This window comes from uncultured Alistipes sp. (assembly GCF_949296715.1).
In the GTDB taxonomy this organism is placed as follows: Bacteria; Bacteroidota; Bacteroidia; order Bacteroidales; family Rikenellaceae; genus Alistipes.
On sequence record NZ_CASFQD010000057.1, the window covers coordinates 1 to 113,814 of the forward strand.

At 64.1% G+C, this 113,814-nt stretch carries 97 protein-coding genes, 1 tRNA gene and 1 pseudogene (1 of these 99 only partly in view); 39 read left to right on the forward strand and 60 right to left on the reverse strand.

Annotation, left to right across the window (positions count from 1 at the left end):
* The first annotated feature begins 306 nt into the window (after positions 1-306).
* From dnaB to Q1Y33_RS08680, 10 genes are all read left to right on the forward strand, one after another.
* On the forward strand, positions 307-1,869 hold the full coding sequence (gene dnaB / locus Q1Y33_RS08635; RefSeq protein WP_300799334.1) for a replicative DNA helicase: 1,563 nt from the start codon (positions 307-309) through the stop codon (positions 1,867-1,869).
* Positions 1,870-1,881: 12 nt separating this feature from the next.
* On the forward strand, positions 1,882-3,423 hold the full coding sequence (locus tag Q1Y33_RS08640; RefSeq protein WP_300799335.1) for a YifB family Mg chelatase-like AAA ATPase: 1,542 nt from the start codon (positions 1,882-1,884) through the stop codon (positions 3,421-3,423).
* 22 nt (positions 3,424-3,445) lie between these two features.
* Complete coding sequence (locus Q1Y33_RS08645) at positions 3,446-6,064, forward strand: TIR domain-containing protein (RefSeq protein WP_300799336.1); 2,619 nt, start codon at positions 3,446-3,448, stop codon at positions 6,062-6,064.
* A 10-nt stretch (positions 6,065-6,074) separates the two neighbouring features.
* Positions 6,075-7,199: an undecaprenyldiphospho-muramoylpentapeptide beta-N-acetylglucosaminyltransferase gene (murG, locus tag Q1Y33_RS08650; RefSeq protein ID WP_300799337.1), complete on the forward strand. Its 1,125-nt coding sequence runs from the start codon at positions 6,075-6,077 to the stop codon at positions 7,197-7,199.
* Between the two features lie 55 nt (positions 7,200-7,254).
* Positions 7,255-8,637 carry a UDP-N-acetylmuramate--L-alanine ligase gene (murC, locus tag Q1Y33_RS08655; RefSeq protein ID WP_300799338.1) on the forward strand — a complete coding sequence of 461 codons (1,383 nt, stop codon included), beginning with the start codon at positions 7,255-7,257 and terminating at the stop codon, positions 8,635-8,637.
* A gap of 25 nt (positions 8,638-8,662) precedes the next feature.
* Positions 8,663-9,766 carry a hypothetical protein gene (locus Q1Y33_RS08660; protein WP_300799339.1) on the forward strand — a complete coding sequence of 368 codons (1,104 nt, stop codon included), beginning with the start codon at positions 8,663-8,665 and terminating at the stop codon, positions 9,764-9,766.
* 9 nt (positions 9,767-9,775) lie between these two features.
* Positions 9,776-11,305, forward strand: a complete 1,530-nt coding sequence (ftsA, locus tag Q1Y33_RS08665; RefSeq protein WP_300799340.1) for a cell division protein FtsA — start codon at positions 9,776-9,778, stop codon at positions 11,303-11,305.
* 132 nt (positions 11,306-11,437) lie between these two features.
* Positions 11,438-12,760 (forward strand): cell division protein FtsZ, encoded by a 1,323-nt coding sequence (ftsZ, locus tag Q1Y33_RS08670; protein ID WP_300799341.1) that lies wholly within the window; start codon positions 11,438-11,440, stop codon positions 12,758-12,760.
* A gap of 16 nt (positions 12,761-12,776) precedes the next feature.
* Complete coding sequence (gene gldE, locus Q1Y33_RS08675; RefSeq protein ID WP_300799342.1) at positions 12,777-14,054, forward strand: gliding motility-associated protein GldE; 1,278 nt, start codon at positions 12,777-12,779, stop codon at positions 14,052-14,054.
* Complete coding sequence (locus Q1Y33_RS08680; protein WP_300799343.1) at positions 14,051-14,632, forward strand: 4'-phosphopantetheinyl transferase superfamily protein; 582 nt, start codon at positions 14,051-14,053, stop codon at positions 14,630-14,632. The genes gldE and Q1Y33_RS08680 overlap by 4 nt, the downstream gene beginning before the upstream one ends.
* 85 nt (positions 14,633-14,717) lie before the next feature.
* On the opposite strand, the gene Q1Y33_RS08685 is transcribed toward Q1Y33_RS08680, so the two are convergent.
* From Q1Y33_RS08685 to Q1Y33_RS08735, 11 genes are all read right to left on the reverse strand, one after another.
* Positions 14,718-16,196: a BamA/TamA family outer membrane protein gene (locus Q1Y33_RS08685; protein ID WP_300799344.1), complete on the reverse strand. Its 1,479-nt coding sequence runs from the start codon at positions 16,194-16,196 to the stop codon at positions 14,718-14,720.
* A 240-nt stretch (positions 16,197-16,436) separates the two neighbouring features.
* Positions 16,437-17,642 (reverse strand): C1 family peptidase, encoded by a 1,206-nt coding sequence (locus Q1Y33_RS08690; RefSeq protein WP_300799345.1) that lies wholly within the window; start codon positions 17,640-17,642, stop codon positions 16,437-16,439.
* A 21-nt stretch (positions 17,643-17,663) separates the two neighbouring features.
* Entirely contained in the window at positions 17,664-19,961 is a 2,298-nt protein-coding gene (gene topA, locus Q1Y33_RS08695) for a type I DNA topoisomerase (protein ID WP_300799346.1), read from the reverse strand.
* 78 nt (positions 19,962-20,039) lie between these two features.
* Positions 20,040-21,761, reverse strand: coding sequence for a DUF4270 family protein (locus Q1Y33_RS08700; RefSeq protein ID WP_300799347.1), 1,722 nt, complete (start codon positions 21,759-21,761; stop codon positions 20,040-20,042).
* On the reverse strand, positions 21,745-22,551 hold the full coding sequence (locus tag Q1Y33_RS08705) for a glycogen/starch synthase (protein ID WP_300799348.1): 807 nt from the start codon (positions 22,549-22,551) through the stop codon (positions 21,745-21,747). Before Q1Y33_RS08705 ends, Q1Y33_RS08700 begins: the two co-directional genes overlap by 17 nt.
* A 40-nt stretch (positions 22,552-22,591) precedes the next feature.
* Positions 22,592-23,641, reverse strand: coding sequence for a tRNA preQ1(34) S-adenosylmethionine ribosyltransferase-isomerase QueA (queA, locus tag Q1Y33_RS08710; protein ID WP_300799349.1), 1,050 nt, complete (start codon positions 23,639-23,641; stop codon positions 22,592-22,594).
* Positions 23,638-24,420, reverse strand: coding sequence for a tRNA pseudouridine(55) synthase TruB (gene truB / locus Q1Y33_RS08715; protein ID WP_300799350.1), 783 nt, complete (start codon positions 24,418-24,420; stop codon positions 23,638-23,640). The genes queA and truB overlap by 4 nt, the downstream gene beginning before the upstream one ends.
* 10 nt (positions 24,421-24,430) lie before the next feature.
* Positions 24,431-25,222, reverse strand: a complete 792-nt coding sequence (locus Q1Y33_RS08720; protein WP_300799351.1) for an undecaprenyl-diphosphate phosphatase — start codon at positions 25,220-25,222, stop codon at positions 24,431-24,433.
* Positions 25,223-25,243: 21 nt separating this feature from the next.
* Entirely contained in the window at positions 25,244-25,507 is a 264-nt protein-coding gene (locus Q1Y33_RS08725; protein WP_300799352.1) for a DUF3098 domain-containing protein, read from the reverse strand.
* Between the two features lie 4 nt (positions 25,508-25,511).
* On the reverse strand, positions 25,512-26,393 hold the full coding sequence (locus Q1Y33_RS08730) for a permease-like cell division protein FtsX (protein WP_300799353.1): 882 nt from the start codon (positions 26,391-26,393) through the stop codon (positions 25,512-25,514).
* A gap of 111 nt (positions 26,394-26,504) precedes the next feature.
* On the reverse strand, positions 26,505-29,024 hold the full coding sequence (locus Q1Y33_RS08735; RefSeq protein WP_300799354.1) for a YfhO family protein: 2,520 nt from the start codon (positions 29,022-29,024) through the stop codon (positions 26,505-26,507).
* Positions 29,025-29,111: 87 nt separating this feature from the next.
* Here Q1Y33_RS08735 and Q1Y33_RS08740 point away from each other — a divergent pair, with 87 nt between their 5' ends.
* On the forward strand, positions 29,112-30,101 hold the full coding sequence (locus Q1Y33_RS08740) for a polyprenyl synthetase family protein (protein WP_300799355.1): 990 nt from the start codon (positions 29,112-29,114) through the stop codon (positions 30,099-30,101).
* A gap of 45 nt (positions 30,102-30,146) precedes the next feature.
* Positions 30,147-31,448 (forward strand): MFS transporter, encoded by a 1,302-nt coding sequence (locus tag Q1Y33_RS08745; protein WP_300799356.1) that lies wholly within the window; start codon positions 30,147-30,149, stop codon positions 31,446-31,448.
* 206 nt (positions 31,449-31,654) lie between these two features.
* Here the strand turns inward: Q1Y33_RS08745 and Q1Y33_RS08750 are convergent, their stop codons facing one another.
* On the reverse strand, positions 31,655-33,124 hold the full coding sequence (locus tag Q1Y33_RS08750) for a hypothetical protein (protein ID WP_300799357.1): 1,470 nt from the start codon (positions 33,122-33,124) through the stop codon (positions 31,655-31,657).
* A 72-nt stretch (positions 33,125-33,196) separates the two neighbouring features.
* A complete protein-coding gene (gene rplS, locus Q1Y33_RS08755) occupies positions 33,197-33,577 on the reverse strand; it encodes a 50S ribosomal protein L19 (protein ID WP_300799358.1) in 381 nt (126 codons plus the stop codon).
* A gap of 344 nt (positions 33,578-33,921) precedes the next feature.
* Between rplS and surE the strand changes: the two genes are divergently transcribed.
* The 3 genes from surE (at position 33,922) to Q1Y33_RS08770 (ending at position 36,383) form a co-directional block, all read left to right on the forward strand.
* Positions 33,922-34,704 carry a 5'/3'-nucleotidase SurE gene (gene surE, locus Q1Y33_RS08760; protein WP_300799359.1) on the forward strand — a complete coding sequence of 261 codons (783 nt, stop codon included), beginning with the start codon at positions 33,922-33,924 and terminating at the stop codon, positions 34,702-34,704.
* Between the two features lie 75 nt (positions 34,705-34,779).
* Positions 34,780-35,748 carry an ATP-binding protein gene (locus Q1Y33_RS08765; protein WP_300799360.1) on the forward strand — a complete coding sequence of 323 codons (969 nt, stop codon included), beginning with the start codon at positions 34,780-34,782 and terminating at the stop codon, positions 35,746-35,748.
* Positions 35,745-36,383 carry a response regulator transcription factor gene (locus Q1Y33_RS08770; protein WP_300799361.1) on the forward strand — a complete coding sequence of 213 codons (639 nt, stop codon included), beginning with the start codon at positions 35,745-35,747 and terminating at the stop codon, positions 36,381-36,383. Before Q1Y33_RS08765 ends, Q1Y33_RS08770 begins: the two co-directional genes overlap by 4 nt.
* 39 nt (positions 36,384-36,422) lie before the next feature.
* Here Q1Y33_RS08770 and cls read toward each other — a convergent pair whose 3' ends face one another.
* Positions 36,423-37,844, reverse strand: a complete 1,422-nt coding sequence (gene cls, locus Q1Y33_RS08775; protein ID WP_300799362.1) for a cardiolipin synthase — start codon at positions 37,842-37,844, stop codon at positions 36,423-36,425.
* A gap of 70 nt (positions 37,845-37,914) precedes the next feature.
* A complete protein-coding gene (locus Q1Y33_RS08780) occupies positions 37,915-38,922 on the reverse strand; it encodes a DUF4837 family protein (RefSeq protein ID WP_300799363.1) in 1,008 nt (335 codons plus the stop codon).
* Between the two features lie 140 nt (positions 38,923-39,062).
* Here Q1Y33_RS08780 and Q1Y33_RS08785 point away from each other — a divergent pair, with 140 nt between their 5' ends.
* On the forward strand, positions 39,063-39,635 hold the full coding sequence (locus Q1Y33_RS08785) for a polysaccharide deacetylase family protein (RefSeq protein ID WP_300799364.1): 573 nt from the start codon (positions 39,063-39,065) through the stop codon (positions 39,633-39,635).
* A 108-nt stretch (positions 39,636-39,743) separates the two neighbouring features.
* Here the strand turns inward: Q1Y33_RS08785 and Q1Y33_RS08790 are convergent, their stop codons facing one another.
* Positions 39,744-40,811: a hypothetical protein gene (locus Q1Y33_RS08790; RefSeq protein ID WP_300799365.1), complete on the reverse strand. Its 1,068-nt coding sequence runs from the start codon at positions 40,809-40,811 to the stop codon at positions 39,744-39,746.
* Between the two features lie 265 nt (positions 40,812-41,076).
* Here Q1Y33_RS08790 and efp point away from each other — a divergent pair, with 265 nt between their 5' ends.
* Positions 41,077-41,643, forward strand: a complete 567-nt coding sequence (efp, locus tag Q1Y33_RS08795; RefSeq protein WP_300799366.1) for an elongation factor P — start codon at positions 41,077-41,079, stop codon at positions 41,641-41,643.
* 122 nt (positions 41,644-41,765) lie between these two features.
* Here the strand turns inward: efp and ribB are convergent, their stop codons facing one another.
* The gene (gene ribB, locus Q1Y33_RS08800) at positions 41,766-42,410 is read right to left on the reverse strand and encodes a 3,4-dihydroxy-2-butanone-4-phosphate synthase (protein WP_300799367.1); all 645 of its coding nucleotides are present in this window, start codon (positions 42,408-42,410) and stop codon (positions 41,766-41,768) included.
* A gap of 90 nt (positions 42,411-42,500) precedes the next feature.
* Between ribB and Q1Y33_RS08805 the strand changes: the two genes are divergently transcribed.
* Positions 42,501-43,025: an AraC family ligand binding domain-containing protein gene (locus tag Q1Y33_RS08805; protein ID WP_300799368.1), complete on the forward strand. Its 525-nt coding sequence runs from the start codon at positions 42,501-42,503 to the stop codon at positions 43,023-43,025.
* A gap of 112 nt (positions 43,026-43,137) precedes the next feature.
* Here Q1Y33_RS08805 and Q1Y33_RS08810 read toward each other — a convergent pair whose 3' ends face one another.
* A complete protein-coding gene (locus Q1Y33_RS08810; protein WP_300799369.1) occupies positions 43,138-45,336 on the reverse strand; it encodes a RelA/SpoT family protein in 2,199 nt (732 codons plus the stop codon).
* 82 nt (positions 45,337-45,418) lie between these two features.
* On the opposite strand from Q1Y33_RS08810, the gene Q1Y33_RS08815 reads away from it, so the two are divergent.
* Both Q1Y33_RS08815 and Q1Y33_RS08820 read left to right on the forward strand, forming a co-directional pair.
* The gene (locus tag Q1Y33_RS08815; RefSeq protein ID WP_300799370.1) at positions 45,419-46,075 is read left to right on the forward strand and encodes a hemolysin III family protein; all 657 of its coding nucleotides are present in this window, start codon (positions 45,419-45,421) and stop codon (positions 46,073-46,075) included.
* A gap of 228 nt (positions 46,076-46,303) precedes the next feature.
* A complete protein-coding gene (locus Q1Y33_RS08820) occupies positions 46,304-46,855 on the forward strand; it encodes a class I SAM-dependent methyltransferase (RefSeq protein ID WP_363322809.1) in 552 nt (183 codons plus the stop codon).
* A gap of 49 nt (positions 46,856-46,904) precedes the next feature.
* Here the strand turns inward: Q1Y33_RS08820 and Q1Y33_RS08825 are convergent, their stop codons facing one another.
* The 7 genes from Q1Y33_RS08825 to Q1Y33_RS08855 all read right to left on the reverse strand — a co-directional run bounded on the left by Q1Y33_RS08825 (position 46,905) and on the right by Q1Y33_RS08855 (position 53,270).
* On the reverse strand, positions 46,905-47,678 hold the full coding sequence (locus Q1Y33_RS08825) for a class I SAM-dependent methyltransferase (protein ID WP_300799372.1): 774 nt from the start codon (positions 47,676-47,678) through the stop codon (positions 46,905-46,907).
* Entirely contained in the window at positions 47,675-47,869 is a 195-nt protein-coding gene (xseB, locus tag Q1Y33_RS08830; RefSeq protein ID WP_296112177.1) for an exodeoxyribonuclease VII small subunit, read from the reverse strand. Before xseB ends, Q1Y33_RS08825 begins: the two co-directional genes overlap by 4 nt.
* Positions 47,851-49,110 (reverse strand): exodeoxyribonuclease VII large subunit, encoded by a 1,260-nt coding sequence (xseA, locus tag Q1Y33_RS08835; protein ID WP_300799373.1) that lies wholly within the window; start codon positions 49,108-49,110, stop codon positions 47,851-47,853. The genes xseB and xseA overlap by 19 nt, the downstream gene beginning before the upstream one ends.
* Positions 49,111-49,113: 3 nt before the next feature.
* A complete protein-coding gene (menA, locus tag Q1Y33_RS08840) occupies positions 49,114-50,025 on the reverse strand; it encodes a 1,4-dihydroxy-2-naphthoate octaprenyltransferase (RefSeq protein ID WP_300799374.1) in 912 nt (303 codons plus the stop codon).
* A 39-nt stretch (positions 50,026-50,064) separates the two neighbouring features.
* A complete protein-coding gene (locus tag Q1Y33_RS08845) occupies positions 50,065-50,604 on the reverse strand; it encodes a TonB-dependent receptor (RefSeq protein ID WP_300799375.1) in 540 nt (179 codons plus the stop codon).
* 191 nt (positions 50,605-50,795) lie between these two features.
* Positions 50,796-51,881, reverse strand: coding sequence for a peptide chain release factor 1 (prfA, locus tag Q1Y33_RS08850; RefSeq protein WP_300799376.1), 1,086 nt, complete (start codon positions 51,879-51,881; stop codon positions 50,796-50,798).
* Between the two features lie 312 nt (positions 51,882-52,193).
* Positions 52,194-53,270 carry a choloylglycine hydrolase family protein gene (locus Q1Y33_RS08855; RefSeq protein ID WP_300799377.1) on the reverse strand — a complete coding sequence of 359 codons (1,077 nt, stop codon included), beginning with the start codon at positions 53,268-53,270 and terminating at the stop codon, positions 52,194-52,196.
* A 144-nt stretch (positions 53,271-53,414) separates the two neighbouring features.
* Here Q1Y33_RS08855 and Q1Y33_RS08860 point away from each other — a divergent pair, with 144 nt between their 5' ends.
* The gene (locus tag Q1Y33_RS08860) at positions 53,415-54,812 is read left to right on the forward strand and encodes an alanine/glycine:cation symporter family protein (protein ID WP_300799378.1); all 1,398 of its coding nucleotides are present in this window, start codon (positions 53,415-53,417) and stop codon (positions 54,810-54,812) included.
* Between the two features lie 39 nt (positions 54,813-54,851).
* On the opposite strand, the pseudogene Q1Y33_RS08865 reads toward Q1Y33_RS08860, so the two are convergent.
* Positions 54,852-55,031: pseudogene (locus Q1Y33_RS08865) on the reverse strand (prolipoprotein diacylglyceryl transferase family protein); the annotation flags it as partial.
* A 125-nt stretch (positions 55,032-55,156) separates the two neighbouring features.
* Here Q1Y33_RS08865 and Q1Y33_RS08870 point away from each other — a divergent pair.
* Positions 55,157-55,549 (forward strand): DUF2721 domain-containing protein, encoded by a 393-nt coding sequence (locus Q1Y33_RS08870; RefSeq protein ID WP_300799379.1) that lies wholly within the window; start codon positions 55,157-55,159, stop codon positions 55,547-55,549.
* Between the two features lie 163 nt (positions 55,550-55,712).
* Here the strand turns inward: Q1Y33_RS08870 and Q1Y33_RS08875 are convergent, their stop codons facing one another.
* From Q1Y33_RS08875 to Q1Y33_RS08900, 6 genes are all read right to left on the reverse strand, one after another.
* On the reverse strand, positions 55,713-57,947 hold the full coding sequence (locus Q1Y33_RS08875) for an inorganic phosphate transporter (protein WP_300799380.1): 2,235 nt from the start codon (positions 57,945-57,947) through the stop codon (positions 55,713-55,715).
* Between the two features lie 45 nt (positions 57,948-57,992).
* Positions 57,993-59,471 (reverse strand): HAMP domain-containing sensor histidine kinase, encoded by a 1,479-nt coding sequence (locus tag Q1Y33_RS08880; RefSeq protein WP_300799381.1) that lies wholly within the window; start codon positions 59,469-59,471, stop codon positions 57,993-57,995.
* Complete coding sequence (locus tag Q1Y33_RS08885) at positions 59,449-60,129, reverse strand: response regulator transcription factor (protein ID WP_300799382.1); 681 nt, start codon at positions 60,127-60,129, stop codon at positions 59,449-59,451. Before Q1Y33_RS08885 ends, Q1Y33_RS08880 begins: the two co-directional genes overlap by 23 nt.
* Positions 60,130-60,377: 248 nt before the next feature.
* The gene (locus Q1Y33_RS08890; protein WP_300799383.1) at positions 60,378-61,469 is read right to left on the reverse strand and encodes a bifunctional 3-deoxy-7-phosphoheptulonate synthase/chorismate mutase type II; all 1,092 of its coding nucleotides are present in this window, start codon (positions 61,467-61,469) and stop codon (positions 60,378-60,380) included.
* 47 nt (positions 61,470-61,516) lie between these two features.
* On the reverse strand, positions 61,517-62,362 hold the full coding sequence (locus Q1Y33_RS08895; RefSeq protein WP_300799384.1) for a prephenate dehydratase domain-containing protein: 846 nt from the start codon (positions 62,360-62,362) through the stop codon (positions 61,517-61,519).
* A 614-nt stretch (positions 62,363-62,976) separates the two neighbouring features.
* Positions 62,977-63,048 (reverse strand) — tRNA-Thr (locus tag Q1Y33_RS08900).
* Between the two features lie 113 nt (positions 63,049-63,161).
* On the opposite strand from Q1Y33_RS08900, the gene Q1Y33_RS08905 reads away from it, so the two are divergent.
* The 3 genes from Q1Y33_RS08905 (at position 63,162) to Q1Y33_RS08915 (ending at position 65,534) form a co-directional block, all read left to right on the forward strand.
* Complete coding sequence (locus tag Q1Y33_RS08905; RefSeq protein WP_300799385.1) at positions 63,162-64,109, forward strand: NAD-dependent epimerase/dehydratase family protein; 948 nt, start codon at positions 63,162-63,164, stop codon at positions 64,107-64,109.
* Positions 64,110-64,118: 9 nt separating this feature from the next.
* The gene (locus Q1Y33_RS08910) at positions 64,119-64,478 is read left to right on the forward strand and encodes a cupin domain-containing protein (protein ID WP_300799386.1); all 360 of its coding nucleotides are present in this window, start codon (positions 64,119-64,121) and stop codon (positions 64,476-64,478) included.
* 93 nt (positions 64,479-64,571) lie between these two features.
* A complete protein-coding gene (locus tag Q1Y33_RS08915; protein ID WP_300799387.1) occupies positions 64,572-65,534 on the forward strand; it encodes an alpha/beta hydrolase in 963 nt (320 codons plus the stop codon).
* A gap of 174 nt (positions 65,535-65,708) precedes the next feature.
* On the opposite strand, the gene Q1Y33_RS08920 is transcribed toward Q1Y33_RS08915, so the two are convergent.
* Complete coding sequence (locus tag Q1Y33_RS08920) at positions 65,709-66,710, reverse strand: class II fructose-bisphosphate aldolase (RefSeq protein WP_300799388.1); 1,002 nt, start codon at positions 66,708-66,710, stop codon at positions 65,709-65,711.
* Between the two features lie 188 nt (positions 66,711-66,898).
* Here Q1Y33_RS08920 and Q1Y33_RS08925 point away from each other — a divergent pair, with 188 nt between their 5' ends.
* From Q1Y33_RS08925 to Q1Y33_RS08945, 5 genes are all read left to right on the forward strand, one after another.
* On the forward strand, positions 66,899-68,512 hold the full coding sequence (locus Q1Y33_RS08925) for a fumarate hydratase (RefSeq protein ID WP_300799389.1): 1,614 nt from the start codon (positions 66,899-66,901) through the stop codon (positions 68,510-68,512).
* A gap of 48 nt (positions 68,513-68,560) precedes the next feature.
* A complete protein-coding gene (locus Q1Y33_RS08930; RefSeq protein ID WP_300799390.1) occupies positions 68,561-70,450 on the forward strand; it encodes a BatD family protein in 1,890 nt (629 codons plus the stop codon).
* 4 nt (positions 70,451-70,454) lie between these two features.
* On the forward strand, positions 70,455-71,282 hold the full coding sequence (locus tag Q1Y33_RS08935) for a tetratricopeptide repeat protein (RefSeq protein WP_300799392.1): 828 nt from the start codon (positions 70,455-70,457) through the stop codon (positions 71,280-71,282).
* Between the two features lie 75 nt (positions 71,283-71,357).
* The gene (recR, locus tag Q1Y33_RS08940; protein WP_300799394.1) at positions 71,358-71,954 is read left to right on the forward strand and encodes a recombination mediator RecR; all 597 of its coding nucleotides are present in this window, start codon (positions 71,358-71,360) and stop codon (positions 71,952-71,954) included.
* 35 nt (positions 71,955-71,989) lie between these two features.
* Positions 71,990-72,988 (forward strand): malate dehydrogenase, encoded by a 999-nt coding sequence (locus Q1Y33_RS08945; RefSeq protein WP_300799395.1) that lies wholly within the window; start codon positions 71,990-71,992, stop codon positions 72,986-72,988.
* Positions 72,989-73,289: 301 nt separating this feature from the next.
* On the opposite strand, the gene Q1Y33_RS08950 is transcribed toward Q1Y33_RS08945, so the two are convergent.
* Positions 73,290-74,831, reverse strand: a complete 1,542-nt coding sequence (locus Q1Y33_RS08950) for an energy transducer TonB (RefSeq protein ID WP_300799397.1) — start codon at positions 74,829-74,831, stop codon at positions 73,290-73,292.
* A complete protein-coding gene (locus Q1Y33_RS08955) occupies positions 74,828-75,400 on the reverse strand; it encodes a sigma-70 family RNA polymerase sigma factor (RefSeq protein WP_300799399.1) in 573 nt (190 codons plus the stop codon). The genes Q1Y33_RS08950 and Q1Y33_RS08955 overlap by 4 nt, the downstream gene beginning before the upstream one ends.
* Before the next feature lie 130 nt (positions 75,401-75,530).
* On the opposite strand from Q1Y33_RS08955, the gene Q1Y33_RS08960 reads away from it, so the two are divergent.
* Positions 75,531-76,277 carry a hypothetical protein gene (locus Q1Y33_RS08960; RefSeq protein WP_300799401.1) on the forward strand — a complete coding sequence of 249 codons (747 nt, stop codon included), beginning with the start codon at positions 75,531-75,533 and terminating at the stop codon, positions 76,275-76,277.
* Between the two features lie 63 nt (positions 76,278-76,340).
* On the opposite strand, the gene Q1Y33_RS08965 is transcribed toward Q1Y33_RS08960, so the two are convergent.
* Complete coding sequence (locus Q1Y33_RS08965) at positions 76,341-76,784, reverse strand: META domain-containing protein (RefSeq protein WP_300799403.1); 444 nt, start codon at positions 76,782-76,784, stop codon at positions 76,341-76,343.
* A 119-nt stretch (positions 76,785-76,903) separates the two neighbouring features.
* On the opposite strand from Q1Y33_RS08965, the gene Q1Y33_RS08970 reads away from it, so the two are divergent.
* From Q1Y33_RS08970 to Q1Y33_RS08980, 3 genes are all read left to right on the forward strand, one after another.
* Entirely contained in the window at positions 76,904-77,278 is a 375-nt protein-coding gene (locus tag Q1Y33_RS08970) for a RidA family protein (RefSeq protein ID WP_295907256.1), read from the forward strand.
* Between the two features lie 176 nt (positions 77,279-77,454).
* Entirely contained in the window at positions 77,455-80,007 is a 2,553-nt protein-coding gene (locus tag Q1Y33_RS08975; protein WP_300799405.1) for an adenosylcobalamin-dependent ribonucleoside-diphosphate reductase, read from the forward strand.
* Between the two features lie 168 nt (positions 80,008-80,175).
* On the forward strand, positions 80,176-81,378 hold the full coding sequence (locus Q1Y33_RS08980; protein ID WP_300799407.1) for an OmpA family protein: 1,203 nt from the start codon (positions 80,176-80,178) through the stop codon (positions 81,376-81,378).
* Positions 81,379-81,661: 283 nt separating this feature from the next.
* Here the strand turns inward: Q1Y33_RS08980 and Q1Y33_RS08985 are convergent, their stop codons facing one another.
* On the reverse strand, positions 81,662-81,934 hold the full coding sequence (locus tag Q1Y33_RS08985; protein ID WP_363322811.1) for a DUF721 domain-containing protein: 273 nt from the start codon (positions 81,932-81,934) through the stop codon (positions 81,662-81,664).
* A gap of 14 nt (positions 81,935-81,948) precedes the next feature.
* Positions 81,949-83,271 carry a DNA replication and repair protein RecF gene (recF, locus tag Q1Y33_RS08990; RefSeq protein ID WP_300799411.1) on the reverse strand — a complete coding sequence of 441 codons (1,323 nt, stop codon included), beginning with the start codon at positions 83,269-83,271 and terminating at the stop codon, positions 81,949-81,951.
* A gap of 105 nt (positions 83,272-83,376) precedes the next feature.
* On the opposite strand from recF, the gene Q1Y33_RS08995 reads away from it, so the two are divergent.
* Complete coding sequence (locus Q1Y33_RS08995; protein ID WP_300799412.1) at positions 83,377-84,063, forward strand: tetratricopeptide repeat protein; 687 nt, start codon at positions 83,377-83,379, stop codon at positions 84,061-84,063.
* Between the two features lie 19 nt (positions 84,064-84,082).
* Positions 84,083-84,613, forward strand: a complete 531-nt coding sequence (gene ribH, locus Q1Y33_RS09000; RefSeq protein WP_295907246.1) for a 6,7-dimethyl-8-ribityllumazine synthase — start codon at positions 84,083-84,085, stop codon at positions 84,611-84,613.
* A gap of 312 nt (positions 84,614-84,925) precedes the next feature.
* Here ribH and Q1Y33_RS09005 read toward each other — a convergent pair whose 3' ends face one another.
* The 6 genes from Q1Y33_RS09005 to Q1Y33_RS09030 form a co-directional block, all read right to left on the reverse strand.
* Positions 84,926-86,278 (reverse strand): sodium-dependent transporter, encoded by a 1,353-nt coding sequence (locus Q1Y33_RS09005; protein WP_300799414.1) that lies wholly within the window; start codon positions 86,276-86,278, stop codon positions 84,926-84,928.
* Between the two features lie 60 nt (positions 86,279-86,338).
* The gene (gene folB / locus Q1Y33_RS09010) at positions 86,339-86,692 is read right to left on the reverse strand and encodes a dihydroneopterin aldolase (protein WP_300799415.1); all 354 of its coding nucleotides are present in this window, start codon (positions 86,690-86,692) and stop codon (positions 86,339-86,341) included.
* Position 86,693: 1 nt separating this feature from the next.
* Positions 86,694-88,001 carry a tyrosine--tRNA ligase gene (tyrS, locus tag Q1Y33_RS09015; RefSeq protein ID WP_300799417.1) on the reverse strand — a complete coding sequence of 436 codons (1,308 nt, stop codon included), beginning with the start codon at positions 87,999-88,001 and terminating at the stop codon, positions 86,694-86,696.
* Positions 88,002-88,031: 30 nt separating this feature from the next.
* The gene (gene dnaX / locus Q1Y33_RS09020; RefSeq protein WP_300799419.1) at positions 88,032-90,077 is read right to left on the reverse strand and encodes a DNA polymerase III subunit gamma/tau; all 2,046 of its coding nucleotides are present in this window, start codon (positions 90,075-90,077) and stop codon (positions 88,032-88,034) included.
* Positions 90,074-91,093, reverse strand: coding sequence for an ATP-grasp fold amidoligase family protein (locus tag Q1Y33_RS09025; RefSeq protein WP_300799421.1), 1,020 nt, complete (start codon positions 91,091-91,093; stop codon positions 90,074-90,076). The genes dnaX and Q1Y33_RS09025 overlap by 4 nt, the downstream gene beginning before the upstream one ends.
* A 284-nt stretch (positions 91,094-91,377) precedes the next feature.
* Positions 91,378-92,361 (reverse strand): ATP-grasp fold amidoligase family protein, encoded by a 984-nt coding sequence (locus tag Q1Y33_RS09030; protein WP_300799423.1) that lies wholly within the window; start codon positions 92,359-92,361, stop codon positions 91,378-91,380.
* A gap of 370 nt (positions 92,362-92,731) precedes the next feature.
* Between Q1Y33_RS09030 and uraH the strand changes: the two genes are divergently transcribed.
* Both uraH and clpB read left to right on the forward strand, forming a co-directional pair.
* Positions 92,732-93,157, forward strand: coding sequence for a hydroxyisourate hydrolase (gene uraH / locus Q1Y33_RS09035; protein WP_300799424.1), 426 nt, complete (start codon positions 92,732-92,734; stop codon positions 93,155-93,157).
* 267 nt (positions 93,158-93,424) lie between these two features.
* Positions 93,425-96,025, forward strand: coding sequence for an ATP-dependent chaperone ClpB (gene clpB, locus Q1Y33_RS09040; RefSeq protein ID WP_300799426.1), 2,601 nt, complete (start codon positions 93,425-93,427; stop codon positions 96,023-96,025).
* Between the two features lie 318 nt (positions 96,026-96,343).
* On the opposite strand, the gene Q1Y33_RS09045 is transcribed toward clpB, so the two are convergent.
* The gene (locus Q1Y33_RS09045; RefSeq protein WP_300799428.1) at positions 96,344-97,273 is read right to left on the reverse strand and encodes a glycosyltransferase family A protein; all 930 of its coding nucleotides are present in this window, start codon (positions 97,271-97,273) and stop codon (positions 96,344-96,346) included.
* A gap of 71 nt (positions 97,274-97,344) precedes the next feature.
* On the opposite strand from Q1Y33_RS09045, the gene Q1Y33_RS09050 reads away from it, so the two are divergent.
* Positions 97,345-98,241: a hypothetical protein gene (locus Q1Y33_RS09050; protein ID WP_300799430.1), complete on the forward strand. Its 897-nt coding sequence runs from the start codon at positions 97,345-97,347 to the stop codon at positions 98,239-98,241.
* Positions 98,242-98,406: 165 nt separating this feature from the next.
* Here the strand turns inward: Q1Y33_RS09050 and Q1Y33_RS09055 are convergent, their stop codons facing one another.
* The 15 genes from Q1Y33_RS09055 to gcvP form a co-directional block, all read right to left on the reverse strand.
* The gene (locus tag Q1Y33_RS09055) at positions 98,407-99,060 is read right to left on the reverse strand and encodes an NTP transferase domain-containing protein (protein WP_300799486.1); all 654 of its coding nucleotides are present in this window, start codon (positions 99,058-99,060) and stop codon (positions 98,407-98,409) included.
* A 2-nt stretch (positions 99,061-99,062) separates the two neighbouring features.
* The gene (locus Q1Y33_RS09060) at positions 99,063-100,037 is read right to left on the reverse strand and encodes an acyltransferase (RefSeq protein ID WP_300799431.1); all 975 of its coding nucleotides are present in this window, start codon (positions 100,035-100,037) and stop codon (positions 99,063-99,065) included.
* A gap of 305 nt (positions 100,038-100,342) precedes the next feature.
* The gene (gene infC / locus Q1Y33_RS09065; RefSeq protein ID WP_300799488.1) at positions 100,343-100,840 is read right to left on the reverse strand and encodes a translation initiation factor IF-3; all 498 of its coding nucleotides are present in this window, start codon (positions 100,838-100,840) and stop codon (positions 100,343-100,345) included.
* Positions 100,841-101,062: 222 nt separating this feature from the next.
* Positions 101,063-103,024, reverse strand: coding sequence for a threonine--tRNA ligase (gene thrS, locus Q1Y33_RS09070; RefSeq protein ID WP_300799432.1), 1,962 nt, complete (start codon positions 103,022-103,024; stop codon positions 101,063-101,065).
* Between the two features lie 114 nt (positions 103,025-103,138).
* Entirely contained in the window at positions 103,139-104,233 is a 1,095-nt protein-coding gene (pdxA, locus tag Q1Y33_RS09075) for a 4-hydroxythreonine-4-phosphate dehydrogenase PdxA (RefSeq protein WP_300799434.1), read from the reverse strand.
* A gap of 221 nt (positions 104,234-104,454) precedes the next feature.
* Positions 104,455-105,225 (reverse strand): RNA methyltransferase, encoded by a 771-nt coding sequence (locus Q1Y33_RS09080; protein ID WP_300799436.1) that lies wholly within the window; start codon positions 105,223-105,225, stop codon positions 104,455-104,457.
* A complete protein-coding gene (locus tag Q1Y33_RS09085; protein WP_300799438.1) occupies positions 105,222-106,145 on the reverse strand; it encodes a ribonuclease Z in 924 nt (307 codons plus the stop codon). Before Q1Y33_RS09085 ends, Q1Y33_RS09080 begins: the two co-directional genes overlap by 4 nt.
* A 3-nt stretch (positions 106,146-106,148) precedes the next feature.
* Complete coding sequence (locus tag Q1Y33_RS09090) at positions 106,149-106,556, reverse strand: DUF1471 domain-containing protein (RefSeq protein WP_300799440.1); 408 nt, start codon at positions 106,554-106,556, stop codon at positions 106,149-106,151.
* A gap of 23 nt (positions 106,557-106,579) precedes the next feature.
* Complete coding sequence (gene trxB, locus Q1Y33_RS09095; protein ID WP_300799442.1) at positions 106,580-107,506, reverse strand: thioredoxin-disulfide reductase; 927 nt, start codon at positions 107,504-107,506, stop codon at positions 106,580-106,582.
* A gap of 28 nt (positions 107,507-107,534) precedes the next feature.
* The gene (locus Q1Y33_RS09100; protein WP_300799444.1) at positions 107,535-108,515 is read right to left on the reverse strand and encodes a WG repeat-containing protein; all 981 of its coding nucleotides are present in this window, start codon (positions 108,513-108,515) and stop codon (positions 107,535-107,537) included.
* A 2-nt stretch (positions 108,516-108,517) separates the two neighbouring features.
* Positions 108,518-109,375: a VWA domain-containing protein gene (locus Q1Y33_RS09105; RefSeq protein ID WP_300799446.1), complete on the reverse strand. Its 858-nt coding sequence runs from the start codon at positions 109,373-109,375 to the stop codon at positions 108,518-108,520.
* Positions 109,376-109,383: 8 nt separating this feature from the next.
* Positions 109,384-111,117, reverse strand: coding sequence for a DUF4954 family protein (locus Q1Y33_RS09110; protein ID WP_300799447.1), 1,734 nt, complete (start codon positions 111,115-111,117; stop codon positions 109,384-109,386).
* A 52-nt stretch (positions 111,118-111,169) separates the two neighbouring features.
* A complete protein-coding gene (locus tag Q1Y33_RS09115; RefSeq protein WP_300799449.1) occupies positions 111,170-112,360 on the reverse strand; it encodes a WG repeat-containing protein in 1,191 nt (396 codons plus the stop codon).
* 96 nt (positions 112,361-112,456) lie between these two features.
* Positions 112,457-113,029 carry a peptidylprolyl isomerase gene (locus Q1Y33_RS09120; RefSeq protein WP_300799450.1) on the reverse strand — a complete coding sequence of 191 codons (573 nt, stop codon included), beginning with the start codon at positions 113,027-113,029 and terminating at the stop codon, positions 112,457-112,459.
* A 147-nt stretch (positions 113,030-113,176) separates the two neighbouring features.
* Positions 113,177-113,814: the 3' end of an aminomethyl-transferring glycine dehydrogenase gene (gcvP, locus tag Q1Y33_RS09125; protein WP_300799452.1), read on the reverse strand. It continues 2,188 nt past the right edge of the window; 638 of the gene's 2,826 nt are visible here — the last part of the coding sequence; its start codon lies off the right edge, out of view; its stop codon occupies positions 113,177-113,179.

Consider the following 113,814-nt stretch of genomic DNA (forward strand, 5'->3'; position numbering starts at 1 on the left):
CTGCGCGCCGCGCCCGGCTGCCGGGTCAGCATCGCCGCGCTGGCCGTCCCGCGCCGCGAAATGGGCGTCATGGAGTGATGCGGCGCGGCGCGGTGTCGGATGGCGGTCCGGGGTCCGGATGCGGCACGGACGTCATGGCGTGATGCCGGCCGCGGGTGCGCCTCCCGCAGCGCCTGCCGGGGTGGTGGATGCCTCCGACAGGCGGGCCGGAGGCATGATTGATTTTTTCATCCGTTAATTTTCGAATTTCGTTTTTAATTCGTCCGATTTATCCGTACTTTTGAGGTCCGAAAGAGATCGAACGAAATGGCGAAAGAGTATACCCCCTCCTCCCGCAACCGGGAGGCATTCGAGGCGATGACCGAGACGGCCGGCAACGTGCCGCCGCAGGCCGTCGAACTGGAAGAGGCCGTGCTGGGCGCGCTGATGCTCGAGAAGGACAGCATCATTGCCGTGCAGGAGTACGTCACGCCCGAGGCATTCTATACCGAGGAGCACCGGCTCATCTACAAGGCGATCGAGGAGCTGTCGATGGAGCTCAAGCCCATCGACCTCTATACCGTGACCGAACGGCTCAAGGCCAAGAAGGAGCTCAAGAAGGTCGGCGGCGCGTCGTACCTGGCGCAGCTGACGCAGAAGGTCGGCTCGGCGGCCAACGTCGAGTTCCACGCCAAAATCATCGCCCAGAAGTACGTGCAGCGCGAGCTGATCCGCTCGGCCACGGAGATTCAGCGCCGCTCCTACGACGAGTCGACCGACGTGACGGAGCTCATCGGCTTTGCCGAGGGCGAAATCTTCAAGGTCGCCGAGGGATATGTCAAGCGCTCGGTGCAGTCCTCCAAGGAGATTCTCTCGCGGGCGCTCATGCAGATCGAGGAGGCCTCGAAGAACGCCAACACCTACAACGGCGTGCCGTCGGGCTTCACGGCCATCGACCGCGTGACGCTGGGCTGGCAGCTCTCGGACCTCATCATCGTCGCCGCGCGCCCCTCGATGGGCAAGACGGCCTTCGTCCTCTCGATGGCCCGCAACATGGCGGTGAACTACGAGCAGGGCGTGGCCTTCTTCTCGCTCGAAATGTCGGCCGTGCAGCTGATGATGCGTCTGATCATCGCCGAGACGGGCCTCTCGGGCAACGACGTTAAGTCGGGGCGCCTGACCCCCGAGCAGTGGCGCCACCTCGAGGCGGCGACCAAGCCCCTGGCCTCGGCGCCGCTCTTCATCGACGACACGCCGGCGCTCTCGGTCTTCGAGTTCCGCTCGAAGGCGCGCCGCCTGAAGATACACAACGACATCAAGATCATCATCATCGACTACCTGCAGCTGATGACCGGCAACCAGGACTCGAAGGGCAACCGCGAGCAGGAGGTGGCCTTCATCTCGCGCACGCTCAAGGCCATCGCCAAGGAGTTGAACGTCCCGGTCATCGCGCTGTCGCAGTTGAGCCGTGCCACGGAGATGCGCGGCGGCTCGAAGCGCCCGCAGCTCTCGGACCTGCGCGAGTCGGGCGCCATCGAGCAGGATGCCGACATCGTGGCCTTCATCCATCGTCCCGAGTACTACGGCCTGACGACCACCGAGGACGGCATGCCGACGGCCGGCATGGCCGAGATCATCCTGGCCAAGCACCGCAACGGCGCCGTGTGCGACATCCCGCTGCGCTTCATCAAGGAGCAGGCGCGCTTCACGGACATGGACGATGCGATGCTCTCGCCCTCGCAGGCCGCCGACGCCCAGCAGGCCTACGACGACTACGCCAGCGGCTCGAATGCTGCGCCTGCGCCGCAGGGCGGCGGACTGGGCTCCGCCATGGGCGGCGAATTCGATATCCGGAGTTCGGCCTCGCTCGACGAGGAGCCTCCCTTCTGATTCCGTGCAGCGATGTTCGTCAGGGCTTATGCGGGTGCGGTGGTCGGAATCGACGCCGTGACGGTGACCGTCGAGGTCAACATCACGGGCGGCGGGCTGGGTCTCTACCTGGTCGGCCTGCCCGACAATGCCGTCAAGGAGAGCGAGCAGCGCATCCGCGCCGCCTTCGAGAACTCGGGTGAGCGGATGTCGGGCCGCAAGGTGGTCGTGAGCCTCGCCCCCGCCGACCTGCGCAAGGAGGGCTCGGGCTTCGACCTGCCCATCGCCGTGGGGATTCTCGCCGCGATGGAGCGCATCGACGCCGGGGCGCTCGACGGTACGGTGTTCGCCGGAGAGCTGTCGCTCGACGGCTCGCTCAAGCCCGTGCGGGGCGTGCTGCCGCTGGCGATTCTGGCCCGCCGGGCGGGCTTCCGGCGGCTGGTCGTACCGGCGGAGAACGCCGCCGAGGCGGCCGTGGTCGGGGAGGTTGAGGTCTACGGGGCCGCAAGCCTCGCGCAGGTGCGCGACCTGCTCAACGGCACCGAACCGCTGGCCCCCTTCGCATCCGGGGAGGCGGCCGCCGACGAAGCCGCCGTGGCGCCCTATGCCGAGGACTTCGCCGACGTGCGCGGACAGGCCCAGGCCAAGCGGGCGCTGGAGATCGCCGCGGCGGGCGGCCACAACGTGATCCTGATCGGGGCGCCGGGCTCGGGCAAGACGATGCTCGCGCGGCGCATGCCGACTATCCTGCCGCCGCTGGGGCGCGACGAGGCGCTCGAGACGACGAAGATCTACTCCGTGGCGGGCAAGGCCGGGGTGTCGGGACGCCTCATGACGCAGCGTCCCTTCCGGGCGCCGCACCATACGGCGTCGCAGGTGGCGCTGATCGGCGGCGGGCAGTCGCCCATGCCGGGCGAGGTGTCGCTGGCCCACAACGGCGTGCTGTTCCTCGACGAGCTGCCCGAATTCGGCCGCAGCGTGCTGGAGGTGCTGCGCCAGCCGCTGGAGGAGAAGCGCATCGTCGTGTCGCGGGCGCGCTACAGCGTCGAGTACCCCGCGAACTTCACCCTCGTGGCGGCGATGAACCCCTGCCCGTGCGGCTACTACAACCACCCGACGCGCGAGTGTACCTGCTCGCCGGGGGCCGTGCACCGCTACATGGGGCGCATCTCGGGGCCGCTCATGGACCGCATCGACCTGCATGTCGAGGTGACGCCCGTGACGCCCGTCGAGCTGTCGCGTGCGGAGCCGGGCGAGCCGAGCGCCGCGATCCGCGAGCGGGTCGTGCGGGCGCGCGAGGTGCAGCAGCGGCGCTTCCGCGGCGTGGAGGGCGTGCATACCAACGCCATGATGAATGCGGCGATGCTGCGCGAGTATTGCCGTCCGGATGCGGCCGGCGCGGCGCTGTTGGAGCGGGCCATGGAGCGGCTGTCGCTCTCGGCCCGGGCCTACGACCGCATCCTGAAGGTTGCGCGCACGATCGCCGACCTGGCGGGCCGCGAGCGGATCACGGCGCAGGAGATCGCCGAGGCGGTGGGCTACCGCTCGCTCGACCGCGGCAACTGGGGCGAGTAAAAGAATAATTAAGATACCGACCATGAACAACGGAAAGTACAAATATTACGCTTTCATCAGCTACAAGCGCGAAGACGAGGAGTGGGCGGCCTGGCTCCAGCACGAATTCGAGCATTATCGTCTGCCCTCGACCTTGAACGGCTGGTCGGACCTTCCGACCGAATTTGGGCCGGTATTCCGGGATGTCGATGAATTGAGCGCAGGAAACCTGCCAGCCCAGATACACGAGGCGCTTGAAGCGTCCGCGCACCTCATTGTCGTCTGTTCCCCGCAGTCGGCGCAATCCGAATGGGTAAACAAGGAGGTCTCCGATTTTCTTGAAATCGGCAGGCAAAAGGGAATAGATAACACCGACAACCTGTTTCCGTTCATCATCGAGGGCATGCCCCACGCCGCCCGCGCTGAGGAGGAGTGCTTTCCCGCGATCCTGCGCGATCTGCCGACAAGCAAGGAGCGCATCGGCGGCAACGTGAACGAAACCGGACGCGACAAGGCCTTCATCAAGACCCTGGCCGGCATGTTGCGGGTAAGGTTCGATGAGCTCTGGCAGCGCTACGAAAAGGAAAAGATCGAGGAGGAGCGCCGCAAGCGGGAAGAGCGGGACAGGCTGTATCTGGTGCAGAGCCGTTTTCTGGCCGAGAAGGCGATGGACCTTGTCGATCAGGGCGACTCCTATCTTGCCCGGCTTCTGGCGTTGCAGGCCCTTCCGGAAAGGCTGGACGACCCGGCAGGCCGTCCCTACTGCCCGGAAGCGGAAGCAGCCTTGCGGGCTGCCGACGAAAAGCGTTCCACGATTATAAGAGGACATACCGACTGCGTTTACCGTGCCGTATTCAGCCCGGACGGGAAACGGTTTGCCACCGCATCGAAAGACAATACTGTCCGTGTCTGGGATACCGAGTCCGGTGCGGAAATCCGCAGATTCACAGGTAAGGACGCGATAGACTTCGTGACATTCAGTCCCGACGGAAAGCGGATACTGTTCTCTTCCGAACGCAGGTGGCGCTATTGGGATATCGAGACATGGACGGAAGTCAAACTTGAGTACTTGTATGATGGACGAGAAATAGACCACCCTCTTGGACGCATTGCGGCATTTAGTCCAAGTGGAAAATTCTTTGCCTATATAAGTTGGGGTTCCCATCTTGGTTTTTGGAATTTTGAAACAAATAAAATTAGTTCCATAGGGGAAAGAGAGAGGAATATACACATAAACTCTCTTGCCTTTAGTCCTGACGGAAAACGGATTGTTTTTGCAACCAACGATAAAACGATCTATGTCTGGGATGTCGAGACAAAAAAGGATATTCTCAGACTGGAGGGGCATACGGATGGTGTAAATTCCGCTGAATTCAGTCCCGACGGGAAACGGATTGTTTCGGCATCGCACGATGACACTGTGCGTATCTGGGATGCCGAAACAGGCATGGAGTTGCTCTGTCTTGAGGGACTTGACTGGCGGCCTGTATATTCCGCAGCATTCAGCCCGAAGGGAAAACGGATTGTTTCAGCGTCTAGTGACGGAACCGTGCGCATTTGGAATGCAGAATCCGGCAAGGAGATTCGCAAACTTGAAGGACATATCGATCGGGTACATTCCGTTGCATATAGTCCAGATGGAAGCAGGATCATATCTGCTTCCGAGGATAGGACCGTGCGTATTTGGACTATCCGCTCTGATCCTAAAATCAGGCTCCGAAGGTTAAAGGGGCATTCTTCCGAGGTCGATTTTGCAATATTCAGTCCCGATGGGAAACGGATCGTTTCGGCGTCCTATGATAAAACCGTGCGCATTTGGAACGTTGAAACCGGCAAGGAGATATACAAACTTGAAGGACATACCAATAGGGTGCACTCCGTAGCGTTCAGCCCCGATGGGAAATGGATTGCTTCAGCGTCCTTCGATGATTCCGTACGCATTTGGAATACTCTGTCTGGAAAGGAGATTCGCAAACTTGATGTTGGTGATATTGCACATTCTGTTGCTTTTAGTCCTGACGGAAGAAAGATCGCTTCTGCACTCGGTGATGGTAATATTGTGCAGATATGGGATATCGAATCGGGTGAAAAAAATCGCAGTTTTGAGGGTCAGCTCTATCGTATGTATTTTGCCGTATTCAGTCCTGACGGGAAACTGATTGGTCTTGCATTCGATGGCAGTACGATATCTTTGTGCGATATCGAAACAAGTGAGGTGATCCGCACATTTAAAGGACATACCGATAGGGTACTATCCATAGCGTTCAGCCCCGACGGGAAACAGATTGTGTCGGCATCCGAAGACAAAACCGTGCGCATCTGGAATGTGGAAACAGGCGAAGAGATTCATCGGTTTGAAGGACATCAACACGAGGTAATGTCCGCAATGTTCAGCCCTGATGGGAAACTGATTGTTTCGGTTGATGGTTATTATACCGTGTATATTTTTGATGTTGAATCTGGCACGATATTTCAAAAGTCAGAATTATCTGATAAAACCGTGTCATTCAGCCCCGATGGGAGACACCTCGTATCCGGCAATAGCGAGGATGTCATTATTTGGGAGTTTGAACCCTTGCAGGAGCTGATGGACAGAATCCGTGAACGATTCAAGAATCGACCGCTGACACCGGCCGAAAAGAAAAAATACTATCTTGACTGACAATAATGATATGAAAAAAATCATTCTTTCGGGCGGCGGTACGGGCGGTCATATCTACCCGGCCGTGGCGGTCGCCGAGGCGCTGAAACGGCGCCTGGGTGACGAGGTCGAAATACTCTTCGTCGGCGCCGAGGGCAAGATGGAGATGGAGAAGGTCCCGGCACTGGGCTACCGCATCGTCGGGCTCCCGATTGCGGGGCTGCAGCGGCGGCTGGAGTGGCGCAACCTGCTCGTTCCCTTCAAGGTGCTGCGCTCCGTCCGGCTGGCGCGCCGCACGATCCGCGACTTCGGGGCCGACGTTGTCGTCGGCTTCGGCGGCTATGCCAGCGCTCCGGTGCTGTGGGCCGCACAGCGCATGGGCGTGCCGACGCTCATCCAGGAGCAGAACTCCTATGCGGGCGTGACGAACAAGATTCTGGCCCGCCGCGCCGCGCGCATCTGTACGGCCTACGAGGGGATGGAGCGCTTCTTCCCCGCGGAGAAGATTGTCCTGACGGGCAACCCCCTGCGCGGCGGCTTCTCGAAGGAGGGCGTCGACCGCCGCGAGGCGCTCGCCCGCTTCGGCCTGACGGAGGAGCTGCCCGTGGTGCTGGTCGTCGGCGGGTCGCTCGGCACACGTTCGCTCAACGAGATGATGAAGGCGTGGATCCTCTCGACCGGTGGTAAGGCCCCGGTGCAGGTGATCTGGCAGACGGGCAAGTATTACGAGCGCGAGATGCAGGCCTTCCTGGCCGCACATCCCGCGCCGCACGTCTGGCAGGGGGCCTTCATCGACCGCATGGACTGCGCCTACGCGGCGGCCGACCTGGTCGTCTCGCGCAGCGGCGCCGGCACGGTCTCGGAGCTGTGTCTGGTTGCCAAGCCCGTGCTGTTCGTCCCCTCGCCCAACGTGGCCGAGGACCATCAGACGAAGAACGCCCGGGCGCTGGAGGCGAAGGGCGCCGCCGTGGTGGTTGCGGATGCCGAGTGCCGCACGACGGCGATGCGGCGGGCCGAGGAGCTGCTCGCCGACCCCGCGACGCTGCGCCGTATGAGCGACAACATCGAGCAGCTGGCCAAACCCCGGGCTGCGGAGGAGATTGTCGACGAGGTGCTCCGCGTGCTGGAGCAGACGAAGAAAACAAAGAAAAAATAACCGACCCCGCCCGGGCGGCGCACGCGTTGCGGCCGGGCGGCAAAGAGTTGACGAGATGGAATACGCAAATATCTATTTTCTGGGCATCGGCGGCATCGGGATGAGCGCCCTGGCCCGCTATTTCCTGCACGAGGGGCGCCGCGTGGCGGGTTATGACCGCACCCCCTCGGCCCTGACCGAGGCCCTCGAGGCCGAAGGGGCCGCCATCCACTATGAGGAGGACGTGCGGCTGATACCCGAGGCCTTCCTCGACCCCGCGACGACGATGGTGGTCTATACGCCGGCCGTTCCGCACGACCACGCCGAGTACCGCTACTTCCTCGAACACGGCTTCCGCGTCGAGAAGCGGTCGCAGATGCTCGGACACCTCTCCGCCGGGAAGTACGTGATGGCCGTGGCGGGCACGCACGGCAAGACGACGACCTCGACGCTCGTGGCGTGGCTCAACCGGGCACTCACGGGCGGCGGCTCGGCCTTCCTGGGGGGTGTGTCGAAGAACTTTGACAGCAACCTTGTGCTGGGCGACGGGGCACGCCTTGCGGTCGAGGCCGACGAGTTCGACCGCTCGTTCCTGCGCCTCTACCCCGACGTGGCGGTGGTGACCTCGGCCGACGCCGACCACCTGGACATCTACGGCACGCACGAGGCCGTGAAGGAGGCCTTTTCGCAGTTCATCGGGCAGATCCGCCCGGGCGGCAGCCTCATCATCAAGCAGGGGCTCGACCTCCGCATCGACAACCCCGGTATTACGGTCTGGCGCTATGCCCTCGACACGCCGTGCGACTTCTATGCCGCCCGCGTGCGGCTGCTCGAGGGCGGGCACTACCGCTACGACATCGTGACGCCCGACGGCGTCATCGCCGACTGCACGCTCGGCGTCCCGGGATGGGTCAATATCGAGAACTCCGTGGCGGCCGTGGCTTCGGTCTGGTGCGCGGCGCGGCACGAGGGCGCGGCCCTCGATGCGGAGCGTCTGCGCGAGGGGCTGGCGTCATTTTCGGGCGTGAAGCGCCGCTTCGAGTTCTACGTCAACACGCCGAAGCAGGTCTACATGGACGATTACGCGCACCATCCGCGCGAACTGGCGGCGACGCTGCTCTCCCTGCGCCGCATGTTCCCCGGGCGGCGGATCACGGCGCTCTTCCAGCCGCACCTCTACACCCGCACGCGCGACCTGTGCGACGGCTTCGCCGAGGCGCTGTCGCACGCCGACGAGGTGGTGCTGCTGCCGATTTATCCGGCGCGCGAGGAGCCGATCGAGGGGGTGACGTCGGAGATCATCGCCGAGCGGGTGACGGTCCCCTGCCGCATCGTGCCGCGCGAGGCGCTGGCCGACACCGTGGCCGCAATGCCGACGGATGTGGTGGTGAGCTTCGGCGCGGGCAATATCGACGCCTGCTGCGGGACGATTGCCGAAAAACTGAAGCAAAAAGCCTGATGCCCAACCGACAACTCCGGACGTTTTGAACAGGATACTCCGATACGCGCTCTTTGCGCTGCTGTGGATCGCGGTGGCCGTCTACGTGCTCTATGCGGGCGCGGAGGCCCGGCGCATGCGTGCCGCAAGGAGCGTCACGCGGCTCGAGATCGAGATCGCCGACAGCTCCTCGCAGGGACAGCTGGTCACCTCGCGGCAGGTGCGCGGCTGGATCGCCCGCAGCGGCATCAAGACCGTCGGGGCTCCCGTCGACGGGGTCGACCTGACGGGTATCGAGCAGCTGATCGCTCGCAACGGCTTCGTGGCGAGGGTCGCGGCCTACGTCTCCTACGGCGGCGTGCTGCACGTCACGATCCGGCAGCGCAAACCGCTGCTGCGCCTGCTCGTCGACGGCTACAACGGCTACGTGACCGACGAGGACTACGTCTTCGACGCGCCGCGCGCCTCGTCGCTCTACGTCCCGGTGGTGACGGGCTCCTACCGCCCGCCCTTCCCCGCCTCCTATGTGGGAGACGTGCGCGACCACATCGACGCGGAGCAGCGCAAGATAGACGACCGCATCGCCGAGCTGGAGCGGGAGAAATACCCCTTCTTCAGGCGGGAGATGAAGAACGACCGCAACATCGCCGACCTGCGCCGCATGCGCATCAAGCAGCGGTGGTGGCGGCTGGAGACCGACTCGATGTTCCAGCTGCGCGTGGACAAACTCAAGGCCCACAAGGAGCAGTTGCGCCGCGGATACCGCTACGAGGCGCGTCTCATTGAGGAGGGGATCGACCGGATTTCGCAGCGGCAGGAGGCCGAGCGCCGGGCACAAAAAAAATTGGAGAAAAGCTACGAAGATTTCATGAAACTCCTTACCTTTGTGGAGTACGTCGAGAACGATGACTTCTGGAGGTCGGAGGTGGTCCAGATTACCGCCCGCACGGCCCCCAGTGGCGCATTGGAGGTGGACCTTACACCCCGCAGCGGCCGGCATCTCATCCGCTTCGGACGCCTCGAACGCGTCGATGAGAAGTTCGACAAGCTGTTGCGCTTCTACCGCAACGGCCTTTCGGTCCTCGGGTGGGATACCTACGCGGTGATCGACGTCCGATACGGCGATCAGGTAGTTTGCAGGAAAAAATAGGATAATACAGTGGAAAGAAGGAATTATATCGTTGCCGTCGATCTGGGTACCTCTTCGGTCGTGGTGGCTGTCGGCGGGAAGAGCGCCGAGGGGCCCGTCGAGGTGCTGTCGCTGGTTTCGAAACCCGTCGAGGGGGTTCATGCCGGGCGGATCGAGAACATCGAACTCGTCAGCCGGGCGATCCGCGAGGCCGTTGCGGAGACTGAGCAGGCGCTCAACATCCGCATCACGGAGGCCTATGCGGGCATCTCGGGCGAGTTCGTGCGCTGCGCCCGCCACACGGACCATGTCTTTGTCTACGATCCCCAGAACGGGGTGAACCAGAAGGATGTCGAGGCGCTGTTCGACCGCATGCGGAACGTGCAGGCCCCCGACGACGAGACAATCATGGAGCGCGTGCCCCAGAACTACATGGTCGACGACAGCCAGGAGGTGCAGAATCCCGTGGGGTCGTTCGGCCGCAAGCTCTCCTCGACGTTCAATTTCATCCTCTGCCTCAATACGCCGAAGCAGCGGCTCGACATGGCGCTCAAGCGGCTGGGCATCCGGATGCTCGGACTGATTCCCGATACGCTGGCGACCCCCGAGTCGGTGCTCGTGCCCGATGAGAAGGAGGAGGGCGTGGCCGTCGTGGGGCTCGGTGCCGGTGTGACCGACGTGACGGTCTATTACCGCAACGTGGTGCGCTACGTGGCGTCGATTCCGATGGGCGCTTCGGCCATCAACCGCGACATCCGCACGATGAGTGTGCCCGAGAAGCATGTGGAGAGCCTCAAGCAGAAATACGGCTCGGCGGTCGCCGAACTGGCCCCCGAAGACAAGCTCATCCGCGTCAACGGCCGCACGGCCCGCGAGGCGAAGGACATTCTGCTGCGCAACCTGGCGACGGTCATCGAGGCCCGCGCCACGGACATCGTCGAGTTCGTGCAGCAGGAGATCAAGGATTCGGGCTATGCCGACAAGCTCGCCTACGGCATCGTGCTGACGGGCGGCGGCGCCAAGCTGAAGGATGTGGACGAGCTGTTCCGCCGCCTGACGGGCATGGACGTGCGCATCGCCGTGCCCGAGTCGGGCATTACCGAGGAGTCGCGGGAGAAGTGCGCCGATCCGGCGTGGGCGACGGCCGTGGGCCTGCTGCTCAAGGGTGCGGAGTCGGGCTCCTGCGCCGTGATGGAGCGGGCCGGAGGTGCTCCGGAGCGACCCTTCGCCGAGCCGCAGCACCGTCCGCAGGGATATGCGGCGCCGACCCCTTCCATGCCGAACTTCAACCATGTGCCGCCCGTGCAGCCCGCACAGCCGGCACGGCCCGTGCAGCCGACCCAACGTGTGCAGCCCGTGCAACCCGTGCAGCCCCCCGTTCAGCCGGCGCAGCCCGTGCAGCCCGTTGCTGCGGAGCCGTCGGCCGGGGAGGAGCCCCGGGAGCGTGAGACGCCTGAACCGCCGAAGCGCAAGCGGGGGCTTGCGAGCATGATTCAGTCGACGATCGACCGCATCAACAAGGGTTTCATGGCCGCGGAGAGCGACAACGAGGAGATCTGACCCGTTCCGAGTCCGGGGCCGCGGGTCCTGCGCATGGACAGAGCGGACAGAACGGACAGAGGGGACAGAGCGGACAAAGGAGTGTGCGGCGGTGCCGCACGAGTGTAGAAGCAAAAAAAGAGAAAGAGAGATATGGCAGACGAACTGATGTCTGAAATCAAGGCCCGTCCCGCGGACGGTTCGATCATCACGGTGGTCGGTGTCGGCGGGGCCGGCGGCAATGCCGTGAACCACATGTGGAACCTCGGAATCCGGGGCGTGAAGTTCATGGTGTGCAATACCGACCAGCAGGCGCTCGACAAGAGCCCCGTGGAGCTGAAGATACGCCTCGGCAGCGAAGGCCTCGGTGCCGGAAACGACCCCGAGAACGGACGCCGTGCGGCCGTCGAGACGCTGCCCGAAATCCGGCAGCAGCTCGAACTGGCCGGTACGCGCATGGTCTTCATCACGGCCGGCATGGGCGGCGGCACCGGTACGGGTGCGTCGCCCGTCATTGCCAAGCTCGCCAAGGAGATGGGACTGCTGACCGTGGCCATCGTCACCTCGCCGCTGGCCGTCGAGGGCAAGATCCGCTACGAGCAGGCCAAGCGCGGCATCGAGGAGCTGCGGCAGAACGTCGACTCGCTGTTGATCATCAACAACGAGAACATCCTCGAGATTTACGGGCGCCTTTCGCTCAAGCAGGCCTTCGGCAAGGCCGACGACATCCTGGCCTCGGCGGCGAAGGGCATCGCCGAGATCATCACCGTCGAGAGCGACCTGGTGAACGTCGACTTTGCCGATGTCTCGAAGGTCATGCGCGACAGCGGCCGCGCCCACATGGCCGTCGCCACGGCCGAGGGCGAGAACCGTGCCGAGGCGGCCGCCGAAGCGTCGCTGCGCTCGCCGCTGCTGGACCACAACCTCATTACGGGTGCCAAGAACATCCTGCTCAACATCTCGGTGTCGAATGCCGAGGAGCTCATGTACGAGGAGGTCGTGCGCATCCTGGCCTACATCCAGTCGCACGCCAGCGTGCAGGACGAGAACGGCACGATCCACAATGCCAACATCATCTGGGGTACGAGCGAGAAACCGCAGCTGGGCAACTCGATCGAGCTGGTGGTCGTCGCCACGGGCTTCGAGCAGGACGATGCCGTCGACTTCATCCAGACGCCGATAACGCCGATCCGTCCGCAGGAGCCGGTGCGCGAGACGTCCGTGACGCCGGTGCTGGAGCCCATCAAGCCGTCGGCGCAGCCCCGGCCGACGCCGCGTCCGCTCGAGCAGGTGGTGCTCGGAGCCAAGTCGACGCGTTACAGCGACATCGAGGTGCGCCTGGCCAAACCGGCCTACCAGACCCGCAATTCGAAATTCATCGTGCAGATGCCCGGCGGCCGCAAGGAGGTGCTGCGCGACGAATCGGCCGAGCCGCAGGCTCCGAAGGAGGAGAAGGGCGGGTCGCTGTTCGATTAACTAAACGACGTCGGGTTTGGAGACACTTCCCTGGATTACGTTCAACGGCTTCACGCCCCATGTCATCGTCCTGTGTGCGGTGACGGTGGCGCTGTTATGCGTTTCGGCGCTCGTGTCGGGTGCCGAAACCTCTTTTTTCTCTCTCTCGCACAACGACGTGCGGCGCTTCCAGAAACGCAGCACCGCATCGGCCGACGCCGTGCTGCGCCTGCTGGCCAACGTCGACCTGCTGCTGGCCACGATCCTCGTGGTCAACAACCTGGTGAACATCTGCATCACGATCCTCTCCGCCACGATCATCGACGCGCTGTTCACCTTCCGGCACTTCGAGTTCCTCTTCAAGACCGTGCTGGTGTCGTTCCTGCTGCTGCTCTTCGGCGAGGTGCTGCCCAAGGTGCTGGCGCAGACCGTGCCCGTGCGATTCGCCGCACTCGTCGCCCGGCCGCTGCTGGTGCTGCGCTGGATTTTCTATCCGCTCTCCTACATCCTGGTCCGCACGAGCAGCCGCATCAGCGAGAAGGCCTCGCACCGGAGCGAAATCTCGCTCGACGAGCTGGCCGACGCCGTCGACATGACGCAGAGCACGACGCCCGAGGAGCACGTGATGCTCTCGGGAATCGTCAACTTCGTGAATACCGAGGTGCAGGAGATCATGAAGCCCCGCGTGGACATGACGGCGCTCGACATCACGGCCGACTACGAGACGGTCAAGCGCACGATCATCGAGTCGGGCTTTTCGCGCATTCCGGTCTATGAGGAGGATGTGGACAACATCCGCGGCACGCTCTACGTCAAGGACCTGCTGCCCTACATCAACCACGGCAGCGACTTCGGCTGGCAGCAGCTCGTCCGCAAGCCCTACTTCGTGCCCGAGCACAAGAAGATCAACGACCTGCTGGAGGATTTCCAGTCGAACAAGGTCCACATGGCCGTCGTGGTCGACGAGTACGGCTCGACGCTCGGCCTGGTCTCGCTCGAGGACATCATCGAGGAGATCGTGGGCGAGATTTCGGACGAGAGCGACAACGAGGAGAGCTTCTACGTGCGGCTCGACGCCCGGAGCTACCTCTTCGACGGCAAGACCCACATCGGCGACTTCGAGCGGGTGCTGTCGCTCGACGAGGAGACCTTCTCCGACGTCAAGGGCGAGGCCGAGACGCTGGCGGGGCTGATGCTCGAGCTCAAGCGCGACTTCCCGCGCAAGGGCGACACCTTCACGTCGCACGACATCCGTTTCACGGTGCAGGAGATGGAGGCGCACCGCATCGACAAAATCCGCGTGGACCTCTTATGACCGACGGAAGCCTGCCTGCGGGGCTCTTCATCGAGACGCCGTGGCCCGAGTGCGAGGCAGCCGCGTGGGCGACGCCCGACGAGCGGGCGGCGGCCGCGGCTTTCGGTTCGGAGCGCCGGCGCCGCGAATACCTGACGTGGCGGGCCATCGTGCGGCGCGAACTGGGGCGCGACGTGCGCATCACCTACGATGCCGTCGGGGCCCCGGTGCTCGTGGGGCGCGGGGAGCATCTCTCCGTATCGCATTGCGACGGCCGTGTCGCCGTCTGCATCTCCGCCCGCCGCTGCGCCGTGGACATCGAACCCGTGACGCGCAGTTTCGGACGCGTCCGTTCCCGTTACATGACTTCTGAAGAGCAGGCGCTTGCGGACGATCCGCTGCTCCCCGCCGCCGTGTGGTGTGCGAAGGAGACCCTCTACAAATATGCCGGGCGCCGGGAGCTGGACCTGCTGCGCGACCTCCGCATCACGGAGGCGGACCTTGCGGCCGGGCGTCTTGCGGGCTGCATCGCCGGCGGCGAACCGGTTGCCATGACGCTGCTCTGCCGCGAGGGGTACCTCGCGACCTTCATCCTGTAGATTCGTTCGGAAATTCCGCCCGTGATGATGTCTCCCCGCCGTGTGCCGTGTGCCGCGGCTTTTTTCGTACCGGCCGGTCCGGGAGTCAGAAGGCCTCCGAGGCCGTGAAGAGGAAGGCCGAGGAGCGCTTGCGGTCCCACGGCAGGTTGCGGTTGCCGAAGACGCCCCAGCCGTAGTCGAGGCGGATGTTCATCCCCTTCTTGAACTCGAAGCGGTAGCCGCAGCCGAAGTTGCTCAACGTGCGGTCCCAGCTGAACGGCTCCGTGCCCCAGACCTGCCCGGCACCGACCCATCCCTCGATGCCGTGGCGGCGGTAGATTCGCTGCCGCAGCTCCAGCTGCGTCTCGGCCAGCCGTTTGTCGCGGTAGCGCCCCTCGTAGTAGCCGCGCATGCGGGTGTCGCCGCCCAGTTTGGCGAACATGTGCCACGAGGGGTTGCCGATCGTGGCGTCGACGTGGAAATCGTAGGCCAGTACGGCCCCCTTCCACAACTTCCGGTAGCAGTCGAACGTGACGGTCACGCGGCCGAAGTCGCGCCCCGTATTGCCCAGCACGCGGGGATACCACAGCGCCTCGGTCTTCAGGAAGAGCCCTTTCGAGGCGTTGTAGGTCACGTCGCGTGAGTCGTACTGCACGAAAATTCCCGCGCCGGTGTTCAGCGGGTCGGGATTTTCACCCGTCGCGGCGATGTAGTTCGAGAAGGGGTCCTGTTTGGCCGGATCATAGCGCCCCTCCTGCCAGAGCCTGTAAAGTTCGCCCGTGCGTCCGTCGGGAACCGCACCGCCGGCCGCAGCGTCGGCCGCGATCTGTTCCAGCCGTTCGGCCATCCCCGACGGGGCGTATTTCGTGCCCGAGTAGTTGAGCGTCGCGCAGACGCCCGCGTAGAAGCGGTGTGCCAGGGCCGTGCAGTAGGAGATGTCGAGGATCAGGTCCGTGGTCGTCAGCTGCTGGCTGTACCCTTCGTCCCCGGCCGTATGGCCCACGCCGTAGAATTCACCGGGAAAGTAGACGATCGAACCCGTGTAGCGGAGTATCTGCCGGTCGTGGCGGAAATAGTTGTCGCCCGAGAAGTAGAGCGTGGCGTATTTGCGGGTCGTGAGGTTGCCGTAGACCGAGACGTTCGAGGGCGAGGTGACCGAATCCGTGCGGTCGGGGCGGTAGAAGCCCGCGAGCATGAAGCCGATGCCGAAGCCGTAGTCGGAGGAGTAGTTCGGGCCGGGGACGATGCTCCAGTCGATCTTCTTGCGGAAGGAGAGGTCCTCGTTCGACTGGCTGTAGTAGTCGATGATGCGGCGGATGAAGCTGCGCCGCCGTGCCGCCGTGTCGGCGGAGAGGCCTGCGGTGCCGTCTGTCCGGACTGCGGTGCAGGGATGCTCCGTGCATGCGGCGGAGAGCTTCTCCGGCGGGTCGGAAAGGGTGTCGGGAAGGAGTGCGGCGCCCGGCGCGGCCGTGCCGGCGGGTGACTCCGGAATGCTCTTCTGCGGCGTGTGGGCGGCATGCGCCGTTGCGGTGTGAAGCGTCAGCAACAGACCGGGAATGGAAAGAAGTATGCGTGCTCTTTTCATGGGCGGGAGTGGCTGAAAGGGGCAAAGATAAGAGAATTTTGCCAACGGGCAAAAAATGCCGTTCCCGACGGAGCGCTTTGCCCGCTCTCCCCTCTTTGCCCGCTCTCCCCTCTTTGCCCGCTCTCCCCTCTTTGCCCCTCCCCTTGTCCCTGCACCCGTCCATGTGGCGGCGCGTGCGGAAGACAACGGCGCCCCCGCAAAGTCGCGGAGGCGCCGCCGATTCTCCGGCGGGGGAGCCGGTTATTTCAGCCCCAGCTTTTTGGCGATCTCCTTGGGCAGCGCCTGCTTGTTGACCATGATCGAGGTGGTCTTGTAGGCGACGAACGGACGCGAGAAGTACCAGAATCCGTCGTAGGGCGGCAGGACGTTCCACGAGTTCTGCACCTTGTAGTAGCGGTTGCCGGCCTGGTCCGTGGCCGTGCCCATGATGAGCATGCCGTGGTCGTCGGTCGTCTCGTAGTTGTCGAACGCCGTCTGGCGCATCTCCTGCGTGATGGTGCGCTCCTTGCCCGGCTTGTCGAACTTGTAGAGCGCCGCCTCCTTCTCGCGGTCGGTGAGCTTGCCCCAGCGCTCGGCCTCCGTGCCGCTCATGCTCTCGGTGTCGGCCTCCGGCACGATGCCGATGGCCTTCGTGCGGCTGAAGCCCTTTTCGCTTACGTCCGTACCCCACGATACGGTGTAGCCCTGCTCGAGGGCGTGGTCGATAATCTGCATCATCTCGTCGAGCGGTACGTTGTAGACCGTGCCCCACATCCAGTTGTCGGGCACCTCGATGATGAACTGCGAGTAGAAGGGGTGATGCGTGAACGACGAGATGTCGATGTAGTTGTCCAGGTCGATGGGCAGCTGCGCCGCGAACGTCTCGGGCGTGTACTCCTTGCCTTCGTAGGTGAAGGTCTCGGGCAGCGGGCCGAAATATTCGTCCAGAATGGCGTCGAAGCCGCGCTTCCAGGCCGTCGAGAGGGCCTTGCGGGACTTGTCGCCCGTCTGGATCACCGCGTCGAGGTAGGCCTTCAGCACGACCGAAAGCTCATGGAAGTCGGGCTTCTCGGTGCCGTAGTTCAGGCCCGGGTAGACCTCGAACGGCACGATGCCGTGGGCCTTGATCCCCTCGGTCACGTCGTGCGAGGCGCCGCCTTCGGCGAAGTTGATCGTCCCGTGCATGCGGACATACTTCTCGGCCTTGTCCATGAACGAGTGGCGCACGATCCACATCTCCGAGAGGTGCATGGCGGGACCTCCGGCACGCAGAATCTCGCTCTCGAGGAACGAGAGCGTCGAGAAGCACCAGCACGTGCCGCTGCGGCTCTGGTCCTTGACCGGCGTCGTGGGGATGATCTTCGTGTCGGTGAAACGGTAGCCTTCCGCGGACGTCGTGTCGGCGGTCTGCGCCCCTGCCGTAAGAGCGATGCAGAGGGCGAAAAGCGAAAGCATCAGGTTTTTCATCTTATGGGTGGTTTTAAGTGGTTATTTTTTCGAGGAGGAGACGATTTTCAGGCAGTCGTCGAGTGTCAGCGTCTCGGGCTTGGCCCCCTTCGGCAGACGGTAGTTCTTGCCCTTGTAGGCGATGTAGGCGCCGTAACGGCCGTTCTTGACCAGCATGTCGGGGTCCTCAGGGAAGCTGCGCAGCGGCGTGTTGACCGCGGCGGCAGCCGCCTGGTGCGCCCGCACGATCTCCACGGCGCGGTCGTAGGTGAGCGTGTAGGGGTCGTCGCCCTTTGCGAGCGAGGCGAACGACTTGCCGTAGCGCACGTAGGCGCCGTATTTGCCGATGCCGACCGTCAGCGTCTCGCCGTCGAGTTCGCCGAGCGTGCGGGGCAGCGCGAAGAGCTCGAGCGCCTCGTCGAGCGTAATCGACTCGATGAGCTGCCCCTTCTTGAGCGAGGCGAAGCGGCTCTTCTCACCCTCGGCACCCTCGATCTCGACCATCGGGCCGTAGCGGCCGATGCGCGCCTTGACCGCGTGTCCCGTCTTGGGGTCGGTGCCCAGGATGCGAACCTGGCTCTTCTTGTCGGTCTGCTTCTCGATGGCCGAGTCGACCATCTTGTGGAACGGCCCGTAGAAGGAGGCGATCATCTCCTTCCACGTGATGTCTCCCTCGGCGATGCGGTCGAACTCCTTTTCGACGCGCGCCGTGAAGTTGTAGTCGACGATCGGCCCGAACTGCGCCTCGAGGTAGTCGTTCACCACCATGCCGATGTCCGTCGGCGAGAGGCGGTTCTTCTCCTTGCCGAAGTTCTCCGTGAGGTTCTTCGCCGTGATGCGGCCGTCGGCGAGCGTCAACTGCACGTAGCCGCGCTTCTGTCCGTCGCGGTTCTGCTTGACGACGTAGCCGCGGTTGATGATCGTGGTGATCGTCGGGGCGTAGGTCGACGGGCGGCCGATGCCCAGCTCCTCGAGCCGCTTGACGAGCGACGCCTCGTTGTAGCGTGCCGGGGCCGAGGTGAAGCGCTCCGTGGCGGTGATCTGCGTCGAGACGACGCGGTCACCTTCCGCGAGCTTCGGCAGCAGTCCTTCGCCGCTCTCCGCAGCCTGGTCGTCGTCCGTCGACTCGGAGTAGAGACGCAGGAATCCGTCGAAGCGGATTACCTCGCCCTGTGCGACGAACTGGCTCGGCGTGTTGTCCATGCCGATGACGACCGTCGTGCGGTCGAGCTCCGCGCAGACCATCTGCGAGGCGACCGTGCGCTTCCAAATCAGTTCGTAGAGCCTCTTCTCGGCGGCCGTGCCCTCGATCTCCTGCCGGTCGATGTACGACGGGCGGATGGCTTCGTGGGCCTCCTGCGCCCCCTTGGTCTTGGTCTTGTAGTTGAACCAGCGCGAATACTTTTCGCCGTAGAGCTTCGTGATTTCCTCCTTGCACTGCGCGAGGGCCTGCTGCGAGAGGTTCACCGAGTCGGTACGCATGTAGGTGATCAGACCCTGTTCGTAGAGGTGCTGTGCCACGGACATCGTCTGCGAGACCGACATGCCTAACTTGCGGCCCGCCTCCTGCTGGAGCGTCGAGGTGGTGAACGGCGGCGCCGGGTAGCGCTGTGCGGGCTTCTCCTCGGCCTTCACGACCGTGAAGGTGGCGCCGATGCAGCTTTGCAGGAAGGCTTCGGCTTCGTCGCGCGTCTCGAAACGCGACGAAAGCTCGGCCTTGAAGAGGGTCTTTTCGGGGTCGTCGGCGGCGTGGAACTGTGCCACGACACGGAAGTAGGGCGTGGAGCGGAAGGCGATGATCTCGCGCTCGCGCTCGACAATCAGCCGCACGGCCACCGACTGTACGCGGCCCGCCGAGAGCGACGGCCGCACCTTCTTCCAGAGTACGGGCGAGAGCTCGAAGCCCACCAGCCGGTCCAGGATGCGGCGCGCCTGCTGGGCGTTCACGAGGTCCATGTTGACCGTGCGCGGCTTTTCAATCGCCTCGAGGATCGCCCGCTTGGTGATTTCGTGGAAGACGATGCGCTTGGTCTGGTCGACGGGGAGACCCAACACTTCGGTCAGGTGCCAGGCGATGGCTTCTCCTTCGCGGTCTTCATCGGAGGCGAGCCAGACGGTCTTCTCCTTTGCCAGGCGCGCCAGTTCGTCGACCACCTTCTTCTTGTCGGCCGGCACTTCGTAGACGGGGCGGAACCCCTCGGCGATGTCGATGCCGAGGTCCTTTTTCGAAAGGTCGCGGATATGTCCGAAACTCGACTTGACGATGTAGTCCTTGCCGAGGAATTTCTCGATGGTTTTCGCTTTTGCCGGAGACTCGACGATAACTAAATTTTCCTGCATTGCGTGGTATGTGGCTTTTCTGAAATGCGAAAACCTAAGTCGTTACACTTAGGTTCGCGGTTCGGTTTCTGTGACTGTTTACTTGATCATCGTATAGGTGATGTCGAACTTGATCGGCGCATGGTTGCGCACCGTCGATCCTTCGGCTTCGGCCTGCCCCTGGAAGACGCCGAACGAAGGCGTGTAGAGGCTGTATGCCTCGGGCCCGATATATACGGTGCGGTTCTTCACCTTCTCCAGATCGACGGCCCGGTTCTCCTTGGCGGCCGCCTTCTTCTCGTCCGTGTAGCTGTTCCACAGCTGCTGGACGTAGCCCGTGATGTCCATGATGTAGCATCCGCGGCTGCGGTTGATGTACCCTCCGTAGGAGAGTTCCGTGCCGTAGTTCGTCTCGTAGAGGTAGTTGTAGTCGCTGACGGCCGTCAGGGTCTTGTAGTCCGTATAGAGTCCCAGCCGGCTCGGGGCCGCGGTCATCTCCTCGATCAGCCGCACGATGTCGAGCGGCTGCCCGTCGTCGGTCGACCCCTTGTCGACGTTCTCCCATTTGTAGTCGCTGTCGGTGAAGTAGATGTACATGCGCACCTGGTTGAAGGCGAGCGTCTCGAACTGCTTGCCGCTTTCGGCGTATTCCTGTGCGAGAATCGCATCCAGGTCGTCGAAGAACTCCTGCGTGAAGGTCATCTCCGTCACGACGCCGGCCATGCCCTCGACATAGACCATCGGCGTCTCGGGGCGCTCCTCGTTCGTCTCCTCGGCATACTCCGGTACGATGTGTATCTCGCCGGCCGTCGCCGGATTGTATTGCGTGTAGTCGTGGTCCAGCACGTTGACCGAGACGCTGCCGTATTCGACCCCCTCCACATAGAAGTTGTAGGTCATGCCGACGGTATCCTTGATGATCGTCGGGTCGCTCTCCAGGCGGTTGCGGGCGTAGATCGTCAGGCCCGACTCCTCGAGCTTCGTGGCGTAGATCGTCCCCTTGCCGTGCTCGGTCAGCGGGGCGTCGGGGTCGGGGCAGATGTAGAGCCCCTTGAAGGCCTTGACCCAGTATTCGAGGCTGTCGTAGCTGTAGATCGAATATTCATCCTTGTGCTCGCCCTCCTGCAGCATCAGGCGGTTGACGAACGAGCGTCCCTCGGCCGTGGGCTTGAGCGTGACGCTCGTCACCGCAGGCCCGTTGTTGTTGCCCAGCGTGAAGGTGAAGAGCTTTTTCGAGGGGTCGTAGACCCGGTCCGCGGCGTTGTGCGTGCCGTTGGGGTCCAGCGGATTGAAATTCGCGTAGAAGACCGTGTCGCGCTTGCTCTTGCCCTCGCCGAGCGGCTTGTCGGTCAGGTAGGCGTTGCTCACGATCTCGTAGACGGCGAAGGTCTGCTCGGTGAGCGTGTCGGTCCCGTAGCTCGAGAACGAGAGGTTGAGCTGTGCCGAGTCGAAGATCGGCTTGTAGCCGAAATACCCTTCGCCGACCTTGTAGTAGTAGTTGGCGAACTGGGTGAGGAATCCCGCCGTGCGCAGTCCGAGCGTGTCGTTGAGCTGGGAGCCGAGGTAGCCGTAGGAGATGTTCGACGTGACGATCGAGTCGGTCCTGTACAGGCGCGTCTCGACGTATTTCCGGGGATTGAGCTTGTCGAACTCCAACTTTACGTGCCCGGCCTTCATCTGCTGGTTCTCCGGTACGATGTTCGAACCCAGCGTATCGTCGACCGTGGTGCAGGAGCCGCAGGCGGCGGCGGCGAGCACGGCAAGGGCGGCGGGCACGAAGGTGCGGAGCGTGCGGCGGAAGAAGTTATTGTAACGCTTCATAGAATCGGTTGTAATTGTCGAAAAAGTCCTCCGCTTCGGGCGACTGGTACTCGAGCATCGGCTTCCCGCTCTCGCGGGCGATGCGCAGCACCTCTTCGTCGACATCTTTCGATGCGGCGACGATGCCGTCGGCATACTGCATAACGAAGCGGCAGAGGTTTTCGTATGAAGGCCGTGCGAGAATGTCGAGATTTTTCTCGTCGACACCCTCTCCGGCGATCTTTGCGGCGATTCCGGGGTCCAGCTCGCCGGCGAATCCGTCGGCGTAGAGCGAGACGACGATCTTCACGTCGCGGAAGATCGGGTCGTCGACGAAGACCTGCTTTAGGTAGACCGGGATCACCGACGTGAACCATCCGTGGCAGTGGACGACCGTGGGGGTCCAGCGCAGCTTCTTGACCGTCTCGAGCACGCCGCGGGCAAAGAAGATGGCCCGTTCGTCGTTGTCGGCGAACCAGCCGCCCTCGGCGTCGTTGAGCACGGCCTTGCGCGAGAAGTAGTCGTCGTTGTCGATGAAGTAGATCTGTACGCGGGCTGCGGGGATCGACGCGACCTTGATGATGAGCTGGTGGTCGTTGTCGTCGATGATGAGGTTCATGCCCGACAGGCGGATGACCTCATGCAACTGGTGCCGCCGTTCGTTGATGCAGCCGTAGCGGGGCATGAACGTGCGGATTTCGTTTCCGCGCTCCTGCATCGCCTGCGTCAAAGCACGGCAAAGCTTGGAACACTCCGTATCGGGAAGGTAGGGAGCGATTTCCTGACATACGTACAGAATCTTGCTTGCCATGGTCCGATTGTTTTATTGGGGCAAAGGTACGAAAAAAATCTTAAAGAATCAGCATCGCGTCGCCGTAAGTGCCGAAGCGGTACCCTTCCTGGCGGGCGACCCGGTATGCCTCCATGACCTGTTCGTATCCGCCGAAGGCGGCGACCATCATCAGCTGCGTGGAGTAGGGCAGGTGGAAGTTGGTGACCATGGCGTCGGCCACGGTGAAGTCGTAGGGCGCGAAGATGAACTTGTTGGTCCACCCCTCCATGGGCTTGATCATGCCGTTGGTCGAGACGGCCGTTTCGATCGTGCGCATGACCGTCGTGCCGATGGCCACGACCTTGTGTCCGTTGCGCTTGGCGGAGTTCACGGCCTCGGCGGCCTCCTCCGTGACGAAGAACTGCTCGGAGTCCATCTTGTGCTTCGAGAGGTCCTCGACGTCGACCGTGCGGAAGTTGCCCAGCCCGACGTGCAGCGTGATGAACGCCGAATCGATGCCCTTGATCTCCATGCGCTTGAGCAGGTGCTTCGAGAAGTGCATGCCGGCCGTCGGGGCGGCCACGGCGCCCTCGTGGCGGGCGAAGATCGTCTGGTAGCGTTCGGCATCCTCGGGTTCGACCTTTTCGCGCACCCACTTCGGCAGGGGCGTCTCGCCGAGGCTGAAGAGCGTCTGCTTGAACTCCTCGTAGGAGCCGTCGAAGAGGAAGCGCAGCGTGCGGCCGCGCGAGGTGGTGTTGTCGATCACCTCGGCCACGAGCAGGTCGTCGTCGCCGAAGTAGAGCTTGTTGCCGATGCGGATCTTGCGGGCCGGGTCGACCAGCACGTCCCACAGCCGCAGGTCGCGGTTCAGTTCGCGCAGCAGGAAGATTTCGATCTCCGCACCGGTCTTCTCCTTGTTGCCGTAGAGGCGTGCCGGAAAGACCTTCGTGTCGTTGAACAGGAAGAGGTCCTTTTCGTCGAAATATTCGATGATGTCCTTGAAGATGCGGTGTTCGATGGTCCCCTTGGCGCGGTTGACGACCATCAGCCGCGCGTCGTCGCGGTTTTCCGTCGGGTACTTGGCCAGCATTTCCGGCGCGAACTCATACCCGTATTGCGATAGTTTCATACGTCAGTGCTCTTTTTTTCGTTCGAGAGATGAGACAGATTATTTTCTATACGCAAATTATCCCGTTTTGTTTCAAGTTGCTGCAACTTTTCGAGAAAATCATCCAGCGCCCAGGCATTCCCGACCGTGAATCCGCCGCTGCGGGTCCGCCGCAGCGAGGTGAGGTGGGCGCCGCTGCGGAGGCTTTCGCCGATCTCGCGGGCCAGCGAACGGATGTAGGTCCCCTTGCTGCAGCGCACGCGGATGCGGATGCGCGGCAGGTCGCATTCGAGCAGCTCCATCTCGTAGACCGTGATGAGCGCCTGCCGCACGGGCACCTCCTCGCCGGCGCGCGCCAGGTCGTAGGCGCGCGTGCCTTCGATCTTCTTGGCCGAGTAGACGGGCGGCGTCTGCAACCGCTCGCCCGTGAGCGACGCGAGGGCCTCCAGGACGGCTTCGCGCGTGATGTGTTCCCAGGGGTAGGTCCGGTCGACGGGGTGCTCCAGGTCGTAGCTCGGGGTCGTGGCCCCCAGCAGCACGTCGGCCACGTACTCCTTCTCCTCGGCCTGCAGTGCGTCGACGAGCTTCGTCGCGCGGCCGATGCAGACGAGCAGCACGCCCGTGGCGAGCGGGTCGAGCGTCCCGGCGTGCCCCACCTTGATCTTGCGGTATCCCAGTTTGCGGAGCGAGAACTTCACCTTGCGGACCACGTCCGTGGAGGTCCACTCCAGCGGCTTGTCCACGACGGCGATGTAGCCCTCCTCGAAGTTGATGCCCCGCAGGTCCTGCGTATGCTTCATCGCGTCCGGATTAGAGGATGTAGCTTAGGATCGAGACGATGCCGGCCGCAGCGCAGTAGAGGGCGAACCAGATGAGCTTGCCGCGCTTGACCACTTCGATCATGAACTTGCAGGCGAGGCATCCGGTGACGAACGAGGCGACGAAGCCCGCGGCGAGGGGCCCGGCGGCGATACCGGCCGTCAGGTCGCCGCTGACGGCCTGCAGGAAGGTTTCGCCCAGAATGGGGATCAGCACCATGAGGAACGAGAACTGGGCCACGGCGGCCTTCTTGTTGCCGAGCAGCAGTCCCGTGGCGATCGTCGTGCCCGAGCGCGAGAGACCCGGCATGGCGGCGCAGGCCTGCGCCAGGCCGATGATGAAGGCGTCGCGGTAGGAGATCGTCTCCTTCTGCCGCGGCTTGGCGTAGTAGGCGAACGAGAGCAGCGCGGCGGTGAGCAGCAGCATGGCGCCGACGATGACGAGGATATAGGGGGCGTCGAGCATGGCGTTGATCTGGTCCTTCAGGAGGAATCCGACGATGCCGATCGGGATCATCGAGAGCAGGAGTTTCAGTACGTAGGCCTGCTCCTCGTTGAAGCGGCGCGAGAAGAGCCCGCGCAGCAGGCGCCAGATTTCGCTCCAGAGCACCACGATCGTGCTCAGGACTGTGGCGGCGTGCAGGGCCACGTCAAAGGTGAGATTCTCTTCGAGTTCGACGCCGAGGAGTTCCTTGGCGATTTGCAGGTGTCCGCTGCTCGATACGGGCAGGAATTCCGTGATACCCTGCACGATGCCGAGCAGGATGGCTTGCAGTGTGTCCATGTGTTGTTTCGGGGTTTGGGTTTATTTGTCGTAACGTTTCATGATCGCGTAGATCTCCACGACGAAGCCCGCGATGACGAGGATCGGGGCCAGCGTGATGCGCCGCCACGAGAACATGGCGTAGTTGAATTCGTCGGGCGAGTCGCTGCCGCCGCCCGCCATGAGGATGAAGCCGAGGAGGATGACGGCGAAGCCGACGGCCAGTATGATGTAGTTGCGGCGCGTGAGCGGCATGCGGGGATTTTCCGGTGCGGGCTCCTGGACTTTCTTGTTCTCTTTTTTCATGTACTTAATAGAGGTATATCTTGTTGGACTTCATGTTGACGAACTTGTTGAGGGCGATGACGGTGAAGGTGCCGGAAATGACGATTCCGCCCACGACCATCGAACCGGCGATGATGGCGATCTTGACCGCCTCGGTGATGGACATCAGCTCGGGGACCGCCTCGTTGAGCCCGTAGACCGCCAGGCAGAGGAGCACCGATGCGCCCAGTCCGGAGAGGACGCCCTGCGTGAGGCTGCTCCCGAGGAAGGGGCGCATGATGAACCACTTGGTTGCGCCGACGAGCTTCATCGTGTTGATGAGGTAGCGTTTCGAGAAGATCGCCAGCCGGATCGTGTTGTTGAGCAGGATCAGCGAGATGACGAGCAGCGCCCCGCCGAAGAGCAGCAGCACGAGGCGGATCTTGCCGACGGTGGCGTGCAGCCGCTGCGCCATGCGTGCCGGATAGGAGACGTGTTCGACGCCCGGCAGGTGCTCCGCCGCCGCGATGAAGCCCTCGAGCAGCACCGTGTCGGCCGAGGCGGCCGTGAGGGTCAGTTCGTAGGAGTCCAGCAGGGGGTTCTCGCCGAGCACCTCCTCGAACTGGCTGCCGAACATCTTGCGGAACTCGGCGTCGTCGGCCTTTTCGTCGCGGGAGACGAAGGCGACCGAGCCGACGATCTCCTCGGCCGAGAGGGTCGCGGCGATCCGCTCCTTCGCCTCGTCGGAGAGCCCGTTTTTCAGCTCCACGCTCACCGAGATGCTCTGCTGGAGCGTGTCGGCGACCTTCATCGCTGTGACCATCAGGTAGCCTACCGAACCGAGCAGGAAGAGCACCAGCGTGATGCTCACCGTCGATACGATGTAGGAGTTGCGCACCTTGCGCTTGAGCCTCTTGTCATCCTTCATAGTTCTGAAATCTCTTTTCTGGTTGGCGGGGAGCATCCTCCTCCCCGGCTGTTCCCGACCGGCGGTTTCCTGCCGGCTGCTTTCTGCCGCTCCGCATCTTCGCGGCGGCCTTTATATATTGGTGTCGGCCGGTTCCTTCTCTCCGGCGGTGCGCCGTCTGCGGCAGAGGTACACGACCGCCGCTGCGGCACCCGCCAGAATCACGACCGAGCAGATGCCCGTCACCGCCTCGGCCGCCGTCCAGCCCGGGGCGCGGAAGCGCCACTCGACGACGTGCGTCCCGGCCGGGAGGCGCATCGCCCGCAGCACGTAGTCGGCGCGGAAGGCGGGGGCCTCTTCGCCGTCGATCGTGGCTGTCCAGCCCTTGTCGTAGTATATCTCCGAGAAGACCGCCACGGCCTCCGCAGGGGTCGAGTATTCGTAGCGCAGGCGGTTGGCGCGGTATTCCGTCAGGCGGATCGAGCGGCCGGAGAGCGTGTCGGCCGCGGCTGCGGCCGGCAGTTGGGCGAGGGGCAGGTCCCTGGCGGCGATCACGGCCGTCGTCTTCAGGTCGGTTTCGCCGAGGAGGTCGATCTCCTGCTGTGCGTCCTCCGCCGTGACGACCCCGTCGACGAACCACGCCGCCCCGTTGGCCGTCGTGCGCAGCTGAGCGGCGGGCTGTCCCTCCTCGTCCGGAAGGATCAGGTAGCGCGTGTTGAGCATGTCGAGCACCCCTTCGTCGAGGCCCGACAGGTAGCGGTCGATCAGGTCCTGGTAGCGCGAGAGCTTGGCCCCGTGGTATCCGCCGACGGAGCGGTGGAAATAGGAGGTCGTGGCGTCGTTGAAGGGGCTGACCGTGAGGTTCAGCACGCGGAATCCCGGGGTCTTGTCGGCCAGTATGGCCTTGTCGGCGGCCGTGGCGGTGATCTGCCGTCGGCGCGGCGAGATGAAGTCCTCCGACGAGAGGAAGCGCAGGTCCACGGGCACGAGGTCCAGCAGCACGACGCCGCCGAGCAGCGCCACGAGCCCTCCGCGGCGGATACGCCCGAAGGCGAAGAGCGCCACGCCGCCCGCCGCGAGGGCGATCATCAGCAGCGAGCGCCAGGCGTCGGCCTGCATCATCGCCGCACGGTCGGCGGCCATGGCGGCGCCGATCGCCTCGCCCATCTCGACGTCCATGCCGCGGTCGATGTACTCCTGCATGCCGTTGCTCCGGAAGAGGTGGTGGAGCTGGTCGGTCATCATCGAGATGCTCTCTTCGCGTCCGAAGTCGAAGAGCGAGCCGCCGGCGACGGCCAGCAGCAGGCACAGACCGCCGGTGATGCCTCCGGCCCAGGCCAGGGCGCGCAGCATCCCCTTGCGGGGCACGTCGCCGCGCCACAGCCGCATGAGGGCCAGGGCCCCGAGCAGCGGCACGGCCCACTGTACGACGACGAGCGTCATCGAGACCGTGCGGAACTTGTTGTATCCGGGCAGCAGCTTGAATGCCAGTTCGGTGAATCCCATGAAGTTGCGGCCCCAGGCCAGCAACAGCATCACGGCGCAGACGGCCACGATCCACCACTTGTTGCGGCCGCGCACGAGGGCGATGCCCAGCACCGCGAGGAAGAGGGCCGCGGCCCCGAGGTAGGTCGGCCCGGCCGTGTAGGGCTGCGTGCCCCAGTAGGCGGGCAGCTGCCGCTCGACGCCCCGCAGTCCGTATTCGTTGGCCGTGGCGGCCACCTGGCCGTCCGAGGGGAAGGTCGTGCCCGAGTCGCGCCCCATGAAGTCGGGCACGAGCAGGTTCAGCGTCTCGGTGCGGCCGTAGCTCCACGCCGTGGCGTAGTCGAGGTCGAGCCCGTTGTCCGACGTCTCGGCCGTCGAGGCCAGTTCGGAGCCGCCGCGCATGGTCTCCTTCGAGTGCTGGGCCGTGTACCACAGCGGTGCGAAGTTCGACCCCACGGCCAACACGCCTGCGGCGGCCAGCACGGCCGTGCGCCGGAAGAACTCCGCAAGGCGCTTCCCGCGCAGGGCGACGATGCCCTCGCTGATCCAGAAGGCGGCCATCGCCAGCAGGAAGTAGTAGGTGATCTGCGGGTGGTTGGCGCCGATTTCGAGCGACGTGGCGAGGGCCGTGACGGCGCCGCCGAGCCACAGGTTGCCCCGCAGGGTCATCCACGCGCCGCCCATCATCAGCGGAGCGTAGACCAGCGCCCACATCTTGGTGACGTGGCCTGCGCCGATGATGAGCAGGAAGTAGGTCGAGAGTCCGTATGCGAGGGCCGGGACGATGCCGACCCACGGATCGACGCCGCAGACGAGCAGCATGAGCCACATCGAGACCATGGCGAAGAAGAGGAACCCGGCGGGGGTGTCGATCAGCCGCGTGACCTTGCCTACGGTCCCCTTGACCAGCTGTGCGGGGTAGGCGACGTTGATCAGGTAGGCGGGCATGCCGGAGAACATGCTGCCGGTCCACTGGGGGTCTTCGCCCGTTGCGGCACGCGTGTCGTGAATCTCTTTGGTCATGCCTTCGTACTGGAGCACGTCGTGCTGGGGCAGCACCTCGCCGCGGAACTGCGGCGCGAAGTAGAGAACACTCACGAGCAGGAAAACCGCGAGTGCCGTCGCCGCGGCCCACCACCTGTTTTTCGTATCTTTCGTGAAAATCATTTTTTCAACACTTAACCGAGGGTCAAAGGTACGAAAAAATAGTTACTTGCCGCGTGTCTGTCGTGAATTTTGCTTATCTTTGCATATATGATTACACTCGATTCCATCCGCAAACCCGTCACGGCGGAACTCGCGGCGTTCGATGAATTCGTCGAACGGCAGTTCACGGCCGAGGGGGAGTTGCTCTCGGATATGTTGCGTTATGCTCTCACGTCGCGCGGCAAGGGCATCCGTCCGCTGCTGGTCATGCTCTCCGCGGCGATGAATGCCCGGGTCCCGGGTGCTGCGACGGGCCGCCGGGCCTGTCTGGCGGCCATGCTGGTCGAAATGATCCATGTGGCGTCGCTCATCCACGACGACGTGATCGACGAGGCCGACACGCGGCGTGGCAAACCCTCGGTCAATGCCCGCTGGCAGTCCCACAAGGCCGTCATCCTGGGCGACTACATCCTGGCGCGCAACATGAACATCGGCCTGACGAGCGGCCAGTTCGACCTGGTGACGCACGTCTGCGGCTCGATGGCGGCGCTGTGCGAGGGCGAGGTGCTGCAGGACGAGTGCGCCGCATCGCACGCCATGACGCGCCGGACCTATCTGGACATCATCTACAAGAAGACCGCAAGCCTGCTGGGCGTCAGCGCCTCGGCCGGGGCGCTGGCCGTGGGGGCCACGCGCGACCGGGTGGCGCTCATGCGCCGCTTCGGCGAAGCCGTAGGCATGGCCTTCCAGATTCAGGACGACATCCTCGACTATACGCTCTCGGCCCATACGGGCAAACCCGCCAACAACGACCTGCGCGAGGGCAAGATCACGCTGCCGCTGCTCGCGGTGCTCGAAAAGGTCTCCGACGAGCGGCGCGCCGAGCTGCTCGGCTGCCTGGAGCGCTGCCGCACGGACGAGAAGAGCGTGGAGTACCTGCAGCACACCGTGGAGAACGAGGGGGGCCTCGACGCGGCGGCGCAGGTCATGCACGGCTACCTCGAGCGGGCCGCGGGCCTGCTGTCCGAGTACGAACCCTCGGAGTACCGCACGGCGCTCGTCGACCTGTGCGCCTACATCGCCGAGCGCGACCGCTGAAACCCGACCGAAGACTGAAACATTAACCTAAATAATCAATCACAGATGGAACAAAAAAAGAATTACATCCTTCCGATCGTCGTGATGATCTTCCTCTTCGCCATGATCTCCTTCGTGACGAATCTGGCATCACCGATGGGTGACATCCTCAAGTATCAGTTCGGCGTGCCGAACTGGATGGGTACGCTGGGCGTCTTTGCCAACTTCATCGCCTATGCGATCATGGGTTATCCCGCCGGCAGCATGCTGCAGCGCTACGGCTACAAGAAGACGGCGCTCATCGCCGTGAGCGTGGGCTTCGTGGGCGTCGGCATCCAGACCCTGTCGGGTACGGTCGAGAGCTTCGGCGTCTACCTGCTGGGCGCCTTCATCGCGGGCTTCTCGATGTGCTTGCTCAACACGGTGGTCAACCCTATGCTGAACCGTCTGGGCGGCGGCGGCAACAAGGGCAACCAGCTGATCCAGACCGGCGGCGCCTTCAACTCGCTGAGCGGTACGGCCGTCATCATCCTGACGGGCCTGCTGATTCCCGAGGGTATCAAGAACGCCCAGATCAGCCATGTCTTCCCGCTGATGTACGCCGCGCTGGCAATCTTCGCCTTCGCCTTCGTGGTACTCGTCCTGACGAAGATTCCCGAGAACCCGGTCGACACGAAGAAGAGCGCGGCCAAGAAAGCCGACAAGTACGGTCCGCTGTCGTTCCGTCACTTCGTGCTGGGCGCCGTAGCGATCTTCGTCTACGTGGGTATCGAGGTCGGCATTCCCAACGTGCTGCAGAAGTGGCTGCAGAACCCCGACCTGAATGTGCTGGGCTCGGGCGTCAATGCCGAGGCCGTTGCCGGATCGGTTGCCGCGACCTACTGGCTGCTGATGCTCGTTGGCCGTCTGGTGGGCGCCGTCGTCGGCAGCAAGGTGTCGGCCCGCGCCATGCTGGGCGTCGTGTCGTGCGCCGGTCTGCTCCTGACGCTGGGGGCCATCTTCGCCCCGCAGGTTGCCGTCAACCTGCCCGTCTTCAACGGCGCCGCAGGCGTCGGCCTGGTGAACGTGCCGGTCAACGCCGCGCTGCTCGTGCTCTGCGGCCTCTGCACCTCGGTGATGTGGGGCGGCATCTTCAACCTCGCCGTCGAGGGGCTGGGCAAGTACACCGAGAAGGCTTCGGGTATCTTCATGGCGCTGGTTTGCGGTGGCGGTATCCTGCCGCTCCTGCAGAACGCGATCGTCGACATGGGCGACGGCGTGGCTTATCTCCAGAGCTACTGGGTGATCGCCGTAGGTCTCGTCTACATGCTCTTCTATGCGCTTGTCGGCTCGAAGAACGTCAACAAGGACATTCCCGTCAACGACTGATCCGTCCGCTTGCGGAATTGACAAAGCCGGGCTCCCTTTGTGGAGCCCGGCTTTTTTGTCCCTGATGCACGGACGGATGCCCCGTTACGTGCCTTCCCGGGCGGTTCCGGCCGGACGGGACTGCCGCAATGCGGCGGAGCCCGGCGGGAATCTGCTCCTGCCGGGCTCCGTCGTGTTGCGGGAATGTGCGTGTGCCGGGTTGCCTCCTACCGGTCGATGTCGAGCAGGATGCGGTAGCTCTGCCCGGGCTCGAAACCGGGGTCGTAGACGAGCAGGAAGTTCTCGTCGACGGCGGCGTGCCACGTCTGCCCCTCGGCCAGGCGGGGATTCTTCAGTCGTTCGGGGAAGAAGCAGCTGAAGGGCAGGTCGCCGACGTGCTCCTCCTTGAAGCGGTCACCGGCCATGCGCGCCGCGCTGAAGTCGGGCGCCGTGGTCACCGTGATCTCGTACTGCGAACCGATGCGGCGCTGCGTGACCTCGAAGTCCCGCTCGGCGGGCAGCTCCCGAAGGCGGACCTCCCATGCCGGGTCGCCGTAGCAGGCCAGCACGTCGCGGTCGAAGAAGAAGCCCAGCTCGTCGTCGGTGAGGTGGCGTCCGGCCGTGCTGTCGGCCTGCCCGACCATGCGGTCCCAGTCGAATCTGTCGCCGGGGTAGGGGAAGGCCTTGCCGCGCACCTCTGTCACCTGTTCGTCGAGCCAGTGGAGCATGTCCTGCCGGTTGAGGTAGAAGGCCTCGGCGAGGGTGTAGCGGCCGGGTGTCGTGAGCCAGTATTTCAGTCCGCCCCAGCCGTTGCGGCCGTACCATGTCGGCACGACGTAGCCCATCATCGCGGCGGCCCGGGCGCTGTTCATCCAGGCGACGGCCATGCTCTCGCGCGTGCAGTCGACGTTGCCGATCAGGCAGTTGCCGATGGGCAGGAAGACCCGCCGCTTGCCCGTTTCGTGCAGCGGTTCGGGACCCTCGGGGAGGTCGGCGTAGAGGGCGCCGTCGCGGGCGCGGAGGTTGCCGACGGAGAAGGGCATCTCGAGGTTGCGCTCCGTGGCGTGCGAGGCGGTGGTGATCAGGTCGGGATCGTAGGCGGCGTAGAAGTCGCAGAAGCAGCGCAGCAGGTCGGGCCGTCCGTCGGCAAGCGTGCGGTCGGTCATGTAGTGCGTCACCGAGTCGGCGCCGGGGCGCTTCTCGCCGCAGCGGCCCGGCGTGCGGTCGTCGACATAGGCGAAGGCGTCGAACCACTTGCCGCTGCCGACCTCGCGCAGGGTGCTCACGGCGCTGCGGACGGTCAGCGGCTCGCGCGCCGCCTCGACCATGCGCAGGGCTGCCGCGGCGTCGTAGCCCGTGACGATGCCCCAGAGGTAGTCGTCGTAGCTGTCGCCGTCGACCTCGCGGGCCATGCGGTTCAGCGCGATGACGTAGTCGCGGCCGATGCGCTCGGGCCGTTCGACGAAGGCCACGTAGCGGGGTGTGAGCTCCCGGAGCGCGGGCAGCGCCTCGTCGGGCGTTTCGGTGTAGGAGAGGAGTGCGGCACCGGGGTGCGACTGCCGCAGTGTGGCGACGACCTCGCCCCAGGCGGGATCGTCCGCAATGCCGGGACCCGCGACGATGGCGTAGTCGGAGGCCGCCGGACGGCAGCCGCAGAGCGCTGCGGTTGCCAACAGAAGAAAGATCAGTCGTTTCATGAGTCGAATATAGCAAAAAAGCAGGACATTCGCAATCGGAATGTCCTGCTTTTCTCTTTCGGAGGTGCGGGATTACTTCTTCTCCGCGCCGCCCATACGCTTCTCCTTGATGCGGGCCTTCTTGCCGGTCAGGTCGCGCAGGTAGTAGATGCGTGCACGACGGACGACACCGACCTTGTTGACCTCGATCTTGTCGATGTGCGGCGAGTAAAGCGGGAAGATGCGCTCGACGCCCACGCCGTTCGATACCTTGCGGATCGTGAACATCTTGGTCTTGCCCGAACCCTTGATCTGGATCACCACGCCGCGGAAGCTCTGGATACGCTCCTTGTTACCCTCGATGATCTTGTAGGAAACGGTGATCGTGTCACCGGCCTTGAACGACGGAATGTCTGCGTCCGTCTTCGGCCACATCTGCTCGTTGACGAGCTTGATGATTGCGTCTTTGTTCATTGTTGCAACAATTTAATAGTTTCGTACCCAACATTCCCGCTGCACCGTGGCTACCATGCCGGTTCCCTGACCGGCAATCCCGCGCGCCGCTCCGTACCTCCGGAATCCGGTGACCTGCCGCCCTCCGCATCCGCCTTTCCGGCTTCCGCCTCGGTCCGACCCGCCGCCGTCTCCGTCCCCGGAGCGCCCGCCTGTGCCGTAGCGCCCAATGAAAGAGGTTGATCTACGCCCGTTTGGGATGGCAAAGGTAAACAAAAAAAAATCATTTCCCGTGCTCCGGGATGAAAAAATCGCCGCGGGGCGGGAAATATTCGTATCTTTGCCTTCAAAATTGCGAAAAAACGATGAACCGGAGACTGATCCTCGTAACCAATGACGACGGTTACGACTCGAAGGGCCTCGCCGCCGCCGTGGAGGTGGCCCGCACGTTCGGCCGCGTGGTGGTCGTGGCCCCCGAAACCGTGCAGAGCGGCATGAGCCAGGCTATCACGATGTACAACCCGCTCTACCTGCGGCGCATCCGCGAAGAGGAGGCGTTGAGCGTCTACGCCTTCTCGGGCACGCCCGTCGACTGCGTGAAGATGGCGTTCGACTACCTGCTGCGCGACGAACGGGTCGACCTGGTGATCTCGGGCGTCAACCACGGCTCCAACTCGGCGGCCAACGTGCTCTATTCGGGGACGATGGGCGCGGCGATCGAGGGGAGCTTCTACGGCTGCCCGGCCGTGGGGCTGTCGCTCGACGACCATTCGGCCGATGCCGACTTCACGGCCGCGGTGGAGTACGGACGGCGGATCGTCGGCGAGGTGCTTGCCGCCCCGGAGCTGACGCTTCCCCTCTGCCTGAATGTCAACGTCCCGGCGCTGCCCGCGGCGGAGATCCGCGGCATCCGGACCTGCCGCCAGAACCGCGGATTCTGGCGCGAGGAGTTTTTCCGCCGGGAGGATCCCCGGGGCCGGGAGTATTTCTGGCTGACGGGTGCCTTCGTGAACGGCGAACCCGAGGCGGAGGATACGGACGGGTGGGCTCTTTCGCACGGCTACGTCTCGGTGGTCCCGGTGCAGGCCGACATGACGGACTACCGGCAGCTGGAGCAGCTGCGGGACCTGCTGCGCGACAAGGCGTGATTTTTCACGCTTCCGAAGCCGCAAAGGGTTCCCGAATCGTGAAAAAATGATTATTTTTGTGAAAAACCGCGGCTTATGCTGATCAAAATCCTGCTCATCATCTCCATCGTCGTGCAGACGCTCGCGACGGTGTATGCCCTGCGGCTCGTGCGGGCGACGAAATACAACTCGGTGTGGATTCTCTTCATCGTGGGCTTCTCGCTGCTGTCGGTCGAGCGCCTCATCCAGTTTATGGTGGCTAACGGACAGTATGTGCCCCGCTGGTGGTTCGCCTACCTGGGGATCATCGTGTCGGTCTGCCTCTCAATCGGCGTGATGTATGCCCACAAGCTCTTCAAGTACATCGACCGCCTGAACCGGCAGCGGTCGCTGCTCAACAAGCGCATCCTCACGGCCGTGCTGCGCACCGAGGAGAAGGCCCGCTCGCGCTTCTCGAAGGAGCTGCACGACGGCCTGGGTCCGCTGCTCTCGTCGGCCAAGATGTCGCTCACGGCCCTGGCCCGCGAGGAGCACGATGCCGAGCAGCGCGAGATCATCGCCAATACGACCTACGTCATCGACGAGGCGATCCGCTCGCTGCGCGAAATCTCGAACAACCTCTCGCCGCACGTGCTCAACGACTTCGGCCTGGCGCGCGGCGTGCAGAACTTCATCGACAAGAGCGCCGCGATGCACGACGTGAAGATCCGCTTCACGACGAACCTCCGCTCGGAGCGTTTCGATACGGATATCGAGGTGATCCTCTACCGGGTGATCTGCGAGCTGATCAACAACTCGCTCAAGCATGCGGCCTGCACGTCGATCAACCTCTCGCTGTCGCAGAGCGGCACGAGCCTGGCCCTCGACTACTCGGACAACGGCCGGGGGTTCAACCCGCAGGCGATGATGGACTGCGGCATGGGACTGTCGAACATCTCCTCGCGGATCAACTCGCTGGGCGGGACCTTCGAGATCACGAGCTCCAAAGGCAAGGGCATGCGGGCCGCGATCCGCGTGAGCACGCAGGAGGAGGCGCAGCCGCAGCAAAAAAGAAGACGCCGATGACCGACTGCCGGATCATACTGGTCGACGACCATTCGCTCTTCCGCAACGGGCTGCGGGGGCTGCTCGAACGCTGTGCCGGCTGCCGGGTCGTGGGGGAGGCCGCAAGCGGCGAGGAGTTCCTTGCAATGCTTCCGGCGGCGGAGGCCGACATCGTCTTCATGGATTTCGCCATGCCGGGGCTCGACGGCGCGCAGACGACGGAGCGGGCGCTGGCGCAGCGTCCCGACCTGCGGATTATCACGTTGTCGATGTTCGGCGAGGAGAGCTACTATTCACGCATGGTCGAGGCCGGGGCCCGGGGCTTCCTGCTCAAGGATTCGGATATCGGCGACGTGATCGAGGCGATCGAGACGGTCATGGGCGGCGGCAGTTACTTTTCGCCGCAGCTGCTCTCGTCGCTTACGGGCCGCATGCGCACGCGCGAGACCGAAGGCGAGGAGCCGTTGTCGCTGCGCGAGCGGGAGATTCTGGTGGCCGTCTGCCGGGGGCTTTCGAATCAGGAGATTGCCGACGAACTCTTCATCTCGAAGCGCACGGTGGACAAGCACCGCGCCAACATCCTCGAGAAGACCGGATGCAAGAATACGGCCTCGCTGGTCGTCTATGCCATCCGCAACGGGATCGTCGAACTGTGACGCCCTCCCGTTTCCCTTTATATCCCTGCATCGACGGTTTTACATCAGCGGCGAGAAGAGCCGCATGACCGATTCCGCGAACTTGCGGCTGCGCGGCCGCTTGAACCACTCTCCGGGTACGAGCTGCCGGCACTGTGCGGCGTCGTCGGCGAAGACCGCCGCCATGCGGGCCGTGAAGTCGGTGTCGTAGACGAAGCCGCACACCTCGAAATTGTGCTCGAAGCTGCGGAAATCCATGTTTGCCGAGCCGATGACCGTCAGCGCCTCGTCGATAATCAGCAGTTTCGAGTGGAGGAATCCCGGCCGGTAGAAGAGAATCCTTACGCCCGCCTTCACCATGTCATCCAGGTAGGAGTGTGACGCGAGGTCTATCGCCCTCGAGTCGGAACGTGCCGGAAGCATCAGCCGCACGTCGATGCCGGCCAGTGCGGCGACCTGCAGCGCTGTGTTGAGCACGTCGGGCGGCAGGTAGTAGGGGGTCTCGATCCAGATGCGGTGGCGGGCCCGCGAGATGGCGTGGCTGTATGCCTGCAGCAGCGTCCGCCACTTGCCCAGCGGGCTGCCCGGCACGATCTGGAGGATGTTGCCGGTGAAGTGCTCCGCCGTCGGGAAATAGGCCTCGCCGGAGATGTGCCGCTTGGTCGTGGCCGACCAGTCGCTCAGGAACGAGACCTGCAGCCCGGCCACGCCGCGCCCCTCGATCCGGAAATGGGTGTCGCGCCAGCATCCCCAGCAGGTGCCCTCGACATAGCGGTCGGCGATGTTCATGCCTCCGATGAAGCCCACACGGCCGTCGATGACGACGATCTTGCGGTGGTTGCGGTAGTTGACCTTGCTGGTGAAGCGCGGGAACTTCACGTGCAGGAAGGCCCTCACCTCGATTCCCTCGCTGCGCATCCGTTCCAGAAATCGTTTCTGCTTCTTTACGCTGCGGCTGCCCACGTCGTCGTAGAGGATACGTACCTCGACCCCTTCGCGGGCCTTGGCGATCAGGGCGTCGCACAGCCGCTGTCCGGTGGCGTCGTTCGAGAGGATGTAATACTGTACGTGGATATGGTGGCGGGCCTTCGCGATCTCCGCGAGCAGCGCCTCCATCTTCGACCGGCCGTCCGTATAGGGGGTGATGCGGCTGCCGCGCAGCGGTACGGCATGGCTCGTGTTGAAAAGCAGGCGGGCCAGCGTCCGGTGTTCGGACGGGATGGACGTATCCGCTTCGCGGTCGCTCTCCTCGAGTTGTGTGGTGATGCGCTTGCGCATGCGGCGGGAGATGATCCGCTGCTTGGAGAGGTTTTGTCCGAAGAAGAAATAGAATACCAGTCCCACACCCGGGGCGAGCATCAGCACGATGATCCACGGGAGGGTCTTCAGCGGATTCCTGTTGTCGGTGATGACGGCCAGGATGATGACCGCGATCGTGATCGTGTAGACGATCAGAAATGCGTATGTGAAAATCTGTTGCATTCCCTCATCCGAAACATTTGCAGCGGGGCGTCAGGCCCCGTCTGCGGTGTCCGACCTGTTGCCCCGGCGGCTATTTCTGCTCCGGCTCCGGGAATTCGATGCCGTAGAGCAGGTGCTCCACGCCGCGCAGGAAGTTGCGTTTGTGCAGCTTCGGGGAGTAGACGTAGCAGTCGAGCGTCAGGATGCGTCCGGTTGCCTGGTCGACGGTCGAGTAACTGACGAACGGGCCGCCCATGAAGTCCCCCTCGACGTCCCAGAAGCCGCGCAGCTCGAACCACGTGCGACCCTCGAGCTGGAAGACCCGCATGTCGGGGTCGAACGCCGCCGAGGTGGTCATGTAGGAGCCGTCGGACGGACCCGGAATGCGGGCCGCGAACTGGTTGCGGGCGGCCGTCAGGGCTGCGGCCGTGAGCGACTGCGGTCCGGCATAGGGATAGGAGTAGAGGAAGAATCCCTGGCTGGCCGTCGGGTACTCGTAGCGGGCCCAGAGGAAATCGGGCTGGCTGGCGGCGAGCAGGTAGCCTTTCGGTACGGCCATGCGGATGCCGAAGGTCTTGCGGATGGCCTCCTCGATGCCGGGGTTGCCGAATTTGGCGTTGTAGGCCACGTCGCGGTCGCGCTCGGCCATCTCGAGCACCCGGACCAGGTCGTCGCGGTGCTGCGAGAGATACTCCACGATCGAACGGTTGTCGGGACCCTGCAGCGTCAGGACGATCTGCGGCTGTGCGGTGACGTCGTACTGCACGGCCACGGCGGTCTTGTCGAGCGAGGGGTCGGTCACCACCTTGAGGATGTTGCGGTGTTCGGCGATCATGTTGCGGAATCCCTGCTCGGTGACGCGCAGCACGTCGAAGAGCGGTTCGGTCTGGTTGATGTAGGCTACCGGCGCCGTGAGGATCGCACGCAGCGTGTCGCCCATTTCACCCGTCCACTCCGCCTGCGGGCATACGAGGATCAGCTCGTAGGGCTTGCCCTGCGAGGTTTTGAGATTGGCGTCGCTCAACGTGCGGAAGGCGTCGCATCCGGTGGTCAGCGCGGCGAAAAGGGAGACGATCAGCAGACTGTGGAGTCGTTTCATGGTCCGAATGTGTTTTGCACAAATATACTAATTTTTTCGCAGACGGTGTGAAAAAGGCGGTTTTTGTTTCGCGGATGGCGCGAAAATCGCTATTTTTGTCCCGTATGCGTTTGAAGCCACCGAAAATAATCCGGCGCCTGATGCCGGACCTGATCTGGGAGATCGACGACGAGGACGGCGTCTTCCTCACCTTCGACGACGGACCCACGCCCGGCATCACGGAGTGGATACTCGCCACGTTGGACAAGTACGATGCCAAAGCGACCTTCTTCGTGCTGGGAAAGAACGTCGAGATGTACCCCGACCTCTTCCGGCGCATCGTCGACGCCGGGCACCGCGTGGGCAACCACACCTATTCCCACCAGAAGGGCTGGGGCATGAGCCTGGAGCGCTACACGGAGGATGTGGATTTTGCCAACGACCTGATCCACAGTGAGCTGTTTCGTCCGCCCTATGCGCAGATCACGCCGGCGCAGGCGCGCCTGCTCGGGCAGCGCTACAAGCTGGTGATGTGGGACATCATCTCGCGCGACTACAACCGCCAGCTCTCGCCGCGCACCTGCCTGAAGAACGTCACGAAGTACCTCGCTCCCGGCGCCATCGTGGTCTTCCACGACAGTGAAAAGGCCTTCCGCAACATGCGCTATGCCCTGCCGCGCACGCTGGAGAAGATCCGCCAGCTGGGGTTGCGCTGCAAGGCCATCGAACTGTAGCGCGGTGCGCTGCATCCGGGCCCGCATCTGTTGCCCGCCGGGCCTGTGACAAGAAAAAACTCCCGCCTCGGCCGAGGCGGGAGTTTTCGTTGTGGGTACGGCTGGACCTTACGACCAGTCCTCCACGCGGCATGCGCCCGCATAGGAGCCCGTGACGCGGTGTCCGTAGCCGTCCTTGAGGTCGATCTCGAAGGTGTATTCGTTGCCGCCGCGGTTGGTGACCGTCACCGTGCCGCTGCGCAGCGAGGCCTCGATCTTGCCGGTTGTCGAGAAGTACCACGCTCCGAAATAGCCGCCGTAGGCCGGTTCGTAGACGCCGCTCAACAGTGTGCCGATGTCGTAGTCGTCGGCCGTCATGGCGTCGATCACGGTGTAGGTGCCCGACGGAATGCCGTCCGAGCTGCCCGGCGTGACGTTGACCGAGAGCATCAGGGCGTCGGACTGTCCGTAGTTGTTGCCGAGGTCGTAGTCCGGACCGGCGAGGATGACCGTGTAGAGGTCCGACGTCTCGGTGAAGACCACCCCGCCGTAGGCCAGCAGCCCCTGCGACAGCCCCTTGATCTCGATGTCCTGCGTGAGGTTGCTCATCTGCCCCTCGCCCGAGCGGTTGAGGAACGAGATCGCGCCGACGAACGAATAGGCGTATTCGCTTCCGTCCGAGAGGGTCAGCGCCGCGTCGATGACGTAGTAGCCCTCCTGCATCGCGACGGTCACCGTGCCGCCGGTGACATCGAAGCTCTCGGCACCGCCTTCGGCGTTGTAGCGTGCCAGGTAGCTGTCCCCGTAGGCGACGTTGAGCGTGAAGGCCTGGTGCGTGTCGTTGGTGTAGTCGCACGTGTAGGTGCCCTCGGCCAGCGCCGCGAAGTCGGCATTGGCGGCCAGTGTCGTGTTGAAGTCCAGGCAGAGGATGTAGCCCGGGCCCGTGTAGTCCCCCGCGGAGGCGTCGTACTCCATGTCGGAGATGAAGTTGATCCAGAGGTTGCCCGTGCCGGCTTCGTAGAGGTCGCCCTTGTAGAAGGCTTCGGTCGTCACGCCCTCGGTCGGGGTGATCCCGCCGCCGTTGCCGCCGTTGCCGCCGTTGCCGCCGTTGCCGCCGTAGTCGTCCTTGTCGCCCGAGCAGGCCGTTGCGGCGAGAGCCATTGCCGCCGTGCCCAGAAAGAGCAGTAAACGTTGCATTTTTCTCATGTTTTTTCTTGGTTATGTTGATGTGCAGGGCCAAATATATGGAAAACATTTCCGAATGCCAAATATCGTGTCGGGGTTTTTCGTCCCGTGCCGGAACGTCTCCGGCTGCGGCTGCGGCGCATGTTCCCGTTGCGGGGGTGCACTCCTGCGGTGGCTTCCCGTTCGATCGCCCGCACCGGGGCGTAGGAATTTCGGAAAATTTTATTAACTTTGCGGCGCGAAAGGAATCAAAACGAATCAAAATCAGATACCCGCTATGGCAACAACCGCAGACATCAAGATCGGCATGTGCATCGAGCTGGACGGCAAGACCTTCCAGATCGTGGACTTCCAGCATGTGAAGCCGGGCAAGGGCCCCGCTTTCGTGCGCACGAAACTCAAGAATCTCGAAAACGGCCGCGTGCTGGACAACACCTTCTCGGCCGGTGCACGCATCGAGCCGGTGCGTGTGGAGCGCCGTCCCTACCAGTTCACCTACGAGGATGACCTGGGTGCGCACTTCATGCACACGGAGACCTTCGAGGAGATCAACATCGACAAGAACCTCATCAACAACTACGACCTGATGGCCGACGGCCAGATCGTCGAGGTGATGTTCCACACGGAGAAGGAGACGGTCCTCTCGGCCGAGCTGCCCCCGATCGTGGACATGGAGGTGACCTATACGGAGCCGGGCGTGAAGGGCGATACGGCGTCGACGAACTCGCTGAAGCCCGCCACGGTCAACACGGGCGCCACGATCCGCGTGCCGCTGTTCATCAACACGGGCGACAAGATCCGCGTCGACACGCGCACGCGCGAGTACTACGAGCGCATCAAGTAATTTCCGGCCTGCGAGGCGGAACGTGTGCGACGGAGGCCCCGATGGGTCCCCGCCGCTTTTTTTTCGGGGCGGCGGGCGGCGGAACCTGCGCGCGGGAGGGGCAGGCCCGGCGCCGGGGCCGGTCAGATGCCGTATTGTCGGCGGTAGCGGATGATGTCGGCCACCGAGACCACCGGATAGCCGTGCGCCGCGGCGAATGCCTCGATCTGCGGACGGCGGGCCATCGTGCCGTCGTCGTTCATCAGCTCGCACAGCACGGCGCAGGGGCGCAGCCCGGCGATCCGGACCAGGTCGACGCTCCCCTCGGTGTGCCCCTGCCGCCCGAAGACCCCGTCGGGATGTGCAACGAGCGGAAAGAGGTGGCCGGGGCGGGCGAGATGCTCCGGACGTGCCGTCTCCGCAATGGCTGTCCGGACGGTCCGGAGCCGGTCGGCGGCCGACACGCCGGTCGTCACCCCGGCGGCCGCCTCGACCGAGACCGTGAAGTTCGTGCCGTAGCGGCTGGTATTGCGGGCCGCCATCGGCGGCAGCTGCAGCGACGCCGCCTTCTCCGCCGTCAGGCAGAGGCAGACGATGCCGCTGCATGCGCGGATCATCAGCGCCATCTGCTGCCGGGTCATCTTTTCGGCGGCGAAGATCAGGTCGCCCTCATTTTCGCGCCCCTCGTCGTCCGTAAGCAGGATGCCGCTGCCCTGCCGCAGGGCCGTGGCGGCCGTTTCGACCCGCCGCAGCGACGGGTCCTCCGAATTTCTCCTTTCCGTTGTCATGGTCTTGCAGAATTTGTTTTCTGCAAAATTAGCGGTGCCGAATCCCGAAACATGCGTTATCTTTGCGGAAGATACTGCTGTTTTTGCACCATGCGCCCGCCCACCCCGATTCTGCTGCACGAAACCGTCATCTGCGGTTTCGATACTTCGTTCGACAGCGAGACCGTTCCGCTCACGCTGCCGTGGCACTGCCACGACGAATACGAATTGATCCACATCACCCGCGGCTGCGGCCGGGAGTTCGTGGCCGGGGCTGTCGAACGTTTCGCGCCGGGGACGCTGACCCTGATCGGCTGCCATACGCCGCACCTGCATCTCGGCGATACGGCGGACGGAGCGTGCGGAATCGTCCGTTTCCCCGAGACCGTCCTGCCCCGTGCCGCGGAACAGATGCCGGAGTTCCGCGGGGTCGTCGCCCTGCTTGCGGAGAGCCGGTGCGGCGTGCGCTTTGCCGCGGAGGCCCCCGCGGAAGGAGGTGCGGCGGAAGCTGCACGCCGCATGCAGGCGCTGGGTGCGATGCGGGGCGTGGAGCGGATTGCGGGGCTCTCGCCGCAAGGCTACCGGGCGGCCCTGCGCCGGACGGTCCTGCCCTCCCCGGCTGAACAGAAGCACTGACGGCCCTATCCCTTGCCCCGGACAAAATGAAACCGGAACTGCACTCTATAAAAAGAGGTGCGGCTCCGGTTTGTCGTTGCGCCCTTCGCCGGGCACGGGCGGATCGGGGGGATCAGTTGATGCGGTAGGCGCGCTGCACCCCTTTGATGCGCATGATCTGGTGGATGAGCGTGTCCACGATGCTGACGCCCGGCACCTCGACGGCGATCGTGCCGTCGATGCAGCCGTTGGCCGCCGTGGCGAAGTTCATCGCGCGGATGTTGAGCTTCAGGTCGCGGCTGATGATCTCGGTGATGTGGTTGACCATGCCCGTGACGTCGGCCGCGACGATGCGCAGCGTGACGCGGAAGGCCCCCTCGGCCGACTGGCGCCAGCGCGCCTCGATGACCCGGTAGGGGTAGTTCTCGCGCATGCGCCGGGCGTTGGGGCAGTCGCAGCGGTGGATCGTGATCCCCGCGTTGATCGTCACGAAGCCGAAGACCTCGTCGCCCTTGATCGGGTTGCAGCAGCGGGCCAGCTTGTACTGTATCTTCGAGATGTCGTCTATGATCAGCGCATCCTGCGACGCGGGCGTCTCCTTCGGCGTGTGCGACGCGGCCTTCTGCCGCTCGGCCTCCGCCGCCGCGGCCCGGCGCTCCTCCTCGGCCGCACCCGACAGGTGGCGCGTGAGCAGCTCCTTGATCGTCCCGAAGTCGAGCTTCTGCGTGGCGATCAGCGCGTAGACCTCCGTGCCGAGGCGCAGTTTGAAGTGTTTGGCCAGGTAGGCGACCGCTTCGTCGATCGTGATGCCCAGCTTCCAGTTCTTGAGCTTGCGCTCGAGCTCCTCGCGCCCCATGCGCGTATGCTTGGCCTGCTCCTCGCGGATGTAGGACTTGATCTTGTTGCGTGCCTTCGAGGTGACGACGAACGTCAGCCAGTCGGATTTCGGCGTCTGGTTCTTCTGCGTGAGAATCTCGACGATGTCGCCGTTGTGCAGGACCTCGCGGATCGATGCGGCGCGGTTGTTGACCTTGCCGCCCACGCACGTCGCGCCGAGCGACGTGTGGATGTCGAAGGCGAAGTCGAGCAGCGTCGCCCCCTCGGGCAGCTTGCGCAGGTCGCCGTTGGGCGTGAAGACGAAAATCTCGCCCGATGCCGGCTTGGCGTCGAAGCGCTGTGCCAGCGAGTGGGTCGTGTCCTCCATCAGTTCGCGCAGGCGCCCCAGCCACATCTCGCTGGTCTGGGCCCCCTGGTTCACCCCCTTGTAGCGCCAGTGCGCCGCGATGCCGCGCTCGGCCACGGCGTCCATGCGCTCGGTGCGGATCTGCACCTCGACCCAGCGTCCCTCGGCCGAGACGGTCGTGTGCAGCGACTCGTAGCCGTTCGACTTGGGGATCGAGATCCAGTCGCGCATGCGGTTCGGATTGGGCGTGTAGAAGTCCGTGACGATCGAGAAGACGGTCCAGCACTGGGCCTTCTCCTCCTTGGGCGGGCAGTCGATGATGATGCGGATGGCGAAGATGTCGTAGACCCCCTCGAACGGCACGTGCTGCTTGTGCATCTTGTTCCAGATCGAGAAGATCGACTTCGTGCGGCTCTTGACGTGGTACTTGAATCCCTGTTCGTCGAGACGCTGCGTGATCGGCACCAGGAAGCGCGCGATGAAGGCCCGCCGCTCCTCGGCGCTCTCCTCGAGCTTCGTGACGATGTGCTCGTAGTCCTTCGGCTCGAGGTACTTGAGCGCGATGTCTTCCAGTTCGCTCTTGATCGCGTAGAGGCCCAGCTTGTGGGCGATCTGCGCGTAGAGGTTCATCGCCTCCCAGCTCTTCTTGCGCCATTTTTCGCGCGGGAACATCCCGAGCGAGCGCATCACCTCGAGGCGGTCGGCCAGCTTGATGAGGATCACGCGCGGGTCCTCGGAGTAACTGACGATCAGGTCGCGGAAGTTGTCGGCCTGCTCCTTGGCCACCTTGAGCCGCAGTTCGGAGATGTTCGCCAGCCCCATGGTGATGCCCACGACTTGCTCGCCGAAGCGGTCGCGGATGTCGGCCGTCAGCGCGAGGAACTCCTCGGGCGTGGAGTGCTTGTGGGCGATGCGCACGACGTCGTGCAGGATCGACGAGAGCGTGGAGTTGCGGCCGAGACCCACTTCGGAGATCACGATCGAGGCGACGGCCACCCCGTGGTCGAGCAGCGGCGTGCCGTCGTAGCGCCGGAGGCCGTCGAGCTTTTCGGCGGCATACGTCAGCGCCTCGTCCACGAGCCGCTGTGTCTGCTCCGAGAAGTTCCCGCGCACCGTCGTGCGGAGTTTTTCATACCGTGAAACGTCCATTTTATCGAACCTAATTAACCTTGTCGGCAAAGATATGAAAAAATTTCATAAATTTGGCGCGTCGAACCTTTCCCGCAGCAAGATGGAAAAGAAAAAGCAACCTTACGTACCGACCCTCGGCGAGGAGGTCGCCAACGCGGTGTCGCACGGCGTGATGTCGCTCCTGTCGCTGCTCGCCCTGCCCTTTGCGGCCGTGTGGGCCTATACGCACGACAGCGACGGCCTGCTGGCCGCCGTCTCGGTGAGTGTTTTCGTCATCTCGATCTTCCTGATGTTCCTGGCCTCGACGCTCTACCACTCGATGAACCCCTCCTCGCGCCACAAGGAGGTCTTCCACATCCTCGACCACATCTTCATCTACGTGGCCATCGCCGGGAGCTACACGCCCATCGCCCTCTCGGTCATCGGAGGCTGGCAGGGGCTTCTGATCACCGTGCTGCAATGGGTCATGGTGTTGTTCGGCATCTTCTACAAGTCGCTGTCCCGGCGTTCGATCCCGGCCGTGAGCCTGACGATCTACCTCGTGATGGGCTGGACGATCGTCTTCTTCCTGCCGCTCTTCATCCGCCACGCTTCGGTGCCGCTGCTGTGGCTCATCGCCGCGGGCGGCGTGCTCTACACGCTGGGGGCGTGGTTCTACGCCCGCAAGGGGTTCCGCTACCACCACATGGTGTGGCACCTGCTCATCAACCTGGCCGTCGCCTGCCATTTCACCGGCATCGTCTTCTTCCTCTACTGACGCTCCCTGCGCGGCGCGATGCCGTCAGGGCGGGCGCTGCCGGGATCGGATTCCTCATTTCTGGGTATTGCGGCGCGGGCGGGGATGTACGACCTTTGTCCTGACGGAGGGCGCATCTTCCGTCCGAAAACCCGATGATCGATTATGGCGCGAAACTCTTTTTTCAACCGGCTTTTGCAGCACACCCGCTTCCCGGAGGGCTTCTGGGGGCGTTTCATGCTGCGTGGAATGAATCATGAACATGCCCCGCTTCACCGTTGGGGCCTTTCGTTTCTGCCGTTGCAGGCCTCGTGGGCGGTTCTTGACATCGGATGCGGCGGGGGTGCCGTCCTGAAGCGGATTCTCGAGCGTTGTCCCGAAGGAACGGCCTGCGGCGTCGACCCTTCGCCCGAGAGCGTGGCCTTTGCCCGGCGCCGGAACCGGCGTGAACTGGGAACACGCTGTTTCGTCGAGCAGGGATCGGCCGACCGGCTTCCCTGTGCTTCGGAGATGTTCGATGCGGTGACGGCCTTCGAGACGGTCTATTTCTGGGGCGACCTGCCGCGGGCCTTTTCCGAAGTCGGGCGCGTGCTGCGCCCGGGCGGGTATTTCCTGATCGTCTGCGAAGCCGGGGACCCCGGCGAGGCGAGGTGGGTGCGGTGGCCCCGGCGGATCGAAGGCATGACGGTCTATTCGGCCGATGACCTTGCGCGGTACCTTGCCGGGGCGGGCTTCGGCGAGGTCGCTGTGCACCGCCATCCGCGCGGCTGTCTCTGCCTCTCGGCGCGAAAACCGCGCTGACAGTTCCCTATCATCGGCCCCCCCCCTTCCGGCCCTTTTCAGCCCGGGGTCAGTGCTTGTAGACCACGTAGATATGGTCGGCGGGCAGGGCGTAGCGGCGCCGCTCCTCCTCCGTAAGGGACGCGGCGTAGTCGATGTCGGCGGCGTCGAAGCCCGCCCCGCGCAGCCGGTCGGCGTAGTCGGCGCCGTAGATGCGCCGGTGGTCGTACTGCCCGAAGATGCGCGTGCGCTCGTCGGGGTCGGTGATTGTGTCGTCCTCGAAGGTGCGTTCGTAGTCGGGTTCCACGGGCGAGAGCACGATGCCCCAGCCGCCCGGCTTGAGGATGCGGTGCAGCTCGCGCAGCGCCCGTCGGTCGTCGGCCACGTGTTCGAGCAGGTGGTTGCAGAGGATCACATCCACGGAATTGTCCGCCAGGGGAATCTGCTGCACGTCGAAGTGCAGGTCCGCGAGCGGGCTCTCGAGGTCGGCCGTGACATACCGGCCCGGATAGGCGGCGAAGTGGGGCTTCAGGTGGCGCAGGATGCAGACCTCGGGGGCGATGTGGAGCGTGCGGGGATGGCTCTGCAGCAGGTCCGTCTCGCGCGTAAGGTAGAGCCACAGCAGGCGGTGGCGCTCCAGCGAGAGGCAGTGCGGGCAGAGCGCGTTGGCGCGCGAACGCACGTAGCCGTAGGGCAGGAAGCGCCGGTAGTGCGACCCGCAGAGGGGGCACTCGACGCCGCGGCCGCGGTAGAACAGCCCCAGGAGCGGCACGGCCCATCCGGCCAGGCGCTGCAGCACCGGCCGCGGGATGTGGTTCAGGGCCCAGCGGATCAGCCGTTTCATGGCTCCTGCAGGATTTTGCCCACCTCTTCCTCGGCCTTGTGCAGGCGCGCCTTGCACTCGGCGATGAGCTCCGTGGCGCGCTTGACCTCGGCGGCGAGGTTGTCCACCGTGATCTCCTCGCGCTGCAGGCGGTCGAGGATCGATTCGATCTGCGCCATCGCCTCGGCGTATGTCATTGTCTTTTTTGCCATATCTTCGTATCGGTTACCGTTGCCGTGATTGTGCCGTCCGCCAGTTCGATCCCGAGCTCGTCGCCCGGCCGCACGCCGCCCGCGGAGACGACGCCCCGGCCGCCGCTGTGCAGCAGGGCGAAGCCCAGCTTGAGCAGCCGCTCGGGGGCATGGGCCGCCACGACCTCCCCGGCCGAGGCGAGGTACATCCCTTCGTGCGCCAGCCGTTCGCGCACCGCGTCGCGCAGCCGTCCGGGGAGCTGTTCCGCGTGCAGCCGCTCCTGCGCCAGACGTGCGCCGCAGAGCCGTTTCAGTTCGGCCGTGAGGCGCTCCATGTGCAGTTCGGTCGCATGCGTGCGGTTGCGTACCGCGTCGCGCAGCTTGAGGGCCGCCAGCTGGAAGTCGCCCCAGCGGCGTTCCAACTCCTCGGCGAGCCACCCCGCGACGGCCGTCGGGGTCTTCAGCGCGCGGAAGGCCACCATGTCCGCGACGCTGACGTCCTTGTCATGGCCGATGCCCGTGATGACCGGCAGCGGGAACTGTGCGACGTGGTTGCAGAAGCGGTAGGCGTTGAAACAGTTGAGGTCGCTCGCCGCACCGCCGCCGCGGATCAGCACCACGGCGTCGAACTCCTCCGCCCGTTCGGCTACGGCGCACAGCGCCCCGATGATCGACTCCTCGGCCGCCGCACCCTGCATGAAGGCGTCGAAGAGCGTCGTGCGGAAGCGCCACGGGGAGCGTTCGAGCTCCTTGCAGAAGTCGCGGTAGCCCGCGGCCTGGGCGCTCGACACAACGGCGATGCGCTGGATCGCGTCGGGGGCGGGCAGCTGGCGGTTCATCTCCCAGACCCCCTCCTGCTGCAGGCGGAGGATCGTCTGCTGCCGCTGCCGCTCCATGTCGCCCAGCGTGTAGGAGGGGTCGATGTCGGTGATCTGCAGCGAGAAGCCGTATAATTCGTGGTAGTTGACCAGCACCTTGGCCAGGATTTGCAGCCCGGCGGCGAGCCGCTGTCCGGTCTCGGCCTCGAAGCGTGCCGCGATGCGCCCGTAGTGCGAGCGCCAGATCACGGCGCGGGCCTGGGCCGTCGGGACGCCGTTGTCGCCGCCCTTCTCCACCAGGTCGAGGTAGCAGTGGCCCGAGTAGTTGACCTTGATCTCCGAAATCTCGGCACTGACCCACAGCGGCAGGGCGAACCGCTCGTCGAGCGTCCGCTTGACGAGCTGCTGGAGCTCGCGCAGGGTGATGTGCCGGGGTTCCGCCATGTGTTATCCGATCAGGGTGCCGACGGTCAGCAGCGCCCCGAAGAGCATGATGTTGCGGGCCGTCTCGCCGAGGCATACGTTCAGTTCGTCGCCGTGGTCGATGCGCACCATCTTGCGCCACGTGGCGACGTGCAGCACAAGGTAGGGCAGGGGCAGCAGCGCGGCGACGTAGCGGCCCGTAAAGGCGAGCGTGAGGCACAGCACGGCGGCCGCGACGCCGAGCAGCAGGTAGCCCCAGCGCCCGAATGCGGCGCCGAGGGTTACGACGACGGTGCGCTTGCCGCAGCGGGCATCCTCCTCGCGGTCGCGGAAGTTGTTGACCATGAGCATCGTGTCGATGACCAGGCCGCAGGCCAGCGAGGCGATGAGGGCCTCGGTGGTCCAGCTGCCGGTCAGCAGGTAGCTGGTGACGCTCACGGGGATCACGCCGAAGAAGAGGATCACGGCGACGTCCCCCAGTCCGTGGTAGGCCAGCGGCCACGGCCCCGCGGTGTAGAAGTAGGCGAAGACGACGCAGAGCAGCCCCACGGCCACCAGCTCCCAGCCGCCGTAGCGGAGCGTGCCGTGGCGCAGCGCCCAGAAGAGGATGGCGCAGCCCGTGGCGCAGGCCGCGAGGGTGAAGGCGATGATGCCGCCCTTCATGGCCCGCGGGGTGATGTATCCCTTGGCGAAGGCGCGGTCGGGGCCCAGCCTGTCGGGCTGGTCGGCCCCCTTGAGGAAGTCCCAGAGGTCGTTTACGAGGTTGGCCGTGCATTGCATCAGCACGGCGAAGAGCAGGCACAGCAGGGTCGGCAGCGGGTGGAAAACCCCGTTGGTCCAGGCCAGCGCCGCGGCCACGAGGACGAGAATTACCGAATTGCCCAGACTGTAGGGCCGGACGGCCAGTACCCAGGCGGAGAGGGAGTTTGTTTTCATGGTCGGATTAGTTTTGGGCCGGGCCGGGGCGTGTCGGCGTCAGCGGATTACCAGTTCGATCTGTCGGGGCAGGCGTTTGCCCTCGGGTAGTTGTATACGCAATACTCCTTCGCTGTCCACCGCGCGGCCGTTCTTGATGGCGGGGCGCCAGCGCGGCGCCTCCTCCACGGCCTTCAGGACGCGGCGTTTCAGACGGTTGTCCGTAGATTCGAGTTCGTCCTCGACGATGGTCTCCCCCTCGGCCGTGATGCGGTAGCGCAGCACGACACGTGCCGCGGGTTCGCGTTCGTCCCAGCGGACCTGCCGGGCGATGTAGCTGCCGAACGAGATGCTGTCGGCCCCGAAGCGGGCCGGTTCGTCGTAGCGCAGCGTCACGAGAATCACGCCGTTCGAGGCTTCGGGCCCGAAGCGGGCAATCGACTCCTCGTCGGCCGGAAGCTCCTCGACCAGCTCGATGTCGTCGGGCGGGATCGAGGCGATGTCGTCGGTCGGGGTTCCGTTGACGATGTACAACGGGCGTTGCGCGGCGACGGAGAGTGTCGCCGCGCAGCAGACGCATGCGAGAAGCGGTCGTATCATGTCTCGGTTCCCTGTTTTCTGTATCAAACGGGCTCTCGGGGCATTTTATTGCCTGCCGCGGGGGTTGCGGAGCGTCGCCGGAGAGCCGGGCGCCGTTTTTGTCGGGCGCCCCTATTCGTCGGATGCTCCCGCCTTCGTCGGAAGCCTCCTTCTTACCCCCCCCCTGGCAGCCCCTCCTGCCCGGTGGCGGATCAGAGCTCGCTCTCCTTCAGGCGCTCGGCATTCTCGGCCACAATCAGGTGGTCGATGCAGTCCTGGATGTCGCCGTCCATGAAGGCCGCGAGGTTGTAGATTGTGTAGTTGATGCGGTGGTCGGTGATGCGCCCCTGCGGGTAGTTGTAGGTGCGGATCTTGGCCGAGCGGTCGCCCGTCGAGACCATCGTCTTGCGCTTCGAGGCAATCTCGTCGAGGTACTTCGAGTATTCGAGGTTGAAGACGCGCGTGCGCAGCTCCTCGAAGGCCTTGTCGAAGTTCTTGAGCTGCGACTTCTGGTCCTGGCACTGCACGACGATGCCCGTGGGGATGTGGGTCAGGCGGATGGCCGAGTAGGTCGTGTTGACCGACTGCCCGCCGGGGCCCGAGGCGCAGAAGATGTCCTTGCGGATGTCGTTCATCGAGATTTCGACGTCGAACTCCTCGGCTTCGGGCAGCACGGCCACCGAGGCGGCCGACGTGTGCACGCGGCCCTGCGTCTCGGTCTGCGGGACGCGCTGCACGCGGTGCACGCCCGACTCGTACTTGAGCGTGCCGTAGACGTTCTGTCCCGTGACCTTCATCACGACCTCCTTGTAACCGCCCGCGGCGCCCTCCGAAGCCGAGGTGATCTCGTAGCGCCACCCCTTCGACTCGATGTACTTGGTGTACATGCGCAGCAGGTCGCCGGCGAAGATCGCGGCCTCGTCGCCGCCCGTGCCGCCGCGGATTTCGACGATGGCGTTCTTCGAATCCTGCGGGTCCTTCGGGATGAGCAGCAGCTTGATCTCCTCCTCCATGCGTGCGAGCTCGGGCTCGAGCTCCGAGATCATCTCGCGGGCCATCTCGCGCATCTCCTCGTCCTTGTCGTTGGCCAGCGTGTCCTTCGCTTCGGCAAGGTTGGCCAGCGCCGTGCGGTAGCGCTCCGAGGTCTCGATGATCGGCTCCAGCTCCTTGTACTCCTTGGTCAGGGCGACGAACTGCTTGACGTCGGCGATCACTTCGGGGTCGGTGAGCTTCTGCCCTGTCTCCTCGTATTTGAGTTTCAGCCCGTCCAGGCGGTTGAGAATGGTGTTGTCTGCCATAAAAATATATCGTGTGCGTTGTTTTCCGTGCAAAGATACGAAAAAGAGCGAATATGCCGACAGCCGACCCGTGCCGGAGCGAAAAAATATCGTTTCCGCCCTGTCCGACCCGCCCTGCCGTGCCGCCTGCTGCGGTTTTCGCCCTGCCGCCAGTTGCGGTTCCCGCCGTGCTGCTGTGCTGTCGTGCCGTGCTGTCGTGCCGTGCTGCCGGCCGCATGGACTGTCGCCCGATCTGTCTGCGCCGTTCGAAGCAGCGCCCCGCTTCCGGACATCCGCTCCGGAAGCGGGGCGCAGAGGGGGCCGGGAGGCGTGTTACTTCCCGACGGAGATCATCTCGACGGGCTGCTGCTGCACGTGGTCGAGCGGGTGCGACTGGTAGCCGACACTCCCGAAGTCGATCGTCGAGAGGTCGATGCAGCGGATCGTGTTGTTGTAGGCCGTCTTGTAGTAGACGCGGCGATGGGTCAGGTCGATGGCCGAGGTCCACTGCGTGGCGCTCGGGATGTCGGGGCTCTGACCCTCGGTGTGGTCGATGCCGATGGGAATGTCGAAGTTGTTGAGCAGGTGGAAACACTCCTGCACCGTCTCGAAGGCCGTGGCGCGCTGCGGGGCCGTGGCGCGGTAGAAGGCCGCCCGCACGAAGCGCGACGGCGGCGTCGCGTCGCCCGGCAGACCGAGGAATCCCGAGTTGGCACCCGTGGGGCGCAGCGTCAGATCGCCCAGCTGCCGGTTCGGGGCGCTGCCCGAGTGGAGGTTGATGTAGTTGTTCAGGTTCGTGAGCTGCCACGGAAAGCCGGGAGCGTTGGTCAGCACGCCCACCTCGTTCTCGTAGAAGTGGGGCACGCCGTCGACAATCTCCAGCACGACCTGCCGGCCCGAAGGCTCGCCGATGCGCCAGTGCACGACCGAACCGGGATAGAGCCCGACAACGCGCACCTTGGCCAGCCCGGCCTTCGCCTCGTCGATCGTGGCGAACTGCGAGAGCATCCAGGCGGCCAGCTGCAGGTCGACGACCGTGCGGCTGTTCCGTGCGGCGTCGTAGGCTTCGTAGCCACCGTACTGCGGGAAGAAGAAGAGCCCGGCCGAGAGCCCCGCCTCGTTGATTCCCTCGGCGATGAACTCCTTCTGCACGACGGCGAGCCCCACGACGCCGTAGCGGGCCGTGAAGGACAAACCGTCGGCCTGACCGCCCGGAACGAGGGCGCGCAGCTGCTGCCCGCGCGGGATGATGACGTATTCGCTTTCGAGGGCGCTGTTGGCCCATTCGATGGTGCGCGACTGCACGTAGCTGCCGTCTTTGGCCGTCAGGGCGATGCCTGTGCAGGCGAGAGCCGGCACGATGCCGCCGCAAAGCACGGTCGACATCCATGTGAGAAGATGTTTTTTCATGATTGTTTGCTGTTTTGTCCGATATTTGCCGTACCCAAATTTCGTGCAAATATTCGGAAAAAGCAACAGCCGGAGTGACTGTATGGCTGCGGCATGCGTTTTTTGCACCGACTTTGTTATCTTTGTCAGGCAAACGTTACGGAGATGGAGACGCTTTATCAATGGCTCGGAACGGTCAACGACCTGTTGTGGTCGTATCTGCTGGTGGCGGCGCTGCTCGGCTGCGCCCTGTGGTTCACCTTTGCCACGCGCGGCGTGCAGTTCCGCATGCTGGGCGAGATGCTGCGCGTGCTGGGCGAGTCGGCCGGCAGCGGCCCCCGCGGCGAGCGGCACGTCTCCTCGTTTCAGGCCTTCGCCGTGTCGCTGGCCAGCCGCGTCGGCACGGGCAATCTGGCCGGTGTGGCCACGGCAATCGTCGTCGGAGGCCCCGGGGCGGTCTTCTGGATGTGGGTCATCGCCCTGCTCGGGGCCTCGAGCGCCTTCATCGAGTCGACGCTCGCCCAGCTCTACAAGCGGCGCGGCCACGACTCCTTCGTCGGCGGGCCGGCCTACTACATGGAACGCGGGCTGGGCCGCCGCTGGATGGGCGTGCTCTTCGCCGTGCTGATCTCCGTGACCTTCGGCTTCGCCTTCAACTCCGTGCAGAGCAATACGATCTGTGCGGCCTGGGAGGGGGCTTTCGGTGTGGACCACCGCTGGATGGGCGTCGGGCTCACGGTGCTGACGCTCGGCGTGATCTTCGGCGGCATCCACCGCATCGCACGCGTCAGCAGCCTTGTCGTCCCCGTCATGGCGCTGGGGTACATCGCGCTGGCGCTGGGCATCGTGCTCTTCAACCTCGGGCGGCTGCCCGAGGTGCTCGAACTCATCGTCGCCAATGCCTTCGGCTGGGAACAGGCCTTCGGCGGCACGGTCGGCGCGGCGCTGATGCAGGGCATCAAGCGGGGACTGTTCAGCAACGAGGCCGGCATGGGCTCGGCGCCGAACGTCGCCGCCACGGCGCATGTCTCGCACCCCGTAAAGCAGGGGCTGATCCAGGCCCTCGGGGTCTTCACCGACACGCTGCTCATCTGCACCTGCACGGCCTTCATCATCCTCTTCGGCGGCGTGCCCGACGCCTCGCTCAACGGCATCCAGCTCACGCAGGCGGCGCTGGTCAGCGAGGTAGGGCCCCTGGGCGGGCTCTTCGTCGCCGTGGCGATCTTCCTCTTCGCCTTCTCGTCGATTATCGGCAACTACTACTACGGCGAGGCCAACATCCGCTTCATCACGCGGCGGCGCGGCGTGCTGACGGCCTACCGGCTGCTGGTCGGGGGCATGGTGCTCTTCGGGTCGTTTGCGGCCCTCGACCTGGCGTGGAGCCTTGCCGACGTGACGATGGCCCTGATGACGCTCTGCAACCTCGTGGCCATCGTCCTGCTGGGGCGTCAGGCGCTGTGGCTGCTGGCCGACTACCGGGCCCAGCGGCGGCAGGGTGTCAAAAATCCGGTCTTCACCAAAGACCGGATTCCGGCGCTGCGTGACAAGGCGGAATGCTGGTAGTCCGTCCTGGCTCTACGTCTCTTTTCTACTTTGGTATTATCAAAGGGAATTCCTATTTGTTAGCCCTTTGCGAGTATTTATAACATTCTTTATCACCAATATAGCGCCAATTAAAATAAAAGGGATACTCAATAATTGCCCCATGTTGAAAGATAGTGAATCTTCGAACCCTTTTTGATTTTCTTTGGTGTATTCCAAAAGAAAGCGCATGAAAAATATGCCAATTCAGGGAATTATTGCCCCGACTATAGCCGTTATATATAAATAATTATTTCTGTCACAGCCCTGTTTGTCGGAGTTTTCGCTTTTGCGTATCTTTGCGGCGTGAATCAAAAATCCGAAACATGGAAGAATTGACCCTGACGACCCCGGCCCTGCTCTTTTCGGCCGTATCGCTGATCCTGCTCGCCTACACCAACCGTTTCCTCTCCTATGCGCAGCTCGTGCGCACGCTCAAGGAGCAGCACCTCCAGCACCCCTCGAAGGTGACCCGTGCGCAGATCGACAACCTGCGCCGCCGCCTGCACCTCACGCGCACGATGCAGATTCTCGGCGTCACGAGCCTCTTCCTGTGCGTCGTGACGATGTTCCTGATCTATGTCGGATTCATGCACACCTCCGCCTGGGTCTTCGGTGCGGCGCTGCTGCTGCTGATCGCCTCGCTCGGCGTCTCGATCCGCGAAATCCAGATTTCGGTCCGGGCTCTCGACATCCACCTGCGCGACATGGAGCGCTGAAAAACGAAGATGCCGCGACGTCGCGTCGCTGCATCTCCCACTAACCCGTTTATGTAACCTAAAACCAACTTGCGGGAGGGGCGTTCCCTGACCCGCGCTGCAAAGATACGGGGCCGCCATTGCATTGCGATGACGGCCCCGTTTCGTTTGCGTTACGTTTTGTCTATCCGGCAGCCTGCTGCTTGTGTTCGAGGAAGTAGGTCTGCGACTTGAGCAGGTTGCGCGCCTGGAGCACCATCGTCTTCGTCTCGTTGAGGATCGTCAGGTAGAGGACGCTGGCCCGCGTGCTGGTCGCCGGGTCGTCGTGGATGCGGCGCAGCTGGCTCTTGATCGCCTCGACGATCGTCTCGAAGAGCCGGTCGCGCATCTCGAGCACCACCTCCAGCTCCGAGAAGTCCTTGGTCGCGAGCATGCCGTTGATCTTGACGAAGATGGCCTCCACCTGGTCGTTCACGCGCATCAGGTCGACGATCTGCTCCTTCGACAGCCCCTCGTGGTTGTTGTCGATGTGTTCGTAGGCCGGCCGCGTGATGTGGATCAGCGCCTTGGTCACCTCCGAGAGGTAGTCGACCACCTGCACGTAGAAGTGCCCCGTGTCGATGTCGCAGCGCTGCAGGCGGCGCAGCGTCGGCATGATGCCGTACTTGCGGGTGCGGGCCTCCCCGAAGAGGCGGTCCGACGACTGCACCATCTCGCGGAGCACCTTGCGGTTCTCCTTGAAGACCGCCACGAGCGTGCGGTTGTAGATGCGCGTCACCTCCTGCATCGTTGCGCAGACCTCGCCGATGCAGGCGCAGAGCACCTCGTCGGGGGTCTCGGCCCCTTCGAGCGGCTCGCGGGCGGCGGCCTCCTGCTTCAGTTCGGGCGTCTTGCGGTGGCTGCGCACGAGCAGCCAGGCGCAGAAGGCCGTGAGGGCCACGGCGGCGATCCAGCCGCCCCAGAGCAGCAGGGCCGTGACGCCGAGGGCGATGACGAAGCCGCCCAGGGCCGTGACGAACCAGCCCGAGATGACGGCCATGACGCCCGTGATGCGGTATACGGCGCTTTCACGCCCCCACGAACGGTCGGCGAGCGACGAGCCCATCGCCACCATGAAGACGACGTAGGTCGTCGACAGGGGCAGCTGGTAGGAGGTGCCGATGGCGATGAGGATCGAGGCCGCGGAGAGGTTCACCACGGCGCGGATCATGTCGTACTGCGCGGCCGAGCGCTCCTCGACGGGCAGCGGCTCGAAGCGGCGGTCGATGGCCCGCTGCACGCGTGCCGGAACGAGTCCCGACCAGAGGTGGTTGGCCATGAGCGTCAGCCGCACGAGGCCGCGCGAGATCATCGTCGAGCCGAAGCGCTCCTCCTCCTCGTGCTGCGAGGCGAGCGAGAGCTCGGTCTCGGCCACGTGCTGCGACTTCTTCGAGAAGAAGAGCGTCAGCACCATGATCAGGCCCGAGAGCCCGAGCAGCAGGAAGTCGGCGCGGGCGGGCTGGGCGAGTCCGTCCATCATGATCGATTCGGAGCCGGCCTCACGGGCGATCTGCCAGGCGTCGTAGCCGGCCAGCGGCACGCCGATGAAGTTCACCAGGTCGTTGCCCGCAAAGGCGAGGGCCAGGGCGAAGGTGCCCGAGAGGATCGTGATGCGCATGATGTTCAGATGCAGGCGCTGGAAGATCCACAGCACGAGCGAGGCGACGACCCAGAAGCAGAAGAGCGTCAGCAGGACGTGCTCGCCGACATACTCCGTGATCGACGCGGGGATGAGTCCCGAGCTCTTCAGCCCTTTGAAGAGGGCGAAGTAGAGGATGCCGGCCAGCGAGATGCCGCACCAGACGGAGCCCCAGCGGCGGAAGGCCGCGGCGTAGCGGAACGAGAAGATGAGCCGCGAGATGTACATGAAGAGCAGTCCGGCGAAGAAGGCCAGCGCCACCGAGACGAGGATCGCCGCGATGATGACCATCGCCTTGCCCGTGTTGATGAACTGCGAGAGGTCCTGCAGCGTGAAGGCCGGGTCGTCGGCGATGCGGAAGAGCGCGGCGGCGACGGCGGCGCCCAGCAGGCCGAAGACCATCGACACGGTGGTCGAGGTGGGCAGTCCGAGCGTGTTGTAGAGGTCGAGCAGCAGGACGTTGCCGAGCATCATGCCCAGAAAGAGCATCATGATCTGCGGGAAGGAGAACTGCGCGGGGTAGAAGACGCCGTTGCGGGCCACCTCCATCATGCCGCTCGAGGTGAACGTGCCGACGAGGATGCCGGCCGCGGCAACCCAGAGGATGACCTTGCGCGGCGCGACCTTCGAGCCGATGGCCGAATTGAGGAAGTTGATGGCGTCGTTGGCGACGCCCACGACGATGCCCATGACGGCCAGCAGGCCGAGGACAACGACGATGAAGATGAAAATCGGAGACATGGGTTTGTATCGGTTGTTTTCTGGTACAAAGGTCTGAAACGGATGTTACAAAACCGTTACGGAACCGTTGCGCGACGATGAATGTTTGCGCAGCGTGAAGCGGAATTCCAGTCCTCCCTCGCGGCGGTTGCGCACCGAGATCGTGCCGCCGTGGATCGCCACGGCGTTGCGGACGATGGCCAGCCCGAGCCCCGTGCCGCCCAGCTTGCGCGAGCGACCCTTGTCGATGCGGTAGAAGCGTTCGAACAGATGGGGCAGGTGCTCCTCGTCGACGCCGATGCCGTTGTCGGCGAAGAGGATCGTGCACTCCCGGTCGTTGTCGTCCTCCAGGCGGATGAAGATGTCGCGCCCGCCCGAGTAGGCCGCGGCGTTGTCCGCGAGGTTGCGGAAGACGGAGCCCAGCAGCGAGGGGCTCCCCTCGACCGTCACGCGGTGCGGGAAGTCGACGTGGACGCGCAGCCGCTGTTCGGCGGGCCGCAGCTCCATGTCGGCCGCGACGTCGGCGATCAGGTCGTTCAGCACGACGGGCTCGCGGCGGATCAGCTCGCTGCCCTCGTCCATGCGCGTGATGGTCCCCACGTCCGCCAGCAGGCGGCGCAGCCGCTCGGCCTGCGCGGCGCTCTTTTCGAGAAAGTCCGTGCGGCGCGCGGCGTCGAGCCCCGGGTTGGCGAGCAGCGTCTCCAGGTAGCCGCGGATCGCCGCCACGGGGGTCTTCAGCTCGTGGTTGATGTTGTTGGTCAGCTGTTTCTTGATGCGGATCTTCTCCTGCTCCTCGTGCAGCGCCAGGGCGTGCTCGCGGTCGCGGTCGGCGGCCGTCTGCTGCAGCGTGGCGTAGAGGCGCACGATGTGGTTCGAGATGTCGCCCAGCTCGTCGTGCGGGAAGGTCTCCTCGACGTCGATCTGTTCGCCGCGCTCGGCCCGTTCGGCAAATTCGTTCAGGCGCGTGATGTTGTGGCCGAGGCGCCGCGTGGCGAAGTAGGCCGCGATGCTCATCAGCAGCGTGATGGCCAGCATGAACCAGAGGAACTCGCGGTCGGCGGCGAGCACCTCGCGCAGCGTCACCGAATAGGGCACGGCCGAGCGGACGATGCAGCGCTCGCCGCGCATGGCCGAGTAGAAGTAGTTGCGGTCGGTGCTTGCCGAGTGGCGGCGGATCGTGTAGCCGGTGCCGCGGGCCAGCGCTCCGGCGATTTCGGGGCGGTCGAGGTGGTTGGCGGCCGTGAGCGTGTCGAGCGACGTGTCGAAGAGCACGCGGCCCGAGAGGTCGATGAGCGTGACGCGCAGGTCGCCGAAGGGTTCGTTGCCGCGGGCGATGAACGTCGCCGGGGCGATGCCTTCGTCGAGGGCGTCGAGCATCCGGAGGTTGAAGAGCTGCAGCCGGGCGTCGAGCCGCTCGGCCTTGAAGTGCCTTTCGCGGCCGTACTGGAAGAGGATGAAGCAGGCGGTCAGCACCCACGAGAAGGTGACGAGCAGCAGGAAGAGCCGCCGGTGGTAGGAGAGCCTACTCCTCAAAGCCGTAGCCATAGCCAAGCCGTGTGACGATGTGTTCGCCGTAGGGTCCGATCTTGCGGCGCAGGCGTGTGATGTTGACGTCGATGGTACGGTCCAGGACGATCACCTCGTCGCTCCACACGCGGTGAAGAATCTCCTCGCGCGAGAAGATCGTGCCGCGGTGCGCGAGCAGCAGGGCCAGGATTTCGAACTCCTTTTTGGTCAGTGCGAGCGGCTCGCCGTCGAGCGTGCAGCGCTTGCTGCGCAGGTCGAGCGCGAGGCCCTCGAACGCCACGGTCTCCTCCTCTTCGTGCGCTCCGGCCGTGCGGCGCAGGACGCTGCGCACGCGGGCCAGCACCTCGCGGATCGAGAAGGGCTTGGCGATGTAGTCGTCGGCCCCGAGGTTGAGCCCCGCCACGGTGTCGTCCTCGGTATCCTTCGCCGTGCAGAAGATCACGGGGACCTTCGCCGTCTCGGGCTTCGACTTGAGGAGCTGCGCCATGCGGAAGCCGCTCATCTCGCCCATCATGACGTCGAGCAGAAGGAGCGAATAGCGTTCGGGGTGCATCTCGAGCGCCTGTTCGGCGCTGTAGGCCACGTCGACCTCGTATCCCTCGACCTCGAGGTTGAACTGCAGGATTTCGCACAGCGACTTCTCGTCGTCGACGACCAGAATCTTGTATTTTGCCATAGCTTCGGGTTTGAATCCGGACCAAAAGTACGCAAGAATCCCGATTGTTACACGTCCGGCGCAAGGAATTAACCGAAATGTAACATGCACCGCCCGCCGGGGTCGCTCCCGGGGCCGTTTCCGCATCGCGGCATCCGGGCCGCCGCCCCGCGCAGCGGCAGCCGGGGCTGTCACCTGCCCGCTGCCGTGTCCGGCCCCGTTGTCGGTCGATCCTTCCGGATGCTCCTCCGCGGGTCGCCTGCCCGGATTCACTCCCGGGAGGGCTCCGGGCCGGTCGGCGTGCCGAGCACCTCCATCTGCTGGCGCACCGACTCCTCGTGGATCGCCTGGTAGACCGTGCGCATGAATTCGCGGTCCATGCCCAGCTCGACGGCCTGTGCCGCACGGCGCTCCAGCAGCTCTTCGTAGCGCTGCGCTTGGAGCACCGGCATGTCGTGCTCCTTCTTGTACTGTCCGATGTCGCGCGAGACGCGCATGCGGCGGGTAAGCAGGTCGAGCAGTTCGTCGTCGATCTTGTCGATCTCGGCCCGCAGTTCGTTGAGGCTTTCGGTCGTGGTGGTCATTTCGCGGATTACGAGGTTGCGGCAGATGTATGCCAGGGTTTCGGGGGTGATCTGCTGCGCCTTGTCGCTCCAGGCGCAGTCGGGGTCGCAGTGGGCCTCGATCACCAGCCCGTCGAAGCCGAGGTCCATGGCCTGCTGCGAGAGCGGAGCGATCAGCTCGCGCTTGCCGCCGATGTGGCTCGGATCGCAGAAGATCGGCAGCTGCGGCAGGCGGCGGTGCAGCTCGATGGGGATGGCCCACATGGGGTGGTTGCGGTAGAGGCTCCGGTCGATCGAGGTGAAGCCGCGGTGGATGACGCCGAGGCGGCGGATACCGGCGTTGTAGATGCGCTGCACGGCGCCGATCCACAGCTCGAGGTCGGGGCTGACGGGGTTCTTGACCAGCACGGGCACGTCCCGCCCGCGCAGCGAGTCGGCGATCTCCTGCATGGCGAAGGGATTGGCGGCGGTGCGGGCGCCGATCCAGAGCAGGTCGACGCCGCCGGCCAGCGCCGCGGTGACATGCTCGTGTGTGGCGACCTCCGTGGCGGTGTACATGCCCGTCTGCTGCTTCACGCGGCGCAGCCACGCCAGTCCTTCGGCGCCCACGCCCTCGAAGCCTCCGGGCTTGGTGCGGGGTTTCCACAGCCCGGCGCGGTAGATGTGCACGCCCTCGGCGGCCAGGGCGCGGGCCGTGCGGAGCACCTGCTCCTCGGTTTCGGCGCTGCACGGCCCGGCGATGAGGAGCGGGCGCCGGGGGTCCATGCAGGGGAAAAGTATCGGTTTGAGATCGTTCATGGCGGTAGGATTTTTATCGGTTTGTTTTTTGGGGTCGGATGGCGGTTTTACAAGTCGGGGGTCGGGCAGGCGGCGTACTCGCCCAGGATGCGGAAGTCGCTCGTCAGCGGCCGTGCGGCGCTGATGGCCTGCCGGTAACGCTCCGCGTCGTCGAAGGCGACGTCGACGTAGAAGAGGTACTCCCACTCGCGCCCGATGACGGGCAGCGACTGTATTTTCGTGAGGTTGATGTCGTAGAAGGCCAGCACGGTGAGCACCTTCGAGAGGCTTCCACGCGTATGGGGCAGTGCGAAGAGCAGCGACGCCTTGTCGATTGGCCCCTGCTGCGGGAACGCCGCGGCGCGCGTGCGGTCGGCGAGCACGAGGAAGCGCGTGAAGTTGTGCCTGTTGGTCTCGATGCCGTGCTCGAGGATCGTGAGGCCGTACATCCGTGCGGCGTCGGCGCCGCAGATCGCCGCGACGCCCTGCGCACCGGTTTCTGCAATCTCGCGGGCGCTGCCCGCCGTGTCGTCGCGCTCGACGACCTTCAGGGCGGGATGCGCCTTCAGGAAGTCGCCGCACTGCATCAGGGCGATGGGGTGGGAGTGCACCTCGCGGATGTCGCCCATCGACTGCCCCGGCAGGGCGGCCGCGACGTGCGAGATGCGGAGCTTCTCCTCGCCGATGACCGTGGCGTGGCTGCGGCGCAGCAGCTCGTGGTTGGGCAGCAGGCTCCCGGCGATGGTGTTCTCGATGGCGGCGATGCCCAGCAGGTCGGGGTCGGTCTCCATGCGGGCGAAGAGTGCGTCGAAACTCGGGCAGGGGACGACCTGCAGCTCCTCGCCCGGAAAGTGGTTCCGGGCGGCCGTCTCGTGGAAACATCCCGCAATGCCCTGTATGGCTATCCGTATCATGGGTTGTCGTTTGGTTTTCGTGTCAAATGAAAAATCCCGCTCGGCGGAGCGGGATTTTCGTGGTTTCTGTTTATGCTGTCGTCCTGCGATCAGATGCACACCGTCCCGCTCTTTCCTTCGCAAAAGAAAAAGTAAAAAAACGAATATGCAAACGAGTATGCCTTCATGGTCTTGCTTTCCGCGTCTTCCCTCTGCCCTTCGGCTCTCTGCTTTCCGCGTTTTCCCTCTGTCTGGTTACGGCCCCTCCTGTCTGGTTACGGCCCCTCCTGTCTGGTTACGGGCCCTCCTGCCTGGTTACGGGCCCTCCTGCCTGGTTACGGGCCCTCCTGCCTGGTTACGGCCCCTCCTGTCTGGTTACGGGCCCTCCTGCCTGTTTCGGGCCCGGGTGGCGCGTTTTTTCTTATGCAAATGTAGTGAAATATTCCGCCAATCCAAAATCCGGGACGCTTTTTTGTTTCGGATGTCCGCAATCCCTTTCTCCGAACGGGACGCCTGTAAAAAAGAGGAGGGGCCCGGCGGCTTGAGGACGTTGCCGCAGGAACCCCTCCGACGGAAGAGGCGCCCCGGCGGGCCCGATACGAAAAATGCCGCCCATCAAGGCGGCATTCGCTTCGAGCTGTCTATGAGACTTGAACTCACGACCTCTTCCTTACCAAGGAAGTGCTCTACCACTGAGCTAAGACAGCATTTCCCTCATTCGAGTGGTGCAAAAGTACACAAGAAAAATGAAAAGACCAAAAAAAAGCACGATTTTCCCGATTTTTTTCTATCTTTACTTCCGGATTATAATAAAAATCTTATGAAACGCATCTTGATCGTAGGAGCCGGAGGGCAGATCGGTTCCGAGTTGACAGTCTATCTGCGCAAGATTTACGGAAACCACAATGTCGTCGCCACAGACATGCGCGAGTGCCGCGCATTGGGCGAAGACGGCCCGTTCGAGGTGCTCAACGCCCTCGACGCCACGGCCATGGCTTCGGTCGTGGCCCGCTACCACGTGGATACGATCTTCAACCTCGTGGCGCTGCTCTCGGCCGTGGGCGAGCGCAACCCCCAGATGGCGTGGAACGTCAACATGGGTGCGCTGAACAATTCGCTGGAGGTGGCCCGCCAGCACCACTGCGCCCTCTTCACCCCGTCGTCGATCGGCGCCTTCGGACCCTCGTCGCCCAAGGACAAGACCCCGCAGGACACAATCATGCAGCCGACGACGATCTACGGCATCTGCAAGGTCACGGGTGAGCTGCTCGGCAACTACTACCACCACAAATACGGCGTCGACACCCGTTCGGTGCGCTTCCCGGGCATCATATCGAACGTCACGCTCCCGGGCGGCGGCACGACCGACTACGCCGTCGAAATCTATTACGAGGCAATCCGCAGCGGACGTTTCACCTGCCCCGTGCCCCGGGACGTCTACATGGACATGATTTACATGCCCGATGCGCTGCGCGCGTGCGTCGAGCTGATGGAGGCCGACCCCGCGAAGCTCGTGCACCGCAACAGCTTCAACATCGCCTCGATGAGCTTCACGCCCGAAATCATCTATGCCGAAATCCGCAAGCGGCTGCCCGACTTCACGATGGACTACGACATCGACCCCGTGAAGAAGGAGATTGCCGAGAGCTGGCCCAATTCGCTCGACGACACCTGCGCCCGCGAGGAGTGGGGCTGGAAACCCGAGTGGGACCTCTCGCGCATGACCGACGACATGCTCGCGCACATCCGCACGAAGCTGGCGAAATAGCCCCGCAGCGTGGATCGGAAACTGAAACCGACGGTCGAGCGGCTGGCCGCTTCGTCGTCGAGCTGGAACGGAGAGCCGCTTCCCGCCTGCCGGGCGGAGCGGCCCTTCGTCACATTGCTGCGGATCGTCGTCCCGCCGCATGCACGGCTGGCGCGTCACCGCCATCCGGTGCTCAACGCCGGGGTTCTGCTGCGCGGCGCGCTGACCGTCGTGGCGGAGGACGGCACGGAGCGTACCTTCCGCGCCGGCGAGGGGATCATCGAAATGGTAGGAACTTTGCACTATGGCGAAAACCGGGGCGACGAGCCCGCCGAGCTGGTCATGTGCTACGTCGGCGCGGAGGATGCGCCGCTCTCGGTGGCCGAGTGACCAGATGCGGGGCGGATGCCCGGCGTGCACTCCGACGAAATGCTGATTCGGGGACGGACCCTTTGCGGGGCCGCCCCGCCCAATAAGGAACGTATGAAAAAACTCTTTCGCGCACTGCTGGTTGCGCTCGTCGTTGTCGTTGTCGCCGTCGCGGGCGGCAGTCTCTACCTGCTCTCCTATTCGCTCCGCCCCGAGCGGACGATGGAGGCCAAGAATGCGGCTTCGTATGAATATATGTATGCCGAATACCCGTTCCTGCGTCCCTGGGTCGACTCGCTCGAACGCACGGGGGCGCTGCACGACACGGTGATCCGCCGTGCGGACGGCGTGCGGCTGCACGCGCTTTACGCCGCGGCGCCGCACCCCACGGACCGCACTGCGGTGATCGTCCACGGCTACACGGACAATGCCGTGCGGATGCTCATGATCGGCTACCTCTACAACCACGACCTCGGTTACAACATCCTGCTGCCCGATCTCTATTACCACGGCCGCAGCGAGGGCCGCGCCATCCAGATGGGGTGGAAGGACCGCCTCGACGTGCTGCGCTGGATGGAGATCGCCGACAGCCTCTTCGGCGGCCACACGCGGCAGGTCGTGCACGGCATCTCGATGGGTGCCGCGACGACGATGATGGTCTCGGGCGAGGAGCTGCCCCCCTACGTGAAGTGCTTTGTCGAGGATTGCGGCTACACGAGCGTGCGCGACCAGTTTGCCAAGGAGCTGCGCGGGCAGTTCGGGCTGCCGGCCTTCCCGCTGCTCGACGTGGCGAGCTGGCTGTGCGGCCTGAAGTACGGCTGGACCTTCGGCGAGGCCTCGGCCCTCAGACAGGTGGCGCGGTGCGACCGGCCGATGCTCTTCATCCACGGCGATGCCGACGATTACGTGCCGACCGCAATGGTCTATCCGCTCTACGAGGCGAAGCCGGGCGAAAAGGAGCTGTGGGTGGTGCCGGGTGCGGCGCATGCCCTCTCGTACCGGGACAACCGCGCCGAGTATACGCGGCGCGTCGGCGAGTTTGTCGGAAAATACATTCCGGAGGAGCAGGAGAAATAGATGTGTGCTGGACGGCGGATCGGAGTGCCGCTTCCGGGTCGAGGTCGGCGCTCCCGGGAGCCGGGACGGCGCGTCCGAGTGACGGCCGGACGTTCGGAGCCGGTTGCATGTAATAAAAAACCCGGAGGTTCGTGCGAACCTCCGGGTTTCTCTTTGCGCTGTCGGGCGCAGGGCTTATTCGGCCTTGCCGTCCGAACCGAGCACCTCCTTGATCTTGTGCACGTAGAGCTTCTTCATGTTGTCACGTGCCGGACCCAGGTACTTGCGCGGGTCGAACTCCGCGGGCTTCGTGGCGAAGACCTCGCGGATGGCGGCCGTCATGGCCAGACGCGAGTCGGAGTCGATGTTGATCTTGCAGACGGCGCTCTTGGCGGCCTGACGCAGCTCCTCCTCGGGAATACCTACGGCAGCCTTCAGCGCACCGCCGTACTTGTTGATCGTGTCGACCTCCTCCTGGGGTACCGACGACGATCCGTGCAGCACGATGGGGAAGCCCGGAAGCTCCTTCTCGATGGCTGCCAGCACGTCGAATGCCAGAGGGGGCGGAACCAGACGGCCCGTCTTCGGGTCGACGGTGCACTGCTCGGGCGTGAACTTGTAGGCACCGTGCGACGTGCCGATCGAGATGGCCAGCGAATCCACGCCGGTCTTCGTCACGAAGTCGACAACCTCCTCGGGTTTGGTGTAGTGGCTCTCCTCGGCGGCCACCTCGTCCTCGACGCCGGCCAGCACGCCCAGCTCGCCCTCGACGGTCACGTCGTACTGGTGGGCATACTCGACGACCTTCTTCGTCAGAGCGACGTTCTCGTCATAGGGCAGCGCCGAACCGTCGATCATCACCGACGAGAAACCCATGTCGACACAGCTCTTGCACAGCTCGAACGAATCTCCGTGGTCGAGGTGCAGCACGATCTGGGGCTTTGCCCAACCCAGCTCCTTGGCGTACTCCACGGCGCCTTCGGCCATGTAGCGCAGCAGCGTCTGGTTGGCGTAGTTGCGGGCGCCCTTCGACACCTGGAGGATAACCGGCGACTTGGTTTCGGCGGCAGCCTGGATGATGGCCTGCAGCTGCTCCATGTTGTTGAAGTTGAATGCCGGAACGGCATAACCTCCCTTGATTGCCTTGGCGAACATCTCACGGGTGTTCACCAGACCGAGATCTTTGTAGGATACCATAGTCTTTTAATTTATGCAGTGAATTGTTGCTCTCAAAAACCGCACAAATTTAATTAAAAAATATTAATAACACCGCTTTTTGTGAAAAAAATAACAGAGATGGGAAAATAGTTGTGCAATACGGATTGTTTTTTGTATTTTTGCAAGGATTTACCATCGAACACAAACAAACATAAAAACATAAGACCATGGCAGATTTCATCTATCAGGAGCCGTTTCCCGTCGGGGAGGACAAAACGCAGTACCGTCTTTTGACGAAGGATTACGTGAAGGTCGTGGAGTGCGACGGCCGCAAGATTCTCAAGGTCGACCCCGCAGGCCTCGAGCTGCTTTCGAAGGCCGCCTACAGCGACGTGTCGTTCTACCTGCGCGCCTCCCACCTGCAGAAGCTGCGCAACATCCTCGACGACCCCGAAGCCACCGACAACGACAAGTTCGTGGCCTACACGATGCTGCTCAACCAGTGCGTGGCCGCCGAGGGCGAGCTGCCCACCTGCCAGGACACCGGTACGGCCATCTGCATCGCACACAAGGGCGAGGATGTCTACACGGGTGCCGACGACGCGGCCCTGATCGCCCGCGGCGTCTACGAGACCTACAAGGAGCGCAACCTGCGCTATTCGCAGGTCGTCCCCTTCACGATGACCGACGAGAAGAACTCCGGCACGAACCTCCCGGCGCAGATCGACATCTACGGCGGCAAGCCCGGCATGGAGTACGAGTTCCTCTTCATCACCAAGGGCGGCGGATCGGCCAACAAGACCTTCCTCTACCAGCAGACCAAGGCGCTCCTGAACGAGGAGTCGCTCACGAAGTTCATCCAGCAGCATATCTTCGACCTCGGCACGTCGGCCTGCCCGCCCTACCACCTGGCCCTCTGCATCGGCGGCACGTCGGCCGAGATGTGCCTGTCGACGGTCAAGAAGGCGTCGGCCGGCTACCTCGACGAGCTGCCCACGTCGGGCAACGAGGGCGGCCGCTGCTTCCGCGATCTGGAGTGGGAGGAGAAGGTCCTCAAAATCTGCCGCGAGAGCGGCGTCGGCGCCCAGTTCGGCGGCAAGTACCTCGTGCACGACGTGCGCGTGATCCGCGCCCCGCGCCATGCGGCCTCGTGCCCCGTGGCCATCGGCGTGAGCTGCTCGGCCGACCGCAACATCAAGGCCAAAATCACGCCCGAGGGCATCTTCCTCGAGGAGCTGGAGAAGAATCCCGCCCGCTTCCTCCCGGCCGAGGCGCCCGCCATGTCGCCCGCCGTGAACATCGATCTCGACGAGGGCATGGACAAGGTGCGCGAGATTCTGACGAAATACCCCATCAAGACGCGCCTGAACCTGAAGGGTACGCTTATTGTAGCGCGTGACATCGCACACGCCCGCATCAAGCAGATGCTCGACGAGGGCAAGCCCATGCCGGAGTACTTCAAGAAGCACCCGGTCTACTATGCCGGCCCGGCCAAGACGCCGCAGGGCATGGCTTCGGGATCGTTCGGCCCGACGACGGCCGGCCGCATGGACCCCTACGTGGACCTCTTTCAGAAGCACGGCGGCTCGATGGTAATGGTGGCCAAGGGCAACCGCTCGCAGGCCGTGACCGACGCCTGCAAGGCCAACGGCGGTTTCTACCTCGGTTCGATCGGCGGCCCGGCGGCCATCCTGGCCAAGAACTCGATCAAGTCGGTCGAGGTCGTGGACTTCCCCGAGCTGGGCATGGAGGCCGTGCGCAAGATCTATGTCGAGAACTTCCCCGCCTTCATCATCGTCGATGACAAGGGCAACGATTTTTTCGCGGATTTCAAACACTAAAACCGGTTGCGGGACGTTGTAAAATCTGACAGAGATTTTATTGACGCAATGAGAGATTTTTTGTCGAAAATATCCCTGACGGGGCTTCTCCTGCTGGTCGTCACGACGGCGTGGGGTGCCGGGAAGGTAAGCTTCGAGGCATCGTCGCCGCTGACGGTCTCCGTGGGGGAGGCTTTCCGTGTGGAGTTCTCGCTGAACGCCTCGCCGGACGACGACACCTTCAAGGCGCCGTCGTTCGAGGGCTTCGACGTGCTGGCCGGCCCTGTCCTGTCGACAGGCTCTTCGGTGCAGATCGTTAACGGCTCGATGACGCGGAGCGTCAGCGTCACCTATACGTTCGTCCTGCTGCCGCAGGCCGCGGGCAACGTTACGATCGGTGCGGCGGAGGTCGCCGTGGACGGTACGGTCTACCGGACCGATCCGCTGCCGGTCGAGATCGTCGACGAGGGGACGGCGGCGCAGCAGCGGCAGTCCCCGCAGTCCGGGCAGTCGGGTACGCAGGCGGAGCGCAGTGACGAGGCCCGCTCGCAGAGCGAGGCGCAGGGCCGCATCGGCAAGCAGGACATCCTGCTGCGGGCGGTCGTGTCGCGCACGTCGGTCTACAAGAACGAGCCGCTGCACGTGGCCTTCAAGCTCTATACGCGGGTGCCGGTGGTCGACGTGAGTGTCGGCTCGATGCCGTCGTTCAACGGCTTCTGGTCGCAGGACCTCTCCTCGAACAGCACGACGGCCCGGCAGGGGCGCGAGACATTCAACGGCAAGGTCTACGAGACGCATGTGGTGTGCGAATACCTGCTCTACCCGCAGCAGGCCGGCACGCTGACCATCGATCCGATGGAGATGACGGCCCTGGCACAGGTTGTCGTGCAGAGCCGCCGCAACATCGATCCCTTCTTCGGCAGCGGCCGCGAGGTCTACAACGTGCCGCGCGAGGTGAAGAGCCAGCGCGTGACGGTCCAGGTCAAGCCGCTGCCGGCCGGTGCTCCGGCCAGCTTCAGCGGCGCCGTGGGCAGCTTCACGATGGATGCACAGCTGCCCGAAGGGCGTCTCGCCGCCAATTCGGGTGCCACCTGCACGGTGAAGATTTCCGGTACGGGCAACCTCACCTTCGTGCAGGCGCCGAAACTCAACCTGCCCGGTTCGTTCGAGCAGTACAATGTCAAGACCACCGAGTCGATCAACGCCTCGAGTGCCGGCATCTCCGGATACCGGCAGTTCGAATACCCGTTCATCGCCCGGGCCGAGGGGACCTACGACGTGGCGCCGATCGAGTTCAGCTACTTCGATCCGGCCCGCATGCAGTACGTGACGCTCTCGTCGCGTCCGCTGACGCTCGAGGTCACGCCCGACACGCGCGGCGGCAGCGACGGGTCCGTGGTCCTGCAGGGCCGCGGCATGTCGAAGGAGGAGGTCAAGTTGCTCGGGCAGGACATCCGCTTCATCAAGCTGGGCAATGCGCAGCTGCGCGGGCGGAGCGTGCCGTTCCTCTTCAGCGGGGCCTACTGGGCGTTGCTGGCGGCGATCCTCGTCGGCTTCGGCGCCCTCTATGCGGCCCTGCGCAAGCGCATTCGCGAGTCGCAGAATGTCGCCCTCGTGCGCGGACGGCGGGCCAACAAGGTGGCCGTGCAGCGTTTCCGCGCCGCCCGCGGGTACATGGAGGAGCAGAACCGCCATGCCTTCTACGAGGAGATGCTCCGGGCGCTGTGGGGCTACATGGGCGACAAGTTCAACATCCCGGTGGCGAACCTCACGAAGGAGAGCGTCCGCGAGGAGCTGCACAAGCGCGGCGTCTCGGCCGAGGACGCGCAGCGTTTCACGGCGATCATCACGCAGTGCGACGAGGCGCAGTATTCGCCCGCGGCCTCGGCCCGCATGAGCGATGTCTACTCCGAGGGTGTGGACCTGATCTCGCGCATCGAAGCGGTAATAAAACGATAGTCTTATGAAGCGATACGTTCTGACTCTGATCCTGCTGCTGGGCTTTGCGGCCCTCCGTGCGCAGGAGCCGGCCGACAGCCTCACCGCGGAGGCCGCGGTGCAGCCTGCGGCACAGGCCGTGCCGTCGGGCGACGTCTCCGCCGATGCCTTGTGGGACCGGGCCAACACGGCCTATGTCAACGGCGACTATCGCGGGGCCGTCGAAATCTACGAGCAGATTCTCGGCCGCGGCCTCGCGTCCGTGAAACTCTACTACAACCTGGCCAACGCCTGCTTCAAGGAGGGGCAGACGGGCCGGGCCATCCTCTTTTACCGCCGGGCGCTGCGGCTCGCTCCGGGCAACGACGACATCCGCTACAGTCTGAGCGTCGCCGAAGCCCGCACGAAGGACACCATCGAGCAGATTCCCGAGTTTTTCCTCGTGGGCTGGGTGCGTGCCGTGCGCCATTCGATGAGCTGCACGGCGTGGAGCGTGCTGTCGCTCGTCGTGCTGGCGTGTGCGCTGGCGCTCTTCCTGCTCTACCTGCTGGCGCCGCGGCTCTCGCTGCGCAAGGCCGGGTTCTACGGGACGCTGGCGGCCGCCGTGCTCTTCATGGTGACCACGTGGTTCGCCCTGGGCGAGCGGCGCGAGATGCTCGACGATACGCAGGCCGTGGTGATGAGCGTCTCGGCCGCCGTGAAGAGCTCGCCCGACAAGTCGGCGACGGACCTCTTCGTGCTGCACGAGGGGACGCTTGTGGAGATCACCGGGCGGTTGGACAACTGGTGCGAGATCACGATTGCCGACGGCAAGAAGGGGTGGCTCGAGAGCCGGATGATCGAGGTGATATGACGAATTGGGGTGCGGCTGACCTTGCGGTGGCGCGGCGGCCGGCGGCATCCGAATGATTTAATACGGAACAGGGCTTTGTCGAAACTTCTTCAGGATGCGGTCGGGGAGCTGTCGAAACTCCCGGGCATCGGGCGGCGCACGGCGCTGCGCCTGGCTATCCACCTGCTGCGCATGGAGCCGGAGTCGGTGGCCGAAATGACGCGCAGCATCGACCGCTTCCGCAACGAGGTGAAGTACTGCGCGCGCTGCAACAACCTCTCGGACGAGGAGATCTGTCCGATCTGCGCTGACCGGGAGCGCGACCACGGCACGATCTGTGTCGTGGAACAGGTGGCCGATGTTCTCTCGATCGAGAATACGCGCCAGTACCGCGGTGTCTACCACGTGCTGGGAGGAGTGATCTCGCCCATGCAGGGCATCTCGCCCTCGGACCTGAAGATCGACCTGCTGTGCGAACGCATCGCTGCGGGCGGCGTGCGGGAGGTGATCCTCGCCATCTCGACCTCGGTCGAGGGGGAGACGACGCTCTTCTACCTGATGAACCGTTTGAGACAGTTCCCCGGGCTGAAGGTGACGGCGATAGCCCGCGGCATCGGCTTCGGCGACGAACTGGAGTATGTCGACGAGCTGACGATCACGCACGCGCTGCTGAACCGCCGCGAGATAGAATGAACAAAGTGAACAAGAACCATTAAAAACAAAGGATTATGGAATTTCTGACAAACGAAAAACTGACGATCGTAGGTGCCGCGGGCATGATCGGCTCGAACATGGCCCAGACGGCGCTGATGATGCACCTGACGCCCAACATCTGCCTTTACGACCCGTTCGGCCCGGCGCTCGAGGGCGTGGCCGAGGAGTTGTACCACTGCGCCTTCGAGGGTGTGAACATCACCTGGACGACCGACATCAAGGAGGCGCTGACGGGTGCCGCCTACGTCGTATCGTCGGGCGGTGCCGCCCGCAAGGCCGGCATGACGCGCGAGGACCTGCTCAAGGGCAACGCACAGATCGCCGAGGATTTCGGCAAGAACCTCAAGGAGTACTGCCCCGACGTGAAGCACGTGGTGGTGATCTTCAACCCGGCCGACATTACGGGTCTCATTACGCTGATCTACAGCGGCCTGAAGCCGTCGCAGGTGACGACCCTCGCAGCCCTCGACTCGACGCGTCTGCGCTCGGAGCTGGCCAAGTACTTCAAGATTTCGCCCGACGAGGTGCGCAACTGCCGCACCTACGGCGGCCACGGCGAGCAGATGGCCGTCTTCGCCTCGACGACGATGGTTGCCGGCAAGCCCCTCTCGGAGCTCATCGGCACGCAGATGCCCGAGGAGGACTGGCATGCGCTGCAGCAGCGTGTGATCCAGGGCGGCAAGCACATCATCGACCTGCGCGGCCGTTCGTCGTTCCAGAGCCCGGCCTACGTTTCGATCTGCATGATCGCCGCCGCCATGGGTGGCAAGGCCTTCGAGTATCCGGCCGGCACGTATGTGCACAACGGGGAGTTCAACCACATCCTCATGGCCATGGAGACCGAGATCACGAAGGAGGGTGTCCGCTACAAGGACGTGAAGGGTACGCCCGAGGAGCACGCAAAGCTCCGCGAGAGCTACGAGCACCTCTGCAAGCTGCGTGACGAGGTGATCGCCATGGGTGTGCTTCCCGCTATCGACCAGTGGGGCGTGCTGAACCCGAACCTCAAGTAGTCGGATAGCCATCCGACAACGACGAAGCCCTCTTCCCCGCGCGGGGAGGAGGGCTTTTTTGTCGGCGGAAGGGGCGTGCGGCCCGGGGCGGGCGATTCGGAGCCGGGAAGTGTGACCCGGTGCGGTCCTGTTGCCGTGTTTTGCCGGGTTGCTGTCCGGTGCGGGCGATTCGGAGCCGCGAGGTGTGACCCGGGGCGGTCCTGTTGTCGTGCTCCGACGGTTTGCGGCCCGGGGCGGGCGGGTTTGCTCCGGTGGCGGGGATGCTCCGGTGGCGGGGGAGCGGGGCACGGCGGGTGCCGCCTTACCGCTGCCCGCGTTCGGGTTGCTCCTCCGTGGGACGCTTCTCCGTGGGACGCTTCTCCGCGGGCTGCTTCTCCGCGGGCTGCGTTGCGGCGGGGCGTTTCCGGGCGGGGTGTGTTGCGGCCGGCTGTTTCCGGTCCGATTCCCCGGGCCGGTAGTTGGGGTTGTGGAAATCGACCGGCAGGGTGAACTTGACCGGGACGTGTTTGCCTGCTTGGCGTCCGGGTGTCCAGCGCGGGGACTTTTTCAGGATGCGGAGCGCCCGGCGCGAAAGCTGGCTGTCTGGGCTATGGAGGATGTATGGCCTGGTGAGACGTCCCGTGGAGTCGATTACGAACGAGGTGATGACCCGCATGATCTGCCAGGTGGTATCCCTGCACAGCCGTCTCGGGGTCCGGACCCGGGCCTGTACCCATTGGCGGAACTCCTTGTAGTAGATGTCCCCCTCCCGGAACAGGGGCATGATCTGCGGGGCAAGGTAGGTGCCGTCCGGCCCGGGTTCTTCGAAAAGATTGAAGTCCGGACGGGTGCGGTTGCCGTCCTCCTCCCAGACGAGCTCCTCGGCAAAGACCTTCGTTGTCACCTTTGCACCTCTTTCGGTGGTGCTTCCGTCGGGCTTTTCCGGCGCCTCGGGTTCCGCATCGTCCATGAAGAGGAACGATGTTTCGACCCGTTCGGCAGAGCCGGTGTACGGTGCCTTGTGTCCGACGCCGTAGGCCGTGACGACGATGTGCTCAATCTCCTCCGCTGTGGGGGCGTCCGGGGCAAGGCCCGTGGGATTGTCACCCGGTTTCGTTAGGTCCATGGCGGAGTTTGATGTACCGGCCGTTTCGGCAGAGCCGGTGTACGGTGCCTTTTGTACGCTGCCGTAGCCCGTGACGACAATATGGTTGGACTCATCTGTGGAGAGGGCGTCGGGAGCGGGATGTTCGGGGTATGCGTCGGTATCGTCGGGCAGGTCCTGCTGCTGCGGGTCGCGGTGTGTCCGGAGCTGGGTCCGGCCGTCGGTGGCTGCCTGCCCGGCGGATGTGTGGCCGGCGGGGCGGGTCCCGGTGGCGGGCTGCTCTCCGGCCTGTTTGTCGGCGGTGGTCGAATCGTTGCCGACGGTTGCGCCGGAGGGATCGGTCCCGGGGCGGGACGAGGGATCCGATGGCCCGGCTTTGGGGCCGGGCGAGGGGGATGACGGCGCGGTTTCGGTCCCGGCGGCGGGCGGCAGGGTGCCGTCGGCAAGCTGCACGGCGGGCGGGAGCTCGCCGACGGGGGCCCGGTGCCAGGTCATGATTCCGGCCGTCAGGAGGAGCAGCACGGCGGCTGCCGCGGCCGTGCGTTGCCGGATGCGGCGCAGGCGGCGTCTGCGCGCTTCGCGGGCCGCCCGTTCGGCGATGCGGAGCCGCAGCGATTCGATCGCTGCACGGTGGTCGCCGGGCGTCTCTTCCAGCCCCTGCAGGGCCTCCGCAACGAAGGGGTCGCACTGCACCTCCAGTTCCAGGTCGTGCGCGTCGCGCCCCCGGCGGTCGCTTGTCAGGTAGTCGGTCGGTTTCATGGCAGTTTGTTTCGGAGACAGTTTTTCAGGTTGCGCTTGCCGTTTTGGATGTAGCTTCGGATGCTCTTCAGGTGCCACGACGTCGCGGCGGCGATGTCGGCATAGGAGCAGTCGTCGAAGAAGAAGAGCCGGATCGACTGCCGCTGCGTCTCGGGCAGCTGCTCCAGACATCCCGCAAGGGCCTCGGCGATCTGCTGCCGGCGGTTGCCGTCGGCGAGCAGGGCGGCAAAGTCGCCGTCGTCGCCCAGTTCGCGCGGCAGCTCTGCGGGCGGCATCTTCCCGGCCTCGCGCAGCCGCATGAGGCAGAGGTTGCGCGCGACGGTGTGGAGCCAGCCGCGGAAGTTGCGGATCGGCTGGCGGGCGACCTTCACGATCAGCTCCTCGAAGAGCTGCATGACGGCATCCTCGGCATCGGCCCGGTTGCGCAGGTAGCGCAGCGCCACGCCGTAGACCAGCTCCGTGTAGCGGAGGTAGAGCGTGGCGAGGTGTTCCGGACGGCCGTCGGCGCGGTAGCGGGCCAGCAGCTCGTCGTCGCTTGCAAGGGGTTCGGTATGTTCGGCGGTTCGCATGGCGGGAGGTATCGAACAGTAAAGTTATCGTTTTTTTTCGGACGGTTTGTGTATTTTCTGCCGTCGTCGCATCTTATGGATGCAACAGTTGCTGAAAATACACACGTTCAACCGAAAAAAAATGGCATTCATGAGACCTTTTCTGAAAAATTCGATCCTTGCCGCCCTGCTGGTCGCGGCAACCTGCGCCGCGGCACAACCCGCCGGAGGAGCTCCGGCCTCAGATGAACCCTCCGCACGGGAGGCGACCGACCGCCGCATCGCACGGCTCGACGAGGCGATCCGACAGGTGGAGCTGACCCGTAACCGACTGATGTGGAACACCTACCTCGACTATGCCGAGCAGGGGCGGATTACGCCCGACGTGATGGACTATCCCGGGCTGGACTACGAGCGGCTGCGCGATACCGTCCCGGCGATCGATACGCTGGGCTGCCGCTATACCGCCGCGGCCGAAGCCTATACGGAGGTGCTGCGCACCGATCCCGAATACGAGGCGATCCATCAGGAGTATGTGGCGCTGAAGGGGGTGTCGGACCGCGACCGGCAGGCGGAGAATAGGATGCGCTACAACCTGCTCTACGACCGCCTGCGCCGGAACAATCCGGACTACGTGCCGGCCTGGGAGCGGATGAACGAGGCCAAGCGGCAGCGCAACATGGCCGTTCTGCGCTACCTGGTCGAGAGCCATGCGGCTGCGGGGCGGGTGCTGCCGACCGATCCGCTCTTCCGGAAAATTTCGATGGTGTACACCATGCTGCGGAACCGTTGCCCGGAGATCGCACGGCTCGACGTGGAGTTTGACGCGCTCTGCCGCATGCGCCGGGAGCTTTGGGAAGCGGCGTTGCGCGAACGCTACGGCGTGCCGGAGCCGTGACGGGCGGTCCCTTTGGCGGAAAAGCGAACGGCGGAATCCTCTCGGGGGATTCCGCCGCTTTGCCTATTGTGCCGGGGCGGCAGGCAGCGCCTGCAGTACGGCGCGCAGCTCGCCGTCGGCAAGCAGCAGGAGCAGCGGCCCGTCCATGTCGTAGTGGGTCGTGGCCTCCAGCGCCTCGATGAAGGCCTCTTCGTCGGAGCCTTCGGGGCAGGCCATGCGCGTCGAGGCCACGGGATCTATGTGCAGGGCGCGGCGCTCGTCGGTCGAGTAGGTGGCCGCGAGGCGGTTGCAGGCTCCGACGCCCGTAAGGCGGTTCCCCTCGACGAGGAACGTGACGGTGAAGCTCCCCTCGGCCGGGCGGATCGTGCGCCCTCCGAGCTGGATGAGCTGCCACTCGGTGCCGACCAGCGGCCGGCGCGTGCGTTTCTGGTAAGAGCGGCAGGGGCAGCAACTTACGACCAGGGCCGCAAGCAGCGTGAGGAGGGTGAATCTCGGCAGTCGTTTCATCGTGTGTTTTTCTTCTCGGGTTGTGCTGCAAATATAGGGAATAAATCGTATCTTTGTTCGATCGTTGCTCCGGCGACGGACTCCCGAACGAAACATACATATATAAAAATAGGAATCTCATGAAAAAGATCATCGCATCCCCGCTGGCCCCGAAGGCTGTGGGTCCCTATTCGCAGGCCGTGGAGGCCGGCGGCGCACTCTACATCTCCGGACAGCTGCCCGTCGACGGCGCTACGGGCAAGATGGCCGAAGGCATCGAGGCGCAGACGCGCCAGTCGCTCGACAACCTCGGCCACATCCTCCGCGAGGCCGGTTACGACTATTCGAACGTCGTGAAGACCACCGTGCTGTTGCAGTCGATCGGCGACTTCGCCGCCATGAATGCCGTCTATGCCGGGTACTTCACCTCGGAGATGCCCGCACGCATCTGCTTTGAGGTGGCCGCCCTGCCCATGGGCGCCCTCGTCGAGATTGACGCCGTGGCCGTCAAATAGCCCCGGCGGCAAAAGGTGCATTTGGGTGGAACAAATGCGCCCTTTTTGTCTTTTGTAGATAATTTGTCGATAAAATCAGCGCGCCGCGCTGGTTTTATTCACGGAAAAGAACCAATTTTGTAAGACAGGCTCTGCCTGTCGGATGAAAAGGTTGGATGGAGAAAAATACCAATACGATGTCAAAAGCTATCAAGACGGACACGCCGCAGAAGGTCGATTACAACGAGGCGGTCGCCGCGTCGAAGGCCTATTTCGACGGCGACGACCTGGCCGCTACGGTGTGGGTCAGCAAGTATGCCCTGAAGGACTCCTTCGGGAACATTTATGAAAAGACACCCCGCGAGATGCACGAACGCATCGCCGCGGAGATCGAACGCATCGAGCAGAAGTACCCCTCGCCGATGAGCCGCGAGCAGGTGTTCCATCTGCTCGACCATTTCCGGTACGTCATCCCGCAGGGCGGCCCGATGACCGGTATCGGCAACAACTTCCAGGTGGCGTCGCTCTCCAACTGCTTCGTCATCGGGCACAAGCACCCGGCCGACTCCTACGGCGGCATCTTCCGCATGGACGAGGAGCAGGTGCAGCTCATGAAGCGGCGCGGCGGCGTGGGGCATGACCTCTCGCACATCCGCCCCACGGGCAGCCCCGTGCTCAACTCGGCCCTCACGTCGACGGGTATCGTCCCCTTCATGGAGCGCTACTCGAACTCGACGCGCGAGGTGGCGCAGGACGGACGCCGCGGCGCCCTGATGCTCACGCTCTCGATCAAGCATCCCGATGCCGAGCGCTTCATCGACGCGAAGGTCGACACGGGCAAGGTGACGGGCGCGAACGTCTCGATCAAGATCGACGACGAGTTCATGCGTGCGGCGATCGAGGGCCGCAGCTACCACCAGCAGTTCCCGATCAAGTCCGACCATCCGAAATACGAGCAGAACATCGACGCGAAGAAGCTCTGGGAGAAGATCATCCACAATGCGTGGAAGTCGGCCGAGCCCGGCGTGCTCTTCTGGGATACGATCATCCGCGAGAGCGTGCCCGACTGCTATGCCGACGAGGGCTTCGTGACCGTCTCGACGAACCCCTGCGGCGAGATTCCGCTCTGCCCCTACGACTCGTGCCGCCTCTTGGCGCTCAACCTCTTCAGTTATGTGGACGACCCCTTCAAGCCGACGGCGAAGTTCAACTTCGACAGGTTCCGCGAACACGTGGGTTATGCCATGCACATGATGGACGACATCATCGACCTCGAGTTGGAGAAGGTCGAGCAGATCATCGCCAAGATCGAGGCCGATCCCGAGGACGAGGACGTGCGCCGCGTGGAGCTCGAACTGTGGAAGAAGATCCGCACGATGGCGCAGAAGGGCCGCCGCACGGGCCTCGGCATCACGGCCGAGGGCGACATGCTCGCGGCGCTGGGGCTGCGCTACGGTTCCGACGAGGCGATTGACTTCACGGTCGAGGTGCAGAAGACGCTGGCGTTGGCGGCCTACGGTGCCTCGGTGAAGATGGCTGCCGAGCGCGGGGCCTTCCCGGTTTACGATGCCGCGAAGGAGGCCGACAACCCGATGATCGCCCGCATCCGCGAGGCCGATCCGGCCCTTTACGAGGAGATGGTGAAGTCGGGCCGCCGCAACATCGCCATGCTGACGATCGCCCCGACGGGTACGACGTCGCTCATGTCGCAGACCACGTCGGGCATCGAGCCGGTCTTCCGCACGGTCTACAAGCGCCGCCGCAAGATCAACCCCTCGGACCACGACACGCATGTCGATTATGAGGACGAAACGGGCGAAAAGTTCCAGGAGTACAACGTCTACCACCACAACTTCGTCAAGTGGCTGGAGGCAAACGGATACGACACGTCGAAGCTGGCGACGATCTCCGATGCGGAGCTCGACCGCTGGGTGGCCGCCTCGCCCTACTACAAGGCGACGGCCAACGACATCGACTGGGTGGCGAAGGTCAAGATGCAGGGGGCGATCCAGAAGTGGGTCGACCACTCGATCTCGGTGACGGTCAATCTGCCCAACAACGTCTCGGAGGCGCTCGTTGCGGAGGTCTACCGCACGGCGTGGGAGTGCGGTTGCAAGGGTGTGACGGTCTATCGCGACGGCTGCCGCGACGGCGTGCTGCTCGACAAGAACACGAAGAAGGGCAAAAAGTGCGAGGAGCATCCCGGACAGGTGGCCAAGCGCCCGCGTTCGATCCCGGCCGACATCGTGCGTTTCAAGAACGGCGCCGAGGACTGGATCGCCTTCGTGGGATTGCAGGACGGACGTCCCTATGAGATTTTCACGGGTAAGATCGAGGAGGATGCCATGTACATCCCGCGCAAGATCACCAAGGGTTACATCATCAAGGTCCGCGAGGAGGACGGCTCGAAGCGCTACGACTTCCAGTATACGGACCGCTACGGCTATACGAACACGATCGGCGGCATCTCGCGTCTGTTCAACGAGGAGTTCTGGAACTATGCCAAGCTCATCTCGGGCGTATTGCGCCACGGCATGCCCATCGAGAAGACCGTTTCGCTCATCGAGTCGCTGCATCTGGACAGCGAGTCGATCAATACCTGGAAGACGGGTGTCTGCCGGGCGCTGAAGCAGTATATCGTCGACGGCACGAAATCCAAGGGCAAATGTCCGAGCTGCGGGCAGGAGAACATGGCCTACCAGAACGGGTGTCTGACCTGCATGTCCTGCGGCTATTCGAAGTGCGGATGACCTCCGGATGCCGTTTTTCGACCCCAAAAAAGGACCTGGACGGTGCGTTTCAGGTCTTTTTTTGACTGATTTGTGATTTTTTTTCAAAAAATGAATGGTATTTGCTGAAAAAGAATTATCTTTACCAACGAATATGTAGGATCGCCTCTGTGCATATTGAAAACGCTTATGAAAAAATTATTCTTTACATTCGTCCTCGTAGCCTTCGCATCGTCTGCGGTCTGGGCCGAGGATATGCCCAAGAAACCGAGTTTCTCGGGCTTCGTGACCAATGGATTCTGGGATAACTGGGAGATTTCCGCAGGTGTGGGTGTCGGTACGGCATTGACGAATGGCGGAAATATGGGTGCCCGGAGTGAACGGATCGGCTTCGAGGGCAACCTCTCGCTGACGAAGTGGATCCATCCCGTAGTCGGACTGCGCGGCCAGTTGCAGGGCGGCAAGTTCAAGAACTTCGATCCCACGCTCGGGAAACTGTCGTGGCCTTACATGTTCGCTCACGGCGACCTGTTGGTCAACTTCTCGAACTGGGTGGGCGGTTACCGTGACGATCGTGCCTACTATGCCGTGCCGTTCGTAGGTATGGGCTACATGGCATCGAACTTCACGGACGACAGCCAGGCGGACAGCCACTCGGGCGCACGCAACAACTTCGCCTTCACGGCCGGTTTGATCAACAAGTTCCGCGTGTCGCCGTCGATTGACATCAATCTGGAACTGAAAGGTTTTATTGTAACGTCGCGTCTCTGCCCCGCCCGCACGAACGGTGAATACCTGTTCGGACTGAGTGCAACGGCCGGTGTAACCTACCGTTTCAACAACCGGACTTTCCAGCGCGGTGTGGCAGGCTATACGCCGAAGGACATCCAGGCCTTCCAGGATGCCGTGGCTGACAGCAATGCGGCTTTGGAGGCTTCGCTTGTCGAGAATGCCCGCCTGAACAAGGAGCTGAAGGCTGCGAAGGCTGCCGCCGAGGCCGAGAAGAGCGCTGCTGCGGCTGCCAAGGTCGAGGCTGCGAAGGCTGTTGCCGAGGTTGAGAGCGTGAAGGCCGCATCGCCGGCATCGGTTATCCTCTACGACTACAGCATGTCGAAGCTCACGGCCAAGGAGAAGACCCGTCTGGACCTGATGGCCGACCTCATCAAGAGCGGCCCGAAGGATCGCGTCTACACGATCGAAGGACATGCCGACCAGCAGACCGGTACGCCTGCAGGCAACAAGCGTGTGGCCGAGAACCGAGCCAAGCACGTATACGAGTACCTCGTGAAGTGCGGTGTGAACCCCGACCAGCTGACCTACCAGGGTAAGGGCAATGAGGACGGCCCGTTCCCGGCAGTTCAGAAGGCAAACCGCGCGGTAATCATCAAGTAAGCGTCTTGAGATTCCCGAAGGGGACAAAGCGGATCCGGCCAAGCCGGTGTGCCGCAAGTGGAATGGAAAAGGACCTGCAGAAGCAGGTCCTTTTTTATGTTCCGGTTGGGTTGCTTGGTTTGGCGTTTCGAGCTTCGTGAACCGATTGCCTGAATGGATACGGAAGGCTATGGCGAGGAATAGATAATATGCTGGCTGACAGAATTTTCAAGCCGCGATAATGCCCCTGCCGGAAACGATGGGCGGACTGCTTTCCGATTGGCCGGAAAACTGCTGCTTGTCGTCAGCGGATAATGACGGCATTGACTAATTGTACTCCCGAACGGCGGTTGATTTCCTCCTTGAGGGCCTCCCGCTGGTAGAAGAGTTCCGAGCGCAGGATGCTCGAACGGATGCGGACATGGAGGATGTGCCGTTCGAGCCGCAGCTCTGTGGTGTCGGCCGCAGCCTGTGCCCCGACGATCTCGCGCCAGGTGTCGGGCAGACGCCCTTCGGCCACTTTGGCGGCGACGTAGGGGCGCTTGAAGAACTCGTCGAGCAGTTCACCCATCATCATGGTTCGGGTCCGTCTCATGCCTCTGCTCCCTTTTGGATATCGGACAGTCTTTCGTGCGTTTCGGTGGCGGCGTGTGTTGCGCTGTCGTGTTCGGAGCTTTCGGCCCCGGTCGTGATGCCGGGGTGGTCGGCGTCGATGACGGAGCGACCGTTGGTGTCACACCCGGCAGCATCGGCTGCGGCGGGTGTGTCGGTTTCGGGACTCTCTGCGGCGGTCGTCGCTCCGGTGCGTGCTCCTCCCGGCTCCGTGTGACCCGTGATTGCGCCGTTTGCGACCGTAAAAAGATGGTAGTTGCCGCCTGCACGGTCGAGAATCCTCCGCAGGCGCGTAGGGTTGCAGTCGGTGATGAAAATCTGCCCGAAGGCGTCGTCCGAGACGAGCCGGATCAGCTGCTCGACGCGCCCGGCATCCAGCTTGTCGAAAAGATCGTCCAGCAGCAGGATCGGCCGTTCGCCCTTTTCGGCCGCCACAATGGCGTACTGGGCCAGTTTCAGCGCGATGAGAAAGGATTTCTGCTGCCCCTGCGATCCGTATTTGCGCAGGGGGTAGCCGCCGATGCGCAGCGTCAGGTCGTCGCGGTGGATGCCCGCCGTGGTAAATTCGTTCACGAGGTCCTTTTGCCGTGCGTCGCGCAGCACCTCCTCGAACGGCCGTTCGTTCAATTCCGACTTGTAGAGCAGTTCGACCTGCTCGCGGTCGTCCGACAGCCGGCGGTAGTACTCCGCAACAAGGGGCTGCAGCCGCGCGGCAAACTCCCGGCGGCGCGCATGGATGCGGTTGCCGTGTTCGACGAGCTGCCGGTCGTAGATCGCCAGCATCGTCTCGTCGGGCTGCATCTTGAGCAGGCGGTTGCGCTCGGCCAGCACGGCGTTGTAGCGCATCAGCGCCGACAGGTATTTGCGGTCCAGCTGCGAGATGAAGGCGTTGAGGTAGCGGCGCCGTTCGTCGGCCGCGTCGCTGATCAGGGCGCTGTCCGCCGGGGAGACGATCACCGCCGGAATCAGCCCCACGTGGTCCGCCAGCCGTTCGTACTCCTTGCCGTTGCGTTTGAGCACCTTGCCGCCCTTGCGCGAGAAGGTGCAGACGACCTGCTCGTGCCGTCCCCCATCGGAGGTGTAGCGTCCCTCGACGAGGAAGAAGTCGGCGCCGTGGCGGATGCTCTGCCCGTCGGTCATCTGAAGCGACGACTTGCACATCGACAGGTAGTGGACGGCATCGACGACATTGGTTTTGCCGGCGCCGTTGTCACCCACCAGGCAGTTGATGCCCGGGCAGAAGGCGAGCTCCTCCTGGGCGATGTTTTTGAAATTGAGCAGCGAGATTTTCTCCAGATACATATGACAAAGGTACAAAAAATCCGGACACTGCATTGTACATTCTGAATAGTTTTGTATCTTTGCAAACTATCTTACGGAACATAAACTAAAAACACGACAATTCATATGGCAAAGGAGCAAGTCGCCGGGCAGGAGAGTCTCGGCGAAGCAATGAACAAGACGGAGTTTTTTTTCGAGGAGAACGGTCGTAAGATCGGATACATTTTCCTCGCTCTGCTGATCCTGGCAGCCCTCATCTTCGGCTACCGGTCGCTGATCGTGCAGCCCCGTGCGGAGAAGGCCGCCGAGATGATCGCCGAGGCGCAGTACCGTTTCGAGGCTACGACGCCCGACTTCGAACTGGCGCTCGTGGGCGACGAGAACGGTGCCGGATTCCTCGACGTGATCGAGAAGTACGGCTCGACCCCTTCGGGCAACCTTGCGAAGCACTACGCCGGCATCTGCTACCTGCGTCAGGGCGACCTGGAGAATGCCGCCAAGTATCTGGCAATGTACTCCACCGTGAAGGGTGTTCCGGGCGCGCTGGTCAATGCCCAGAACTACGGACTGCAGGGTGACGTGGCCGTCGAGCAGGGCAACTACGCCGCTGCCGTGAAGTTCTACGAGAAGGCCGTAGCGGCTGCCGACAACAACCTGACGGCTCCGCAGTACCTGCGCAAGGCGGGTCTCGCCGAGCAGGCTCAAGGCAATGCGGAACGTGCTGCCGAGTTCTACCAGCGCATCCTCACGTCGTATCCCGCCTCGATGGATGCCCGCGAGGCCGAGAAGCTGCTGGGCAGCGTGCAGAAATAGATAAATCCGACGGAGTAGCATGGCGACCAGAAACCACAACCTTTCCAAGTTCGATTCACCGCTGCCGTCGGCTGCCGACATGCGCTTCGGCATCGTGGTGGCCGAGTGGAACCGCGAGGTCACCGAAGCCCTGCTCGAGGGTGCCGTGCGCACGCTGCGCAACGCCGGGTGTCCCGACATGAACATCCAGATCAAGTACGTCCCCGGAACCTTCGAACTGGCGCTCGGCGCGCAGTTCTTCGCGGAGTACACCGATGTGGATGCGGTCATCGCCCTCGGATGCGTCATTCAGGGTGACACGCGCCACTTCGACTTCATCTGCCAGGGGGTCACGCAGGGGATCACACAGCTGCAAATCCAGTGGAACATGCCCATCGCCTTCGGTGTGCTGACCGTCAACGACATGCAGCAGGCGTTGGACCGCTGCGGCGGACGTCTCGGCAACAAGGGCGACGAAGCGGCGGCCACGGCCATCAACATGGTCAAGCTGCAGATCGACATGGAGGCCGCCTCGCCCGATCACGAACCCGACCGGCGCAACATCAACTGACCCCGGGGCCGCAGAGAGCGGGAGGGGCCGGAGATAAGGGGCCGGGAGAGAGAAGCTCACCAAGCGACAAGAGAGGAATCGAAGAGCGAGGCCCGGAGCCGGAGAGAGCTGACAAGAGTGGAATCGAAGAGTGAGGTCCGGAGCCGGAGAGAGAGTGACAGAACGGAAAGAGGTGAAGCCTGGGGGGGGGAAGATTCCGGCGGAGAGATAAAAGGGAAGCGGATGTTGCAACAGCAACATCCGCTTCCCTTTTGTTTGTGATTCCGACCATCGGCCGGTCCCCCTTACAGAGCACTCCCCGGTGCCGGTGTGTCAGAAGAGCCCGAGGTTGTCGAGGAAAATCAGCAACAATACGGCCGGACAGACGTAACGCAGCAGGAAGATGAAAACCCCGCAGATGCGGAATTTCAGCTCGCCGCGGTTGGTGATCTGCTCCTTGAGCACCTTGCGGTCGAGCCGCCACCCGACGAACAGACAGGTGAACAGCCCGCCTGCCGGGAGCAGGATGTTGGCCGTGAGGAAGTCGAGCGAGTCGAAGAGCGTCAGTCCGCAGATCGTCCAGCCGTCGAGCACCCCGAGCGAGAGCGACGCCACGGCGGCCAGCGCCAGGGTCGAGAGCGTTGTGGCCCAGGCTGCGGCGCGGCGGCTCATGTGCCACTCCTCGTGCAGATAGGCCGTGACGACCTCGTGCAGCGAGATCGTCGAGGTGAGCGCCGCGACGACCAGCAGCAGGAAGAAGACCGACGACCAGACCATGCTCCACGGCATGCCGTTGAAGATGCTCGGCAGCGTGATGAAGACCAGCGAGGGCCCCGACGTGGGCTCGATGCCGACGCTGAAGACCGCCGGGAAGATCACCACGCCGGCCAGCACGGCGACGAGCGTGTCGAGGATCGTGACGTTGAGCGCCGTGTGGCGCAGGTTGGTATCCGGCTTGAAGTAGGAGGCGTAGGTGACCATCGTGCCGATACCGATCGAGAGCGAGAAGAAGGCCTGCCCCAGCGCCACAAGGAACGTTTGCGGCGTGACCTTCGAGAAGTCGGGATGGAAGAAGAAGCGCAGCCCGTCGCCGCCGCCCGGCATGAGCAGCGAGTGGACCGACAGCGCGATGAGGATGATGAAGAGCAGCGGCATGAGCACCTTGGCCGAGCGTTCGATGCCTTTCTGCACGCCCAGTTCGATGATGAAGTGCGTGGCCAGCACGAAGAGCGACGTGTAGAGAAGCGGCCGCCACGGGTTGCGGATGAAGTTCTCGTAGAGGCTGCGGTACTCCTCGGCCGTGGTGAGGTGTGCGAGGTCACCCGTCAGCGAGTGGACCATGTACTCGGCGGTCCAGCCCGAGACCACGAAGTAGAAGCCCAGGATCAGGAAGGCCGCAACGACGCCGTTGTAGCCCAGGAAGCTCCAACGGCGGTCGAGTGCCTGATAGGCTCCCACGGCATTGCGGTGCGAGGCGCGCCCCACGGTGAACTCCGCAATCATGAGGGGTAGGCCCAGCAGCACGACGCAGAGGATGTAGATCACGAGGAAGGCCCCGCCGCCGTTGTCTCCCGCGACGTAGGGGAAGCGCCAGATGTTGCCCAGCCCCACGGAGCTGCCCGCAGCAACCAGCACGGCGCTCATCTTGCCGCCCAGTGTGGCGCGTGTGTGCGAGTGATGATGCATAAACCGTCCGTTTTGATATGAAAGCGGGCGGGTGTCCGTGCGGCACCCGCCCGCCGTTTTCTATTTTTCGAGGATGACGCGGACGCTCCGGAGCTTGCCCCCGAGCGGCGGCGCCAGCTTGGCCACCGTGCATTTTACGTGCCGGATGGCCGGGAAGCGGCCGTAGAGCGCCTCGATGATGTTCATGGCCACGCGCTCGATCGTGCGCTGCGTCACGGCCATCTGCTCGCGCACGACGCCGTAGACCTCCAGGTAGTTGACGGCCTTTTCGACGCTGTCCTCCGCGGCCACGTCGCCCAGCTCGGTCGTGAGCTCCAGGTCGACCTGAAAGCGGTTGCCCACCTTGCGCTCGAGCTCGTAGCAGCCGTGCAGCGCCCGGAACTCCATGCTGTCCAAAACGATGCGGTACTCCATGCTATTCGGCGATCACGAGGTAGTAGTTCTTCTTGCCGCGCTGCACGAGCAGGTACTTGCCGGCGATGAGCTCGGCGTCGGTCACGGCGCGCATCGCGTCCGCGACCTTCTCCTTGTTGAGCGACACGCCGCCGCCCTGCACTAGCTTGCGGCACTCGCCCTTCGAGGGGAAGAGCTGCGTGAGCCCGGCGCACAGCTCGACGAACGGCACGCCCGCGCCCTCCAGTTCGGTGCGTGCGACGCGGAACTGCGGCACGCCCTCGAAGACCTGCAGCAGCGTCTGCTCGTCGAGACGCCGCAGCGCCTCCGACGTCGCGCCGCCGAAGAGGATGGCCGATGCCTCGACGGCCTTCTCGTACTCCTCGCGCGAGTGGATCATCGTGGTGATCTCCTCGGCCAGCCGCTTCTGCAGCACGCGCAGGTGCGGCGCCGCCTCGTGTTCGGCGATGAGCCCCTCGATCGTCCCGCGGTCGAGCAGCGTGAAAATCTTGATGTAGCGCTTGGCATCCTCGTCGCTGACGTTGAGCCAGAACTGGTAGAACTTGTAGGGCGAGGTGTAGCGCGGGTCGAGCCAGACGTTGCCGCTCTCGGTCTTGCCGAACTTCGTGCCGTCGGCCTTCGTGATGAGCGGGCAGGTGATGGCGAACGCCTCGGCTTCGGGCCCCAGCTTGCGGCGGATGAGCTCCGTGCCGGTGGTGATGTTGCCCCACTGGTCGGCGCCGCCCAGCTGGATCTTGCAGTTCATCGTCTCGTAGAGGTGCAGGAAATCGTAGCCCTGCACGAGCTGGTAGGTGAACTCCGTGAACGACATGCCGTCGCCCTCGCCGTTGAAACGTTTTTTGACCGAGTCCTTGGCCATCATGTAGTTGACGGTGATGCACTTGCCGATGTCGCGGATGAAGTCCAGGAACGAAAAGTCCTTCATCCAGTCGTAGTTGTTCACCAGCCGTGCGGCGTTCGAGGCGTCGGAGTCGAAGTCGAGCAGCTTGGCCAGCTGCCGCTTGATCGCCTCCTGGTTGTGGCGCAGCGTCGCCTCGTCGAGCAGGTTGCGCTCCTGCGACTTGCCCGAGGGGTCGCCGATCATGCCCGTGGCGCCGCCCACGAGGGCCAGCGGACGGTGTCCGCACATCTGGAAGTGCTTGAGGATCATCACACCCACCAGGTGGCCGATGTGCAGCGAGTCGGCCGTGGGGTCGATACCCAGGTAGGCCGTCGTCATCTCCTTTTCGAGCTGTTCCTTTGCGCCGGGCATGATCGTGTGGATCATGCCGCGCCATTCGAGTTCTTCGATGAAATTCTTGGTTGCCATTATTCCGTTTCTTTTGTTTTCGTGCTACTGTTATTCCACCTCGAGGTCGAGGACCTTCCGGAGCTCCGTCACGAGCGGATTCTTCTCCGTCAGGAATTTGACCCGATCCTCCAGTCGGATCGGCCGTGTCGGCCGCACCTTTTCGTTGACGATCACCTCCAGTTCGATCGCCCCCTCGACGCCGGCCAGCTCGGCGATGCGCGTCAGCATTGCTGTCCGGCTGCGGAGCATTTCGTCGCGCAGTTCCGTCGTCGGAACACTCACCGAGAGGGTGTTGCCGCGGAAACTCATCAGTTCGAAGGCCGCGACAAAGCGCGGGCGCCGCTCGCGGATGAGCTTCAGGATGCGGTCACGCGCCGCCTTCAGTTTCTCGGCGCAGGCGGGGTCAATCACCGGCGCCGCCGTGGCGGCCTTTTCGGCTTCGGCCGGGTCGCTCTCCGGAGCCCCTGCCGCGGCAATCATCGCCGAAAGCGAGGTTCCCGAGACGAACGGTCGGCGGACGGTTTGCGGACGTTGCGCTGCCGTCGCTCCCGTCCCGGCTGCCGTTGGGCCCTCCGTGTGGGGAGCCGGCGCGGTCCGGACCTCCGTTGCGGGAGCCGGTGCGCCGGACTGTGCCGGGGTTGTCGCGCCGCCTGCCGCGTCCCTCCGGACCGGATCAAGGGCCGGTGCTGCGGGTGCTGCGGGTGCCGCCGGTGCCTGTATCGGTGCCGCCGGTGCCTGTATCGGTGCCGCCGGTGCCGGTGTTGCGGCCGCCGGTTGCGCCGCTCCCGAGGGTGACGTAACTCCTGCCGTTGCGGGTTGTGCAACTGCCGGGGCCGCCGTTGTCGTCGGGCCGGGTGCCGTTGTCGGGGCAGCCGTCGGTGCGGCGGGGCGTGGTGTTGCGGTGGCTGCCGGAGCGCCTTGCGGCGCCGTCGCGGTGGCAGCCGGTCGGGGTGTCAACTCCGGAAGCGGATACTCCGCGGAGGATGTCAGGTCGTTATTTTTTTTTTGGCCGAGCCCGGAGATTTTCATCAGGCCCAGCTCGACGAGCAACCGTTGGTTGGACGATTGCCGTATCTTCCCGTCGAGCTCCGTCAGGATCGAGATCGCGCCGAACAGAAACTCGACACTGCAGGCCTCCGCCTGCGCGCGGTATCGTTCGAGCAGCGTACCGGTCATCTCGATCAGCCGCAGCGTCTCGGGACGCTTGGCCATCAGCAGGTCGCGCATGTGGCGGTTGAGCCCCGCCATGAAGGTCTGGCCCGAAAAGCCTTTCGAGAGCACCTCGTCGAAGGTGACCAGCGCGTCGACGTAGTTGCCCGCAAGGAGCCGTTCGGTGACGCCGAAGTAGGTGTCGTAGTCCAGCACGTTGAGCGTCTGGGCGACGTGGCGGTAGTCGAGCGTTGTGCCGCAGAACGAGACGGCCTTGTCGAACATCGACAGGGCGTCGCGCATGCCGCCGTCGGCCTTCTGTGCGATGAGGTTCAGCGACTCCTCGTCGGCCGTAATGCCCTCCTGCGAGGCGATGTAGCGCAGGTAGCCCACGGCGTCCTCCACGCGGATGCGGTTGAAGTCGTAGATCTGGCAGCGCGAGAGAATCGTCGGGATGATCTTGTGTTTCTCGGTGGTGGCGAGGATGAAGATGGCGTGTGCGGGGGGCTCTTCGAGCGTCTTGAGGAAGGCGTTGAAGGCCGCGGCCGAGAGCATGTGGACCTCGTCGATGATGAAGACCGAGTAGCGGCCCACCTGCGGGATGATGCGCACCTGCTCGATGAGCGTGCGGATGTCCTCCACAGAGTTGTTCGACGCGGCGTCGAGCTCGTGGATGTTCAGCGAGCGCCCCTCGTTGAACGAACGGCACGACTCGCACTCGTTGCATGCCTCGGCTCCGTGCGGATGCAGGCAGTTGATGGCCTTGGCGAAGATGCGGGCGCAGGTGGTCTTGCCCACGCCGCGGGGTCCGCAGAAGAGGTAGGCATGTGCCAGCTGTCCGCGTTCGATGGCGTTTTGCAGGGTCGAAGTGATGTGCTCCTGCCCGACGACCGAACGGAACGTGGCGGGACGGTATTTCCGTGCGCTGACGATGAATTCACTCATAGTAGCGCAAAGATACCGAATTCAAAATTAAAAATTAAAAAAAGTACGTTGAAAATTGACGGAAAAGCGGGCTTTCCGTGTTTCTGTGCGGCGCGGCACTCGGGCAGCGGAAGGCAGTCGCCCAGGATGTGCTGGAATTCGTCGGTGAAGTTCATGCTCGTGCCGGCGGCCGGCGTGAAGGTCATCTCCCCGAAGACGGGATGTCCGTTGACCTCGTAGAAGTCGACGCGGACCATGCGGAACCCTTCGGCGAGACGTTCGGCCGCCGCGAGCATCTCGTCGAGCGACTCGGGGCGCGGGATGCGCTGCCGCACGGGCGCGTCGCCCGTGGTGCGGACATAGCGTCCGAGGTCCTCCCACGTGCGGGCGTCGAAAAGCTCCTTCTTCGCGTGGCTCGGGGTCGTGCGTTCGTAGCAGACCTGGCAGTAGCGGGGTTTCCCGTCGAAGCAGTAGAACTTGTAGTCGACGAGCGTGCTGCCGAAGGCGGGATTTGCGGGCAGCAGTTCCTCGGCGACGATGCAGGGCTTGATGGCCATGTAGTGCCACTCGCCGCTCTTGCGGCCGAAGCGGTGGCGGATCGCGTCGCCCATCTTGCGCAGGACGGCCTGCCGGTTGATCTTCATCCGGTCGCGGACCAGCACGACGTCGCCGTAGCCGTTGTTGGGTTTCATGACGAAACTGTCGGGCAGGCGCGGGTCGTCGAAGTCGATCTCGTCGGCCGAATCCCAGACGGCGTAGAGCCGGTTCAGCAGATGTCCCAGACCGCGCTGTTCGACGTATTCGCGCACGCGGTACTTGTCGGCCAGCTGCGACCAGCGCCGGTCGTCGGCGTGGAGCATGAGCCACATGACCTTTTCGTTGAGCGTCTGCGGGTTCTCCAGATCGGGTTCCCTGCCGAACTTCTCCTTGTAGCGCAGGCGGAGCAGTTTTTCCCGATTGGTATGTCTGTAACAGGCTTTCTGCAGGACGAGCCATTCGTGAGCCAGACAGGTGCGGAGGGTAGATAGGAGATCCATGTGAGCGTGTATTGGTCGTCGGTCCGTTTTCCGGTTCCACCCGATGCCGGTTGCTTCGGTCGCGCCGCGCCGCCGGGTCCGTCTGTACAGAAATCCCGAGGGGTGTTGCCGGTCGGTTTCCCGTCCTGTTCCTGGTCACGTGATCTGTGGCGGGGGACGGCGGAACGCCGGTTTGTGCATCCGTTTCCGGTGGTGGAATCCCTTTGACGCTGCAAAGATATCCATTTTACCAATAATAACGAAAAAATGAACACAAAAAAGCAGAATATGACCGGATTGGCGTGTTATCGCACCTTTTCGGCCGGCAGTTCGACCTGCCTGCCCATGATGAGCTGGAACTCCTCGGTGAAACCCGTGTCGAGCCCTGCCGCCGAGGTGAAGGTCATCTCGCCGAAGACCGGCTGTCCGTCGACCTCATAGAAGTCGACGCGCACGGTCGGAAATCCCTCCGAGAGGCGGGCGGCGATACGAAGCATCCGTTTGAGCGAGCGGGGGCGCGGAAACACGCGTTGTCCGGGGTCGTAGTAATGCCCCGTGACATAGCGGCCCAGGTCTTCCCATGTGCGGGCATCGTAGAGCCCTGTCTTGACGTTCCCTGCTGTCCGCCGGTCATAGCAGACCAGACAGTAGCGGGGGACTCCGGCAAAACAGTAGAATTTGTAGTCGATCGGTTTCCCGCCGAAGAGCGGGTCTCCCGGGAGCAGTCGTTCGGCAAGGATGCACGGCTGGATGGCCAGATAGTGGTATTCGGCAGTCTTGCGACCGAAGCGGCGATGCAGAGCCCGACGCATTTTCCGGCGGATGGCGGGAAGGTCCGCCGTGGCGGTGTCACGGATGATCAGCGTGTCGCCGCATCCGTTGTTGGTCTTGAGCACGACGGCCGTGGGGGGTATGCCGTCACGGGTCTTCAGTGCTGCAAGATCGATCTCCTCGGCGGTCTTCCAAACGGCATACAATTCGTTGAGTAAAAATTCCCCCCCCCTTCCGATTCGTTGCCGCACATACTCCCGCACGCGGTATTTGTCGGCCAGCTGCGTCCATTGCGAGGTGTCGGAGTAGAGTTTCAGCCACAGGATTTTTTCGTTGTAGGTCCGGGGTGTTTCCAGATCGGGGTCGTGCCCGAAAGTCATGCGGTAGAGCAGCCGTGTGAGAGCCACGGGGTCTTCCGTATAGGCGTAGTAGCGCCGTTTGATTCTTGCCCAGCGGTATTTCAGCGTGTTTCGCAGAGCGGAAATTCTCCCCCGTGCAGGTTTGTCCGATGTCTGCATAGATAATAAAGAATTGGAGTAAGGAGCGTTAAAGATGGGTAAAATATAAAATGCTTCCAAACGATCGGACATTCTGACAGAATGAATCGGCAGCATCGTGACAATAAGTTATGATATTGCAGCCCTTTTTGACCTGTTGACTCCGATCCGGTCCGGTGTGAACGAGACGGAATGCGGATGGGACCGATGCTGGATTCGATGCAGTAGTGGTAAATCGGAATGGCCGACTGCCGATATCACGCATGGGAGCGGACCGTATGGATTTTATGCCTATTTTTAGCGCGGAGAACCGATGCCGCCCGGGATGTTGCGTGCATGGAACCGGACGGGGCGGTTTTTCCGATTGTCGAACCTTCAAACGATTCGTATTATGAGAAAACTGATGATGACCGGAGCCCTTGTGCTCCTTGCCATGCTCTTCGTGGGACGGGCCGAGGCCCGCGAGCCCGGTACCTTTCAGTTGAGCACCCACATGCTGGATATCTCGCAGGGGGTGCCGGCGCCCGGCGTGGCGGTGACGCTCTATGTGCAGCAGGCCGACGGCAGCTGGCGCATGGTGGCCGGACGCCGCACGGACGCAAACGGCCGGATCGCCGACCTGCTGCCCCACGGTGCTCCGGGCGCGAACGACGGCGTCTACAGGCTGCGTTTCGAGACCGATCCCTATTTTGCGGCGCAGGGGCTCCGCTCGATCTATCCCTATGTGGAGGTGACCTTCCGCATCGAGGGCGACGGCCACTACCATATCCCGATCACGATGTCGGCGAACGGCTATTCGACCTACCGCGGCAACTGACCGCCCGCGGGTGCGCGTGTCGTCTCTTTCCGCACGGGGCGGCCGCCGGTGTTCGCGTCGGTCAGGCATTGCCGCGACGCCCGTGCGAGTCCGGGGGAGCTTCGGCTCCCCTTTTTTCTGCCGGTTTGGCGGGCGCTTGTCAGTTTTGATGTGACAATTTGTGACAATGTCGGTCAAAAATATGCCGGAATGTCCGGATTGCAGGTGTGGCAGGCCTTTTGCTCCTGTTGGGGTCGAAACACGAACAAACAATAAAAAAACACGGATATGAACATCAACACTTTAACCATCAAGGCGCAGGAGGCGTTGCAGGCGGCGCTGACCCTTGCGCGGGAGCGCGGACAGCAGGCTGTCGACCCGCTCCACATTTTGAGCGTGCTGATCCGCGACGACGATTCGCTCTCGACCTTCCTCCTGGGGCGTGTCGGCGTCAACGTCCGCGGCCTGCGCGACGAGGTGCAGCGCGCCGTCGGCCAGCTGCCTCGTGTCGAGGGCGGCAACGGCGAGCAGTTCTTCGCACAGGAGAGCTCGCGCCTGATCCAGCGTGCCGTCGACTTCACCAAGACCTTCGGCGACAAGTATGCGTCGGTCGAGCACCTGCTGCTGGCTCTCGTGGCCGAGCGCGGGCAGGCGGCCGATCTGCTCAAGCGCCACGGCGCCACCGAGAAGGAACTCGTCGAGGCCATCCGCACCTTCCGTCAGGGAGCGACGGTCGATTCGCAGACCGCCTCGCAGGAGTTCGACGCACTGGGCAAGTACGCCATCAACCTCAACGAACAGGCCCGCTCGGGCAAGCTCGACCCGGTGATCGGCCGTGACGAGGAGATACGCCGCGTGCTGCAGATCCTTTCGCGGCGCACGAAGAACAACCCGATCCTCGTCGGTGAGGCGGGCGTCGGCAAGACGGCGATCGCCGAGGGCATTGCCCGCCGGATCATCGACGGCGACGTGCCCGAGAACCTCAAGTCGAAGGTGATCTACTCGCTCGATATGGGCGCCCTGATTGCGGGTGCCAAGTACCAGGGCGAGTTCGAGGAGCGGCTGAAGGCCGTCGTGCAGGAGGTAGTCCGCAGCGAGGGCGAGATTCTGCTCTTCATCGACGAGATTCACACGCTGGTCGGTGCGGGCAAGTCGTCCGGCGCGATGGACGCCGCCAACATCCTCAAGCCGGCCCTTGCGCGCGGCGACCTGCGGACGATCGGCGCCACGACACTCGACGAGTTCCAGAAGTACTTTGAACAGGACAAGGCGCTCGAGCGCCGATTCCAGAAGGTGATGGTCGACGAGCCGTCGCGCGAGGACGCCATCTCGATCCTCCGCGGTCTGAAGGAGCGCTACGAGAACCACCACCAGGTGCGGATCAAGGACGAGGCGATCATCGCCGCCGTGGACCTCTCGACGCGGTACATCACGTCGCGGTTCCTGCCCGACAAGGCGATCGACCTGGTCGACGAGGCCGCCTCGCGGCTCAGGCTGGAGATGAACTCCGTGCCCGACGAGATCGACTCGCTTGACCGGCGTGTCCGGCAGCTGGAGATCGAGCGCGAGGCGATCCGCCGCGAGAAGGACGAGGAGCGTGTCGCGATGCTCACGAAGGAGATCGAGGAGCTCAAGGCCAGGGATGCCGGCATGCGGGCCAAGTGGCAGGGCCAGCGCGACCTGCTGAAGAAGATTCAGGCCAACAAGGACCGCATCGAGCAGCTCAAGATCGAGGCGCAGCAGGCCGAGCGCCAGGGCGACTACGGCAAGGTGGCCGAGATACGCTACGGCAAGATTCAGGAGGCCGAGAAGCAGATCGCGGCCTTCGAGGAGGAGTACCGCCTCGCATCGGCCAATGGCTCGATGATCAAGGAGGAGGTCGACTCGCAGGACATCGCCGAGGTCGTGTCGCGCTGGACGGGCATTCCCGTGACGCGGATGCTGGCCTCGGAGCGCGAGAAGCTGCTCCACATGGAGGACGAGCTGCACAAGCGGGTCGTCGGACAGGAGCAGGCCATCGCCGCCATTTCGGATGCCGTGCGCCGGTCGCGTGCCGGACTGAACGACCCCCGCAAGCCGATCGGTTCGTTCATCTTCCTCGGTACGACGGGTGTCGGCAAGACCGAGCTGGCAAAGGCCCTGGCGGAGTTCCTCTTCAACGACGACTCGATGATGACGCGTATCGACATGAGCGAATACCAGGAGCGGCACAGCGTCTCGCGTCTCGTCGGCGCACCTCCGGGATACGTCGGTTACGATGAGGGCGGCCAGCTGACCGAAGCCGTGCGCCGCAAGCCCTATTCGGTCGTGCTGCTCGACGAGATCGAGAAGGCACACCCCGACGTCTTCAACATCCTGCTGCAGGTGCTCGACGACGGCCGGCTGACCGACAACAAGGGCCGCACGGTGGACTTCCGCAACACGATCATCATCATGACCTCGAACATGGGTTCGCAGATCATCCAAGAGAACTTCTCCGAGGCCTTCGACGGGAAGCGGCTCGCTCCCGAGGTGATCGAGAAGACCCGCCGCGAGGTGATTGACCTGCTGAAGCAGCAGCTCAAGCCCGAGTTCCTGAACCGTATCGACGAGATCGTGATGTTCGAGCCGCTGACGCGCCGCGACATCGAGCGCATCGTCGACATCCAGCTGGGTGCCGTGCGCAGGATGCTCGAGGAGAACGGTATCCGGCTCGAGTACACGGACGCCGCCCGCAAGTGGATTGCCGATGCCGGGTACGACCCGCTCTACGGTGCGCGGCCTGTCAAGCGGACGATCCAGCGCTGCGTCGTGAACGACCTTTCGAAGCGGATTCTGGCCGGCGAGGTCGACCGCTCGAAGCCGATCTCGATCGACGCCGACGACAAGGGACTGACGTTCAGGAATTGACCCCGCGGCCGGGCGCTCCGGCGCCGGACGCAGCGAAAACGAGGGGAGCCTCCGGATTCAATCCGGAGGCTCCCTTTTTTTGTGCGAGACTTCCTTTTTTGTGAGGCTCCCCTCTTTTGTGCGGAGATTTTTCTTTTGCGCGGTGCGGTGAGCCGCGGGGATGTTGCCGGAAGATGGTCGGGAATCGTCGGAAAATGGCCGGGGGATGGTCGGGCGAGTTGTCCGGTATTCTGTCGGGCCGCTCCGCCGTGCGTCGCCCCCCCTCCTCACCTTTTACCTTTTACTTTTCACCTTTCACCTTTCACCTTTCACCTTCTTTTAAAGTCCCTTGCGGGCGATGCGCCACGCCAGGGCGTTGTAGAGGTTGAGCAGCGGGCTGCGCCACCGCACCGGCAGGGCGTTGAGCAGGCGCACCTTGCGCAGCGTGCGGCGGTAGACCTTCGTGAAGGCGAAGGTCCGGATGGCGCGTGCGGCCTCCTCGGTGCCGCCCTTGGCCGAGAGGACCAGTGCCTTGCCCAGCGCCGCACGGGCGATGAACTCCCGCTCGTCATCGGGTGCCGCGGGGTCGTAGAGCTCTTCGAACGAGTAGGCCGTGCGCTCGGGCGTGTAGGTCGAGGCCGAACGGTTCGACGCCACCTTCGAGTAGCGGCACAGGGGCTGCGGCGAGAAGCAGACCGGGTAGCGGCGGGCGATCTTGATCCACATGTAGAGGTCGCCGCCCATCTTCATCCCTTCGGGGAAGCCGCCCACGCGGTCGAAGACCTCGCGGGGAATGGCGCTGGCCGAGGGGATCGAGACGTAGCGGTGCGCCGAGTCGCGGAAGAAGTTGTCGACGATGCCCCGCCGCGCGGGGGTCGGCGCGGGGAAGATGCCGTCGTGGCTCACGACGCGGAAGGCCGTGGAGTAGATGCCGCAGCCGGGAAATTCGCGGTAGAGTGCCGCTACCTCCTCGAGGAAGCCCTCCTCCCACTCGTCGTCGGCGTCGAGCAGCGCGAGGAGCTCGCCCCGCGCCTCGGCGATGGCCCGGTTGCGGGCCGCGCACTCCCCGGCGTTGGGCTGCCGGACGAGGCGGATGAGCGGCGAGGGGATCGCCTCGACGAGTGCGGCGCTGCGGTCGGTCGAGCCGTCGTCCACGACGACGATCTCGAGCGGCTGCAACCGCTGCGCGAGCACCGAGCGGATGGTGCCTTCGATTTCGCGCTCCTTGTTGTAGAGGGGTATGATGACCGAAATGGTGGGTGAAGCCATGTCTGCGTATGCTGATTTATTGCGAAGATACCGATCTTTTGCTACATTTGCAAATCAAAAGCCGGCATGCCATGACCCTATCCGAAAAAGCCATCCGTCTGATCCGCGACACGTTCGACACGGCGTTGTACTTCGCCGTGATGGCCGTCAAGGAGAACTTCCGCAACTACGTCGGGCGCGCCGGGACGGTCGGGAAACCCAAATCCGGGGTCGTGATCCTCGGCAACGGCCCCTCGCTGACCGACAACCTGCCGCGGCTCATCGCGCGGCGCGAGTACGAGACGCACGACTTCATGGCGGTGAACTACTTTGCCCTCGACGAGCGTTTCGAGACCGTCCGCCCGGCCTATTACGTCCTTTCCGACCCGATGTTCTTCCGTGACAGCGCCTGCCGCGAGCGCGTGGCGGAGCTCTACCGCACGCTCGACCGCAAGGTGACGTGGCCCATGCACCTCTACGTGCAGTACTACAACCCCGAGCGGTTCGACTACCGCGCCGCACTGCCCAATCCGAATATCCGCATCATCCCGTTCCATACGCAGTGCTACCGCGGCTTCCGGCGCCTGGAGTTCTGGCTCTACCGCCACGGGCTGGGCAGCGCCAATTTCGGCACCGTGGTGCAGGTGTGCGAATACATCGCCCTGCTGCTGGGCTACCGGACGCTGGAACTGTACGGCGTCGACCATACACTGCTCGACGGGCTGTGTGTCGACGGGCAGAACCGTCTCTGCCGCCTCGACCGCCACTACTACGATACCGGCGCCCCGGCCGCGCCGCAGCCCATCTTCCAGAAGGTGCCGCCCGTGCCCTACACGATGGCCTCCTACCTGGCCGAGGTGGCCGAGCTGTTCCGCGGCCACGAGGTGTTGCGCGACTACGCCGCTTCGCTTGGCGCGCGGATCATCAACCGCACGCGCGGCTCGCTCATCGACGCCTACGAACGCGGCGCCGAAGAGCCGGAGCGGTAGCGCGCTTGCACTCCGTTGCGGAAAAATACGGACGGACCGGCCCCTTGCGGGCCGGTCCGTCCTGTTATTGTATGCCGGGCGATGCGAAGCCGCATGCCGGAGCGGCGGTCTTCTGTCCTGGTGGCGCCGGTGCCCGGATTTGCCGGTCACCCCTCCCCGGCGGGATCAGCGGGGAAGCTTCTGCCCGGCGGCGATGATCTCGGCCATGGTGAAATCCTCGGGGTAGTCGATATCCAGCCCCTCGATGCGGTCCACAACGGCCATCCACGGGTGGTCGCCGATGCGGCGTCCGCGGTCGCACCACAACTCGCGCGGGAAGATGAAGAAGGCGCTGGTCTCGATGTAGACCGGTTCGATGGTCTGCGTGCGCGGGATGGCGTCGAGCGAGTAGTTGAGCGGCCGCCCCCCGTACCAGGCGAAGGTGCGGATGCACTCGGCGCTGAAGGCCGAGTCGTACTCGCCCGTGCGGACCCGCCCGAGGGCGTCGGAGATCGTCGCCGCGCGGATGAAGGGCGACGTGGCGTGCGCCAGCACGTAGAGGTCGGCGTCGACCTCGTGCGTGAAGGCGTCGTAAATCTCGCGTCCGAGCGTCTCGTCGCGGTCGAGCGAGGCGTCGCGGCGCAGGAACCGCACCCCCTCGGGCAGCAGCGGACGGATCGACTCGTCGCTGCAGAAGACGTAGACCTCGTCGATCTCCGGCACGCGGCAGAGCGTCCGCAGGATGTGGCACATCAGCGGCTCGCCGCTCAACAGCCGGAGGTTCTTGCCCGCGACGCGCTGGCTGTTGAGGCGGATCGGGACGAAAGCGACGGTTTTCATGTTCATTGTACCAGCAGGTTGCAACCCCGGATTTCGGCGTGGTCGATGCGCCCTTCGACGACGAACGAGCCGTCCGGAGCGACAACCCCGGCATCCTGCGTCTGGATGAAGGCGCAGGAGTAGACGTTCGCCAGGTCGATGATGTTCAGTCCGCCGCGCGCACCGGGCGGCAGCAGGTCGAACGGGTCGTTGATGTCGCGGGCCACGACCCGCATCCAGGCCGGACAGCGGAAGCGGTTGCCGCCCGCGGAGTAGGCTTGCGACGTGAGCTCCGCCATGCCGTATTCGGAGTGTATTTGCGCAACGCCGAAGGCGTCGCAGAGAATCTTGTGGAAGGCCGCCTTGGGCAGTTCCTCGCGGTAGCCCTTCATGCCGCCGGTCTCCATGACGACCGTGTCGCGCAGCTTCGGGGCGTAGCGCTCGGCAAGGTCCCAGAGTGCATAGCTCACGCCCAGCAGAATCTTGGGCTTCGGGTCGCGTGCCATGTCGCGCAGCAGGGCGTCGTAATCGTCCAGGTAGAAGCCGCCCGAGCCGCAGTCGGCAATCAGCCGGTCGGCCATGTAGACGAGCGACGACCCCTTGCGCCGCAGGTAGTTGGGCAGCAGGGCGTAGAGGCTCCAGCGGGCCGGATCGCCGTAGAAGGTGCGGAAAGCGCCGCGGAAGGCCTGCTCGTAGAGCGCCAGCGAGCGCATCGGATGGCGCGACGAGGTCATGCCCGTCGTGGCGCTCGACGTGAAGACCGCCTCGGGGGGCGTGTCGCCGCAGCAGTAGACGTCGTGGCTCTTGAAGAGCACGATGGGCAGGAACGGGATGTCCCGCAGCGTGCGGACCGCATCGGGCTGCACGCCGACCAGGCGCAGGTAGTCGCGGTAGGGCGGGCAGGCCGCAGCCTGGTAGCGGAACAGCTCCAGCGCCGCAGTCTCGAAGGCCGCTTCGTCACCCGCCTGCAGGCGGAATATGTCGTCCGTGGAGATCATCAGCACAAAGGTAGTGAAAAATCGGAGATATATTCCAGCATGAAGCCGCGAATCTCCGCGTTTCGGCGGCGCGGGGCAGTAATCACGCGAACGGCAACCGCCGGATGGTGAGATCCATCCAACGGTTGCCGTTCGGCTTCTGTCTGTCGGTTGCGGGAGAGCGGGCTGTACAGGACCTGCGGTATACGGTCGGCATGCCCCGGTGGCTTTTGCGGTACAGGCCCTGCCGTGTACTTGTCTGCACGCCTCGTCGGCCTGTCGGTCGCCCTTTCTACTCCTTCGGCGGCCCCCCCCCTCGGCAACGCCTATTTCTTGCTCTTGGGCGCGAGCATCATGTTCATCTTCTTGCCTTCGAGCTTCGGCATCATCTCCACTTTGGCAACCTCCTCCAGGTCGGTGGCGAAGCGCAGCAGCAGGATTTCGCCCTGCTCCTTGAAGACGATCGAACGTCCGCGGAAGAAGACGTAGGCCTTGACCTTCGAACCCTCCTTCAGGAAGTTCATGGCGTGCTTGAGCTTGAAGTTGTAGTCGTGGTCGTCGGTCTGGGGTCCGAAACGAATCTCCTTCACGGTGACCTTCGCCTGGTTGGCCTTCAGCTCCTTGGCCTTCTTCTTCTGCTGGTAGAGGAACTTCTGGTAGTCGATGATGCGGCAGACGGGCGGCTCGGCCTTCGGCGAAATCTCGACCAGGTCGAGCTCCATTTCGTCGGCCAGACGCAGGGCCTCGCGGATCGGCATGACCTTCGTCTCGGGGATGTTGTCGCCCACGACGCGCACCTCCGGAGCCGTGATCTGCTCGTTGATGCGGTGCGGGTTCTCCTTTTCGGGCGGCCGGTGGCCTGTGCGGTTGTTGGTGCCGGCTGCGGGTTTCGGCCGGTTATTCCCGGGGTTGAACGGCCTCGGCGGGAATGGTTTTGGTGCTGCGATAGTTGTTGTGTGTTAAGTGGTTATTATTGTTTTCCTGTTGTTCCGCCCTGCGCCGGGGCCCCTCCTGCGGGAGAGGCCCCCGGTCGGGACGGCTTGCGGTTACTTGCTCTCGGGCCCCTTCAGCCGGTTGGCCTCGACCTCCTGCTTGACCAGACCGAGGATCAGGTCGCGGAACGCCTCCAGCGGCATCTGGCCCTTGTCGCCCTCGCCCTGTGCACGGACCGACACGAGGTTCTCGGCCTCCTCCTTCTCGCCGACGATCAGCAGGTAGGGGATGCGCTTGAGCTCGTTGTCGCGGATCTTGCGGCCGATCTTCTCGTTGCGGTCATCCACCTCGCTGCGCACGTCGCTGGCGTTGAGGAACTCCGAAACCTTGTAGGCGTAGTCGTTGAACTTCTCCGAGATGGGGAGCACGACGACCTGCTGGGGCGAGAGCCACAGCGGGAACTTGCCTCCCGTGTGCTCGAGCAGCACGGCCACGAAACGCTCCATCGAGCCGAACGGCGCGCGGTGGATCATGATCGGGCGGTGGAGCTTGTCGTCGGCACCCTTGTAGGTGAGGTCGAAGCGCTCGGGCAGGTTGTAGTCCACCTGGATGGTGCCCAGCTGCCACTTGCGGCCGATGGCGTCCTTGACCATGAAGTCCAGCTTCGGGCCGTAGAAGGCAGCCTCGCCGTACTCGACGACGGTCGTGAGCCCCTTCTCCCTGGCGGCCTGCATGATTGCGGCCTCGGCCTTCTCCCAGTTCTCGTCCGAACCGATGTACTTCTCCTTGTTGTTGGGGTCGCGCAGCGAAATCTGTGCCGTGTAGCTGTCGAACTTCAGCGTCTTGAAGATGTAGAGCACGATGTCGATCACGCGCTCGAACTCCTCGAGCAGCTGGTCCGGACGCACGAACAGGTGGGCGTCGTCCTGCGTGAAGCCGCGCACGCGCGTCAGTCCGTGGAGCTCACCCGACTGCTCGTAGCGGTAGACCGTGCCGAACTCGGCCAGGCGCACCGGCAGCTCCTTGTACGAACGGGGCTTCGAGCGGTAGATCTCGCAGTGGTGCGGGCAGTTCATCGGCTTGAGCAGGTACTCCTCGCCCTCGATCGGGGTGTGGATCGGCTGGAACGAGTCCTTGCCGTACTTGGCGTAGTGGCCCGAGGTGACGTAGAGCTCCTTGTTGCCGATGTGCGGGGTGATGACCTGCTGGTAGCCGTACTCCTTCTGCACGTTGCGCAGGAACTGCTCGAGCCGGTCGCGCAGTGCGGCGCCCTTCGGCAGCCACAGCGGCAGACCCTGGCCCACGCGCTGCGAGAAGGTGAACAGCTCGAGGTCCTTGCCCAGCTTGCGGTGGTCGCGCTTCTTGGCCTCCTCCATCATCTGGAGGTACTCGTCGAGCATCGACTTCTTGGGGAACGAGATGCCGTAGATGCGCGTGAGCATCTTGTTCTTCTCGTTGCCGCGCCAGTAGGCTCCGGCCACCGACGTCAGCTTCAGGGCCTTGATGTAGCCCGTATTGGGGATGTGCGGTCCGCGGCAGAGGTCCGTGAACGCACCGTTGGTGTAGAACGAAATCGTACCGTCGGCCAGGTCCGAGATCAGCTCGACCTTGTACTGGTCGCCCTTCTCGGTGAAGGTGGCCAGTGCCTCGGCCTTCGGCACCTCGCGGCGCACGAGCGGCTCCTTGTTGCGGGCGAGCTCCTGCATCTTCTGCTCGATCTTCGGCAGGTCGGCCTCCGTAATGGGTACGGGCGAGTCGACGTCGTAGTAGAAGCCGTTTTCGATGGCCGGGCCGATGCCGAACTTGATGCCCGGGTAGAGCGCCTCGAGCGCCTCGGCCAGCAGGTGCGACGACGTGTGCCAGAAGGCGTGCTTGCCCTCCTCGTCGTCCCATTTGTAGAATTTGACCGAAGCATCCTCTTCGATCGGGCGCATCATGTCGACGGTTGCGCCGTTTACCGAAGCAGCCAGCGAGTCAGCAGCTAAACGAGGGCTGATGCTCTCCGCGATCCGGTACGCTGTCGTCCCTTTTTCGAACTCCTTGACGGAGCCGTCGGGAAAAGTGATTTTGATCATAAAAAGTTATAAATTAGGTTTTCGGGGCCTTCGGCGCTTCCACAATTACGAGACGGAATACACCTCCGGTTTGTCCGGTTTTTTTCATCGTTTTTTCGCTCCGCATGTCATCGGCTATGCCTCCTTCTCGGTCTGCGGCAGTTCCTTGACGGAGACGTCGCGGTTCGACTTCTCGCGCTCGGCGCGCGGCAGCGGGTTGCTCGTCCATTCGGCCCACTCGCGGCGCCGCTGCACGATGTCGATCGCCGCATAGAGGGCGTTGCGCATCGACTGCGCGTCGGCCTTGTCCTGTCCCGCGATGTCGAACGCCGTGCCGTGGTCGGGCGAGGTCCGCACGACCGTGAGCCCGGCCGTGAAGTTCACGCCGTCGGGCGAGAGGCTCTTGAACGGCGCCAGCCCCTGGTCGTGGTACATGGCCAGGATGCCGTCGTAGCGCGTGTAGCCGCCTCCGGCGAAGAGCCCGTCGGCTGCAAAGGGCCCGAAGGCCAGCACCCCTTTCGAGAAGGCCTCGACGATGGCCGGGCGGATAATCTCCTCCTCCTCGCGGCCCAGCAGCCCGCCGTCCCCGGCGTGGGGGTTGAGCGCCATCACGGCGATGCGGGGCTCGACTACGCCGAAGTCCTCGATGAGCGAGCGGCGCAGGGTCAGCAGGTCCGCGACGATCTTCTCGCGCGTGATGCTGCGGCTGATCTCCGAGACGGGGATATGCTTCGTGACGAGCCCCACGCGGAGGATGTCGCTGCACATGACCATCATCGGTTCGCCGCCGAATTCGGCGCCGAAGAACTCCGTGTGGCCCGTGAAGCGGAAGTCGTCGCTCTGGACCGTCTCCTTGTCGATGGGGGCCGTGACGACGGCGTCGAGCAGCCCCTCCTTCAGGTCGCGGGCTGCGGCGCGTCCCGCCTCGACGGCGGCGCGTCCCGCCTCGGGGGTCGGCTGCCCCGGCACGGGGGTGCCCGCATCGCCTGCGGCGACAAGGTTGACCTTGCCGCGCCGCGCCTCGTGTGCCGAGACGACGGTGTTCAGGGCGACGGGTTCGGTGTCGCGGAGCGTATTGCGGTAGAAGGCTGCGGCGGCGGGCGAGCCGTAGATGACGGGGGTGAACAGCTCCGTCATGCGCGGATCGGCCAACGCCTTGAGGATGACCTCCCAGCCGATGCCGTTCGGATCACCCTGCGTGATGCCTATCTTGAGTCTCTGTTCTGACATGGATCGTTGTGTTTCAACTCACAAAAGTATAAAATATTCAGATACGTGGCACGTCCTTCGGCAAAATCTGATGAAAAATGCGGATTCCGGCGAAAAAAGTCCCGTCAGCGCCTCCCGTTGCCCGCGCCGCGGGCTGCCGGACCTTTTCGCTGCCCGGCTGTTCGAGCGTCGCTTGGTTGTCCGGACACCGCCCGGGACCAGTCGGGCCGCGGGCGGGGCGGTCAGCTCTTTTTGGAACTGTCCGGCTGCGGGGTGTGGAGCCGCCGGCGGAACTCCGCGCAGACGATGCCCGTGGCCATGGCGACGTTGAGCGACTCGGTGGTGCGGCGGTCGGCCGGGTAGGGCGGGATCAGGAGCTTGCGCGTGACGCTCCGCGCCGCGGCCCCGGAGACGCCGCGCCCTTCGTTGCCCATCACGACGATGCCTGCGGCCGTGAGATCGGCCGTGTAGATGTCCTCCCCTTCGAGGAAGGTGCCGTAGACAGGTACGGCACGCGCCGTTTCGGCGGCGAGCCACGCCGCGAGGTCGGTGTAGTGGACCCTCACGCGCAGGATCGCCCCCATGGTCGCCTGCACGACCTTCGGGTTGAAGCAGTCGGCCGAGTTCTCCGAGCAGACGATGTCGCGGATGCCGAACCAGTCGGCCAGGCGGATGATCGTGCCCATGTTGCCGGGGTTCTGCACCTCGTCGAGCGCGAGGACCAGCTGCCGCTCCGGCGCGGCATCGGTGAGGCGGTAGCGGGGTATCTCGACCAGCGCCAGCGAGTTGTTGGGTGTCTTGAGCAGCGACAGCCGCTCCATCTCGTGCGGCGTGACGGTCTCGACATCGGGGCCCTCGAAGACACCCTCGAGGGCGTAGATGCGCCGCACGCGCAGGTGCGAGGTGCGCAGTTCCGAGATGAGCTTCGCTCCCTCGGCGACGAAGAGCCCGCTTTCGGTGCGGCCGCGTTTGTCGGCCAGCGAGCGGACGAGTTGCAGTTCGGCCCGTGTCATCGTTGTTTCTCTATGGTGAAGGTGTGCCCCTCGGTGGCGGGGTAGGTCTCCGGAAAGAGCGCCCGGGCCTCGTCGACGAGCACCTGCTCGTCCTTGTAGCGCGACGAGTAGTGCCCGATCACGAGCCGTCCGGCCCCCGCCTTCAGGGCGGCTTTCGCTGCGTCGGCCGTCGTCGAGTGGCCCCGTTCGCGGGCCGAGCGCTGCTCGGCGGCGGCGTAGGTCGCCTCGTGGTACATCAGGTCGACGCCCCGGCACAGTTCCGCGGCCCTGGCCGAGAAATTCGTGTCCGAAAGGTAGGCATAGGCCCGCGGCCGGTAGGGGCGGTAGGTGAGCTCTTCGTTGGGCAGCGTCTCCCCGTTCGCGAGCGTCACCGCCTCGCCGCGCTTCGCCGCGGCGATCTGTGCGATCGAAAGGCCGTATTTCGTGATCTTGAACTTGTCGACGTTGAGCGGTGGCTCCTTCTCACGGAAGAGGACCCCGGCGCACGGCACGCGGTGGCGCAGCGGGATGCTCCACACCTCCAGCGTGCGGTTCTCCATGAGCAGCGCGTGCTGCGTCGTGTCGACCTCGTGCCACTCCACCGTGTAGGGCAGTTCGCGGTCGAGGAACCGCAGGTGCGCGGCCAGCATCTCGCCGAACGGCGCCGGGGCGTAGACCGGCAGCGGCGTGCAGCGGCCGTAGAGCCCGAGCGTCGAGAGGAGCGGGAAGAGCCCGTAGAGGTGGTCGCCGTGCAGGTGCGAGAGAAAGACGGCCCTAAGCTTCAGCGGGTTGATCCCCGCACGGATGAGCTGCTGCTGCACCCCTTCGCCCGCATCCACGAGGTAGTACTGCTCGTGGATGTTGACCGCCTGGGCCGACGGATGCCGGTTGGCGGTGGGCTTGGCCGAGGCACAGCCGAGGATCGTGACCGAGAAGCTCATGGGCTATTTGCGGTATTTGAGGAAGGTCGCTTCGAGGCGGTTCGAGACCGTGACGTTGCGCTGGGTCGTGGCCGTGCGGGTGCTGCTGCCGTCGTTGTGCTGCTCGATGTGCTCGGTCGTCGTGTAGGTCGGTTCGGAGACCGTGCGGCCGATGCCCTCGAAGACGACGGCGTCGGCGCCCTTCTCGCGGGCCCGCTTCTCGATGACCTCTTGGGCCTTTTCGAGCGTGCCGAAATACTGTGGGGTTGCGGTGATGCGCCCCATCGTCTCGTAGTCGCGCGTGACGTCGTCCCAGCTGAAGAACAGTTCGGGCGCGTCGGTCGCCGGGTAGGCCTTGCCGATGTAGGTGGTCTGCACGGCGCAGGACGCCGTGCACAGGGCAGTGCAGAGAAGCAGCAGAATCCGTTTCATCGTGTCGTCTGTCTCTTGTCGGGTTATTTCAGCAGGAAGCGTTCGCAGTCGAGGGCGGCGATGCAGCCCGAGCCGGCGGCCGTCACGGCCTGGCGGTAGTGGGGGTCCTTGACGTCGCCCGCGGCGAAGACTCCCTCGATGTTGGTCTTCGACGTGCCCGGCACGGTGCGGATGTACCCCTCGGCGTCGAGCTCCAGCTGCCCGGCGAAGAGCTCCGTGTTGGGATGGTGGCCGATGGCCAGGAAGAAGCCCGAAATGTCGATCGTGCGCTCCGTGCCGTCGGTCTTGCGCAGCAGGGCACCCGTCACGCCCGAGTCGTCGCCCAGCACCTCGACGGTGTTGTGCTCGAAGAGCACCTCGATGTTCGGCGTGTCGAAAACGCGCTGCTGCATCGCCTTCGAGGCCCGGAGGAAGGGCTTGCGGACGATCAGGTAGACCTGACGGCAGAGCGAGGCGAGGTAGGTGGCCTCCTCGCAGGCCGTGTCGCCGCCGCCCACGACTGCCACGTCCTTCCTGCGGTAGAAGAAGCCGTCGCACGTGGCGCAGGCGCTCACGCCCTGCCCGCGGAACTTCGTCTCGGAGGGCAGGCCGAGGTATTTGGCCGAGGCTCCCGTGGCGATGATGAGGGCTTCGGCGCGCAGCTCCTTCGTGCCGTCGACGACGACGCGGAAGGGGCGCTGCGAGAGGTCGGCCTGCGTGATGACGCCCGAGCGGATGTCGGCGCCGAAGCGCTCGGCCTGGCGCCGCATGTCGGCCATCATCTGGTTGCCGTCCACGCCGTCGGGGTAGCCCGGGAAGTTCTCGACCTCGGTGGTCGTCGTGAGCTGCCCGCCCGGCTCGATGCCCTCGTAGAGGACCGGTTGCAGGTTGGCGCGCGAGGTGTAGATGGCGGCGGTGTACCCCGCGGGGCCGCTGCCGATGATCAGGACTTTTACGTTTTCCGTTTCCATTGCGTTATTCTCTTTTTGTTTGTCGTTGTTATTCCTGTTTCGGTCTCGGGCCGAAGGGCGTAAGGCGGCGTCCGAGGTAGTCGAACAGCGCCCAGCGTCCGTTGCGGCGCACGTGTGCGACACTCTTCACGGGGTCGTACTCCACGATTTCGTATTCGGGCGGGATCACGTAGCGGCCCTGCCGGTCGATGAGCCCCATGCCCGTCGGGGTCTCGACCTCGGCGCGTCCCTCGTGGAAGTCGCCCGCCCAGAGGTACTGCGCCGGGATGACCGTCCGGTTTTCGGCATCGACGTATCCGAAGCCCGCTTCGTCCTCGACGCTCGCGAGCCCCTCGAAGAGGTGCCCGGCCCAGCGGTGTCCCGCGAGCCGCGGCGCGGGCGTGTAGCTTCCCTCCGCGTCGTGCAGCGTTGCCTGCGTCTCCCCGGCCTGCCCGATCTGTCGGCGCAGCGCCTCGAAGGCCGCGGCATCCGCCTCGCCCGGCGTGTCGAACGTGGCGTCGTGGTAGCGCAGCGGCAGCAGCCGTCCCGCCGTCCAGCGCAGGTTCGACGCCTTGAGGTTGTTGTGGCGGAACCGCACCTCGCCGAGCCCCCGCTCGAGGGCGTCGAGCGCCGCAAGCAGCGTCTGTTTCTCCTCCGTGAGCAGCGCCTGTTCGAACGTACACCCCTCGGGCAGCGCTTCGAGCACGAGGTCCGTGGTCCGGGCCGTGCCGGCGGCATCCTCCCAGTGCAGTTCGCCTGGCAGCGTGCGGTATTCGCCGAGCCACGGCGTGTTGAGCTGCCGCAGCCGGGAGACGGTCCGCTCGATGCGCGGCAGCGCCGCGGCGGTCAGCGGCATCGAGAGCAGCCACCGCCGGCGCTGCCACTCGATTTCGGCCTCGACGAAGCGCGAACTCCGCTGCAGCATCGGGACGCCGCGGCCGTCGGTCACGGCGCGGGCCGTTGCGAGCCGCTCGAAGGCCAGGTCGGGCGTCTGCAGGGCCCGCATGAAGATCGGAAGGGTCGGGATCATCGCTATTCGGTTTTGACACTGATGGACCCGATGTTGAGCATGGCGACCAGCTCCGCGGCCGAGGCGTTGTAGCTCATGCCGCGGAAGGGCGGCAGGGCCCCCGGTCCCTTCGCCTCGCGGATCGCCTCCTCGAAGACCGCGGGCATCTCGCTCGAGCAGTCGTAGAGCAGCGCCGCATAGCGGTTCGGGTAGACGGCCTCCTCCTGCGTCGGGAAGAAGATCGTGCGCGGGTCGTCGCCCGCGGCGATGTGGATGTTTACGAGCAGCACGCTGCCGTCGGCCGTCTGCAGCGAGCGGATCTGTCCGGCCAGGGCGCGCAGCTCCTCCTCGTCGCAGTCCGTGGCTTCGCCGTCGGTGATGTTGAAGACCACGGGCGGAAAGCTTCCGGCATTTTCGGGGCGTGCCACCCAGGCGGCCGCCAGGTCGCGGGCCCGGCGCAGCGCCTCGCCCATGGGGGTCTGTCCGGCGGCCCGGGGCGCGACCCACGCCGGCGAGGGAACCTCCCGCAGCGCGATGTTGCCGTCGGGCAGGCGGTGTTCGACGAGCTCCGTCCGCACGGGCGGCTCAAAAGCCGCCAGCTGTGCGACGGAGAGCAGCTCCCCGCGCCCCGGCAGCAGCGAGCGCACCTCGTCGTTGCCCGAGTAGCCCAGCACGGCGATGTCGTAGTAGTCGCGCACGCCGTCGTCGCGCCGCGCCCGTTCGATCAGCTCGAAGAGCAGGTCGTTGGTGATGGCGGCGACCGCTTCGGCCTTGCTCGTCACCCGGCCGCGGAAGCGCAGTTCCTCGGTCATCGACCCCGAGCCGTCGATCAGCAGAATGAAGGCCGTGCGGCGGTTGCGCGTGATGCTCTGCGTGTACATGCCTGTCGTTATCGTTTGAGCCCGCGCACGGCATAGTAGTCGTCGCGGCGTTGTGCTTCGTTGTCGCTGTCCAGTCCGTAGCTGACGGCCATGTCGAGCGAGCAGTCGCGGTCGCGGTCCGCATCGGTCGCGGCACGCATCGCAGCGTGGGCGTTGCGGCCTGCGGCGATGGCTCCGTTGAGCTCCTCGACCGTCGGCGTGCGGCCCAGCAGGGCGGCGTAGGTCTGCTCGGCCCAGCTGTGGGCATAGTCGTCGTAGTGGACGAAGAAGACCCGGAAGGCGTTGTCCACGGCCTCGAGCGACGCCAGCTCGCCGCGGTCCACGGCATCGAGAATCTCCTCGGCCGCGCGGTGCGTGATGTACTGCCCGGCGATGTCGATCCAGCGGCCCGCACCGTTGTAACGGGTCGACGACTCGCCCTTGTCGAGCATGGCGCCCAGCGCCGCGACAATCGCCTTGTTGTAGAGCTTGAGGCCCCGCTGGAGCCCTGCGGCGCGGATCTGGACCTTGTTGTAGGTGTAGAGCGGCGCGTCGGGGTCCTGCTCCTCGAGCCGGTGGAGCATGTCCACGGCCCGGAGCATCGCCCCCGCGACGTAGGGGTTGTACTCCTCGAAGTTGATGACGTCGCGCCGGATTGTGCGGCGGTCGCGCGCCGGCCACTTCTCGATGTCGCGCACGGCGCCGTAGCTCGGGAGGTTCGCACCCGGCATGAGCACCGAGCGTCCCTCCTTCTCGATGAGGTAGGAGTAGGGGAAGATCGAGGTGTCGTGGTGGTAGGAGTGGTGTCCCATGACCATCGTGAAGGCTCCTTCGAGCGCCGGCGACATGATGTAGGCGCTCGAGGCGAACTTGCAGCCGCGCAGGTGCACGGACTGGTGTACGGCGCCGCTCTTGAAGAGATGGTTGCTCTGGTTCGAGCCGCTGCCGGCGTTGAAGAACGAGAACATGCCGGCGATGAGCAGCGACGACTTGTGGTGCGAGACGGTGTAGGGGCCGGCGAAGATCGCCGCGGCCTCGCCGTTCTCGCAGTGCGAGTTGGCGAAGAAGAGCGATTCGGCCGCCGTGAAGCCCTTGTCCATGATGCAGCTCTCGCCGACGAAGCAGCGTTCGAGCGTCGTGCCGTTGTCGATGCGGGCCCCCTCGGCGGCGATGAAGTCGTAGGCCTTGACGTCGACGCCGACGTGCACGCCGTTGCGCAGCGTGCCGTTCACGAGCGCCGAGGCGCCGTCGATCTCGACGTCGTCGCCGATGCGCATCTCGCGGATGAAGCGTGCGCCGGTGAGGCGGCAGTTGCGGCCCACCTCGCCCATCTCGGACGAGCGGGCCTCGGTCAGGCGGCCGATCATCGCCTCGAGTGCCGCGACGGTCTCGGGGCGGTGGCGGTAGACGGCCATCACGTAGGCGATCTGCGCCGACATCGTGTCGTAGATCTTCACCGTGCGGCCGCCGCATTCGTTCATCGTCGCGACGTCGACGCCGTTGCCGAAGGAGCTGCGACTGCGGCATTCGAGGGCCGTGACGCTTTGGACGAGCGTATTCTCGCCGAGGCGGTAGTTCTTGACGCGGGAGCGGATGATGCGGGCTCCCGGAGCGATTGCGATGTGACCCTCCAGGCGGCTCCCGATGAGCTGCGAGGGGGTGAAATCCTCCGAGACGTCGACCAGCGACCACTCCTCGGCGGTGTTGCCGAGGGCTTCGACGGCGGCGATCTCTTCCGGAGTCAATTTTCTGTACTGATACATGGGCGTGATTGGGTGTGGGTTGTTTAGCAGATGCAAATATAGCGATTTGCCGCTAAATATCAAACTCCCTCCCCGTGCGGTCGATCTGCCTGCGGCACCCGTCGCGGATGACCTGTGCCCGGCCGTTGCGGAAAGGCTTGACGGCTTCGCAGCCCGGGCAGCTGATGCGGGTGCGCCCCGCCGTGTCGATGTAGTGCCATACGTCGCCCAGCCGCACGGCCGCCAGCCCCTCCGTAAAGTCGAAGCCGCAGTCGTAGAGCGGCGCAATGACGACCCGCTGCGGCGTGCGGTAGCCCCAGCGCCCCTGCTCGACGAAGAGTTCGGGCTCCTCCTCCGCGGTGTCGGTGTCGGAGCCGTTGTTGGTGCCGGGTGCTGCCGTGTTGTCGCTGCCGGTCTGCGCCGCAGCCAGCGCAAAGAGAGCCGCCGCGCCGCAGAGATGCGGCGTGGGGGAGGCGAGCAGTTCGGCGATGCGCAGCGGCAGGGCCATGCCCCGGCGGCGGAACAGCGCGGTGATCTCCCGGTAGGCGTCGTCCCCGGGGATGCGCTGCGGTGTGAGCAGCAGCCCGTCCGCACCGCCGTAGCGGAGCAGGAGCGTCGGGTCGCACGCCAGCGCATGCAGCGCCGTGGAGATCAGCGCCGCGGGGTAGTCGTCGAGCCGTTCGTCGTACAGCTCGGCCGTGCGCGCCGGGTGCTGGTAGGCCGCCGTGCCCAGCTCCGGGCTGCGCTCCCCGGCGAAGGCGGGCAGGTAGGCGGCGTCGAAGTCGATCGGGTGCAGCCCGCCGTCCGTGCCGACGATGATGTTCTCGGGTTTCAGGTCGCCGTGCGCCCGGTCGTCGGCCGTAAGCTCCGCGGCCAGCCGATCGAACGCCGCGGCCAGGTCGTGCAGCCGTCCGCACTCCCCTGCATGCGCCGCCTCGCGCACGGCCCGGTCGAGCGTCACGCCCTCGATCCATTCGTCGAGCACGACGTCGACCCACTCGCCGCGCTCGGGGGTCTCGTAGAGGTAGAGCTCGCGCTCGAGCAGCCGCTCGCCGTAGATTTCGCGCAGGTGGTGCGGCGGCCGCAGGTAGCAGCGCAGCGCGCAGACGCGGCCCGCATGGCGGATGCGGAAGACCGCGGCGCTGTTGCCCGCCGAGACGAGCGGACGACCCTGTGCGTCGCGGCACAGTTCGATCCCGTCCAGCGTGCGGGTCAGGCCGTGCGGGTCGGCCAGTGTGGCGAGGTATTGGCGCAGCAGCGGCATGTGCGGAGCGGATTCGGACCGCAGGGCCTTCAACGGCAAAACGGGGCCCCGAAAAGCCCCGTTCGCCGAAGACCGCCCGGGCGGTCCCGTGTGAGATCAGTGGCAGCAGTGGCCGTTGTGGTCGTGGCCGTCGCAGCCGCAGTCGTGGTCACCGCAGTCGCAGCCGTCGCCGCAGCCGTGGTCGCCGCACGAACCGCAGGAGCAGTGGCCCTGCAGGTCCTCGGGCGTCACGTCGCGCACCGAGACGACCTCGACGTCGAAGTGGAGCGTCTTGCCCGCCATCGGGTGGTTGAAGTCCATCTTCACGTGCTCGTCGCCGACCTCCTTGACGATGCCCATCATGCGGTTGCCCTGGGCGTCGCTCATCGGCACCTGGCTCCCCTCGAAGAGGATATCCTCGGCCAGCTTGCCGTCGACCATGAAGATGTTCTTCGGCAGGTCCACGATGGCCTCGGCGATCAGCTCGCCGTAGCCGTCCTTGGGCTCCAGCGTGAAGGAGACCTTCTCGCCGGGCTCCTTGCCGAGGATCGCCTCCTCGAACTTCGGAAGCAGCATGCCCGTTCCGAAGATGAATTCGAGCGGCTGGCCCGGACGCGACTGGTCCGCGATCTGTCCGTCGACGGTGAGCTTGTAGTCCACGCCGACCATTTTGTTCTGTTCTACTTTCATTGTCTGTTCAAAAATTGTTTCTCTTTTCGGTCCTTGCACTGCGTGCGGCCGCAAAGGTAGGAATTAACTTCCGAATTTCCAATTCGCAGCGGCGCACGATGCCGGCCCCTTTTCCGTATCCTCCTTCCGGCCCGGAGCGCACCTCCGCTACTCGCAGTTGCGGCAGCAGAGGTTGCGGTCGCCGTAGCCGTTGTCGATCTTCGTCACGTAGGGGAAGAACTTGGCCTCGCGGACCCATGCCAGCGGGAAGGCGGCCTCCATGCGCGAATAGGGATGCGGCCACTCGCCCGCCAGCTCGACGGCCGTGTGCGGGGCGTTCACCACGACGTTGTCGGCCTGCCCGACGGCCGCCTCGCACTCGCGCTTGATCTGCACGAGCGCTTCGATGAAACGGTCCATCTCGGCCTTCGGCTCCGACTCCGTGGGCTCGACCATCAGCGTCTCGTGCACGGGGAACGAGAGCGTCGGGGCGTGGAAGCCGTAGTCCATCAGGCGGTGGGCGATGTCGCCGCAGTCGATGTTGTACTCCTTCTTGAAGTGGGTCAGGTCGAGAATCATCTCGTGGCCCACGCGGCCCGTCTCACCCGAATAGTAGGTGCGGTACTCCGGTGCCAGGGCCGCCGACATGTAGTTGGCGTTGACGATGGCCATCTCGGTGGCGTGGCGCAGCCCCTCCTCGCCGAGCATCTTGATGTAGCCGTAGGTGATCGGCAGCAGCAGGGCCGAGCCCCAGGGTGCCGACGCGACGGCCGTGATGCCCTCCTCGCCGCCCGTCGCGACGATCG

Excerpts from the sequence above, each read along its gene's own strand:
- dnaB (WP_300799334.1), top strand. The coding sequence starts at position 307 with ATGGCGAAAGAGTATACCCCCTCCTCCCGCAACCGGGAGGCATTCGAG.
- Q1Y33_RS08640 (WP_300799335.1), top strand. The coding sequence starts at position 1,882 with ATGTTCGTCAGGGCTTATGCGGGTGCGGTGGTCGGAATCGACGCCGTG.
- Q1Y33_RS08645 (WP_300799336.1), top strand. The coding sequence starts at position 3,446 with ATGAACAACGGAAAGTACAAATATTACGCTTTCATCAGCTACAAGCGC.
- murG (WP_300799337.1), top strand. The coding sequence starts at position 6,075 with ATGAAAAAAATCATTCTTTCGGGCGGCGGTACGGGCGGTCATATCTAC.
- murC (WP_300799338.1), top strand. The coding sequence starts at position 7,255 with ATGGAATACGCAAATATCTATTTTCTGGGCATCGGCGGCATCGGGATG.
- ftsZ (WP_300799341.1), top strand. The coding sequence starts at position 11,438 with ATGGCAGACGAACTGATGTCTGAAATCAAGGCCCGTCCCGCGGACGGT.
- Q1Y33_RS08680 (WP_300799343.1), top strand. The coding sequence starts at position 14,051 with ATGACCGACGGAAGCCTGCCTGCGGGGCTCTTCATCGAGACGCCGTGG.
- Q1Y33_RS08685 (WP_300799344.1), bottom strand. The coding sequence starts at position 16,196 with ATGAAAAGAGCACGCATACTTCTTTCCATTCCCGGTCTGTTGCTGACG.
- Q1Y33_RS08690 (WP_300799345.1), bottom strand. The coding sequence starts at position 17,642 with ATGAAAAACCTGATGCTTTCGCTTTTCGCCCTCTGCATCGCTCTTACG.
- topA (WP_300799346.1), bottom strand. The coding sequence starts at position 19,961 with ATGCAGGAAAATTTAGTTATCGTCGAGTCTCCGGCAAAAGCGAAAACC.
- Q1Y33_RS08700 (WP_300799347.1), bottom strand. The coding sequence starts at position 21,761 with ATGAAGCGTTACAATAACTTCTTCCGCCGCACGCTCCGCACCTTCGTG.
- Q1Y33_RS08705 (WP_300799348.1), bottom strand. The coding sequence starts at position 22,551 with ATGGCAAGCAAGATTCTGTACGTATGTCAGGAAATCGCTCCCTACCTT.
- queA (WP_300799349.1), bottom strand. The coding sequence starts at position 23,641 with ATGAAACTATCGCAATACGGGTATGAGTTCGCGCCGGAAATGCTGGCC.
- truB (WP_300799350.1), bottom strand. The coding sequence starts at position 24,420 with ATGAAGCATACGCAGGACCTGCGGGGCATCAACTTCGAGGAGGGCTAC.
- Q1Y33_RS08720 (WP_300799351.1), bottom strand. The coding sequence starts at position 25,222 with ATGGACACACTGCAAGCCATCCTGCTCGGCATCGTGCAGGGTATCACG.
- Q1Y33_RS08725 (WP_300799352.1), bottom strand. The coding sequence starts at position 25,507 with ATGAAAAAAGAGAACAAGAAAGTCCAGGAGCCCGCACCGGAAAATCCC.
- Q1Y33_RS08730 (WP_300799353.1), bottom strand. The coding sequence starts at position 26,393 with ATGAAGGATGACAAGAGGCTCAAGCGCAAGGTGCGCAACTCCTACATC.
- Q1Y33_RS08735 (WP_300799354.1), bottom strand. The coding sequence starts at position 29,024 with ATGATTTTCACGAAAGATACGAAAAACAGGTGGTGGGCCGCGGCGACG.
- Q1Y33_RS08740 (WP_300799355.1), top strand. The coding sequence starts at position 29,112 with ATGATTACACTCGATTCCATCCGCAAACCCGTCACGGCGGAACTCGCG.
- Q1Y33_RS08745 (WP_300799356.1), top strand. The coding sequence starts at position 30,147 with ATGGAACAAAAAAAGAATTACATCCTTCCGATCGTCGTGATGATCTTC.
- Q1Y33_RS08750 (WP_300799357.1), bottom strand. The coding sequence starts at position 33,124 with ATGAAACGACTGATCTTTCTTCTGTTGGCAACCGCAGCGCTCTGCGGC.
- rplS (WP_300799358.1), bottom strand. The coding sequence starts at position 33,577 with ATGAACAAAGACGCAATCATCAAGCTCGTCAACGAGCAGATGTGGCCG.
- surE (WP_300799359.1), top strand. The coding sequence starts at position 33,922 with ATGAACCGGAGACTGATCCTCGTAACCAATGACGACGGTTACGACTCG.
- Q1Y33_RS08765 (WP_300799360.1), top strand. The coding sequence starts at position 34,780 with ATGCTGATCAAAATCCTGCTCATCATCTCCATCGTCGTGCAGACGCTC.
- Q1Y33_RS08770 (WP_300799361.1), top strand. The coding sequence starts at position 35,745 with ATGACCGACTGCCGGATCATACTGGTCGACGACCATTCGCTCTTCCGC.
- cls (WP_300799362.1), bottom strand. The coding sequence starts at position 37,844 with ATGCAACAGATTTTCACATACGCATTTCTGATCGTCTACACGATCACG.
- Q1Y33_RS08780 (WP_300799363.1), bottom strand. The coding sequence starts at position 38,922 with ATGAAACGACTCCACAGTCTGCTGATCGTCTCCCTTTTCGCCGCGCTG.
- Q1Y33_RS08785 (WP_300799364.1), top strand. The coding sequence starts at position 39,063 with ATGCCGGACCTGATCTGGGAGATCGACGACGAGGACGGCGTCTTCCTC.
- Q1Y33_RS08790 (WP_300799365.1), bottom strand. The coding sequence starts at position 40,811 with ATGCAACGTTTACTGCTCTTTCTGGGCACGGCGGCAATGGCTCTCGCC.
- efp (WP_300799366.1), top strand. The coding sequence starts at position 41,077 with ATGGCAACAACCGCAGACATCAAGATCGGCATGTGCATCGAGCTGGAC.
- ribB (WP_300799367.1), bottom strand. The coding sequence starts at position 42,410 with ATGACAACGGAAAGGAGAAATTCGGAGGACCCGTCGCTGCGGCGGGTC.
- Q1Y33_RS08805 (WP_300799368.1), top strand. The coding sequence starts at position 42,501 with ATGCGCCCGCCCACCCCGATTCTGCTGCACGAAACCGTCATCTGCGGT.
- Q1Y33_RS08810 (WP_300799369.1), bottom strand. The coding sequence starts at position 45,336 with ATGGACGTTTCACGGTATGAAAAACTCCGCACGACGGTGCGCGGGAAC.
- Q1Y33_RS08815 (WP_300799370.1), top strand. The coding sequence starts at position 45,419 with ATGGAAAAGAAAAAGCAACCTTACGTACCGACCCTCGGCGAGGAGGTC.
- Q1Y33_RS08820 (WP_363322809.1), top strand. The coding sequence starts at position 46,304 with ATGAATCATGAACATGCCCCGCTTCACCGTTGGGGCCTTTCGTTTCTG.
- Q1Y33_RS08825 (WP_300799372.1), bottom strand. The coding sequence starts at position 47,678 with ATGAAACGGCTGATCCGCTGGGCCCTGAACCACATCCCGCGGCCGGTG.
- xseB (WP_296112177.1), bottom strand. The coding sequence starts at position 47,869 with ATGGCAAAAAAGACAATGACATACGCCGAGGCGATGGCGCAGATCGAA.
- xseA (WP_300799373.1), bottom strand. The coding sequence starts at position 49,110 with ATGGCGGAACCCCGGCACATCACCCTGCGCGAGCTCCAGCAGCTCGTC.
- menA (WP_300799374.1), bottom strand. The coding sequence starts at position 50,025 with ATGAAAACAAACTCCCTCTCCGCCTGGGTACTGGCCGTCCGGCCCTAC.
- Q1Y33_RS08845 (WP_300799375.1), bottom strand. The coding sequence starts at position 50,604 with ATGATACGACCGCTTCTCGCATGCGTCTGCTGCGCGGCGACACTCTCC.
- prfA (WP_300799376.1), bottom strand. The coding sequence starts at position 51,881 with ATGGCAGACAACACCATTCTCAACCGCCTGGACGGGCTGAAACTCAAA.
- Q1Y33_RS08855 (WP_300799377.1), bottom strand. The coding sequence starts at position 53,270 with ATGAAAAAACATCTTCTCACATGGATGTCGACCGTGCTTTGCGGCGGC.
- Q1Y33_RS08860 (WP_300799378.1), top strand. The coding sequence starts at position 53,415 with ATGGAGACGCTTTATCAATGGCTCGGAACGGTCAACGACCTGTTGTGG.
- Q1Y33_RS08870 (WP_300799379.1), top strand. The coding sequence starts at position 55,157 with ATGGAAGAATTGACCCTGACGACCCCGGCCCTGCTCTTTTCGGCCGTA.
- Q1Y33_RS08875 (WP_300799380.1), bottom strand. The coding sequence starts at position 57,947 with ATGTCTCCGATTTTCATCTTCATCGTCGTTGTCCTCGGCCTGCTGGCC.
- Q1Y33_RS08880 (WP_300799381.1), bottom strand. The coding sequence starts at position 59,471 with ATGGCTACGGCTTTGAGGAGTAGGCTCTCCTACCACCGGCGGCTCTTC.
- Q1Y33_RS08885 (WP_300799382.1), bottom strand. The coding sequence starts at position 60,129 with ATGGCAAAATACAAGATTCTGGTCGTCGACGACGAGAAGTCGCTGTGC.
- Q1Y33_RS08890 (WP_300799383.1), bottom strand. The coding sequence starts at position 61,469 with ATGAACGATCTCAAACCGATACTTTTCCCCTGCATGGACCCCCGGCGC.
- Q1Y33_RS08895 (WP_300799384.1), bottom strand. The coding sequence starts at position 62,362 with ATGATACGGATAGCCATACAGGGCATTGCGGGATGTTTCCACGAGACG.
- Q1Y33_RS08905 (WP_300799385.1), top strand. The coding sequence starts at position 63,162 with ATGAAACGCATCTTGATCGTAGGAGCCGGAGGGCAGATCGGTTCCGAG.
- Q1Y33_RS08915 (WP_300799387.1), top strand. The coding sequence starts at position 64,572 with ATGAAAAAACTCTTTCGCGCACTGCTGGTTGCGCTCGTCGTTGTCGTT.
- Q1Y33_RS08920 (WP_300799388.1), bottom strand. The coding sequence starts at position 66,710 with ATGGTATCCTACAAAGATCTCGGTCTGGTGAACACCCGTGAGATGTTC.
- Q1Y33_RS08925 (WP_300799389.1), top strand. The coding sequence starts at position 66,899 with ATGGCAGATTTCATCTATCAGGAGCCGTTTCCCGTCGGGGAGGACAAA.
- Q1Y33_RS08930 (WP_300799390.1), top strand. The coding sequence starts at position 68,561 with ATGAGAGATTTTTTGTCGAAAATATCCCTGACGGGGCTTCTCCTGCTG.
- Q1Y33_RS08935 (WP_300799392.1), top strand. The coding sequence starts at position 70,455 with ATGAAGCGATACGTTCTGACTCTGATCCTGCTGCTGGGCTTTGCGGCC.
- Q1Y33_RS08945 (WP_300799395.1), top strand. The coding sequence starts at position 71,990 with ATGGAATTTCTGACAAACGAAAAACTGACGATCGTAGGTGCCGCGGGC.
- Q1Y33_RS08950 (WP_300799397.1), bottom strand. The coding sequence starts at position 74,831 with ATGAAACCGACCGACTACCTGACAAGCGACCGCCGGGGGCGCGACGCG.
- Q1Y33_RS08955 (WP_300799399.1), bottom strand. The coding sequence starts at position 75,400 with ATGCGAACCGCCGAACATACCGAACCCCTTGCAAGCGACGACGAGCTG.
- Q1Y33_RS08960 (WP_300799401.1), top strand. The coding sequence starts at position 75,531 with ATGAGACCTTTTCTGAAAAATTCGATCCTTGCCGCCCTGCTGGTCGCG.
- Q1Y33_RS08965 (WP_300799403.1), bottom strand. The coding sequence starts at position 76,784 with ATGAAACGACTGCCGAGATTCACCCTCCTCACGCTGCTTGCGGCCCTG.
- Q1Y33_RS08970 (WP_295907256.1), top strand. The coding sequence starts at position 76,904 with ATGAAAAAGATCATCGCATCCCCGCTGGCCCCGAAGGCTGTGGGTCCC.
- Q1Y33_RS08975 (WP_300799405.1), top strand. The coding sequence starts at position 77,455 with ATGTCAAAAGCTATCAAGACGGACACGCCGCAGAAGGTCGATTACAAC.
- Q1Y33_RS08980 (WP_300799407.1), top strand. The coding sequence starts at position 80,176 with ATGAAAAAATTATTCTTTACATTCGTCCTCGTAGCCTTCGCATCGTCT.
- Q1Y33_RS08985 (WP_363322811.1), bottom strand. The coding sequence starts at position 81,934 with ATGATGATGGGTGAACTGCTCGACGAGTTCTTCAAGCGCCCCTACGTC.
- recF (WP_300799411.1), bottom strand. The coding sequence starts at position 83,271 with ATGTATCTGGAGAAAATCTCGCTGCTCAATTTCAAAAACATCGCCCAG.
- Q1Y33_RS08995 (WP_300799412.1), top strand. The coding sequence starts at position 83,377 with ATGGCAAAGGAGCAAGTCGCCGGGCAGGAGAGTCTCGGCGAAGCAATG.
- ribH (WP_295907246.1), top strand. The coding sequence starts at position 84,083 with ATGGCGACCAGAAACCACAACCTTTCCAAGTTCGATTCACCGCTGCCG.
- Q1Y33_RS09005 (WP_300799414.1), bottom strand. The coding sequence starts at position 86,278 with ATGCATCATCACTCGCACACACGCGCCACACTGGGCGGCAAGATGAGC.
- folB (WP_300799415.1), bottom strand. The coding sequence starts at position 86,692 with ATGGAGTACCGCATCGTTTTGGACAGCATGGAGTTCCGGGCGCTGCAC.
- tyrS (WP_300799417.1), bottom strand. The coding sequence starts at position 88,001 with ATGGCAACCAAGAATTTCATCGAAGAACTCGAATGGCGCGGCATGATC.
- dnaX (WP_300799419.1), bottom strand. The coding sequence starts at position 90,077 with ATGAGTGAATTCATCGTCAGCGCACGGAAATACCGTCCCGCCACGTTC.
- Q1Y33_RS09025 (WP_300799421.1), bottom strand. The coding sequence starts at position 91,093 with ATGGATCTCCTATCTACCCTCCGCACCTGTCTGGCTCACGAATGGCTC.
- Q1Y33_RS09030 (WP_300799423.1), bottom strand. The coding sequence starts at position 92,361 with ATGCAGACATCGGACAAACCTGCACGGGGGAGAATTTCCGCTCTGCGA.
- uraH (WP_300799424.1), top strand. The coding sequence starts at position 92,732 with ATGAGAAAACTGATGATGACCGGAGCCCTTGTGCTCCTTGCCATGCTC.
- clpB (WP_300799426.1), top strand. The coding sequence starts at position 93,425 with ATGAACATCAACACTTTAACCATCAAGGCGCAGGAGGCGTTGCAGGCG.
- Q1Y33_RS09045 (WP_300799428.1), bottom strand. The coding sequence starts at position 97,273 with ATGGCTTCACCCACCATTTCGGTCATCATACCCCTCTACAACAAGGAG.
- Q1Y33_RS09050 (WP_300799430.1), top strand. The coding sequence starts at position 97,345 with ATGACCCTATCCGAAAAAGCCATCCGTCTGATCCGCGACACGTTCGAC.
- Q1Y33_RS09055 (WP_300799486.1), bottom strand. The coding sequence starts at position 99,060 with ATGAAAACCGTCGCTTTCGTCCCGATCCGCCTCAACAGCCAGCGCGTC.
- Q1Y33_RS09060 (WP_300799431.1), bottom strand. The coding sequence starts at position 100,037 with ATGATCTCCACGGACGACATATTCCGCCTGCAGGCGGGTGACGAAGCG.
- thrS (WP_300799432.1), bottom strand. The coding sequence starts at position 103,024 with ATGATCAAAATCACTTTTCCCGACGGCTCCGTCAAGGAGTTCGAAAAA.
- pdxA (WP_300799434.1), bottom strand. The coding sequence starts at position 104,233 with ATGTCAGAACAGAGACTCAAGATAGGCATCACGCAGGGTGATCCGAAC.
- Q1Y33_RS09080 (WP_300799436.1), bottom strand. The coding sequence starts at position 105,225 with ATGACACGGGCCGAACTGCAACTCGTCCGCTCGCTGGCCGACAAACGC.
- Q1Y33_RS09085 (WP_300799438.1), bottom strand. The coding sequence starts at position 106,145 with ATGAGCTTCTCGGTCACGATCCTCGGCTGTGCCTCGGCCAAGCCCACC.
- Q1Y33_RS09090 (WP_300799440.1), bottom strand. The coding sequence starts at position 106,556 with ATGAAACGGATTCTGCTGCTTCTCTGCACTGCCCTGTGCACGGCGTCC.
- trxB (WP_300799442.1), bottom strand. The coding sequence starts at position 107,506 with ATGGAAACGGAAAACGTAAAAGTCCTGATCATCGGCAGCGGCCCCGCG.
- Q1Y33_RS09100 (WP_300799444.1), bottom strand. The coding sequence starts at position 108,515 with ATGATCCCGACCCTTCCGATCTTCATGCGGGCCCTGCAGACGCCCGAC.
- Q1Y33_RS09105 (WP_300799446.1), bottom strand. The coding sequence starts at position 109,375 with ATGTACACGCAGAGCATCACGCGCAACCGCCGCACGGCCTTCATTCTG.
- Q1Y33_RS09110 (WP_300799447.1), bottom strand. The coding sequence starts at position 111,117 with ATGTATCAGTACAGAAAATTGACTCCGGAAGAGATCGCCGCCGTCGAA.
- Q1Y33_RS09115 (WP_300799449.1), bottom strand. The coding sequence starts at position 112,360 with ATGCCGCTGCTGCGCCAATACCTCGCCACACTGGCCGACCCGCACGGC.
- Q1Y33_RS09120 (WP_300799450.1), bottom strand. The coding sequence starts at position 113,029 with ATGAAAGTAGAACAGAACAAAATGGTCGGCGTGGACTACAAGCTCACC.